Genomic DNA, 115343 nt, shown 5'->3' on the forward strand with positions numbered 1-115343 from the left:
AAAACTGCCGGTATACCTGTGGGTGAAGGTGCCAATTTCTTTATCCTCACAAATCAGCAAACAGAAAATACGTATGCCGAATTGCTGGATGTGCACCTTTTCAACAGTCCACGCATCCATGCCGAGGCCGAAATCGAAGAATTCCTGTCCTACCATGGGCTCGACCGAAATTCCATTGATGTACTCGTACTCGGGTATAATGCAGACCAACAACAGCAGTCCTTTATGGACGAATACGCGGTTCTATTTCCAAATACCCCACAGGCCTACTATCAACATCTTTCGGGCGCCTTTGATACCGCATCCGCTTACGGCCTGAAAGTGGCTTGTGAAGTGCTCCGGCAGCAGGAGCTTCCAAAGCAGCTTCAGTACAATCAGATTAAACCTATTCGCTTAAAACACATCTTACTTATTAGCCAATCCAGAGGTACGGATTACAGTTTCGTTTTATTGAGATCATGCTAAAACATCAAAATATCCGGATCGTGATGGCCTGCGCCCTCTTGGTAACAGGTTATTTAGGATTTGTAGGATCTGTATCGCTGCTTCTTCCACTGGCAATCGCCCTCGTGTGGTTAGGATTGACAGCTTGGGGAGCATTCGATATGCGGCTGGGATATTTTGGTAAAACATATTGGCGTGGCAACCGACAGGAACTGCAGCATATCGCATTAACATTTGACGATGGACCAACACCCTATACACACAAAGTGTTAGCCCTACTGAAAAAATACAACATGCAGGCAACCTTTTTCTGTATCGGCAAACAACTGGAGGAACATCCAGAAATCGCTGTTTCCATTTTCGAAAATGGTCATCAGATTGGCAACCATAGTTACAGCCACAGCAAGCAAATTGGCTTCTTTGGCCTTAAAAATATGTTGGAGGAGATAACACATACCGACCAAATAATCAAAAAGGTATGCAACACCACCACCTCTATATACAGACCGCCATTTGGCGTGACCAATCCGACTATAGCAAGAGCAACGAAGCAATTGGATAAGGAAGTCATCGGCTGGAGCATCAGGTCATTGGATACCGTTATCAAGGAGGAGTCTTCCATACTGAAACGCATTATTCCCCGATTGAAGCCGGGTGCCATCGTCCTGCTCCATGACACCTCAGAAAGCACCGCGAACCTGTTGGAACAGTTGTTGATTTATATGGAGCGTAAGAAGTTAAAATCGGTAACTGTCGATGAACTTTTAAAAAAATGAAGAAAATGAATATGGATAAGTTGAAAGGATTATTGGTTTTATGTGCTGTATTGTTGAGTACGGCTGTATTTTCTCAGACAAAAATGAGTGCTGCGGAGGCGAGTACCTTTAAAGCAAATGTGGATAAGCAAGCTCAAAAAATCACCAGCATCACGGCAGATTTTGAAGCCAGTAAATATGTTTCCGTGATCAAGAACCCATCCAAAAACTCGGGTATCTTTAAATTGAAGGGTAAGAAATTACTCTGGAAATACAATGCGCCCCAACAAAATGCCATGCTATTCGATCAGGATAAGTTGTACATGCGCGATGATAAAGGAAAGAAATCGACCATTGACTTAAATAAAAACAGAAGGTTTCGCCAATTGCAACATTTAATGACAGAAACCAATACAGGAAATGTATTGGATGAAAAGAATTTCTCCATTGCCTATCTAAAGCATACCAACGGTAAATCTGCCTTGCTAACACCGAAAAATAAGGACATGGCCCGTTTCATCAAGGAAGTAGTCCTGACCTTCCCAAACAATGAATACACGGTTTCCGAGATCAAGATCGTCGAAAAATCCAACGATTACACCGTCTTCAAATTGAAGAACAAGAAATTCAACACTTCGATTAGCGATAGTGAGTTTAAATTGTAATTTTGCATAAACCACCCTTATTAATCGTATATGCTGTTACCCGATTTCTATACCCTGCAACATCGTGAGGTCATTGCGAACCAGATCAATGCCCGTATTTTGCTGCATGCCGAGCATCCTATTTTCAAAGGGCATTTCCCGAACAATCCGGTGACCCCGGGCGTCTGTATGTTGCAGGTATTCAAGGAACTCGCAGAAGAGGTGGTCCAACGGCCATTGAAGATCCAATCGTGCAAGAATATCAAGTTTACTGCATTGATCAACCCATATGTCCATCCGGAGCTGGCGATTGAAATCACACTGACGCCTAATGGCGAAACATACAAGATATCGGGCTCAGCCTCCTTCGCCGACACGCAAGCATTGAAAATTCAGGCCCTTTTAACGGATTAGTATGACCCTTTCGAACACGGCCCATCGGATATGCGTCCTAATCCCGACCTACAACAACGCCAAAACTTTAAGGCGCGTTGTGGATGGGGTGTTGCAGTATATTTCCGACGTATATGTGATCAATGATGGCAGCACCGACGAAACGCGACACATACTATCCGAATATCCCAATGTTCATGTTCTCCATCAGGAACGCAACCAAGGAAAAGGGAAAGCCCTATTGCGTGGTTTTCAACAAGCCTTAGCCGATGGTTATGACTACGCCATTACCATAGATTCAGATGGGCAACATTATCCGGATGATATCCCTGTATTCTTGGCTGAATTAAAAGCACATGATGAGCCAGTCCTATTGATCGGGAATAGGGATATGGGGCAAGATGGCATCCCGAGAAAAAGCAGCTTCGGCAATCGGTTTTCAAATTTCTGGTTTTGGTTCGAGACCGGCATCAAATTGGACGATACCCAATCCGGATACCGTATGTACCCGCTGAAGCATTTGCCGAAACACCTATTTACCAATAAATTTGAGTTTGAGATCGAGATTATCGTTCGTACTGCGTGGAAAGGCGTATTGGTGAAGAATGTTCCGGTAAAGGTCCTTTACGACCCGCAGGAACGCGTTTCCCATTTTCGACCGTTTCGAGATTTCACCAGGATCAGTATACTGAATACCGTCCTGGTCATCATCACTCTACTGTACATCAAACCACGTAATTTCTTCCGAAAGCTAAAAAAAAAAAGCTTCAAGCAATTCCTGAAAGAAGATATTCTACAAACGCAGGATAGCCCTGAGGTAAAGGCACTTTCCCTTGCAATGGGTATCTTCATTGGCATAATTCCCGCTTGGGGGTTCCAGACTTTCCTCTGCCTCAGCATTGCCGTTGCCCTACGGTGGAATAAGGCACTTGCCTTTCTGGGTTCCAATATCAGCATCCCACCCATGATCCCCGTGATCGTCTTTCTTGCCCTGCAGATCGGTGGCTTTATCCTACCGACCGATAAACCGATGACTTTCGATTTTGATAAAGTGGATATCGAAATGATTAAAATTCATCTGTATCAATATGTGGTTGGCAGTTTTCTTTTAGCTATTTTTACTGCGGTTTTAGTCGGATTACTGTTTTATGTCATCCTGAAATACTATGCTCGGAAATCCATAAAGAATGTCCAATAGTTTTTATTACATCTTCAAAAGTATTCAGAAATATCCCAAGTGGGCATTGCTGTTGGCCGTTCTATTTTTGGTGGGCAGCGTATTCCTCATCAAGGATATTCGGTTCAATGAAGATATCAATAAGGTAATTCCCTCCGAACAAAGTACGGCCTCGGCAAGCGACATTGCCCAGCACATGTCCTTTACCGATAAGGTTGCCGTCATCTTTACCAAGAAAGATTCAGGCTCCACGGAAGACCTCAGCAATGCTGCACAAGCCTTTATCGATACCCTGGAAAACTTTCAGCCCTATTACCACACCATCCAGGGCACATTGGATGAGGAACTTTTCGACAGATCCTTTCAGTTCGTCTATAGTCACTTACCGATCTACCTTGATGAACAGGATTACCAAATTATTGAACAAAAACTTGACAAAGACTCCATAAAACATCAAATATCAGCAAACTATAATACCTTGATGAGTGGATCAGGATCCTTTTTAAAGGACATGATTATTCAGGATCCATTGCAAATTTCCTTTCTGGCTCTACGCAAACTGCAACAGTTTCAGGGGGGATCGGACTATGTTTTTTCGGATGGGTTTCTGTACGCAAAGGACGGTAATCGGTTATTCCTCTTTATCAACCCAAAATACGGAGGCGCTGAAACCAAACATAACGAAGATTTTGTGGATCATCTCCGCAACATCCAAGCACAGCTGAACAGCGATTATCCGACCGTAGAAACAAGCTATTTCGGTTCTGCCTTTATTGCCGTGGCCAACGCCAAACAGATCAAGAGGGACATCCTGACCACGGTGGCTATCTCGGTCACCCTGTTGATGGTGATGCTGATCTTTTATTACAGAAATTGGTTGGTACCCATCATTGTCATGATCCCATCCGTATTTGGCGGATTATTCGGGATCCTATGCCTGTATTTCATCAAATCGGAAATATCTGCAATATCGCTATCCATTTCGGCGATCCTGATCGGGATTACCATCGACTATGCGCTTCATTTCCTGACCCATTCCAAAGGCAGCCGAGACCAGAAACAGCTGTTCAGGGATGTTTCAAAACCATTGCTGATGAGCAGTACCACCACTGCTGTTGCCTTCCTCTGCTTGTTGTTTGTGCGGTCTGAAGCATTGGTCGACCTGGGAATATTCGCCAGCATAGCGGTTGTCGCCACAGCCATCTTTACACTGATCATTCTTCCACACGTGTATGCAGGGAAACCCGTGCAACATGTGCATACCATTGATAAAATCGCTTCCTATCCCTTTGAAAAGAATAAATTCTTGATCGGCACATCGCTATTGCTAATTGTCATCAGCCTATTCACCTATCATCGGGTAACGTTTGATGGCGACTTATCCAAAATCAATTATATCCCCAAGGATCAACAAGAAGGAGAACGTATCCTTAGCCAAGGGAACGAAGTTTTGAAAACCCTGTTTATCGTCAGCTATGGAGCCGATGAAAAAGAGGTGCTGGAGAAAAATGCTTTAGCGGCAAAAATTCTCGATACAGCCCAGCAGGTCATTAATTACCAATCCTTTAGTACCCTTGTGCCAAGTCAGGCGCAGCAACAGCAGGCCATAGCGCGATGGAATACCTTTTGGACAGCACAGCGCAAGGCCTTCGCCATCAAAGAGGTCGAGCAGGCAAGTCTTGCTGCCGGATTTGTAGAAAATACGCATCAGGCGTTCTATGAGGCACTCAACCGCTCATACACAGCCATCAACTTGGACTCTTTAAAGGCATTCGACGAACAGTTCTTTCGAGAATTTGTCCATGGAAAGCCTCAGCAGCTTATTATTTCCAATACGGTAACGGTGCGGCCGGCTGATCGTGACGCCTTTGTGCATAACTTTAACCAATCTGTGGGCAAAGAACCACTTATGCTGATCGACAGGCAGGCGTTGAACGAACAATACCTCGGCTTCCTGATCAAGGATTTCAATGACTTGGTCAGCTATTCCTTTCTGGCGGTCCTGATCATCCTTTTTATATTCTATAAAAGGATCGAATTGGTAATCGTAGCAGCAATCCCTATTGCGCTGACCGGTTTCATCACCGCTGGCCTTATGGGGCTCTTACAAGTTCCTTTCAATATATTCAGTACCATTGTATGCACCTTGATCTTCGGGCATGGCATTGACTTTACCATCTTTATGACCTCTGCACTGCAGAAACAATATACCGATGGGAAAGATGAAATGCCGATCTATAGGACTTCCATTATCCTAGCCGTATTGACGACCATCCTGGCCATAGGCGCCCTAATCTTTGCCCAACATCCCGCATTAAAGTCCATTTCTTCCATAGCACTCATCGGTGTCAGCGTGGCCGTTTTGGTTACATTTGTACTTTACCCCATATTATTTAAGTTTTTATTTTTCAACCGGGTAAAGAAAGGATTATCACCGATTAACTTGGGACTACTTCTACAAGGGTTGTACCTATTCGGGTATTTCGCTTTGGCCAGCATCGTTGTCTCCTTTCTCATACGAACACTATGCTATCTGCTACCTATTTCCCGCACAAAAAAAGAACTTTTATTCTCCAAATGGATGTCCTGGTACATGACTTCGGTTTTGTTTATCAAGGCAGGTATGAGTATAAAGATATTCGGAAAGGAGAAACTGAAATCCCAGCCGCAACACATCCTAATCGCGAACCATACTTCGTTCCTAGACACGTTGAGCATGGCTATGTTGCACGAGCGGATTATTTACATGGTAAACGATTGGGTATTTAAATCACCCGTTTTTGGCCGAGCGGTTCGCTTTTTGGGCTTTCTACCGACTTCGGCAGGCCTGGATGCGCAACTGGACAAACTCAAGGCCCGCATCGGCAAACTATTCTCGATTGTGGTCTTTCCTGAGGGTACGCGTTCCAAAACAGCGGAAATCCACCGTTTCCACAAGGGTGCATTTTACCTATCGGAAGAATTGGATCTATCCATCACACCGGTGTACCTCCATGGAAATGCCGAGAGCTTGCCAAAGGGAGATTTTATCATCTATGATGGGCTGAGCGAAATCCATGTTGGCGACCCCATCTTACCTTCCGATCCGCGATTCGGAATAGGATATGCACAGCGGACAAAAAGCATCAGCAAACATTTTAAAGAAACATTCAAGCAAATTCGCCTGGAAAGAGAAGGTCAGGATTACTTCCGCAAAAAACTCAAACTGAACTACCTGTACAAAGAAAATAACTTGGCAAAGAAAGTTATGGCAGATTTCTCTCTTCATAAATCGCATTACCATCGCCTTTTTTTGGACATCGAGGAAGATGCCAAGATTGCACACATAACTGGGGATTACGGGCAGGTAGACTTTCTGATGGTGCACCAGTTTGCCAGCAGAAAGATCACCACCTATAATCCGAAAGACGACCATAGGGCTATCTGTAGGGCCAGTTTCATCCTTCAAAAGTTCAACATCCGCTATGTGGACCACCTTGCGGAATTGTGGAATGGACAGGATACCTTGGTCCTTTCCCATCTTGAAAATTTGACGCTGGCCATCCCTGCACATATCCAAAAAATTATCTGCCTATGCAGCAATTTGCCGAAGGAATTCGTAGATTTCAAGATCAGTTTTCAAAGCGATAATTACACGATTTACGAAAGGAATGAAGGAAACTAGGTGTTTTGATGTGGTTGTTATGGGATCCGGCCTGGGTGGATTGGTGACTGGTTTGCTGTTGGCAAAAGCTGGGAAAAAGGTCTGTATCCTGGAAAAAAACAACCAATACGGTGGCAACCTGCAGACCTTCGTTCGCGATCGGGAAATCTTTGACTCCGGTGTCCATTATATCGGCTCGCTGGGCAAAGATGAGAACCTGGGAAAATATTGGCAGCACTTGGGCGTTTTGGATTCCATCCATTTCCAACGGATGGATATGGACCATTTCGACATTATCCGGTTTCAGGACGATCCCGTTGCCTATCCCCATGCGCAGGGAACGGCAAACTTTATCCAGCAATTATCCGCGATATTCCCCAACGATCGGGCAGCACTCGAACAATACATCGCTGAGATCGCCTATTACTGCGAACAGTTTCCATTGTATCAGCTCAAAGCTGAAGTTGGCTACAACGCCGAAATCATGGAAAGGAGCAGCTGGGACGTGATTTCATCCCTAACGGCCAATAAAAAATTACAGGCGGTCCTTTTGGGAAACGGTTTTCTATACGGCCTGCATCGGGATGCACCATTTTACATGCATGCCCTGATCATCAATTCCTATATGCAGAGTGCCTGGCGCTGCACAAAAGGAGGCAGCCAGATCACCAAAGCATTTACACGTCAATTACGGCAGCATGGCGCAAAACTGTACAGCCATCAACACGTCACGCAACTGAACTTTGATGGCAATCGCATTGCGAGTTGTGAAACCGCAACGCACCGCTATGAAGCCGATCAGTTCATATCAAATTTAAGCCTCTCAGCGCTCTTCAAGCTGTTCAATGAGGAACAAAGCAACAAACCTTACGTTAAGCGCGTACAGGGCTTAAAAGAAGGGCCATCGGTCTTTTCGACGCATCTTGTCCTGAATCCGAATGCCATCCCCTACTTTAACCATAATATCTATCATTTCGAATCGGAGGAAGATGTCTTTTCGTATGCTGGTAATTGGACGGGATTCAGACCAAAATCCCTCCTTATCACCTGCAACCCTTCCGAAGACAAACAGTCCTACACCACGAATATTTCCATGTTGACCTATATGGATCCAGAACAGGTAGCCCAATGGAAGGACACCTTCAACACGGTGAATCATCCGGGGAACCGTGATGAGCACTATCAGCAGTTCAAGGAGCACATCGCACATGAAATGATAAGCATCGCAGCAACCTATTTACCTAACTTAAAAAATCACATAAAATCTATACACACCTCATCACCTTTATCTTATCGTGATTATATTGGCAATAAAGATGGTTCTATGTATGGGATTGAAAAGCTGGCATCCAACCCGATGGCCAGCATGATATCGCCCAAAACGAAGGTTCAGAATCTGGTCCTGACCGGCCAAGACATTCGCTTGCATGGATTATTGGGTGTCACGATTACAGGTTTCCTAGCGGCTGCTGAAGCGCTCCAGGACCCTCAATTTCTAACGAACGTATTCAAGGAGATGAACGATGATTAGGTGCCTGCTGTTTATATGTATGGCTGTCCTCTTGTCTTCTTGTGGCAGCATTCGCCATATCGACAGGGAGGAAAAGAATTTCCAGAGCACCTTCGATAGTACGGCGGTAGACCTCCTTTCAACGGATCAGTTAAGCCGCTCCCCCCACGGGAATTGGCAGCTTCGTCTGAGCGGTCAAGATTTTGCATTGGGCTATAAGCGGGGAAAGCTCTATGGACCACTACAACAGTATCAGGAGGCTGCATTCTTCCATAAGGTCGATGCCATGGTTCCCAACCCGCGAAAACAGCGATTCCTGATTAAGTTCCTCAAATGGTATCACCGCACCATGCTAAAGGATATCCCGCTGGCCTATCGTCAGGAAATTTACGGACTTTCGCGAAGTGCCAGCGACCAATACGATTTCCTGGGCACCAAATACGAACGCAGCCTCCTTTTGCATGGAGCACACGATATCGGCCACGCCATGCAGGACCTGATGTTGGTGGGCTGTTCATCCGTGGCGCTGTGGAATGAAAACAGTGCCGATGGAAAGCTCCTGATCGGTCGTAATTTTGATTTCTATGTCAGTGAGGAGTTCGCAAAGCATAAAATCGTCGAATTCATCGATCCTCAGGATGGGTACAAGTATGCTGCAGTCTCCTGGCCGGGTATGATCGGTGTCGTGTCGGGCATGAATGAAAAAGGTTTGACCATCACCTTGAATGCAGGCAAATCCTCCATTCCCCTGCAGGGTAAAACACCGATATCCATCGTCGCTCGCGACATTCTCCAGCATGCCAGAAACATCGAAGAGGCTGTGGCACGTGCGCAGAAATTCCAGGTTTTTATCTCGGAATCACTACTGATCGGGTCTGCCGAGGACAACAGCGCCGTCAATATAGAGATCAGTCCCAAGAAATTTGACGTGTTTGAAGTGGAAAATGGCAAACTACTTTGTACCAATCACTTTCAATCCGACACCTATAGTAAAGATAAAAGAAACGAAAAGCAGATAGCCACTTCCCACAGCCAGTACCGCTTGGAAAAACTGCGGGAATCATTCCATGGACAAAGGCAATTCAGCCCGACCCAGGTAGCCCAAGTGCTGCGGGATGTTAATGGCTTGGATGATACCGATATAGGCCTGGGCAATGAGAAATCCTTGAACCAGCTATTGGCCCACCATGCAGTGATCTTCCAACCGCATGACCTGAAGATGTGGGTATCCAACAGTCCTTATCAACTGGGTGCTTTCGAAGCATACGATTTGCGGGAGATATTCCAGAACGGCAAGGAAGTAACGCCCGTACAGGGGTTGGAAATACCTGCAGATAGCCTGCTCTACGAACCTCGTTTCGCCGATTACCAGGCATACCGCAGTTACCTGCCGGTGATTCAACAAGCAACCGAGAAGAAAACTGAACTCCCCGACGAGCAACTCAAGGCGTTTGAGAAACGCAATCCCAATCTCTGGCTCAAAGCGAAGACCTTGGGAGATTACCATTATGCATTAGCGAATTACAAAAAGGCCGAATATTATTACGTAATTGCATTGGAAAAGGAAATCAGTGCAGAAAAGGCACGGGAACAGATCGAAAAGAAATTGCGAAAAACGAGGAAGAAATGATGACGGAACGACAAGAACAACCAACGGCTGAAGCTATAGCAAACCTGCAAAATGAATTGCTGAGAAAGCAACTCGAATACCTGAAGAGGCATTCCGCTTTTTACCAGGCGAAATTCGCAAGGGAACAGGTTTCGTTCGATAATATTCAGACGGTGGCCGACCTATCGAAGATTTCCGTCACAACCAAAACTGACCTGCAGCAGCATAACCAAGATTTTTACTGCGTACCCATGACGCAAATCCGCGATATTTCCACGACCTCAGGTACGCTGGGTACTCCGGTAACCTTTGGCTTAACGGATAAAGACCTGGACCGATTGGCGTACAATGAGATGCTGTCCTTTCAATGTGCCGGGATCAGGGAAGGCGATCTGATGCAGTTGATGACGACCATCGACAGACGGTTTATGGCCGGCATGGCGTATTTCCTGGGTTTACGGAAGTTGGGCGCAGGAGTCATTCGTGTAGGCGCGGGCGTACCACCCCTGCAATGGGATTCCATCTTGCAATATCGTCCGAAATACCTGATTGCCGTACCGTCCTTTATCCTGAAGATGATCGACTACGCTGAAGAAAATGGCATCGATTACCGCGCATCATCGATCAAAGGGGTCATCTGCATCGGTGAGGCCTTACGTACTGCCGACCTGCAACCTACCCTCTTGGCGCAGCGCATCCAGGAGAAATGGCCCATTGAGCTGTATTCCACCTATGCCTCCACCGAAATGAGCACGGCATTTACGGAATGCTCCGCATTTCAAGGTGGGCACCATCTCCCCGAATTGATTATCACCGAAATACTCGATGAACATGACCAACCCGTTGCCGATGGCGAATTGGGCGAACTTGTTATTACTACCCTCGGTGTCGAGGCTATGCCGCTATTGCGCTTCAAGACCGGCGATCTGGTCCGGAAGCATAGCCAACCCTGCTCCTGTGGGAGAAACACGTACCGCCTGGGGCCTGTCGAAGGTCGATTGGAGCACATGGTAAAATACAAGGGGACAACCCTCTACCCTCCGGCCATGCATGATGCAGTCGCTCATTTTAAGGAGATCAAGGCCTATGTAATCGAAATATCGTCCAATGAGATCGGTACGGACGAAATACTGATCCGTATTCACGCAACGGACCAATCGGAAGAGTTTATCGCTAAAATGAAGGATTATTTCCGCGCAAAGCTGCGGGTGACGCCGCATATCACCATTGAAAATGAGGGTGAACTGCAAAAGATCATCTTCAATCCGTTAAGCAGAAAACCCATCACCTTTATCGATAAACGAAGATCACCCTAAAAACCAGCAGGTTATTTCAACCGGCGGAACACACGTGTACACTGCTCAATGCAATTTGGGTAGCTGATGTGCAGGGTGTTGTCATCCGACAGATTTAAGTTCGACGATCCAACCACACTTTGTGGAGATCGTTTATCCGTAGCGCAATCCTTAAATACCACTTCCGTATTCCCTTTTCCCAATTCCCATTTCTGGTCCGGATTGTACGAATAGGTCCCCGTACAGGTGAAATCCGATGCCTCCACCCGCAAATCGTCATGGAAGGTGACGATATAATTTTCCTTTTGCACATCAACGTTATGAGTGGTCGCACCATCGCTCACGCGTGTCTCAACCAGTTTCCATCGACCCACTATCCCAGCATCTGTCGGGGTGGTAGCGAAATCATCATCTTTGCTGCAGGCACATGTCACCAGCAACAATAGCAATCCTAAAACAACATTTTTCATCATCTCTTGAAGGTTTTTAATTATGATACACTAAATTTTAATGCTAATTAGTTTTGCAGCAGGATAATTTCCCATAATTAGGTACGTGTAAACTTACGAAAATATTCGAATTTCCATCCTTTTACATTTTATCTACAAGCGATATTACTGGTCGATAAATCATAAATTATTCTGTTAATTAGCTCCTAATTCGCATCAGCACGGCAAGACCATGAAAAAGCAGCTTTTAAAGAAAATTCAGGATCAAAAGGAAACCATAAAAAAAATCAATCTTCGGGAACAATGGCTGGAAGAAGTACCGGATATGCTAAAGTCCTGCCACCAGGTCGAGGAAATTGATTTGACCGGTAACTACTTATTCGAATTACCCGATTGGCTCTTTGAATTTCCGAAACTGAAGGCGCTGCATCTTGCGCTGAATGACATGGAATCTATTCCCAGAGCATTGGCCAAGGCCCAGCATCTCGAAAAACTTTCCATCGATGCCCCGATTGAAAGGCCAATCCCGGATGTCGTGGCTTCCCTCACGAATTTACGGAAATTGGATATCGTTGATAAAATCCATGGTTTCCCCGCAGGCTTCTTTGACCTCCCGTACTTGGAAGAATTGAATCTCCATTCTCCTGCGATCAGCAGCCTCCCGGAGGACCTCTCCAGGCTACCAAGCCTAAGGTCTTTTTCCCTTTCCCAAATCGCATCCGTTTACGACCTGGACGAGGACAAAAAGGCGGTTCCATTGGATGCAGAACAGTTGGTTGCCGTTCTTTCCAAATGCAGCAACCTAAGGAAATTGGATCTTTCCGGTTCTGGTATGCACATCATCCCCAAGAATATCAACAAACTTCAGCAACTCACCGCGCTGCACCTCAACACAAACGGGATCAGCATCCTACCGGAAGCGCTTTTTGAATTAACAGGATTGGAAACCTTGGACCTGGGCACCAACAGCATCGGCCATCTTCCCAAAGAAATAAAATTCCTGACCAATCTTAGAAATTTACTCCTGAATTCCAACCATACCCCACCTATCGTCCTAACAAACCTATTCAACAGCATCCAAGACCTACCGCATCTCCAAAAACTGGCACTGTGGAGCTGTCAAACAAAAATGGAAATCCCGGAAACGTTATCCGAATGGACATCTCTACGGGAATTGGATCTGGATAACAACAAGATCAAGACCTTGCCAAAATCCATCAAGGAGATGACCTGGCTCAAGAAACTCAGGATATCGACCAACCCCATTTCCAAAAAAGAAATGGAAGATATTGTGGAAGCCCTTAAGAACACACAAGTTACTGCATTTTAAGGATAGATTTACCTAGATATCTGCTCCGCTTACCTTGGCATCACAAACGCACCGATAAGGGCGGCTGGATGCAATCCCCTATCGTTGAGCAGTTTTCCACGATTTCCTTTTTGGTCATAATAGAACACGGTCATCGCGACAAAAACAGCCTCGACCTGTTCGTTGAGGATATCGTGTGAAAAAACACGTTGCTTGAACAAATTATCCGCTTCCTGAAGCAGGTCGACTTCCAGGATATGTGTGCCCAAAGTCTCATAATCCTTGAAATTCGAATGAAAAGCTTTGATGTCAATCTGGATTTCGAGCCAAAAACAGTTCTTGGGTATATGCAGGTGTTTGCTCCCATCGAATTCGGGCATTCTGACCCGCAATTTCCGAAAGCGACTGAGTTCAACCATCGGTTCCAGGAAAACATAGTCGTGGTGATGGCAATACCCATTGAATTGGAATCCTTGCAGGCGACCCACGCTGGCTAGGTAATGGTTATCTTGTTGCCGCGGGGAGATCGGGTTGCAGCGCATGCAGTTTATCACCTGTTTGGTGAGCCGACTGTGCAGCAGATCATCGTGCCACCCCCGATGCACATCAAAGAAAGCGTTCCTTAGGGCTTTAGCTACGCTACTGGCATACCCAAAATCCTTGGAAACCCGCTTCATTTCCGTTGTTGGCCGCACCTTCCGAAAGGGCTTGGTCTGGACCACCTGCAGACCTCCAACATTCCGCTTGACCAGGTTCCCGACCTGACCAGACATCAAATTATTTTTCTCAATTGCCATACTTCAAATTACCGAGTAAAAACACTGAAAAACAACAATTTATGAATTTTTAGTAAAATCGAAATTTGTTGACGAACAACAAATACTTTTCGTAAAAAGGTTACGAATTATATGTAATAGATCATTAACAAAATACCGTTAAAACCATAAAAAGAATTCCCGTTTAGCGGCAATTTTCTGCCAAGCTTGCCCCTACCTTGCCTGACATGCGTCCGAGGTGAGACCGTGGTGAGACCGTGGTGAGAGCGTGTCCTTGACACGTCTCCACCTCGGATGAAGTTCGGCCGCAATACGCATGCACCTCGGACAAGGTCCGTTGATGGACAACCAAAAACCAAATTCCAAGGGGCTATTATTCCAAGAAATTGACAGTAATTTTTTATATTACCCTTTGCTAACAAAACCTTATGAAAAATATACTCTTCCTAATCATGCTCTGTCTTGTTCAAGTTGCCCAGGCGCAGCAGTCACCGCAATTGGAGTATATCAAAATCTGGAATTTCCTAAAGTATTACCATCCCGATCTGGCATCCAGTAAAGTCGATGCCGACAGCCTCTTCCTCGCGCATATCGAATCGCCGGATTTAGCTATCAACAGCACTGTTGCTGTACTTACGGCGGAGCTGAAGACGGTTCCAGGAACAAATCCGCAGGCAACTGATAAGCAAGAAGTACTGACAAAGAACCAGAACTTCGATTGGTACCTTCATCATCCTGCCCTATTAAAGAAATACAAACAGAAACTGTCCAGTATCTACCGAAATCGACACCGGGATACTGCTCATTTCTATGTGCCCAGCCTATCCTATACGCAGGATATACCCAATGAACGGAACTACAAAATCAAGAAAGATGAAAATCCGCCTTTGGGCTTACGATTACTGACCCTGGCAAAGATTAAGGGGGCCATAGATTACCTGTACCCACATAAATACCTGATGGCGGTCGATGCGGAGGCTCAATTTGATCAGCTGGTTCACGCTGCCATGGCCTGCACGAACCGCCTGGAGTTTGACCGCATATTGGCAAAGGCGGTTAGCAGCATGGAAGACAGCCACGCCTTCCGCTTTCAGGAGCAACTTAGCTCCCGAAGGGATATTTTCAACAGTGGATATTATGCGCCATTCGGATTCCATGTTACGCCTGATGCCCTACTGATCACCGCTATCATCGATTCAGCGCGCTGTGCCGAGGCACAGATACGGGTTGGAGATCGTATCCAACAGATAAACGGAATGGCCATCAGTCAGGTGCTGAACGAAAAGAAATCCCTTTTATCCGTTTCCAATATCAATGGCCTGCACCATCATCTCGCCGACTATCAACAGAACCTGATCTGGCCGGACAGTAAACCCCAAAAACAATTGCATATCCAACAAGAAGGAACATCAGACCTGCGAATCGCTCATGTATCGTTTCTCAACCCACGGGACACACTAGAAGCAAAGAAAATCATTGCTTACATCCGCCAAACCAAACAGCAGGGGCAGCCCGCCTCGATTTTCAACGATCGCTATGCCTATTTCAAGATCGATGAAACCTTCACGATGATCGACGATGTGCAGGATGATCTGGTTGACAAACACATGCAGGCGATTCTCGATACTGCGGCAAAAAAAGAGGCAATCATTTTTGATATGCGCGGATATCCCGACTGGGGCGGTTTTGTATACCACTACATCTATGGCTTTTTCGGGCCGCGAAAAAACTATTTTGCCCGGTACTACCAGCAGAACCTGGCGAATATCGGCACCTTCCACTATCAGGATGCAGCAGAAAGCTATTTCCCTGCCCTAACGGAAAAACAATCAAAGCATTATCCGGGCAAGGTTTTTATCCTCGTGAATGCAGAAACCCTGAGCGCAAGCGAATGGAACACCATGAATCTGCAGCACATCTTCCCCCAAGCGGTGACCGTCGGCGAACAGACCGCTGGAGCTGACGGTGATATCAAAAAGCTGATGCTCCCCTTGGGCTACAGCTTGGTATTTACCGGGAATGCCGTTTACTACCCTAACGGCCAACAGACGCAAAAAACAGGGATCCGGATAGACCGTCATGTGCAACGTTCTGACAGGGATATCATCCAAGGTCGAGATGTCGCGCTCGAAATTGTTACACAGGAACTTATGCGCTAAGCATTTTCTATACTAAGCACACAGACCATTTCACCCGTCTTATCGAAACAAATTGACAACAAATCTATTTTTTACAAAATATTATTTTGTTTATATAATTTTAACCCAAAGCTAATTCCAAATATTCGGTAAAAATTACTATTTTTGCGGCGTTAAAAATTATTCAATTATATACACATTGCGAACGCCCTTATTCTCGAATATCGCGTCATTTTTAAGGACTGAATCCAGTCTGGATGCCCTACGAAATATTCTCTGCATATTAATCCCCAGTTTATTGCTATTTATCTATTGGGATGGGCACATCGCGATTGCCTTTGCCGTGGGTACCCTCCTGGCGGCCCTGACTGATCTTCCAGGCAACAAATCGGATAAGTGGACAACAGCGAAATTCTGCATCCCGATATTCCTGATCACCGCATTCAGCATCTCACAGGCACTGCATCACCAGTCCTGGACCATCATCCTTTTATTGGGGATCTATGGCTTCGCCTATACCATTATTGCCCTTTTGGGATTCCGTATCAATGTGGTCGGTAACCTAGGGCTGATCGTGGCCAGTTTCACCATTGGCCTTCGCCCTGAAGAACCGGTACTCTTCAGCCTTTCGCTGACCGCAGGTGCTGTATTTTTCTTTACCGTCTGCATGCTGCAGGCCTACCTGCAACCCCACCGCTCCCTGCATTACGCCGTTGAAGGTGGCATCAGCAACATGGCGAAATTGATTCGCCTAAAGATCAAATGCTATGACGAACGCGTCCCGCTGAATAAGACCTATAAAGAGTTGAGTGCCCTGCATATCCGGGTCAGCGACCAGTTGGAAGCGATACGTTCCATCCTCCTTCGTGACGATAGCCTACAGACCGGAAAGGACAACAACAGTGAAATCTGGTTGGCCCGATTGTACAAATTGGTCGACCTATACGAATTGCTGATGGCTGTCGATAACGATTACGAAAATATTCAGAAAACCCTATCCGGAGGCAATACCCTAGCACTCATCCGGAAGTCCCTCGCGATCCTATCTTCGGAAACGGCAAGACTGACGCACACCAACCGCGGAAAAACCTTCCGCAGCAGAAAAAAGGACGAACTGGACCGCTTATTCTATCAATTGGATTTTGAAAAGAACCAAGCCACCGGCGAAAAGGGAAAATTGATCGACTCCATCCTCTTGCAATTGCGACAGGTGGCTGACATTCTGCAGAATATCAATACCGAACAGATCATTGCCGACCACACCTGGGTCGAGAGCAAGAATTATATCGATTTTGTTGCCCCACAGAGTAATTTCAGGACTATACTGAACAATCTGAACTTTAAGTCGCCCGTATTTTCCTATGCCGTGCGGATGGCTGTCCTCTTGATGGCCGGTGGCCTGATCGGCTACTTACTTCCGGAATTTCGCTATGCTTCCTGGATTCTACTGACGATTATCTTAGTGGCCCGACCTAGCTTTACCACGACACAGAAACGCAACTACCAGCGGATTATCGGTTCGCTAGCGGGAATCGCGATCAGCCTGATGTTCCTGATCTGGGTCGAGAACACGTACCTGTTGATGGCCATTGCGGCATTCTGTCTCTATCTTTTCCTGCTGTTCAACAAACCGAATTACCTCGTATGCTGTATCTTCATCACGATCACGATCCTCTTGGGACAAAAGTTGCATGAAGGTGAGCTCCATGATATATTGGGCAGTCGTTTTGCTTTCACGCTGTTGGGGTCAATCTTTGCCGTATTGGGCTGCTTGGCCATCCCGATCAACCATTACCGATCGGTGGAACAGAATACCAGATCTCTCCTGCAACATTTCCGGAATTACCTGAACAAGATCCAGGAAAGTTTCGAACCGCAGCAATTGAGCCACTACGACCTAAGGTTATTGCGCAAGTTTACCCAAGCTTCACTGGCGCAGTCTTATGATTCCCTTGAACAGTTTGCGAAAGACCCAATCAGGGGCCGATTCCACAAGGCGGACATCCGTCATTTCCAGACCCTCGCCTACCGTATAAACGCCCTTTTGGTCGGACTATCCATTCAGATTACACGCCTCGGATTGCAACAAACGCAGGAGGAATTGATCGAACGGATAGCATATGTGCAGTCCCTGATGGATGAGGCGGATCAACTGGCGGGCATCTTCACCAAGGACCGACGCGATAGCAAACCAGAAAAGATCCAACTGCAGGCAAGTAAATAAGGTTCCGCAGCAAAACTTTTCAACAGCAAATCCGAATTTCGAAGAAAATGCGGATATTGGTTGAAAGAAGCATACTATGGAAAACAATCAACTGATCTCCAAGGAGCTGAACGACTCCTTCGACCAGACCATCGCCCTTATACAAGACCTTTCGGATATTCAGGTAAACCGCAAGCCGGACGAGCACAGCTGGAGCATTGGCCAGGTTGTGGAACATATCCTGATCTCCAGCACGGGAATTCCAGACCGCAGTACAGAACCTACCGACCGCGCATTCGATGAACTCGTACCGGCCATAAACGGCATATTTCTCGATTTCAGCACGAAGTTCGATGCAGATCCTGCCCTTCAGCCAAGAAAAGACGCCTATATTGCCGAGGACCTCATCCAACAACTCAAGGACCGAAAAACAAAGCTGATCCTGAAAATTAAGGACAAGAACCTTCGTTTGCTCTGCAAGGATTCTGAATTTCCTCAATTGGGCTATCTGACAGGATTTGAATGGCTGACCGTCATCAGCTCGCACACCAAACGCCATAATAGCCAGATTGAAAGGACCAAGGCGCTTTTGGAAGAAATTGGACAGCAATAAATGTCCCGGCAGAGCCTATCGGACCTGGGCATACAAATGAATTCCCTTTACAGGGACACATGCAATCAACCTATACACCTACACCATGGAAATTATTAAAGCAGACATCACGGACATCGTTCGGCTTGAGCCAATATTCAATATTGTACAGAGCATTTTACGGTCAAAAGGTCGATAAAGATGCGGCAATTGGATTTTTGGAACAGCGAATCGCAAAAAATGAGTCCGTTATCCTATATGCCCAGCAAGATGCAGAGATCGTCGGGTTTACCCAGGTATTCAGCACATTTTCCTCGGCATCCCTCACCAAAGTATGTATATTGAACGATCTGTTTGTTCTGGAATCGGCTCGCAACAGAGGAATTGCCACGTTGCTGATTGAAGAAGTTTTGGCGTTGGGAAAAGCAGAAGGCTGCTCCCGTGTTTCCCTGAGTACCGCGCAGGATAATCCAGCACAGAAATTGTACGAGCAATTGGGTTTCCGCGAGAGCGCATTCAAGTTCTACAATTTTGCACTTTAATAACGAGCACAACACTTTGTTTAAACCGATCAGTTCATCTTTTAATTTCGACAATGTACACCCCTAAAATCAACAGACTAACCGACATGGGCGAGATAATCGCATTTATCGACCGGTTCAGTTTCGGAATCCTGCTAAGTAAGGATAATGGTCGGATTATAGGTACCCATATTCCTATTATATCCAACAAGGAGCCCAATAACCTGAAACTATATGCCCACATTGCCCTTGCAAATGAACAATGGAGGGAGATCGAGGGTCAAGAAGTGCTGATCATTTTCACAGAGCCTCATGGCTACATTTCCACCAAAAACTACAACAAGGCAGAAACTGTCCCTACGTGGAACTATATGGCGGTCCATATATACGGTAACGTGCATATCCTGCATGAAAAGGAAAGCATATTGGAGGTAATGGAGCGTACGGTGATTAAATATGAGCATGATTACCTGGAAAAATGGAACAAACTATCAAATGACTTTAAAAATAGAATGCTTAAAGGCATTGTTACTTTCCGTGTGGATATTACGGATATAGAAGGAAAGGCAAAACTGAGTCAGAATAAAACAGAAGAAGAAAAGGAAAATATAATATCAAGTCTAAAGGGTAGCGGTATATCTACTGATAGTTTGTTAGCGGAATACATGGAGCATTTCAATACAACTGGAGACGATTTGAAGTAAATAACGACCAGCAATCTCATCTACCCAAAAGAAAGGCAGGAGACAATTTAATTCCTAGGCACGGGGAATACCTTAGTTTTTCCTAAGTTTTATTTCTGTCATTACTATGGCTACGACCAAGCCCAATAGATTTATGCCAGCAAACAACATCTCAAGATTTAACCAACCCTTATAATTGGCAAGCAAGGCCAGGAAGAACGAGGGAACTGAAAAACACAGCCAGATCTTGGCCGAATAGCTGTTCGCCAGTTTCCAATTTGCCTCCGATTTTTTAGAAGCAATCGTTCGATAACCATATAAATCGTTGATTTTCTTTGGTGGGAAGAAGTAAAACAGCAGACTTACAGCGAACAGTATAGAAATTCCGAGCAGCATAGGTGTTACGTTGAGACGTTATCCTTCTCAATATACCGATCACCAAAGAGCTTGTTGGGTTTGAGCAGGACAACATCGGATTTAAAATCCAGAAATGTATTGAATCTTTTCAGCACTTCATTTCCAAGAATATGGATATTCATTCCCTTTAACGGCTTTCTGGCAGTGATCTGCTGAACGGGAACATCAGGCAGTACGTAATCACCAATTTTAAGCCCGTCAAGATTCGACGTGATTACGGGAATATCCTCGCCCATTCCGTTTTTCATGATTACCTTTTTGATAACCTCCATATCTGCGGCCGGAAAATTAGCTTCTTTCATGAGGTCAACATCCACCATGGCAGTTCGTTGATAACCCGTATCGAACAGAAACGGACCCTTATGATCAATTCCAGACTGCATAAGGCTGCTACTTACAGAAAAACAATTCGCAAAATAATCGATTTGCAACCTGGTGAACGTACTGTCATTTGCTATATCTGCTGGCATTTCTGAATGGACAACGAGAATACCTTTGTCATAATTGAGTTCAACAACATGATCTTTGAATAAATCCCAACCAAATCGTCCATCCGTTCCATGTCCTGAAAGTTCCGTATCATAGACCGGAGCAGTATAGGTACGATTACCGATCTTCAGTTCATAAGGAACCTGATACAATTCCACCTTGGATGACAGTTTAGCCTGCAATACCGAATTTTTCAGGGTGATGTCCGAACTGCCCGAATCAAAATTCAGTGTTAAGGTGTCCATTTTATTAAATAGCGCCTTGACATAGATGGTATTCTGTTCATTGATACCCAATTGGACGGTATCGCTGCGTGAAACTTGCGCGTAACTGCTATATACGAATACCTGAACCAACAGCAAAAGGAGCGTATTTTTCATAATTATTAGTTATAGTTGAATTGAAATTCGTTAAATAGCCACATCCCAAAAGAAGTGCTCTTTCCTATAAAAATAAGAATATAAATTTAATGTAGAAATAGGGTAAATAAGCCTTAGGGATTAAGACCAACAAAGCTATTTAGGAACATTAACAGATCCTTGTCAGCTACCTGAATAATCATTTACCTGAATTCGTAAAATGTAAGAAAGCTCAAACATAGTGCACATTTGAGCTTTCAATTTACATCTAACCAACTTTTTAAAGAAATTTGTAGGTTATTCCCGCATTCAAAACAGAAACACCGTATCCCAACTCCGCAAAGGCTCCAAAGTTCTGGGTGAAGAACCACCGTCCACCTAAGAATCCGGTTACCCCCAGGCCACTAGCGTAATTATTCACAAAGGAATTATCCTGATTATCTGAGGAATATTTCACGAAGTTGTATCCGAGCATAGCACCTGCATAGGCATTTAGGCGGGGGATCTTAAATCCATTGAAATGGTAAGCTCCGCGCGCTCCAACTGTTGTATAATTCCATTTGGCCGTATAACCTAAGTCAGTATACTTGTATCCTGTATTTCCGACATACCCGCCCAAGCTGATTACGCCTGGGCCACCGACATCCCACATGCCATAATCTACTGCGAGCGAAATAGCAGGACGAGCATTTCCGAGACCGCCTAAAGCAGTACCTAGCCCTACCCCAAGATTTGCTGTGCTTGACCCTACTTGAAACTGCTGTGAATAAGTCAATAGACCTGTACATATTGCAAAAAATATTAAAATTGCCTTTTTCATAATTTAAATTTTAGTTTTATGATTACGTTCCTTCGAAAACCTATCTAACCGAGTATGCTACAGGTTTCGATAATTTATGTCCTTAATTTGCTGCGTATAAAATATTGGGACCTTTCTGCCAACTTGGGCTTCCGCCATAGGCATTCCTAAATCCTGTCCAATCTCCTTTGGTCGGGACCGTAATGTTCTCATCCGCATTGGTATCTCCCCCCTGCTTATCATCTTTGTAAGAGGTAAGCACCGCTGTAGGATTAAGAATGATATTCTGAGGTGCGTTTCGATGAAGTCCAGCACTTGAACTCATGAACTTTACGGTTACATTTGGACCAATATTGATGGTCGATGCATTGGCAACTTGAAAATACTGATTGACCACATAGGGTACCTCCTTAATATTCCATGCAACAGATTTATCCCTAACCGTTCCGTATAAATAAATTCCGTTATGCTTGTTTTTCTCGCTGGGTTTCTCCGGATTATGAAACACATTACTTGGATCCAAAGTGTAAAATGCATTGAAATAGATGGGTTTGCCATTATCATATAGGGCATTGTTCGTAAACTTGCTTACTTTGTCATCCACCATTGCTGAACTTCCATAAAATGCCTGCGAATCAGAGCGAGGGCCATCCATGGTATGTGCAATTCTGCAATGATCAAAGGTAAAGGAGGCTGATTGTGACCAAGCAATGTCTACGGCCCGGTTTGTTCCTCCACTGGATTGGCCTGCATAGAATATGTCAACATATTTAAAGACCGATCCTACGGTTCCACTAAGATTTATAGAAACCCAATCACCCTTTTCGGGCTTTGTAGCCAGTAGATCGCCATTGGTATCTCCGCAATAACGGTCATCAGCCAAAGAGGTAAAGATTATCCGTTTTTCCGAAGTACCTTCCGCCAAAATTTTACCGTCTTCATAAATGCCAATCCGTGCATTTTTAACCTTGACGATTACTCCAGGCTTGATCGTCAGTACCGACTCTATCCTTAAATCCGACCCCTCGATTACATACACAAACCCGGGTTCCCAAACAGTGGGCTTATCGATCTTTCCTGACACTTTTATCATCTCGCAAGTGGGCACTGGAGGGATGGGCTCTGCCGTATCTTCTTTCGAACAACTTATAATTGCGGATACTGTAAATAACATGAACAGCATCACGCTGCTGGTTTTTAAAAATTTTGTTTTCATTACTATAATTTTTATTGTTTATAATTTTCAATTAACCTCGGTTCACCAGTAGGCTGAAGCGATGAAACAAAGTTATTGGCAGAAACAGCGTCTTTATACCCCCCAAAGGGGGAAAAGAACAATACAGGGACATCAATAAAAAGACCCTCCATTTTTTGGAAGGTCTGAATTAGTGCCTGCTGGTAATTTTCTGAAAATGGTCCATTTCCATGACAACTTACAACAGGACTTTAAATATCTACGTTTTCTTGAATCAAAAACTTAACTGATTGTTCCTCAGCAATTAGTTGCCCCAAACGTCTAATCTTTTGGCTATATTTGGATTAACCAAAAGTACATTGCCCAAATTATTCCGTATACCCCCAAAAGGGGGTTTTAATCAAGAAGACTCCCCCCTAACTTTGGTGAAATCATTTATGAGTAAAACCCACTAATCAAATAATAACATGGAACGTTTTATCATTAGAGGTATACCACAGCTTATGCTATTTTTCTTCATTGTTATAACCATAGTGAAACCGCTGCATTTAATGGGACAATCATCCGTGGTTGATTCCTTAGTTACGGCATTAGAGAAGCAGCCCCTTGCGATAGATAAAAAGTTGGAGATTTATGATGCGCTTGTCTACAGTTTATGGGAAGAAGATGCTGAGAAAGGAATTGATTTTGGCAAAAAAGGAATTGCTCTTGCTAAGAAGCACCAGAATAATAAATGGTTATCTATTCTTTACAGTCATACAGCCATGTCCTTCTTCTATTTGGCTCAGTATGATTCTGCGCATTTCTACCAAGACCTTGCATTTGAGCCTGCCTCTACCTTATCCAGTTTTAAAGAATTGGCAAGTGCCCATATGAACAAGGGGTCCATTTTCAAAATGGAAGATAACCATCCGGAAGCGATAAAGGAATATCTTAAATCGCTGCACCTCTTCGAGAAAGAAGGAAATGATCAAGGAAGGGGCATGGCCCTGGGAAATATCGCCCATGTATACCTTCAACTCCGAAATTTCAAACAAGCAGAAAAGTACTTAAAAGAATCAGAAGCCTTGGCGATTAAACTGAATAACAAAGAAGGTATTGGGTCGGTTGCCATTGCCTTAACAAACATTTACCAGGAAACTGATATGCCAAAAGCCATTGAATATGCTACGCGCGCCGTAGAGATATTTCATCAATTAGGGAATAAATACAGTGAAGCGGTCGCACTATCAGTTTTGGGTAGATGCTATCAGGAGACCGGAAATTACCAAAAGGCAGCGGTCTATACAGAAAGAGGTCTTGCCTTGGCTAAAGAAGTAGGCTACTCAAATTTATTGGCTCAGTTGTATGTCAATCTTTCAAATGTGCGGTATTACCAAGGGAATTACCGGGAGAGTGAGCAGCTGGCAATTGAGGCCAGGAACTTAGATTCTGCAAATATGGAAATCAAGCATAATGTCCTGCTGAATCACATCCGAAATAACATGTACCTCGGCAATTTAAAAACGGCGGAGGATTATATGGAAACCTATACCGCATCCATACAGCAATTTGCCACAGAAGAATATCAAGAATCCATCTCAGATTTAGAGGTCAAATATGAAACAGAAAAAAAACAATTACAGATAGCAGCTTTGGAGAAACAACGTTACTTATACATTTGGCTTGGCACCGCTATCGGTGGAGCGTTACTGATTGCGTTGGCTTTCGCCTTTGCAAGGTATCGCCTAGCAGTAAACAGGCGGAAATTGGCAGAACAGGAAAGCCGTCGCTTAGAGCAGGAAAAACAGTTGGTAGCAGTCCAAGCAACGCTGGATGGCGAAGCAGCAGAAAGGACTCGGCTCGCAAAAGATCTCCACGATGGCTTAGGAGGTATGTTGTCGGCCATAAAGCTAAACCTACCACAAGTACATGGAGATGCATTGCTAGAAGCTATGGATGTGACCCGTTTTCAGACCGCTTTAGGCATGTTGGACGACTCCATTCAGGAACTTCGCCGAGTAGCGCATCACATGATGCCGGAATCGTTACTTCGACATGGCTTAAAAGTTTCCCTTGCTGATTTCTGTGCGGCGATCCCAACGGCAAATTTCCATTATTTTGGAAATGAAGCTAGACTACCGAGCAAAATGGAAATCATGGTCTATCGGTGTATTCATGAGCTCGTAAACAATGCCCTGAAACATGCCAATGCAACACTTATCAATGTACAATTGGTCCAGGATTCAAATCGAATTTCCTTTACCGTTCAGGATAATGGAAGCGGCTTTGATCAAAAGACAGTGGCAGAAGGTATGGGTCTTCGGAACATCCGACAAAGAGTGGAAGCATTTCAAGGAGAAATGGATATTCTATCCTCTTCACAGGGAACAGAGATTCACGTGGATCTGGAAATGACAAAAAACAAGAATTATGATTAATGTTGCAATTGTTGATGACCATAAAATACTGATCGAGGGATTGCAGAGTCTCATCGATGGATCTGGAATAGCCAAGGTCTCCGGGGTAGCCTACAGCGCTTCCGACTGTAGAAATTCCATCCGCTTTTGGAATCCGGATGTATTGCTTCTAGATGTCGGACTACCGGATATAAATGGCGTGGATTTTTGTAAGGAATTAAAGGATAATGATCCGAACCTAAAAATCATGGCCTTGACCACCCACAATGAGTATAGCGTTGTGAGGCAAATGTTAGAACATGGCGCCTCCGGTTACCTCCTTAAGAATGCCATGTGCGAGGAAGTCCTCGAAGGTATAAAAGCTGTTGCTGCAGGAGAAACTTTTCTCTGTCATGAAGTTGATTTGCTGATGAAAAAACCGAAGGAATCTCAATTATGGCTTAGCCAACGGGAACGCGAGATGTTGAAATTGGTAGCAGAAGGATTGACAAATGGTGAAATCGCTGAACGTATTTTTCTTAGCCCCGAAACCATAAAGAGTTACCGAAAAAATCTACTCTTTAAATTAGACGCGAAAAATACCGCAGTATTGGTAAGAATAGCCATTGAGAAAAAATTGATTTAAGAAGAATGGTGGGGATAAATTTTAAAAGGAGTCTAACCCATTTTCGAATGTTTTAGACTCCTTTTTGATGGGTTTTATTAATAACCAGGATTTTGGTAGCCTTCGGGATTACTGATCGCATCTACTTGTCCTTGTGGTATTGGCCTTACCTGATGGGTTCCTTCAATAAAATACTGTCCCACATCTGGATTTTTCTCGGTCAAGTAGGCTTTTGTAAGCTTGCCGGTTCGTTTCAAGTCATACCAGCGCCCATATTCTCCACAAAGCTCTCTGGCTCGTTCATCCAATAGGAATTGTAGATCAATAGTTCCTGCCGTTATTAGGGACGCTTTTGCCCGTTGCCTAAGCACGTTGATATAATTTGCAGCTGCAGCATTAGCACCGCGCAGGTAAAATTCAGCTTCAGCGGCAATAAGGTAAACCTCCGCTAACCGCATGACACTCGCATTTGCATCACTGGTATAAGTATTTGAGCGCGGCATAACCAAATGTCCGGAATTGAATTTTGTTAGCGATGGATAAAAACTAATGAATGGGTTATCTACTAATCCTGGCTGTTGATTTGTGCGTGTATATTTCATCCTTACTTTCCTATCGGTCCCATACAGATCATTGTAATCTATCAATAGGTAAGGTAGGGCAAGTTTCTGGCTGATCGTGGTATATTCATCTTCTTCTGGGAGGACAAATTTTATAGCCAATGCACCATCTTCCAACTGTGTGCCTACGCCAATATTCGAACGACGATCATACTGTACAATGGCATCTTGACTCCAGCTATAATTGACATTCGCTGTCCAAGCCGTTTGAAAGGACATGGAATACCTTGGATCTAGGGTGCCATCAGCATTCCGAAAGACATCCAATAAATATTTTGAAGGCATGAAATTTCCAGTGGTCCATCTACCGATCTGCAGCTGGAAGCCTGCCGATTGAATTGCCCCGAAGGCTGTCGGCGTACAGTAGAAACGCTTAAAATCGTTGTTGTGGTCATACACATTGGTTGATCCGTAATTTTGAGAATAGGTTATCTGGAACAAGGATTCAAGATTATTCTTATTGTTGGCTGCATTAAAATTATCAGTGAAATCCGCAAACAGTCCTGTACCATATGTGCCTGGATTATCAATCAGTTTTTTGGCTGTGGCGAGAGCTTCCTCGAGGTATGCTGTAGATCCGTATCCTTTTGTTTGCAGTGCTGCCCGCGCGAGCAATCCCAATGCCGCCTTTTTTGTTGGTCGGCCAGGTTCTTTCGCAACAAGAGGAAGATTGTCTGCTGCAAAACGCAAATCAGGAAGGATGACTTGTTCATAAATTTCCAAGGGTTCCGTCCGTATGGATTCGGTTTCGGCATTCGTGGTTTCGGTTGTCGTTAATGGACAGGCGCCGAACTGTTCAACCAAATGAAAATAGTAGAGTGCCCTTAAAAAGTGAGCCTCAGATACTTTTTCACGTTTTTCCTGGTCATTGGCAAAATCTTGGACTTGATCTACCCGACCAATGACGAGATTACAATAATTAATGGCATCATATGATCCGTTCCAAAAGTCCTTTGCCATATCAATGGACATTGCTCCACCAGAAGCGTATTTCATATAATTCTGATTGTTGTTGGAGTTAAGATCTGCTGTCCAGATATCCGTCCCTCCTTCTGTAACCAACAATAGATTCCGACCATAAAAATAGCGGGAAAGATCAAAGTAGCAGCTATTGATCAGTTTATCAAAACCTGTTTTGGATTCTGCAACCTTATCCACCGTCACACCGGAAGGGTTAAATTCTTCCAGAGAACAAGAGCTGATCATTAATCCGGCACTGATTAAATATGGGAATATAGATTTCTTTTTCATGTCAATTTCTTTAATAATTCATTAGATAAGCACCACAACTTTTAAAATATCACACTCAAGCCCAAAACAAATTGCTTGGTCAATGGGAAATTATCGGAACCATTCGATTCTGGATCTTGATATTTCAAGAGGTCGCTTTTTGTGAAGATGAAGGGATTGTTAGCTGTGGCATAAACACGAAGTTTTTGCATGCTCCAACGTTGCGTCAATGCTGCAGGCAAACTATACCCCAAGGTCATGTTCCGAATCTTAAAATAAGAGCCATCCACATATTTCAACGCATCAAAACCGATGTACCCACTTGTACTGGAATGCAGGCCCGGCCTTGGCAGGTAGCCTCCCGGGTTTTCAGGTGTCCAATAATCGATATCATCACGGCTATTCCCTTCGCTCGTCGTCGGATTATAACGGGTAATCAGATTGCTGGAAATCATCTGTCCCCACCTTGCTGTCACAAACACATTCAGATCAAAGTTTCTGTATTGGAAAGTATTCTGCAATCCTGCGGTCCATTTCGGAACACCCGACCCTAGGATAACCTTATCATGAATCCCATAAGCATGCTTACCTTCTTCATTGAAAACGCCGTTATTGGCCAGCTTGATATCACCTGGCAGGGAATTGAATTTGGCCGCCTCCTCAGCTTCATTTTCCTGCCAAATACCAAGATACCTGTAGTCATAGAACGTTTTTATTGGATGTCCCAGAAATAAATTACTGGAAATTAAATCCTTATTCCCCGGCAGGGATACAATCCTTTCCTTATTTGCGGAAAAGGTGAGGGTTGTTTGCCACATGAAATTCTCCTTGGAAATATTATTGGATGTGAGCAATATTTCCAGTCCTCTGTTATTCGTTTCTCCGACGTTTTGCCACATTTTAAAAGGCGCTCCCCAAGAGCCGCCGAGTGAAGCTGGCATATCCCGCAAATAAAGCAGGTCCTTGGTATCAGCATTATACCAATCTAGGGTAAGATTCAATCTTCCTGCCCAGAGCTCTGCATCCATTCCGACATTCGTCGTATATGATTTTTCCCATCCCAAAGCTGTATTTGCCAATTGTGAGTTCAAGATGAAAGCTGCACCGGGATTATCGCCAAAACCCACTGGCTTTGGTGCATTAAAGCCGCCAGCTTGCGTGCCATACGCTCCGATCCCTCCCGAATTTCCGGTGATTCCGTATCCTAGGCGAAACTTGAGGCTGGAAATAGTTGGCAAAATGGCTTGAAAAAAAGGTTCATCACTGATTCGCCAAGCAAATGCCCCTGCAGGAAATACATCCCACTGATTGCCAATGGATAATCGAGATACACCGTCCCACCTGCTCGACACCGAAAAAAGATATCTGCTCTTAAAATTATAATTTACCCGACCAACATAGGACATCGATTGACTACCTGTATAAGAAGATCGTATGACCGAAGTCGTTGCAGCACTCAGATTATGGAAAGAATACGTATCCAGATCAAACCCTGAACCTCCTGCATAGGCTTGCTCTGCTTGATTTTTCGCCCACGATGTGACCCCCGTCAATGAAAATTCATGATCCTCACCAAGTTGGAAGTCATAGTTGACGATATTTTCCCAGCGATAATCATAATTTCTATCGTTGATAATTACAGCAACGGGAATTTTAAAACCAGCCTCTGGATTGGCAATGGATTGTCGACCAAAATATTTTCCATTTCGGCCAGATCCCAAAACTGTCCCGAATACGGATCTAAATCTTAACCCTTTGATTGGCGTAAATTCCAGAAACCCATTTCCTGCAAAATAGGTATGCAACGTATTGTTTTCATATTGGTTAGGTATCTGATCAGACAACGGGTTGGTGACACCGTCGACAGCAATATGCTGAATATTGCCTTCTGCATCATACGCGTCCCCTAGCGGAAGGAACGTGAGGCTATTTCCAAAGATATTCTGTCCTGCCTGATCACCATCCGAATAGGTCAACTGCAAATTCGTGCCGATTTTGAACAATTCAGATAGTTTATGATCAATATTGGCCCGAACTGCATATTTTTTAAAGCGATCATTTTTGATCATACCACGCTCATCATTGTAGTTAAGAGAAAGGTACGCATTGGTTTTCTCGGTCCCACCATTAATGGATAAGCTGTAATTCTGCTGAATGCCATCATCAAGGACCAAATCCATCCAGTCCACCCATTTACCCTGTTCGTAAGCTTCCAAATGAGCTGGATTCTTAAAGATATTATTCATGAATTCAGGATAGTTCCCATGTTCGCCACGATAAGCTTCACGTTTTAATTTGATATAATCATCCCCTACCAGCCCATGTGGAAACTTAGGGAACCCATTATACCCGAAATAGGAATCAAATGCAACCGTCGTTCGGCCAGCTTTACCCTGCTTGGTGGTGATGATTACTACTCCATTGGAACCTGCCGATCCATAAATCGCGGTGGAGGAAGCATCCTTTAGAACATCGATGGATTCTATATCACTTGGGTTCAATCGGGAAAAATCACCTGGGATACCATCGATAATATAGAGAGGATTATTATCGCCGTATATCGACCGACTTCCCCGCAACGTTACATTTACATTGGACCCTGCACGTCCAGAAGACTTCATAATGTCCATACCTGACACTTTTCCTTGCAGGGCATCCATTACATTTGCAGTTGGCGTCCGCATGATCTCCTCCGGTTTAACACTGGCTACGGCGCCCGTGAGGTCTCTTTTCTTCACGGTGCCATATCCTACTACAACGACCTCATCCAATAGGTTTTCCTCTTCCAGCTTGATCTCAATATATTCCTGATTTGAAACCGGCACCTCTACAGTCTTAAAACCTACGAAACTTACCAAAATAGCAGTCGACCCCGAAGGTAGGTCCAGTAAGAAAGTACCATCGGCATTTGTCTGCGTGGTGAGGTTTGGACTGCCCTTCAAGCGAATGGTGGCTCCCTCTACGGGGGTGCCAGAAGGATCTAAAATCAAACCTTTAATCGGTACATTAGGGTGGTTGTGCATCTCACGAACCGTAATCGCATGGAATAACGACTCCCCCAAAGTTGGTGTTGTGGCTAGAAGGGCCAAAATAAGAGAAAGGTTTCCTTTATTGACGGTTGACCTCCATAACTTTGAATAGCTCATAATTTATTGTGGTTACTAGTTAATAATCTATTTTAATCCCACACCCGAATAAAAAGAGATAGATCACCATCTCATGGTAGCATGCAAAAACTTTATTGCACCTAAATAAATGATGCAACAGGTATTGGATATTCGATAAGAAATATTAAATCTTCGGGTTTAACTTGGTATTTTTCACAAACGGAACATCTCAAAGTAAGCTAATCAGCACAACGTTTTATAGTTGATCATTATCAATTATCTCCAATATATTATCATGATTTGGATGGAAAAATTTAATTATCAAACAATAGAACAATCGGATACAAACATCTAAAACACAGAGAGGTATTCAAATAAAAACCACTATTTAACCCTATGTTCTTACATCAAAAAATTTTGATAAAAAAGGTTAAAAAATGGTTCCAATTCGATTTAGCTGGAGTTGTTCAGAATTACTTAAGGATAATCACAAGAAAGACCCCATAAGCCAGTTTTATTAGAGAATACCTTGTGCTAATCAAACATATGCGAAATGCAGCGATTGCAAATGAATTGAATTTTACAGGCGAGAGCCATCTGAACAAATTATTCAAGAATAAGCACGGTCTAACGGCGAAACTATACAAGACCCTGCACTTTGGGAAATAAAAAATGCCTTTAGCGGAACTAAAGGCATTTTGATTAATCGAAATCAAAAAAATCGGATAGGAATGATTTCTTTTTCTTTGGGTACCGTTGGTTTCCACCGCGGTAGGAATCATGATGTCCACGGTCATCGTAGCGATCACGATCATCATATCGGTCTCGATCATCGTAGTGATCTTGTTTATGGCCATAATTCGGTTGGCCATACCCCCTTCTATCCTGCTGGGGCTGCTGAGGTTCAGGTTGTGCTGAACTTGTTGCCTGCCCACCTTGGGAGGAAGCGTATGCCAACAATTTATCCAATTCTCCCTTATCCAACCATACCCCACGGCAAGCTGGGCAATAATCTATTTCTACATGATGTCGCTCGGCCATCAACAAAGTCTCATTACAATTCGGACATTTCATAGGTATCTGCTATTTTGATAAGGTTTTAATTTAGCTAAAATTATACAAAACGCAAGATTAAGATGGCGGAATTTGACAAATTTTAACAATTTACAAGCATTTCGCCACATTCTCGTCCAACAAAAACGACACATGCCACCATCTTTCCGGTGGTGGCATGTATTTGCTGTTTTTGACTATTTTTTTATCGGCGGGCGCACGTTCCCACGGTCACCGTAATTGGTGTCATCGCCACCATCAGTTGGTGTTGAAGGATCCGTTGATTGTACGGTTACCACATCTGCGTCTGCAGGCATTGTCGGATTAGGCTGTCCTAATAATAGGGATAAGAAAACATACCACATAATTCAAAAAATTTTAAGGTTAAAAAATCTCCAGGCCCACGCATAGCGCATGCGGGGTTGCTGTACTGTTTTTCAGAAGGCCTTCTGAATTCTTTGGGAAGTGGAAGCTTCCTTTATGCTGCGCGAAAAACCACTTCCCAATGTATTTTTCGCGCCGCATAAAGGCGGCTTTAATGAGATCGTTTTTGTATCTTTCCTAGAAAGAACTAATCAATTTATTTGCTGATCTCGAGAACAAATGTATAGGCTTTAAACCCCAATCAATCAAGGAATTCCAGTAATTCCGATAATTCCGGCACAATTCCGGAAATATCGGATTGGGGGGTTGAAATTCTATAAAAATGCAGCTGTGGGGGATAAATTTCCTTTATGGTTTCCCGTAAATCCCGAGATGGCAGACTTGTAATTTTGTGAGGATGTCGCAGTTTGAAAACTTTAAAAAAGATATACTTCTTTTCTATGAGGAAGAGTTGGCCAAAGGTACCTTGCCCGAGCCTTTGATGATGCCAACACCGGCAGGTTTGCGGGACTATGCTTTGGCATTATCCGCATCGGAGATGACGCCTGATGACCATCGGGTTTTTAAAACTTTTTTCGATCTGGAAAAAAAATACGATTCCCTCTCTGAGGCTATCGATAGAAGTGACCGGGATCGACTAATACCCGTCCAGCGATTTCTGATGAGAACAACTATCAGTCCTCGTGAGGGTGTGGTCAAATTAGCCGCAATATTAGTGGACTATCCCAATCGCCCGTTTAGAATTGATGCCGAAGCTCGAAAAATTACATCGCCTACAGAACCGCACGCAGAACCTATCGTGGGTGAACCATCCGTTGGCATTCCCAAGAATAAAAAAATCTACCTGTTGATCTTTGCGGGTGCTGTCGTGGTGCTGGGTATTGCTTTGGCTTTAAATCTTGCCAATCCACCAAAGAGCTGCATGGTTTGGGCTGGAGAGCGGTATGAAAAAGTTGATTGCACCGTCAAGTTGGCGTCGGGAAATCCAATCATTCCCTTGAATGAGGATAAATTGGCACATTTTCAAAAGATCATGCGCACTGACACCCTAACGCGTTGGAGTGCCGGAAAAATCTGGTATGCACAGATCAACAGAAAGGTGGAATTCTATACGGAAGCAGGCACGCATCCCGTCAAGACAGATCGGGGACTCCGATTGGCTACGGAATATATGATTCATAAGTATGCCGGTAGGAACAGCACCAAACCGAACAAAGGAGAATAAACTTATTTTTTAGACTTGAATTCATAGGTATATTGATCGAATTTCAAGATGACTTCCTGAAATTTGGCATTGGTGACCTGTAACCAATGTGCACAGGTCCTAACCGCAAATATGGGGGTTACTTTTTTGAAATCACGCAAGTTGTTCATCTTGTTATTGATATAAATGATGCGATCCCATTGCGCTTCCAACTCTTCCGGGGTGTAAAAAGTGCGTTTGGATTCATGGTAAATCCAACAGCCATTCACCCGCGCATCTTTGATCAATGCAAGGACCTCGCTGGGAATTTCCTTCTTCTTTGTTAACCATGCCGGAGTTGCCATGGCTTAAAATTACTAATATTTTTAGTAATAAAACATATCATAAACTATAACCTGCCCAAAGATTGGATAAGCGATTTATTTTGAGCAGGATAATTTTATTGAAGCTTACCAGTCTAATTGACCGTTAATCCTTTAAATGAGAAAACTTCAAAAGAATTTACAAAACCTATTCCAACCTTAAATTTTAGTAACGCTAATTTTTCAGGCTTCTGGGCCATTTGAAAAGGCATGACAAAGGCATAGTCCATATCTATTTCTGGATCAGGAACTACGAATGAATTATTTCCGTTGGTTACCATCTCCGCATTGACCTTTAAGCCTTCGGGAGTTAAAAGATGTTCTTCAAAAAACGATAGACGATCATCCTTATCTGCTGTCGGTAACTTCTTAACCAATCCCTTAACGGTTAACATCCGGCCAGTCTCATCATACTTCACCTCGGTAATTCGCACTTCGTATTTCGTTTTTCTCTGTACGGGTTCTGATTGCTTTAAATTTAGCGTCGCTTCATAATAAGGAATCTTATCCTGCAAAGTAACCACCTGCTGACTTAACGTAGTGACCTGAGCCGATAAATCAGTTACTTGCTTTTTCAGGGTCCTTAATTCATCTTGGCTTTGCGCAAGCAAGGCTATTGGAGAAAGGAGCAATACGCTTAAGATTGATTTAAATTTCATAGTATCTAGGGTTAATATTTGCTAATTTATTAAACTAAAGTAGAATAACAAGCAGTAATACGTTAAGAAATCATTAAAAATCAATTTATTAGTGTGCAGCTCCGTAGCCACCCTTTTCGTTCAAGGCGAACATTTTATCGATCATGAACCAAAGAATATCCTTATCTGAGCCAAACCGCTTTAAAAGTCTGTACCAAGTTACCTGTGAAAACTGAATTTCATTGCGATCACTATCTTTATAACTCCATTTTCCGAAAATATCCTTTCCCAATGTCGCCGAAAAATCATTCTCTTGATATTCCAGCTCTCCACGGAAATTCCGTTTGATAGCAGTTTTGAACTCCCCATCCGATTCCTCAAAATATTCACCATGAATATCCTTGCCCTTCTTGGCTTGGTATCCCCTATTATCCCGAATGGACTCCTCACCGAAAATATCGATGCTGTACCGTATTTGATAATCACGTTCACGCCGACTCTTCCGGATCAATTCCTTCATAAATTTTCGTTTCCCCTCCAAACCTGAACCTATTTCGGAGAAGTGTTTATTCAGGTACTTTTGTTCATAGGTATAGGCATTTCCTTTGGAGTCTGTAAATATCAGATCTCCGAAAACATTCTGTTTCAAATTTGCTGTATAGGTCCCATCCCTATACTCCAGGTCTTTCATAAACGTCTGGGTAAATGTCCCTCGTTGTGCATAGCTGCTCTGTAGAAAACACCAAAGAAATAATAGGGTCAATAATCGCTTCATAAAAATTACATTTTCAATTTATGATACTAAAATAACCAAATGGATTAATCGAAAAGAAAAATATTACAATCGAAGAAACACAAATACTAAAAAAAAATTAACACGCTCAAGTTTAATAAAAACCGCCAAATCTCCCTTTAATCGTATATTTTTTCGACTAAAACAAACACAATCACGTACAGATTAACAATTATTTAATTATAATTATATATCATTACTCAGTTATTATAAATACATTTACATAACAAACCATTTGTATTAATTATTAACCCACACGCTATGCATAACCTAGATGCTCATCTATTCAGCATATCTAAGCGCATTGACCATGGTGAGTTGGATATTTCCGATATCGGTGCTTTCCTTCCCGCTGGCCTCATGTTGCATGAGCTGATTGACAACGTCCTTTTTGGCGTAACTTACATGAATGAATGGGGATGCAACACCCTGGGTACTACACCGGAGGAATTGAACATGCTTGGCGAACATTATTACGACAAGTATTTCGTTAAGGCAGAGATGCTTGCTGCAAAGATGGCGGTTACCAATCATATTTTACTTGGTGATCCCGACCATTCGTATAATTATTTCCAGCGCGTTAAATTTCATGGACATTCGGAATATACCTGGTGTTATACCAGCTGCAAATTCTTCAGGGACGAAAACGGACATGTGAACTCCAATAAGATCTTGATTATGGCCACTCCGATTTCTGGAGTGGACAACATGGTATCCCGCGTGATCAGAACTTTGGAGCAGGAGCAATATATCCTGGAAAACTACAAGAGATTCGCCATGTTGACGAAACGGGAAAAGGAAATCATCAAATTATTGGTGAACGGCCAATCCTCCAATTGCATCGCCGAACAACTCTTTATTTCCTTCCATACCGTGACGACCCATCGAAAGAATATCTGTGCGAAATTAGAGGTGAAATCCTTTGCGGAACTCCTCAAGTTTGCCCTTAATTTCGACCTCACATAAAACAAAAGAGATACCCTTGCGGGTATCTCTCCTAGTATAGTTGGCTAATATCAATTTGGTATTACTTAATGATACAAATGTAATTACATCTATTTTCTCAACCTTACGGGTTCCCGTAAAAGGCTTAATTTTTATTTACAGCAATGATTCCATTGGCTCCAAATGCTAGAATAATCCCTTATCCTTGCAATAGACGACCAGTTGCTCGTTATTGGTAAAGCCAAAGACTTCCTTCATCAGGTTCAGTCTTTTCTCGATGCTGCTTAATCCCGAAGGCTTGATGTTCTTGGCCACCAATATTTCCGGAATATTCTTCTGCTTTATTCCCTGGGATAGCGACTGCAGGATCTGAATATCCAGTGCAGAAAATTCGTGGGTATTCTTTGATCGCAGGGATTGCCTGATATCCGGAGACTGGTAGATTTTATTTTGTGATACGGACTCTAAGGCTTCCCTAAGGTGCTGTCCATCATTGCGTGCTTTCCGCACATAGCCATCGATCTGCAGGTTTCGAAAGAGTCCGTCGATCAAGCTGATCCGATCTATGGAGGAGAAAACGATGACTTTGATATCCGGTTGCAGTTCCTTTACCAATCGGACCAAATCCTTACCTCCGGAAATTTTCTGCGACACCTCATCTTCTTCGAATACCAAATCAGTGATCAGCAAATCGTAAGGTGCCCCATCGGCAAGACCTTTTTTGATCCGTGCAAGTGCGTCATCGCAGTAATAAACATAATGCGATTCTGAAACGCCCAACTCCTTGATCGTTTTCTGAACCGACAGATTCGCTACTTCATGATCTTCAGCAATAAGTACTTTTTTAAACATATAATATCCTATTTTGCCCGTGGTAGGTTGATGTCTATTTTCAACCCTCCTGCTGGCATGGAATCAAAGTTAATGGTCCCATGCAAACTTTTTATACGGTTTCCCGTACTTTGCAGACCATTACCAAATTTCTGATCGGATGGCATGCCGACTCCATTGTCCTGATAGACAATGCGTATACCACGTTCTGCAGGTTCAAAACGTAGCACCACGTCCGCAGCCTGGCTGTGTTTATCCATGTTCACCATCAGCTCCTGCAGAATAGCCAGTACCTGCTCCTTCCCTTCTTTTCCCAGGTTGCTCCATAGTTCCCGATCATTGCCGACGATCATGATGTGGCGATCTTCATGGTCAAAGGATTGCAGCAGTGCTGAAACTTCCTGGCTAAAGCCCATTTCTTCCAACATTTCATCCTCCACTTCATAGGAAATATCACGCGATTTGTCGTAAAGCACCTCCAATCTATCCAGGATCTGCTCCTGATCAATGCGATCCCTGTTTTCAATCTCCGCCATGACGCGATAGATGCCATTGGCTACGACATCATGTACTTTCCGGGAGGTTTTCAACTTGCTTTCCTGGATGGCATTCACCTTCTCCATTTCCAATCGTAACTCCCGACGGCGATACCAGTTCCTTGCATAGAGTCCGATCATTACCGCCAAGACCAACAGGGCAAGTATCACCACAACCAACAGGTTCAATCGGTAATTTTTGCGGGCATTTTCACTCTGCAGCTGGAGGTTCTCCGCCTTATTCTTTTCGACTTCATACCGTATCAGCGCGAATTGATTGCTCGCCATAGTCCGGACGCTATCCAAACTGTCTCTCAAGGTATTATAGCGAACAAATAGTGGCCCAAGATCCTGACCACCATTTAACCCTAGCAATTGATTGAGGCTGCGCACCTGTTCTTTCGGATTCTTATTCTGCTGGGCAATCTGATAATGCAGGCTGCCATAATATTTAGCCGAATCCAGATCGCCCATACGCGTATAATATTTTGAAAGCGTCGCATAGGAAGAATTCAAGCCTATGGCATCCTGCTTCGACCTTCGAATTTCCATCGCTTTCCGATAGTCTGTAATGGGATCATACGTGCTGTCCAAACGTGCTTTCGCCCGTGCATAGTTATTCAGAGTTCGGGCATACTCCTTGGGATTATCGACCATTTTCGGCAATATATCCGAAAACATGGCTAAGGCCTCCTCATACTGTCCGTTGGCTTGAAAACTCAGGGCTAAATTGTTATTATAAACCCGTAGATTATTCTCATCCTGGGTATAGGCAATGGCCTTCTTATAATAGGCTATAGCCTTATCCGAATCGCTCATATCATCCGAGACATTTCCCAGAAGGTTATAGATCGTCCCTGCCGTGGCATGTTCACTTTCTTCAACTTCACCAAGAAAGGATAGCGCTTGGGTTGCTGTTTCTGAAGCTCCGAAAATATCGGATTGCTCGTACTGTGTAATGGCCATGTTGATTAGACAATTCACGACACCGGACGTATCCTGTCGCTCCAGATACCACAACCGGGCTTGATCAAAGGCCATAAAAGAGCTGTCCATCTCATTTTTGTTCAAAAAAGAGATGGCTTTAATTTCATAAGGATTTTCGATCGGCGGGTCCTTCTCCGCAGTTGATTGCTGCTTGCAGCCCGTAAGAAACAGTAATACTGCAAAAATTAATAATGGTTTCAAAAAAGTTAGAGTTATGGGTTAAAATTAAATAATAACACCGCCCAATCCAAATTATGATGAAGGAAAGAGCACGAGTAAAATTTCAATCTTCTGAAACAAAGTGATAGTAAATTATTTAATATTAAATAAGTTTTTCTTTAAAAAATAGAAAATTTTACTTATATTTAGTATTATTATTAACTTAAATAATTATTAATGGGATGGTTAGATAATTTTTTGAACAAACCACTATTTAAAAAAACCAGACCAGACTTTCCACCCGCTGCATGGAAAGAACCAAAATCGGAGCTAGAGCTATTGGAGCGGCACATCGGGTTATCCTTTGAAAAGCAAATTGATTTTGGCGATTACATAGGGCAGTGTGGTTGGGATATCGATCTGGAAGCCGGTACGATAGCCTTCGGAGACAGGCTTCTGGCAAACATCCAGGTTATAGGACGATTTGCGTATTTTAACAATTCATGGCTTTGGGCATGGGCGGCAGAGCAGGTGATTATCCCGCAACCACTATTGGTGGATGCGTTGGCCATACGTTCATTTGGCGAACAGCATGAAATCCGTAGATTTCAACAGTCTACCTATCCTGTTCAAATCGATGAATTGCACAATTTTGGGATGATTGCGGTCGGTATGTTTGGGGCAGACGCTTATTTTATGGGTGATTATGGGCAAGGTGTGGGCCTGTTTACGGTCAAGAACGAAGCGCTCAGGAATCACAGGAAAGATTCCACAGATCGCATCTTCACAACATTTCCGCAGATCGCCGCAAATTTCAATGTCGATCATCGACAGGCATTGAGGTGTTATCTGATGGATAAAGGGTATATCCTGGATGAACAAAAGACCAAGGTTATCGGTAGCAAAGGCAAAGAGAAATGTCTTGCCACCTTCGATAAACATGGTCGATTGTTAACGCTGAAGAGCTAGGCTGACTTGCCAACGTTTAGTGATTGCGGATTTCTTTGATCAATTCGGACTTCGTCATCTTGTGACGCCCTTTGATACCGATTTCCTTGGCTTCACTGAGCAGGTCATCCTTGCTGCGTTCATCTAGCTTGTTGGATCTGTGATCGACAGTACCTGCCGCTTGTGCATTGGCAATGCGTGCGGCTTTTTCCTTGCTTTCACCCTTATCCCGTAAGGCTTCATACGTATCGGGTTTCTTGATCTGTGGTGTTTTTGTTCTTGGCATGATCGTTTAGTGTTGGTTCATACTAATTAAAGAACACCACAGCTTTCAATTCGTTGGTTAAAATATCGATTAGGTCGCACCCTCTTTTTGATCTTCTTTTTTGGAGAACACGGTGGTCCCAATACTGGCCAGCACGACGCAGGCAACGGAAGCCCATTGGGTCCATGTCAGGTATTCCTTTAGGAATAGCAATCCAGAGAGTGCGCCGAATGCGGGCTGTAAACTTGTCAATATACTGAAAGTTTTGGCCGGCAAATGCTTGAGTGCCACCATATCCAGGGAAAAGGGCAATGCAGAAGAAAGTATGGCCACCAATAGCCCCATTCCGAACAGCGAAGGGGTAACGTCGAATAGCGCACCATCCCAGATGGCAAAGGGCAGAATAGCGATCGTGGCAATGATCATACCTACGGATACCGCATGTCGGCCCTCCATCACCTTGGATACCCGACTGCCCATGACGATATACACCGCCCAGAACGTACCCGCCAAAAAGGCCAGAAACAATCCAAGCGGATCCAAACTCCCACTCTGCCATGGCACAATCAGCAGAATACCCAAACAGGCCAACAATGCCCAGACCACATCCAATAATTTTCGTGAAAGCGCGAAAGCAAGGAACAAGGGACCGATAAACTCAATCGTTACGCCCAATCCAAGGGGGATACGCTGAATGGCCATGTAGAAGATCAAGTTCATCGCTGCAATACCAAGACCATAGGCGCCACAATAAAACCATTGTTGCCGGTTCAATCCACGAAGGTTGGGACGATTGATGAAGTACAACAGGATTGCTGAAAGCCCGATCCGAAGTGCACTGGTCGCAATGGGACCGATTGCTGGAAACAGCTGTTTGGCAATCGATGCCCCACCCTGCACACAGACCATGGAAAGAATGGCTGCCGTAACAGCGATTTTGGTATAGTTTTTCATAAAAATTAGCAGCAACATCCGACTTCCGAAGGAGCAGACTAAAATACATTTTTAAAAGGATATCCGCACGGTACTTTTGCGTTATCGGTAAAATTCTTTCAGATATGCCTTGAACGAATCTATACTTTCTACATGATTACCTGGCCTGACCACGATTAACGTTTTTCCACTATCAACTTATTGTTAATTTATGTTACAAAAACATGCATCATGGAAAAGTTTATTTAAATTAGATTCAATTGTAAGCCACTATAAATTCTGTAAGCATGTCTTCAGTTAAGATGAATTCCAGCAATCGGGTGAATAAGAAAATATTGATGGTTATGGCCCTCATGGTAGCTTCAAACGTTGAAGCCCAAGTGTACACCGGTCGGATTACTTCAGCCGACAGTAGCCTCTACCTGCGGGATATAAAGATTACCAATCTCCACACGAACTCGTCAAGCTCCTCCCAATTCGACGGCACTTTTTCCATCGCGGCAAAGCCAACAGACAGTATCGCTTTCCAGCATCCCCATTGGAAGGAGCGAAAGATTGTCGCCGGAGCAATGCCTTCGCTGATTCTGTTATATAAGAAGGACTTGGTCTTGGAAGAAATTGTTATTGTCGGAAACACCAAAGCAGCCAAGATCCAAAGCTTGGAAAAGCTCAAGAAAGATCGGGCAGTTCGGGATGGAATCTACTTCGATGGCAAGCCTCCCCTCTATCTTCTCAATCCATTTGGCGGACCTTACGTCACATTTTTCTATGAGCTGTTCAGCAAGGCTGGCATAAACGCTCGGCGCACCAACAAGTTCATCCAACAGGAACTTGAGAACATAGAGGTCGATCAAATCTTTAACAAGAACAGTATCCAAGGCATCATCGATCTTGATGACGAAGAATTGGAAAATTTCATCGTACGCTATCGACCCTCACTTTCCGAGACCAAAAACTGGAATACGTATGACCTCCATGTTTATGTAAAGAATAGCTACGCTGATTTCATCAAGAATCCTGTGCTGACCAAACTTCCGACCGATAGCCTGACCATCGTGACGGGACCAAAGCCATAAGCGGCAGCAGATAGCCCCAGATAAGCGGTAGTTATGCGGCTATGCTTAGAGTTTCAAGCGGACTGGACGCATAACGTTAAAGGGTTTCCACGTGTAGGCTTCGGCTTCCTGATCGATAAATCCAATCCCCGGCCACGGCAAATGGCAGCCCATGATGGCTTGTCGGTCTGTCGCACGCTTCCTTAATATTTCTTGTCGTGATTCCACCGCCGCATCAAAGTCACTATCCCACGCCGTGCCCCATGCAGGTTGTGAAATCAGCACCGGACTATGGAATAGATCCGTAGTAAAATGCAAGGTGCGACCTGCTGACCCAATGGTAAATACCGTATGCCCTCCGGTATGGCCAGCGGCCAGTTCAGGCACTATATTCTTAAATAGGGGCTCCCCATAGGAAATGCGCTGCAAACGATCCTCGATCTTTCCAAGCACGGCCCGTGCGAAATCAATATTCTCCTTGCCCACCTTATCACCTTTGGAATTGGAAAAATCTGGCTTATCATCGAACCAAAAATCAAACTCCCGTGCTGCAATATGATACGTGGCATTCGGAAAATTGGGCAATCCCTGCGCATTCAATACCCCTCCAATATGATCGATATGTGCATGCGAAATAATGATGTCCGTCACGTCCGAAGCCGCAATCCCAATACCTGCCAAATTTCCCAATAATTTGCCGGCAGTTTCGCCAAAGTAATGACCAGCACCGGTATCAAATAGGATGACTCGGTTATCGATCTCCAACAATAGGACATTGATGGGACCTTCCATATTTTGTTCGTTAAAATGGTACTTACGCATCTCTTCCGACAATAATTTAGGGGCAATTCCCGGGGCAAGGATGGGCTGCAACCCTTCTGCAGCAAAGTATCCATCAGTCAGGATATACCCTTTAACTTTTCCGATTTGAATCGGAAGTGACGGGAATCCGTTAACCACTTCCTGCCCCTTTGCGGAAGCAACCTGACTTAAACCGTGTAGGCCAATGCCCATGATACCCAACGCTTTTAATACCGTTCTTCTGTTCATGTTTTTATTTCAAAGCTAGGCACCAATAGTCCTTTTGTCAAGTATGTACTTTTTTGTACCTTAGGGACGAAAAAGTATGCATTACTGATTTTCAACACCTTACAAATAAATAAAAATGGAAGAAAAGGCAATTTGTGCAGTGGACTTCGCCTTTCGACGGATTGGCGGTAAGTACAAGGGTCGTATTTTATGGTATCTCCACGAACGGGAAACGCTCCGGTATGGTGAGCTGAATAAAACCATCAAGGATATCACCACCAAAATGTTGACCCAGACCTTACGCGAACTGGAAGCCGATCAATTGATTGTCCGAAAGGTCCATCAGGTCGTTCCACCAAAAGTTGAGTATTCCTTGAGCGAAACGGGCAAGGAACTGATCCCCTTTATTACATACCTCAATGCTTGGGGTACCAAACAGATGCAGAAAGAAAATATAGCAGAAATAGGCTGTTAGGGGTTTAAAGCCGGATATGCAACCCTTTCCCTGATACCAGGAATTGTTTCATTTCTTAAAATTATTTCTTTTGCTGGTTTGTATTCCCTATCTTGCCGATACTTTAGGGGTGTCTGCACGAGGTAGCAGGCTGAGATTTTACCCTTACAACCTGATCTAGGTCATACTAGCGGAGGGAAAAGTAAAATGTCTTCATGGGTGCGTCCTGTACCACTGTAGTCATTCCTAAAGTTTTATTCATCAATGGATTTACAGGAATGCTACTAATCGTCAATCATCAATCAAAAATTTACAAGCCTGCTCCACAAAATCTGGAGGAGCTTCTTGCTATCGAATTAAAGCCGCATAGCAAAGGAATCGCTGTGGCCGTTAATGGCCAGGTTATCCAAAAGGCGAATTGGGCGAATTGCCCGTTACAGGAATCGGACTCAATACTAATCATTACCGCAACCCAAGGCGGATAAAAGCACAAAAGACATGAAAGATCAAGCCATTACTTCAGCAGGATTTCCCAACTCCCGGAAAATATACATTCCAGGTTCGCTTCACCCCATCCAGGTGGCCATGCGCGAAATTACCCTCAGCCCGACCAAACTCAGCAATGGGGAGCTGGAAGTGAATCCACCCATCAGCATTTACGATACCTCAGGTCCATACACCGACGAACAGGCATCGATCGATATTCGCAAAGGTTTGCCACGCATCCGTGAGCAGTGGATCATGGACCGCGGCGATGTGGATACGCTGGCACAGATTAGCTCGGTTTATGGGCAACAACGTTTGGCCGACAGCCGATTGGATGAACTACGCTTTGCCTACAACCATAAAGCGAAAAAAGCTAAGGAAGGCCAAAATGTAACGCAATTGCACTATGCGAAGCAAGGGATCATCACGGCAGAAATGGAATACATTGCCATCCGCGAGAATCAGCGGATCGAGCAATTGCAACAGGCAACGCCGGGAATGGCCCAACAGCATCCGGGCGAAAGCTTTGGCGCAAATACACCGAAAACACATATCACGCCGGAATTTGTCCGTCAGGAAATAGCGGCCGGTCGTGCCATCATTCCCAATAACATCAACCATCCCGAAAGTGAACCCATGATCATCGGGCGGAACTTTTTGGTGAAAATCAACGCCAATATCGGCAACAGCGCCGTAAGCTCCAGCATCGAAGAAGAGGTGGAGAAAGCTGTATGGGCCTGCCGATGGGGTGCTGATACGATTATGGACCTGTCCACCGGCAAGAACATCCACGAAACTCGCGAATGGATCATCCGCAATTCACCCGTACCCATAGGGACAGTACCTATCTATCAAGCATTGGAGAAAGTGAAAGGTGTGCCGGAGGATCTGACTTGGGAAATCTTCAAGGATACCCTGATTGAGCAGGCTGAGCAGGGTGTTTCCTATTTCACCATCCACGCCGGCGTCCTGTTGCGCTTTATCCATCTGACGGCAAAACGAGTGACGGGCATTGTATCTCGCGGCGGATCGATTATGGCCAAATGGTGTCTTTATCACCATAAGGAAAACTTTCTGTACACCCATTTCGAGGATATCTGCAAGATCATGAAGCAGTACGACGTAGCGTTTTCCTTGGGGGATGGGCTACGCCCGGGTTCGATTGCGGACGCCAATGATGCCGCCCAGTTTGCAGAATTGGAAACGCTGGGTGAACTGACCAAAATTGCCTGGAAGCACGATGTGCAGGTCATGATCGAAGGACCCGGACATGTGCCCATGCACATGATCAAGGAAAACATGGACAAACAACTGGCAGCCTGTGATGAGGCACCATTCTATACCTTGGGCCCATTGACCACCGATATCGCACCTGGATATGATCACATCACCTCCGCCATCGGTGCGGCCATGATCGGATGGTACGGTTGTGCGATGTTATGCTACGTGACACCAAAGGAACACCTGGGGCTACCCAACAAAAAAGACGTGAAAGATGGCGTCATCACCTATAAATTGGCTGCCCATGCCGCCGATCTGGCCAAGGGACATCCCGGTGCGCAGTACCGCGATAATGCCCTGAGCAAGGCGCGCTTCGAATTCCGCTGGGAAGATCAGTTCAACCTTTCCCTGGATCCCGACACGGCGCGAGAGTACCATGATGAAACCCTACCTGCCGACGCCGCAAAGGTTGCCCATTTCTGCTCCATGTGCGGACCGAAGTTCTGCTCCATGAAAATTACGCAGGAAATCCGGGAAGCCACCGAGGCTGGCATGCTGGAGAAATCCAAGGAATTTATTGAAAACGGAAAAGAGATTTACCTATGATCGTGAGCATCACCCTACCCCATCAGCAATTCAATGAAACACGCTGGGTGAACCTCCTTTTTGAGGAGGGCCTGCAGAAGTTACACATCCGAAAGCATGGCCAAACCGCCCGGTACCTGGAAACCTATATCCAGGAAATTGACAGCAACTTCCATTCCCGATTGGTGCTGCAATCCCATCAGGAATATGCCCAGGAATTTGGGCTCCAGCATATCCATTTGAATGAACAGGACCGCAAGGCCAATCGGCATGTCGAGTTTGACAGCTATGCGCTATCCACCTCGACCCATAGCTTCCAGGATTTCAACGACCTGACCCCCATTTGGAGCTATGCTTTTCTGAGCCCTTTCTACGCCAGCATCTCCAAACCCGGGTACGGCATTGATTCCACCCTGCTCCAGGAATTCCAGTTGCGGACCAATAACGCTGTACAGCTGATCGCACTTGGGGGCATGCATAAGGATAATATGGAAGAGGTCGTGAAAAATGGCGTCAATGGCGTTGCGCTCCTTGGGTCGCTCTGGAATGAGACGGATCCAGTGGGGTATTACCGCGAATGCGCTAAAAAATTGAAGGAATTACGAAATGAAAACAATCAGTAGAATACAGTATATATCGAGTGGCGAAACGTTCCATGAACAGCTGCAGCATATACAAATGGCTCTGGATCTAGGAATCGACTGGGTGCAGGTTCGTTGGAAAGGCGCTCCGGAGGAAGACCTGATGGCATTGGCCATAACCGCCAAGGAACGCTGCCAAGCCTATGGTGCAGCTTGCATCCTCAACGATCACCTGAAAGTAGCAAATGCTATCGGTGCCGACGGTTTACATCTAGGACTGCAGGACGCACCGATTTCAGCTGCCAAAGCCTTGTTGGACACTAAGATCATTGGCGGAACAGCGAATACCCTAACGGATGTACAGCAACGGATAGATGAAGGCGTCGATTACATCGGCCTGGGACCTTTCCGATTTACCACGTCGAAACAGCAGTTGAGCCCGATTCTGGGCATCAGCGGTTATATGCAGATTTTGGACCACCTCAATACCCATGCGACCCCCTGTCCGCCGATTATTGCGATCGGTGGCATCCAGACCCGGGACGTACCGGCACTGATCGAGATTGGCGTACATGGTATCGCGATCTCCGGTCTGCTGCAACAGCACCCAGAGGAAATATCCATTATAAAATCATATTATGAACACATTACTGAACATCAACAATAAAACCTTTCAATCGCGTTTATTTCTGGGCACCGGTAAATTTGGCAATCTGCCCTTGATGGCGGAGGCCATTACCGCATCGGGCACCGAATTGGTCACCACGGCGCTGAAACGCATTGATCCCAACAATACGGGGGACGAGTTACTGCAGCATCTACAGATTCCGGGCGTGCAGCTCTTGCCCAACACATCGGGTGCCCGAAATGCCAAGGAAGCTGTATTGGCAGCACTACTGGCGCAGGAAGCATTGGAAACGAATTTCGTCAAACTGGAGATCCATCCGGATCCGCGGTACCTGATGCCCGACCCCATCGAAACCCTGCGTGCCACCGAAGAGCTGGCAAAACTCGGCTTTGTGGTCATGCCCTATATCCATGCAGACCCCGTACTCTGCAAACGATTGGAGGATGCCGGGACTGCCGTCGTAATGCCGTTGGGTGCTCCCATAGGTAGCAACAAAGGTATCCGTACAATTGATTTCCTGGAAATGATCATCGAGCAAAGTCGGGTTCCGGTTGTTGTCGATGCGGGAATCGGCGCACCTTCCGATGCCGCGAAAGCTATGGAATTGGGTGCCGATGCTGTCCTCGTAAATACAGCAATCGCCACCGCGGAGCAACCCGTTCTGATGGCAGAAGCCTTCAAAATGGCCGTTATTGCAGGCCGCATGGCTTATGAATCAGGGCTTGCGGCCAAAACAAGTCAAGCTATTGCATCATCCCCTTTAACAAGCTTTCTAATCGAAAACGATGACTATTAACGAAATCCTGAACACCTATAGCTGGGAGCAGGTGCACAAGCTCGTGTACAACCGAACCGTTCACGATGTCGAACGCACGTTAGCCAAAACGAAGCTCGATACACTGGACTTTTTAACCCTGATTTCCCCTGTAGCCGCACCATTCTTGGAAGAAATGGCTCAACGCGCCAAGACTATTACCCAGCAGCGTTTTGGAAAGACCATTCAGCTGTATGCGCCGATGTATCTCAGCAATGAATGCCAGAATATCTGCACCTACTGCGGATTTTCCATGGACAACAAGATCAAAAGGAAGACGTTGAACGATAGCGAGATCATTATGGAAGCGCTAGCCCTCAAGGCTATGGGTATCAACCATGTACTTTTGGTATCGGGTGAAGCCAATAAGATTGTCGATATGCCCTATTTCCTACATGCCATAGCGCTCCTGAAACCCCACTTCGCCAATATATCCCTCGAAGTCCAACCCCTATCTCAGGAGGATTACAGGGAATTGCATCTTGCAGGGGTCCACACGGTTCTGGTTTATCAGGAAACCTACCATGAAGAAGTGTATAAAAAGTATCACCCGAAAGGGAAGAAATCCAACTTTGCCTTCCGTATCAATACACCCGACCGGATAGGCGCTGCAGGCATCCATAAAATAGGCCTCGGTGTATTGTTGGGTCTGGAGGATTGGCGAATCGATAGTTTTTTCAATGCCCTCCACCTGGACTATCTCCAACGAACCTATTGGCAGACCAAATACAGCGTTTCCTTTCCACGCCTTCGACCCGCAGAAGGAACCGTTGAGCCCAATTTCATAATGGAGGACAGCCACCTCTTGCAACTGATCTGCGCTTACCGGCTATGGAACCCCGATCTGGAGATTTCCATCTCCACCCGCGAGCGTGAACACTTCCGTAACCATATCATCCCATTGGGCGTCACGACCATGAGCGCCGCATCCAAGACCAATCCGGGAGGCTATGTCGTCGATCCGCAGTCGTTGGAGCAGTTCGAAATCGCGGATGAGCGAAGCATGGATGAGATCAGGGACTTGATCAGGAAACACGGTTATGACCCGGTGATGAAGGATTGGGACGTTTGTTATGCAGGAGGAGCAGATGCATAGGGATACTAAATTTTTGCGCTACAGCCGACAGATTTTCATGGAGGAAGTTTCCATATTAGGTCAAAAGAACATTGCTGCCGCAAAAATTTTGATCGTTGGTGCAGGCGGATTGGGATCACCCATTATTCAATATCTGGCTGCTGCAGGTGTCGGCACATTGGGTATCGTCGATTTTGACGATCTGGAGCTGCATAACCTGAACAGGCAAGTGATCCACTCGGAGCAAGGTATCGGAAAGAACAAAGCCAACAATGCTAAGGTTTTCGTCGAAAACCTAAATTCCTCAATCAAGGTCATTCCTTACACAGTGCGCCTGGATGCCGAAACCATTCCTGAAATTGCTGCAGGGTATGATCTGATCATCGACGGCTCCGATAATTTTGAAACCCGCTATTTGGTCAATGATTTTGCTGTGCAAGCAGGTATCCCATTGGTTTACGGCAGCATCTTCGCTTTTGAGGGCCAAGTGGCTGTATTCAATCTGAAAGGCAGCAAGCATTTACGGGATCTTTTTCCCGAGCCTCCCCATCCGGAGGATATCCAGACCTGCGATCAATATGGCGTATTGGGCCCCTTACCCGGTGTGGTCGGTAGCCTCATGGCGATGATGGCGCTGAAGATATGCATCGGTATGGAGGTAAAAATAAACCAATTGACCTTGATAAACTTGCAGGACTGGACTTTTACGACCGTAGGCTATTAGTTTCCTTAACAATCGCTTGCCCCCCGAGCGAAGGCATTCGCCGTAGATTAGGAATTCCGTATATTTGTAATCTACTAGTTGAAAAATGAAGGAAGGAAAATCTGCAAGTCCGAAAACGAGAAAGGTTACTTCCGGTCCCCTTCGCGAAAAGGAACGTACCATGAACCGCATCGTAAATGCGGTGGGGAAAGTCCTGAAGAAAAAAGGATATCCGGGATTGACCATTGCCAATATTGCACTGGAGGCCAAGGTAGATAGAAAACTGATCTACACCTATTTTGGCAATCTGGATAACCTGGTGGACCTCTTCATCAGCAAAAGGGACTATTGGAAAACAAAAGCTAAAACTTCCATCGACAAACTCCTTGCCCAGGACCACATCTCACAAGAGGAAATGGAATCGCTCCTGATCGGCCAGTTCAACTCGGTCATGTCGGATGCTACCCTACAGCGCATTTTGCAATGGGAACTGTCCCAACATTCGGAATCGTTGCGGAGGTTGGCCGATGAACGCGAAGTTGTTGGCGAACAATTGATCCAGAAGCTCGAGAAGAACATCACCAATAGTGACAGCGATATCCGCGCCTTATTGGCACTACAAACTGCTGGGCTTTATTACCTGGCGTTGCACGCCAATTCCAATGGCAGTACGTTCTGTGGTCTGGACCTGCATAAGGAGGAGGATCGGGAACGGATTTTCCAGGCACTGAAACGCCTATTGAAAGCAGAAATTGGATAAGGGGCATAAGATTGCCGAATTATCCCTTAATTATCCCGAAATTTTCCTTATTTTCAAGGATAATTATGCGCTTTGCGGCCAATTCCATACTGATGAACAGAAAAATCCCCATTGACAAAGATCTCTCCCTAAAGGCTGTCGTGGCAAGTGATGCCATCAAGATGTACAAGATTATTGATAGCCAAAGGAAGTATCTTGGCGAGTGGCTGCCATTTGTTCAATTCACCAATAAACTTGACGACAGCAAGGGTTTCATTGAAATCGCCATCAAGCACCGCGAAATGAAGCGCGATTATGTGTATAAGATCTGTTATAAGGACAAAATGATCGGTTTGATCGGTACAAAGGAAATTGACTACCTCAACCGAAATACCGAGATTGGCTATTGGCTATCCGAAGAGCACCAAGGAAAGGGATTTATGACAAAATCGGTCCATGCCCTAATCCAGGCATTATTTTCCGAAGTAAAATTGGAGCGTATCCAGATTTGCTGTGCTGTAGGCAATGAGAAGAGCATTGCCATCCCCAACCGGCTGGGCTTCAAACAGGAAGGTATCAAACGAAACGGCGAATGGGCCGGCAACCTGCAATTCAGGGACCTTATCGTCTTCAGCCTCTTGCGATCCGATCAACAGGGAACAACATAAAAAAGTGGAGCATGGCTCCACTTTTTTATGTTATATTTCTTTTATCGCTGCTGTTGTTTGGCTGCTTTCATGGGGTTACCTTCCGTCGATTGCCCTCGTGCTGCACGGCCATTGTTCTGAAAGATCTCAAATCGGGATGGCTGTGCTGACCGTGGCCAGGAGTTATTGCCCTCATCAATATCGGCAGTTTCCCGGAACGGATCCAACTGAATGGAGGCGACCTGCTTGGTCTTCGCGAAGACTTTGGTTACTTCATGCTCATCCATTCGCCAGATATAGGCCGGAATTCGATCGATTTCCGTGCTGCCATCCGTAAAGGTCCATTGAATAATCAATGGCATCACCAATCCGCCATTGTTCTTAAAATTCAGTTCATAGAAGGATGTTTTGCCATTAAAAATATCCTTTTCTTTTTCCGAAAGCCCATTATAGAATTGCTGGTAGCTTGCTTCATCGGCAGGCCGAACCGCAAAACGATCCCATTTATTGTAGAAATCCAGCAAGGAGGTATCTTTATCCACGAGGAAAGCCATATTCTCCTCCAGGTTTCGCTGACGCGTGATCGTGTTCAGGTCTTTATCAAAAGCGGCCTTGCGTTCAGCCTGCGTTTTCTTCGGGTCAGATCCACTCATGCGGTATTGCGTTACATGCTCCAGAGAGATTTCCACCGGGTCCGTTCCGAAGAACCAACCGCGCCAGAACCAATCCAGATCCACGGCCGAGGCATCCTCCATGGTTCGGAAGAAATCCGCAGGTGTCGGGTGCTTGAATTCCCATCGCCGTGCATATTCCTTGAATGCATAATCGAAGAGCTCCCTTCCCATTATGGTTTCCCGCAGGATATTCAATGCGGTGGCCGGTTTGGCGTATGCATTAGGTCCGAACTGCACGATATTCTCCGAGTTGGTCATGATCGGTTCCAGTTGATCTTTGGGCAATTGCATATAATCAACGATCCGGTGTGCTGGGCCTCTTCGCGAAGGGAAGTCCTTGTCCCATTCCTGTTCCGTCAGGAATTGCAGGAAGGTATTGAGTCCCTCATCCATCCACGTCCATTGCCGCTCATCGGAGTTCACGATCATTGGGAAGAAATTATGCCCTACTTCATGAATGATCACACCGATCATCCCATATTTCACAGCTTCCGAATAGGTTCCATCTTCATCTGCACGTCCGTAATTGAAACAGATCATCGGGTATTCCATGCCATTTGCGGCCTCCACGGAGATTGCCACTGGATAGGGATAGGGAATCGAGAACTTGGAATAGGTTTTCAACGTATGAGCGACCACCTTGGTGGAATATCGACGATAGAGCGGATAGGCTTCCGGACCGTAATAGGACATCGCCATGGGTTGATTCCCCTCGATGCCTTCATTGACCTTCATGGCATCCCAAACCAATCTGCGGGAGCTGACAAATGCAAAATCACGTACATTCTTGGCGCTATACACCCACGTTTTCTTGGCCGAAGACTTCTGCCCCATGGCCTTCTTGGCATCGTCCAAGGTCACGATTTCTATTGGTTCTTTAGCGGTTTGGGCCTGTTTCCATCGCGATAACTGCGTTGCATTCAGTACCTGCCCATAATTCTGGCATTCACCGGTCGCTCCGACAATGTGGTCGGCAGGGACCGTAATATTCACTTTATAATCGCCGAATACCAAAGCAAACTCTCCCCTTCCGGTGAACTGCTTATTCTGCCACCCCTGGAAATCGGAGTACACGGCCATACGCGGGAACCATTGGGTAATGGTGTAAAGATAATTATCATCCTTTGCAAAGTGCTCATAGCCACCACGGCCATTCTCCACCATGCGATCCGTTATCTTGTAATCCCAGTCAATCTTTAAAGTCATCTTTGCTCCCGGCTTCAACGAGACCGGTAGATCGATGCGCATCATCGTATAATTGATGGTATAATCCAATGCTTTCCCACTGCCATCAGTAACCTTATGGATATTGACGCCATAACCTTTCTTTTCCGGCACCATCGCTTTCAACTGTTCCAGGGACATCTTCTCGCGGAGCTTACTCTGGTCAAATTTCTTGCTTTCGGCATTGTCGGCATGCTCATTTTCATCCAGTTGCACCCAGAGGTACTGCAGTGGGTCCGGAGAATTGTTGGTATAGGTAATGGTTTCCGATCCCTTCAACACCTGGTTGACCTCATCGATTTCAACATCAATGACATAATCGGCCTTCTGTTGCCAATACATGGATCCAGGCGCGCCGGAGGCGGTACGGAAAATATTGGGATCCGAGAGCAAACTCCCCAGTTGTTCAAATTTATTACCGTGGTTGGAACCTGGATTGTTCTGCGCATGGGTAATGGCTACCGTTGCCATCAACAGGCCGGTACCAAAGGATTTGATCAGGTGACTATATTTTTTCATAAAGGTATACGTTCTAAAGCCATAATAAAGGAAATCCCAATCACAGCGGATGACAAAAAGAAGCTCCAATCCCGGTTGGAAACGGAGAATATTTTGAGCATCAGTTCGGAGAGCAGGATCAAGAAAAAGACAATGATGAGTTGGCCAAACTCCAGTCCGAGATTAAAGGAAAGTAAAGGTAAAACAATGGAGGCTTCCTGCCCCAAAAGCGATTGCAGGTAATTGGAGAAACCCAGTCCGTGGATCAGGCCGAAAAACAGGGTCATGCCATACAATACGGCTGCATTACGTTGCTTCCGCCGCTTGGGCAGGTTGTAAAGCGCCGTTGCCAGGATGGTCACCGGAATCAGGAACTCCACCCAGGACATATCCACACGGACAATCTGGAATGCTGCCAATGCCAAGGTGATGGAATGACCAACGGTAAACGCCGTTACCAGCCACAAAATCCGTTTCCAATCTTTTAAGGTATAACTACAGCATAAAACCAAAACAAATAAAATATGGTCATAGCCATTCAAATCTAGAATATGCTGCCACCCGAGCTGAAAGTAGATCGAAAAATCGCTCATCATTTAGGTTATGTAATAAACTCCTAACAAAATTAATATTATTTTAACATTGCGATGCGTTTTTGTAAAAATTAGATATTTTAGCACATAATTGTTGCAATATCCATCAGATGAACATCCGAAAAACTGCATTCTGTTTAACCGTTTTGGGACTCCTGCTCTCCATAGCCGCATGGGCACACCCCTTTTATGTGAGCATTACGTCCATTGATTATACCGTAGAAAAGAAACAGATCGAAGTTTCCTGCCGAATTTTTCAGGATGATCTGGAGAAGGCAATCAAAAATCAATTGAAGGTGGGTGTGGATGTCATCAAACCAAAAGATCGTGAAGCAACCAACCGAGCTATTGCTACCTACATTAAACAGAACTTCAGGATTACGGCCAACGGAAAGCCAAAGGACTTGACGTTTTTAGGATACGAGATCGACAATGATGTAGCATGGTGCTATTTCAAGGCGCCGCAGGAGGAAAACATCAAGGAATTGAAGGTTATCAACCAGTTGCTGTACCAGGATTTCAAAACGCAAGCGAACATTCTACACGTTACGGTGAACAAAAAACGAAAGAGCACCAAACTAGACAATCCGAAGCGATCAGCTGAATTTGTTTTCTAGCTCCTGCACTAAAAGATTTCCTTTGCCCAAAAAGCTCATAATAGCCTATACGGCCAACAAATGTCCTACTATTTACTGTTTTTTACCCTGAAAATGCTGGAGTGGTATTGGGAAGATTTTTCTTTTGTTTCGGGAAATGGAAATGCCCAGAAACACAAAATGCTTTTTTGTTAAAAAAGCACATCTAAATTTTACTTGATTTTTTTTGGAGTAGAAGGGTTAACTTTTCTTGTTAACGCTTCTATCTGTTTGTGTGGTTTGGTTTGGTCCTACAAATCCCCAATTGGTTACATAGTAAGAATATGGGTTTTGCATCAGTTTTACTTTTTTTGTTCTTTCTTTTTTAATCATTAAATACCTTTCTTTATTTGTTATGCGAGTAATATAACAAAAATTAAGCCAATTTCCAAATCTATCTGAGAATTAATGATTGCCGGCCCATGCAGCCATTGAAAAATCAAGATGAAGTCTATTATTTATGATTATCAATCGTTTAGGGCAATCAAAGCCAGGTAACCTATAGAATAAACGTTTATCTGCCAAATTGCTCAGTACCCACCAAAACGACATAACTCACTGCAATACAGTTACATAGTCCATAAACACAGTTCATTACACGCCAACATCGGGCTGGACCTTGTCTGACATGCGTCCGAGGTGAGAGCGTACTGAGAGCGTGGTGAGAGCGTGCCTATAGCACGTATCCACCACGGTTAAACCCCGCGCGCATTACGGTCGCATGTCGAACAAGGTCCAGTTAGGCCGGAAACGGGATAAGCAGGACTACTTGATTTTTCGTAATGGCAAATGGGAAGGAACAGCATGTACGAAATGCATAAGGTGAGAGCGTGTTAAACTTAAGAATTTGGCAAGAAATTAGGGATTTCCCTATATAACTGTCAGAACACAGCTATATGTGGGAATTGGGTTGTTCTTTGGAATAAATTTACAGAATTTCTTTGATTTACCCTCAGGGTAATCGGATTTTATGTAACTGCCTATCGAATCATCACAACCAACAATAACGCACAGCATGTGCCATAGGGACCATGGTATTAGCGTGGGTCTCATGAAAGCGATTGCATCCGCTTTAAATCATTACCCTTAATTTACGACATGGGCCATCCCCGCTGAATGCTTATGGATGAATTCTGACGGTGAACTCCGCAGGATATGCTTGAAAACCCTATTGAAATGCACAACCGTATTGAACCCACATTGATAAGCGACTTCGGAGATGTTTTCCGTCGATCGGTTGATGAGCAGCTGGCAAGCCTTTTCAATTCGGATTTCATTCAAAAAGGTCACATACGTTTTCATGGTGTGCTTCTTGAAATACTTACAGAATGCGGAAGGGGTCATGTGGATCAGCTTGGCGACTTCATCGATGGTGATTTCGCGGTTGTAGTTTTCCAGTGAATACCGCAGGACATCATTGATGCGCACACCGACCTTATCGTTGAAATTTGAACCTGGCAGCCCTGAATAGAGCGATATCATATCCTGCTCATGTGCCAATAGGAAATCGAAAATCTTTAATACCTGCATCAACTTGGCCATCCCCTCTTCCTTCATCAAGGAAGCGAAAATATGCTTGATCTTTCCGGCGTGCTGCTGGATGACCTTCTTACTGGAATTCATGGTGCTGAAGAAATCCTGCATGGGTTGAAGCTCCTGCAAATTGAAAAGCGGGGCCAGTTTATCGAATGCAACAAAGACATGCACCACGTGGACCTTATCCTCTGGATTACCCTCCTTGATGAACACATGCGGGTCATTCGCTTTCAGTATATAGATTTCATTTTCAAAGAAGGGCTGGATTAAGTTTCCGATCACCACGGAACCTCTCCCTTTCAAGATGTAGGATATCTGTATTTCCTTATGTCTATGGTAATGGCTATAGAATTCGTCACGTAGATCTTCCTGGATGTAAAACGAACCAGCACCGAATGCAGGCGCCGTAAATTCTATTGGATATCTAGCCTCTTTAGTCTTTAAAGCTTCCATATGTTCATAATTATCTTTCCCCTATTTGGAAAACGGTAAGAAAGGTCCTTTAATAATTGTGTTTAGTTGGATACAAAAATATGTTTTTTTTGATTCTATTTCACCATTTTAGACACATTAGTTTATTTATTGGTTTACTTAGGGTCCAATTTTTCGGAATTATCGACCCTCAATACATAAAAAGAGCCAATCCCAGGGGATTGGCTCGCTTACCGAATTAAAACAAATATTGTGGTTGTTATGCTTATTGATCATTGATCAGGGCCCGATCCAGGTGGACATAGCCCCCATCCACATGGATGAGTTGACCCGTGGTATGGCTGGATCGATCCGACAGCAGGAACACCGACATGTCGGCAATTTCCTCGACTGTGGTCATTCTGTTCTCCAGTGGAATCCGGCTGGTAATCTTGTCCAGTGTCTCTTCCGGATTTGGTAAGGTCTTGATCCATTTTTCGTACTGCGGGGTCATGCATTCCGCCACGATCACCGAATTCACACGGATGCCGTACGGTAAGAGCTCCACGGCCCATTCCCGCGTCAGGGCATTCCGACCGCCATTGGCAGCAGCATATCCCGACGTACCACCCTGCCCCGTTTCGGCAGTCTTGGAACTGATGTTCAAAATCGCACCTTTGTTCTTCTTCAACTCCGGCAGGCAATACTGTGCCATCAGGTAATAGTGAATCAGGGTGTTGTGCAAGGCTTCTACAAATCCTTCATAACTGCCATGCTCCAATCCGATCCCATCATTGAGACCCGCATTGTTGACCAACCCGTCAATACGGCCAAACTCTGCCAGCACCGCATCCACAGCCTTGCGGCATTCGTCGGGTTTGCTCAATTCCGCAGCCACGGAAAAAGCTTTTCCGCCCTTCTCCTCAATCTCCGCCTGCACACGGAGGTTATCCGCTTGTTTGCGGCCAATGATTACGGGAATGGCGTCTTCACGCGCAAGCGATTCCACGATCCCTTTCCCGATTCCCTTCGCTCCACCTGTAACCAGGATAATTTTATCTGTTAAGTTTAAGTTCATCTCTTTTATTTTAGCCCGTAGAATTTCACTGCATTATCTCCCCAGAACCCAGCGAGTTCCTCACTGGAGAAGTCGCGCAGGTGATGTTCGACGATGTTTAATGAATCGCTGTACTCGCCCGCCAAGAGGCATACCGGCCAATCGGAACCGAATACCAAGCGGCCCTTGCCGAAGCAGCCGAATACATGCTCGAGGTACTCGGTAAAGTGATCCAATTTCCAATGTTTCCAATCGGCTTCGGTGCCCAGTCCCGACACTTTGCAATGGACATTGGAAAAGGAAGCCAGTTTTTCTATAAAAGCCGCCCATGCAGAAAATTCCTGCGTCTTGATGGGCGGTTTGGCGATATGGTCCAGCATAAAGGCCTGTTGTGGATTTGCTGCGACACATTTCAGCGTACTTTCGTAATGCCACGGACGTATCAGCAAGTCATAGGTATAGCCATGTTCGGTCAGTGCCGCGATACCACGCAGGAACTCATCGCGGTGCAGGAAATCGGGATCTTCCTCACCCTCTACCACGTGCCGGTACCCTTTGATCAGGTCCTGGTCGGCAAATTGCGCCAACTGCTGCTCCACCTCCGGTGACCGGAGATCCACCCAACCGACGATTCCCTTGATGAGTTTATAGACCTGGGCAAGCTCCAAGAGGAAGCGATTTTCCTGCAGGGATTGACTTGCCTGAACGGCCACAACGCCATCAAATCCATTTTCCTTCAGGGTCATGGATATATCGTTCGGCAGGAAATTCCGTTGGATCCTTTCCATAGCTGCCGTTATCCAGGCATCCCGCTCCTGATCGAACAACCAAAAATGTTGATGTGCATCTATCCGCATAATCTTCTGTATTATTGTGGTTTATAGGCAACGACTTCCTGACGCTGTTCACCTAAATAATCCGCTCCCAGCTCGATGACGTCACCAGGCTTCAGGTAGATTGGCGGATTGAAGCCCAAGCCCACACCTGCCGGTGTACCGGTGGAGATCACATCCCCAGGTAATAGCGTCATAAATTGGGAAACATAGGAAACCACAAAAGGAATATTGAAAATCAGGTTGGACGTATTTCCATCCTGGTAGGTCTCTCCATTCACCTTGAGCCACAGGCGCACATTGTTGACATCCGGGATCTCATCCGCAGTCGCCATAAACGGACCCATTGGCGCAAATGTATCGCATCCTTTACCTTTATCCCATGTTCCACCCCGCTCAATCTGGAATTCACGCTCCGACACATCGTTGTGCAACACATAACCTGCTACATAATCCAGGGCATTTGCCTCGTCCACATAGCTGGCCTTCTTACCGATCACGATGCAGAATTCCACCTCCCAATCCGTCTTTACGGAATTCTTGGGAATCACCACGTTATCGTTTGGTCCTACCAAAGCTGTGGAAGCTTTCATAAAGATCACCGGTTCCACCGGGATTTGCGCCCCAGTCTCTGCGGCATGATCCTTATAGTTCAAACCGATACAGACAATCTTCGATGGTCGCGTAAATGGGGCGCCCAAACGTGTTCCCGCCGGAATCTCAATCAACTTCCCTTCGTTCGCTTTGACAAACTCCTCCAAGCGCGCCAAACCGCTCTCCGCAAAGAATTCCTCGTTATAGTCTCCACCAAAGGCAGAAACATCATAATTTTTTCCGTCCAACTGAACCCCGATCTTCTCTTTTCCAGGTTCTCCAAATCGTATTAGTTTCATAGTGTTTTAGTATTGAGATGTGAGATATGAGATGTGAGATAGAAAACGTGCTATTTGTGTTTCTGGCCACATTTATCAGCTACATCTTGTTTTAGTATTGAGATGTGAGATGTGAGATGTGAGATAGAAAACGTACTATGGGCATGAAAAGATTTTAGATTTGAAATGATATCTGATAGTAGAATTCTTTTTATCTAATATCCAATTTTATCTCGTTTCAATAACACCCTTCCTATCTCAAATCTCATATCTCATATCTCACATCTCCCAGTTAATTGTTCAATTTAATAAATCCTCCGTCTATAGGATAGTCATTTCCAGTGATAAACCCTGCGTCATCGGAACAAAGGAATAACGCCAGTTTGGCGATTTCCGCTGGTTGCGCCATACGTCCGATGGGTTGGGATTGGGATAGTTTTTCAAACATCTCCGTTTCCTTGCCGGGATAGTTCTTTGCGATAAAGCCATCCACAAACGGGGTATGCACGCGGGCCGGTGATATAGAATTACAACGGATATTATCCTGCATATAGTCTCTCGCCACGGATAAACTCATGGCAAAAATTGCGCCCTTGCTCATGGAATAGGCAAAACGATCGGTGATGCCTACCCACGCCGCTATGGAGGCCAAATTGAGGATTGCGCCGCCTCCATTTGCCTTCATCACCGGAATGACCGCAAATAAGGCGTTGTAAGCGCCTTTTACATTCACTTGGAATACCTTATCGAAATCCGCAGGAGAACAGTGCTCAACGTCTCCTACGTGCGCAATACCGGCATTGTTCACCAGTACATCGATCCTGCCAATGCTTGCCACTACGGCCAGCACCTCTTCTTGGTCGCTGACATTGCAGGTATGGACGCTGCATTTACCGCCAAGATCTTCGATCTCCTGCTGCACTTCTTCTGCACCTTGCGGGTTGAGATCCAAAATATGAACCCAGGCGCCTTCCTGTGCAAATAAAGTCGATATAGCTCTGCCGATTCCACTTCCACCTCCGGTTACTACGGCTACTTTACCTTCTAATTTTGACATATAATTTTAATTTTCAATTATTTAATACCATTACTTATAGTGAAACACCACGTCGCCAAGGAATAAAATCATCCTGCCCCAGTTTGACCGCCTTCGCTTGCACCTCGCCACTTGCCACAGCAATGACGTAATCCAAGATCCGATGTGCGGCTTCCTCGATCGTCTCTTCCCCATCGATGATGGTTCCGCAGTTGAGGTCAATGGCATCGTTCATCTTTTCAAAGACCTTCGTATTGGATGCCACCTTGATGACCGGGCTGATGGGGTTTCCGGTCGGCGTACCAAGCCCGGTGGTAAACAACACCACATTGGCGCCTGCCGCAACCTCAGCCGTCGTGCTTTCCACGTCATTTCCAGGTGTGCACAACAGGTTCAGCCCAGGACCATTGGCCAACTCAGGGTAATCGACCACCGCCGCCACTGGAGAGTTGCCGCCTTTTTTGGCTGCACCGGCCGATTTGATCGCATCGGTGATTAAGCCATCGCGAATGTTCCCTGGAGAGGGATTCATATAGAAGCCCGACCCATCGGCCTCCGCCTTTGCATTGTAGGTCCGCATCAAGTGGATAAATTTTTCTGCAGTAGGTTCGTCGATACAGCGATCGCTAAGCTCCTGTTCCACCCCGCACAGTTCCGGGAATTCCGCCAATATAACGGAACCGCCAAGGGTCACCATCATATCCGAGAGGTATCCCAAAGCCGGATTTGCGGAAATACCCGAGAATCCATCGGAACCACCGCACTCCAAGCCGATGCACAGCTTATCCAGCCCTGCCGGTTTCCGCTGCAGGGTATTGGCCTCCGCCAGACCGGCAAAGGTCGCCTTGATGGCTTTCTGCATCAACTCCTGCTCCGTCCCTTCAAACTGTTGCTCGAAAATATACAGGGGCTTATTGAAATGTGGATCGCGACGTTGGATTTCCGCACGGAGAATAGACGCCTGCGCATGCTGGCAGCCCAAGCTCAATACCGTCGCACCAGCAACGTTCGGATGTGTAATATACCCCGCCAATAGGCCACAAAGCGCATCGGAGTCCATCCGCGTGCCGCCACAGCCCATATCATGGTTCAGAAACTTCACGCCGTCCACCTGAGGGAACAGCCGGTTCGCTTTCGCATTCGCCACACTGGCACTCAAGTCAACCGCCAGCAGTTCTTCTGTGGATGCTCCAGCCTGGTAACGCGCGATAAGCTCATCCACCTCATTGGAATAATCCTTGGATTCCACCCGGTAACCGAGCTTTTCTTCCAGTGCGGACTTTAAGGTCAGGACATTGCGATTCTCACAGAAAACCAACGGGATGACCAACCAATAATTAGCTGTACCAACCGTACCGTTACTGCGATGAAATCCATTGAATGTCTTATCCTTAAAAGCGGAAATATCGGGCTGAACCCATTCCAATTTCCTATTTCCCAACTTAAAATCATCTGCAGCATGGCGCAGGTTGTCCACGTCCAATAGCTCTCCCTGTTCCAAATCGGCATTCACCTTCCCTACCAATACACCATACATGTATATCTCACTATCTTTTGGCATTGCCGTTATGGTAAACTTATGTTTTGCCGCAACCGCTCGCCTCAGGGGAAAGGTTGCCCCCTGAAAATTCACGACCTGTCCTTGCGGGAGATCCCGCAGGGCAACCAGGACATTGTCCTTTGGATGGATTTGTAGATAATCCAATCTTTCCTTTTCCATGTTCCCTATAATTCAAAAATCTTATCCATAAACACCCACTTTTCACCCGGTTTTGCTCCCGGGATGGCCTGCTGGAATTTCCACATCAATGCTTCCCACGCCTGCACATCCGCATTCGCGGCATCCATTTCCGCCTTCCGCTCGAAACTGAAAGAATCATCGACCTCCATGAGCATGAACAAGCGGTTGGCAAACCGAAAGATCTCCATGTGCACCACACCAGCGGCCGTTATGGAATTATGGATTGCCTGGGGAATTTCCCGATGATACTTCTCATATTCGGCAATGAGTCCGGCATCATCCACCAGATCCAGCGCCATCGCACATTTTCTATTTCCCATTTTTTATCTCATTTTATGCTACACTATTCATTTCCTTTAGTTTGGCCTTTTGCTGGAAAGCAAAGAGCGCAACCACTAGAAAGCACACTACTACGGCAAAATATCCATATTGCATGTGCCCCGTAAAATCGGATATATACCCAAATACGGGCGGTATGATAGCTCCGCCCACGATTGACATAATGATGAGGCTCGATGCCGATTTGGTATCCGCACCGATACCCTCCACCCCAATGGCAAAGATCGTCGGGAACATAATAGACATAAAGAACGCTACGGCCACCATGGCGTACAAGGTCGTTTTACCGGAACCAAATATGCACACAAAGGTCAATGCGGTTGCAATGAGCGCAAAGATGAACAGTAGCCTACTTGGTGCGATGGAGCGCATGAGGTAGGTACCGACAAAGCGGCCCAACATGAACAGCAAACCCGCAACCCCTGCATATACCTTCGCATCCTTGGCCTCAATTCCCGACACCTCGACGGCAAACACAATTAAAAAGCTCAGGATACAGACTTGCGCACCGACATAAAAGAACTGCGCAACAACCGCCCAAGCCACATTTTTATGACGGAAAGCCTTCAGAAACCCACCGCTCCCCTCTTCTTTATCTCTAAATTCAGGCAACTTGATAAAGAAAAACAGCAAGGCTACAGCCAAGATGATCAGCCCCAAAACTACATAGGGACCTTTGACCATGGCCGTTTCGGCCTGAATATAGGCCAACCGATCCGCATCGCTCAATGCAGCGACTTGCTCCGCGGTCAATGGTTCTTCGGAAAGGATTAAGGCACCACCAACAATGGGCGCCACAAATGCCGCCAATCCGTTAAAGGATTGCGCAAAGTTTAATCGCTGGGTGGCGGTATTGGGATCCCCAAGAACCGTCATATACGGGTTTGCGGCCGTTTCTAAAATGGTAATTCCGCACGCCACGATAAAGAGTGCCGACAGAAAGAAGGCATAGCTCATGGTATTTGCCGCCGGAACGAACAGAAAACACCCTACGGCAAAAAGTATCAAGCCGACCAGAATACCAACCTTATAGCCATATTTCTTCATAATAATCCCCGCAGGGATCCCCATGAACAGGTAGGCCACGAATACGGCAGAGTCTACCAACGAAGCCTGTAGATGTGTCAAACTGAACGCACTCCGTAAATGGGCGATCAAAATGGGATCGAGATTATGGATAAACCCCCAGAAGAAAAACAGAGAGGTTATCAGTATAATGGCGACAGTATTTCTGGTCTTTGTCATAAGGTGGAATATAATTGTACTCTAAATACGCTAATTTTTGCTGGATTGTAATGAACTATATTATCAACTTGATAAACTATTTTACCATAAATACCGAAGATAATCCAAAAATTATGAATAGATTAGTTATCCATGATTATAAAACAACTTGCCGTACCCAAATCGGGCGACCATAGTTTCCAGTTCCGTCAGGACCTGTACCCTCGCCACCAGTCCATCTGGCATTACCACGATGAGATTGAATTGATTCATGTCATTCGCGGTTCGGGGACAGTCTTTATCGGGGATCGCATCAAGGGATTCCAGGCAGGAAATACCGTAATGATCCCTTCCCATGTCCCGCACTATTGGCTTTTTGACGAAGATCTGCCGGGTGAGGAAGATCCCATCGACTGTATTGTCATCCACTTCCTGAAGGATTTCGGATCCAGCAACTTTCTGAAAGCACCCGAACTGAGCGGCGTCAGAACACTACTTGACCGCTCTACCCGCGGTATGTTCATTGAAGATGCTGAACGGCTAACTGAACGTTTTAAAGCCGTGCTATCAAACACTGGACTCGAAAAACTGTTTAGTCTATTCAGCCTGTTGCAGCGGCTTCCCGCGGAGGAACCGTCCTACTTGATCAGTGAAAACTATGCCATCCTGAACCAGTCGGACGATCAAGCACGCATGAATAATTTAATGAGCTATATACGCGAAAACTACAAGCATAAAATCAAACTGCTGGACTTGGCAAAGGTGGCGGATATGACAGAAAACTCATTCTGCCGATATTTCAAGCAGCGGACCGGCAAGACACCTGTACAATTTATCAACGAATTGCGCATCGCCCATGCTTGTTTCCAACTTCGAAATAAACCGATGCCCCTGAAAGAAATATGTTATGATTCCGGATTCAATAATTTCGTGAGTTTCCACAAGACCTTCAAGTCCATAACAGGAACCACACCTACCCAATTTAGGGAGTAATGGACGGATAAAGGGCGGTGGTGTCAACAAAACACTACCAATCCTTAATTTTCGTTCCTTAAAATCAACAGTAATTCTATTTTTGCAACAAATATTGATCGATGAATAAACTTTACAGATTTTTAAACCTTCACTTTGGTGAAGAAGCTAAGGACAAGGTCTTGGAAAATGTGACCGCGAGCATCTCCTTCCGGGGTGCCAACGTTTGGATTTTGGCCTGTGCCATTGCTGTCGCTTCCGTAGGTTTGAATGTGAATTCCACAGCCGTCATAATCGGTGCTATGTTAATATCGCCCTTGATGGGGCCGATCGTCGGTGCTGGTTTTGCGTTGGGTGTGTACGATTTCGACCTATTGAAAAAGTCGATTAAGAACCTGGCCATTGCAACGGTCGTGAGTTTATTTGTCTCTTTTCTCTATTTCCTACTGAGCCCATTTAAAGAGGCGCAATCGGAGTTATTGGCACGGACAGCACCCAATATCTACGATGTCCTGATCGCTTTCTTCGGTGGTCTTGCAGGGGTGATTGCATTAACCCGCGTGGAAAAGGGAAACCCCATCCCCGGTGTAGCGATCGCAACGGCCTTGATGCCTCCCCTATGTACTGCAGGATACGGCTTGGCAATCGGTAATTTCAGCTATTTTGGCGGTGCCCTATACCTCTACACCATCAACTGTTTCTTTATCTGTATCTCAACCTTTTTGATCGTTAAATTACTCAAATACCCAAAAGTGAAATTTGTGGACAAGGCAAGAGAGAAAAAAATCACCAGGACCATTACCACACTGATCTTGGTCATGTTGATCCCAAGCTTTTATCTGGCCTACCAGCTCTTGCAGGAAAAGAAATACTCCCAGAATGTAGACAACTTCATCCAGCAGGAATTTACGAACAAGGGATATACCCTGATCTACGAAAACACCCATTTCAATAGCCGTCCGAAAAAAATCGAGGTCGCTTTCTTGGACAAGAAGTTCAGTAACGCCGAAAAGGAAGATCTCAACCAGAAACTCGCTACTTACCAGATCGAAGGTACGGAATTGGTAATTCGCCAGGACAGTACGGATCTGAAGCGCGATATCCTTGCTGAAATCAGTAAGCAATCCAGGAATGTATCCGAATCCGATGTAACCATCCAGAACCTTCGCAAAGAGCTCGCAAGCTATACCTTCAGCGACCAGGAACTGATCAGTGAGATCAACATCCTATTCCCGGAATTGGCACCGTACAGCATCGGGAAGCAGCTGGTTGTGGTAAACCCGGACAGCAGCTTCCACCAGAACATCGTGACCTACACTTCTGGCGAAGCCATACCGGCAGCCGAATTGTCAAAACTCAAAACCTGGCTGGAAACCAAATTGAACAGCAAGAATGTCCGCATCATACGCGCACAATAAAATATAAAAGAAGAAGTCCCGAACGCAATGCATTCGGGACTTCTTTTTATAGCTGACCGAAGGTCAACATGTTTAATTATATTGTTTCTTTGAATTCAGGAAGAAGTAACCGATCACCCCTGCCAGTAATGAGGTAATCAGGATGGACAACTTGGCTTCCGATACGAAAAGTGGATCTTTGAAGGATAGGATCGCGATAAAGATGGACATGGTAAATCCGATACCCGCCAGGAGTCCAACGCCCAGGATATGGCGCCAGGTGCTACCTTCTGGCAAGGAACTCAACTTCAATTTCGTACAGATATACGATGTCAACAGAATACCGACTGGTTTTCCGATCAGCAGTCCCAAGGTAATCCCCAAGCCCAATGGTGCTGTCAATCCGGCAAGCATCTCATTTTCGAGCGTAATATTGGTATTGGCGAAAGCAAAAAGTGGGATAATGATAAAGTTAACCGGTTTTACCAAGGCATGCTCCAAGCGCTCCAAAGGAGATTCCACATCCGTATCATTCGTCGGAATGGTCATCGCAACCAATACCCCAGCGATGGTCGCATGGATACCAGAGTGATGGATAAAGTACCAGATAAATACACCAGGAATAAGGTACAAGTACGGATTGAGTACATTGAACCTATTCATGAGGATCAAGATCACCATACCACCTAAGGCATACAGGAGATAAGATACTTCAATCCCTGATGAATAGAAGAACGCAATAACCAGGATGGCAATTAAGTCATCGACAATGGCCAATGCGGCGAGGAAGATCTTCAAACTACTTGGCACCCTATTGCCCAACAGATTGATAACCGCCAGTGCAAAGGCAATATCGGTCGCCATTGGAATTCCCCAACCAGATGCGGTTTCCTGTCCCGCGTTCAGGGATAGGTAGACCAAGGCTGGCACTGCGGCGCCGCCAATGGCACACAGGATCGGTAAAGAAGCCTTTTTGGGTGAGGAAAGTTCACCCTCCACGATTTCACGCTTGATCTCCAGACCCACCAATAAAAAGAAGATGGCCATTAATCCATCGTTAATCCACAAGAGAATGGAGTAATTCAGGTGAATCGATTCCGATTCATACCCCCATCGGCTGTCCAGGAAGTTCTGCAAAGCCGGCGCTAAGGGCGTGTTTGCAATGATCATCGAAATAATAACGCAGATAAAAAGCAGAATACCACCTGCATTACTGGATTTAAAGAAATCTTTAAATACATTGAGGTTAATCAAATTAGCCATAAATACTTAAATAGATGTTTTTTTGTTCCAAATATCACCACTTGGAAGGTCTTTGTTTATATATACAGGATCAATGCCCTGCTTCAGTTGTGTGTTATAATCTTTAAATAGGCGCAATACCTTGTTATGCAACAAAATAATCGCGATTAGGTTTAGCCAAGCCATCATGCCCACGCCGATATCACCAAGGTCCCAAGCCATTTTTGCGGACGAAATACAACCCATATACACAGACCCCAATATCATCACCCGTAAGACCCAGATCAGCACTTTACGGTTCTTCTGTTTGGCGATAAAGCTCACATTGGTCTCCGCGATGTAATAATACGCCATGATGGTCGTGAAGGCAAAGAACATCAAGGCAATGGCAATAAATGCGGAACCAAAGCCCGGGAAGTGTTGCGAAACGGCATATTGGGTAAATTCCGGACCTGCCTCAACCTGCGGAAGATTTTCGACCAGAAATCCACCGGTGGGATTAGCCACATTATATTGCCCTGTAAACAAGATCATCAAGGCCGTTGCTGTACAGACAAACAAGGTATCCACATATACCGAGAAGCCCTGCACCAACCCCTGCTTGATGGGATGCGACACTTCCGCCGCTGCCGCGGCATGTGGAGCCGTACCCTGACCGGCCTCATTGCTGTAGATACCGCGCTTTACACCCCAAGAAATAGCCGCACCCACGATCCCACCGAAGGTGGCATCGATACTGAATGCAGATTGAAAGATCAATTTAAAAACTGCAGGAACCTGCTGAATATTCATCCCAATAATGATGATGGCCATCAAAATATAGATTCCCGCCATAAAGGGAACCACAAACTCCGCAACCTTACTGATCCGTTTTACCCCGCCAATAATGATAAAACCCAATAAAATGATCAAGGCTATGCCTACGGCAAAGGCTGGAATATCAAATGCGGATTTCATCGCGATGGCGATGCTATTGCTCTGTACATTCGGCAGCAGAAATCCGGTACTGATAATGGTAACGATGGCAAATGTCCAGGCAAAGACTTTCGATTTCAGGCCCTTAAGGATATAATACGCCGGACCACCCCGGTATTGACCATCTTTGACCTCTTTGTACAATTGTCCCAAGGTAGCCTCGATAATAGCTGAGGAACTTCCCAGGAACGCGATGATCCACATCCAGAAAACCGCTCCAGGACCACCCATACCGATGGCCGTAGCCACTCCGGCTATATTTCCTGTCCCTACCCGACCCGAAATCGCCAGGGAAAATGCCTGAAAAGAAGAAATCCCCTTTTCCGAACTGCCCCCCTTGAACAGCAAACGGATCATTTCCCGGAGGTACATGATCTGTGGAAATTTAAATCGAATCGAAAAATAAACGCCTGCCAATAAACACAGGTAAACTAAAGCATCGCTCCAGATAATACTATAAATTTTGTCTATGATTTCTTGCATGAATACCCTTTGAAATTGGCTTGAACCGCTAAAATAGAGAAATGATGTTTTGGTTCATTGAAAAATTGCATAGATTCTATCTATAAAAGCGACCGCTCATATAGAGAGCACTGAACTTGACGGCAGCTTTTGCGTTTAAGTTCCTTTAAAGTGGTTTTCCGGATTAGGTTAGGTAGAAGGAAGTAAACAACGAATATTATAGTGCCAATGACCGCTTTTAATGCATTTTGTTTTTAGCCTGCTTGATAGGCAGGAGTGAATGAGAAAACCGATTGTTCCAGGGCTTAAAAAAGCGAAAGCCATGATGTTTGCACATCATGGCTCTGTATGTTACCCCAATTTCGGATATCCCTATCCTCTACTGTTATAGTTTGGCGCTTCTTTGGTGATCTGGATGTTGTGCGGATGAGATTCGCGCAGACCAGCTCCCGTGATACGAACAAACTTAGCTTCTTGTAATTTTTCAATGGTTGCTGCTCCACAGTAACCCATGGATGCACGCAGACCGCCGATATATTGGTAAACGACCTCTGCCAATGTTCCTTTATAAGGCACACGCCCAACGATACCTTCAGGCACCAATTTCTTGATATCATCTTCTACATCTTGGAAATAACGATCCTTGGATCCTTTTTCCATCGCTTCCACGGAACCCATACCGCGGTAGGACTTGAATTTACGCCCTTCCAATAGAATGGTTTCGCCCGGTGCTTCTTCTACCCCAGCGAATAGGGAACCTGCCATAATGGTATTTGCACCTGCAGCAATCGCTTTTGCGATATCCCCAGTTTGCTTGATACCACCATCAGCGATCAATGGTACACCTGTTCCTTTTAAAGCCTTCGCCACCTCGTAAACAGCGTACAGCTGAGGAACACCCACACCGGCAATGATACGAGTCGTACAGATAGAACCCGGACCGATACCGACCTTAACGGCATCAGCACCTGCGTCAGCTAGCATTTTCGCTGCATCTCCAGTCGCAATGTTACCAACGATAACCTGCAGATCCGGATAAGCCGCTTTCACTTCTTTCAATTTATTGATAACCCCTAGGGAATGACCGTGTGCTGTATCGATAGTAATCACGTCAACACCGGCTTTTACCAATGCATCCACACGATCCAATGTATCGTGGGTCACTCCTACTGCTGCACCAACCAACAAACGTCCGTGTTCATCCTTTGCAGCATTTGGGTAATGTTTATATTTCTGAATGTCTTTAAAAGTAATCAACCCTTTCAAGATTCCGTTTGTATCCACAACCGGTAACTTTTCAATTTTATGGTTTTGTAGGATTTCCTCTGCTTTTATCAAATCTGTTCCTTCAGGTGCTACAACCAAGTTGGTCTTGGTCATCAGTTCACTGATCGGACGCGCCATATCCTTTTGGAAGCGCAAGTCGCGGTTTGTAACAATACCGACCAATTTATTCTCCAAGTTGATCACAGGGATACCACCGATCTTATGTTCCTTCATAATCTGGAATGCGTCTCCTACGGTCGCATTTTCCAATAAGGTTACCGGATCTTGGATCATCCCGCTTTCGGAACGCTTCACTTTGCGCACTTCAGCAGCCTGTTCCGCGATGGTCATATTCTTATGCAACATACCGATACCGCCCGCCTGTGCGATGGCAATCGCTAAATCAGCACCTGTAACCGTATCCATAGCGGCAGAAACCAACGGGATATTTAATTTGATTTTTTTGGTCAGATAGGTACTTGTATCTACGTCGCGAGGTAAGATTTCTGAATAAGCTGGGATTAATAATACATCGTCGTAGGTAAGACCTTCTTGTACGAATTTTTGTGGATCTAATTGCATAGCAAATATTAAATGGGGTTTCTATTTGCCAGGCAAATTTACAAAAAATTATAATAATATAAAACTACCGCAAACTAATTACACTAAATCGACAAACTAAATTTCCAGGTCACATTACCTGAAAACAGGTAATGACCAATTAAAGTTAAAAAACTGTTAAAATTTGGCAAGCTAATTGCTTAATGATGATAAATTAAAATTTAATTAACACAATATTTATGAAAAAGACATTACTATCATTAGCAGCTGCAGCAGCTTTAGTTTTTGGCTTCAACGAAGCTAAAGCTCAAACTCCTTATAAAACAGCTATCGGTCTTGCAATAGACTTAGGTGATGGCGCGACTTTGTTCGGCCCACAAATCAAGCATTCTTTCGGTGGTGCGAACGCTGGTCAAGCGCAAGTATTATTCGGAGATAACTTTACTGCAATCGGTGCAGACTATTCTTACAACCAACAGTTCGCTGGAACTAACGGTTTAGGATGGTACGTTGGTGTGGGTCCTCAAATCGGATTCGGTGGTGACCTAACTTGGTTCTCAATCCGTCCACAAGCAGGTTTGGAATACAAGATTCCTTCCGCTCCTATTGCTTTCCACTTCGACTGGAAACCAAACTGGAACCTTTCTCACGATACTGATTTCAACGCTGCTCGTTTCAGCTTAGGATTTAAATTCACTTTAAGATAGTGAATAACAAAAAAGCCTTTCTTGCAGAAAGGCTTTTTTGTTATAGTAGTGAGATGTGAGTATTGAGATATGAGACCTGCTGGAAAGTATTTAGTATTTAGTATTAAGTATTAAGATGTATGGTGAACAAAATACTAGGAATGCCTTTCTTGCAGAAAGGCTTTTTTGTTATAGTAGTGAGATATGAGAATTGAGATATGAGACCAGTTGGAAAGTATTTAGTAGTTAGTATTAAGTATTAAGATGTATGGTGAACAAAATACTAGGAATGCCTTTCTTGCAGAAAGGCTTTTTTGTTATAGTAGTGAGATATGAGAATTGAGATATGAGACCAGTTGGAAAGTAGTTAGTAGTTAGTATTAAGTATTAAGATGTATGGCTCATATAAAATTTAGCATAAAGCAATTGGACGTAAAGTGGATAAAATACGCGAAAAGCCTTTCTGGATGAAAGGCTTTTTTATTGTATATAATATGATGTGGGACTATAGGTCGATCTAAACCCAGGATTGACTGGGTTCTTTCTGAGGTTATCAAATAGGCTGTTCGTTCTTTGCTTTCTTCTTCATTATCCTGAGAAAGAAATAAAATAGAATGGTAGCTGCTATTGGGGTTACTATTAAGAACCAGAGGTTGAATGTATTAGTGAATAGAAAGTTGATAATACATAAAACGGCTAACACAATTAAAAAAAACACGACTAATTTCATGGCTAAATATTTAGTTTATAAAATGATTAATTCTCCTACTTCGTTGTTTTACTTTTTTGGTATTGGTAAGACAGATATTTGTCTTAGGGATGTACAACTATATTATGTGCTATTCATAAAAAGTTAATAAAATATTTATTTCATTAAAACCAAAGGTTTCAATGGGACTAAATCGGCTATTTTGTAATTTGTGATTAAATTTAATAAATATTAAATTAATTTTATGTGTATTTTATGTAAATTTTATAAGGACAATGTAGAACATTCGGCACCTATGCAGGTCAGAAAAAGGGACTGGAGTATTTGTGCGCTATCAATGAGCGGATTTATTGCGCGAAAAAGCGGCAGGATAGTGCCTGAAAATTAAGGGAATATTAAGAAACAACTTTTCCCGTATTATGTTTGATATACTATTTCCATTATGTATTTTTTTTATACCTTTGCGAATCTTGGTAAAATATTATTAAGCTTAAAAAAAAACATAAAAAACCATAATTTATTACGATTAGACAATGAGTAAAGGGCTGATTAAATTTTTGGTGATAGTGGTTTCCTTAGCGTGCCTCTACTCCTTATCATTCACTTTTGTAACACGTAAAGTTGAAAAAGACGCAGCGGAATACGCCAATGGCGACATGGCAAAGGAAAAAGCCTATTTGGATTCCATCGCGGGTGAGGAAGTGTACAACCTAGGTATCGCAAAATTCACCTATCGCGAAGCGAAAGCAAACGAACTTGCTCTTGGTTTGGACCTTAAGGGTGGTATGAACGTTACAATGGAAATTTCATTGAACGAATTGATCACCAACCTAGCGAACAAACCTAAGGATGCAAACTTCAACAAAGCATTAGAAACTGCAGTTGCAAAGAGCAAAACGACAAACACGTCATTGATTGACCTGTTTCTAAATGAGTATAAAGCTACTGGTGCTTCGGCTCCGATCGCTTCATTCTTCGCAACAAAGGACAATGCAAATGTAATCACTGGCGCCAGCTCAGAGAATGATGTCCGTACTTGGTTAAAAAGAGAAGCGGATAATGCCATCCAAAACTCCTACAAGGTATTGCGTACGCGTATCGACAAGTTCGGCGTAGCATCCCCTAACATCCAGATCCAACAAGGAACAAACCGTATCCTAATCGAGTTACCAGGTGTAAACGATGAAGAACGCGTTCGTAAGCTCCTTCAAGGTTCTGCAAAACTAGAATTCTACGAAACTTACAATAACGCACAGATTTTCTCCCTTCTAGAGAACATCAACACTACCCTTGCTACTACATTGAAGTCAAACAAAGCCGTTGCTAACGTGCCTAGTGATTCAACAACTGCAACGGTAGCTGCTGATACAACGAAGAAAGAAGAAAACCTATTGGCGAAATTAGGCGCGAACAAAGCAGGTTCTGATTCCGCAAAAACAACGGATTCAGCAGCGGCAAAAGTGGATCAAGCAGCATTGGCTAACAATCCATTATTCGCGGTATTGAGCCCATCGATCTATTCTGACCCGAACACCGGCCAACAGCAATTGATCCCAGGTGCAGTGGTAGGACATGCCAACCTAAAGGACACAGCGAAGATCAATGCGTATCTAGCTCGTCCGGAAATTAAATCCATCATCCCAGGAAACCTAAAACTCCTTTGGGCTGTAAAACCAGAAAACAACAATAAAGATTTTCTTTCCCTATACGCTATCAAAGCATCAGGTGCTGAAAACGGACCGGTAATGACAGGTGATGTGATCACTGACGCTACAGATGGTTTCGATCAGCAGAACACACCGATCGTATCCATGCAGATGAACGCCAGCGGCGCGCAACAATGGAGACGCATCACAGCACAAGCAGCGCAGAATAGAGATGCCATTGCGATCGTTTTGGATAACGTGGTATACTCTGCTCCAGGTGTGAACGAAGAAATCCCGAACGGAAACTCCCAGATCTCTGGTAACTTCACCATTGAAGACACCAAAGACTTAGCAAACGTATTGAAAGCAGGTCGCCTTCCAACAACGGCAAAAATCGTTGAAGAAGCAATCGTAGGTCCTTCATTGGGTCAGGTAGCGATTGATTCCGGTGTGAACTCTGCGATCATCGGTATTATCGTGGTTATGGCGTTCATGATCGCGTACTACAACCGTGCAGGTATTGCTGCGAACATCGCGGTAATCTTCAACGTATTCTTCTTGATGGGTGTTCTTGCATCCCTGAATGCGGTGCTTACCCTACCGGGTATTGCGGGTATTGTATTGACCATGGGCACTGCGGTGGATGCGAACGTACTGATCTACGAGCGTATGCGTGAAGAACAGGCCATGGGCAAATCCATCCGTCAGGTGGTTGCAGATGGTTACAAACATGCGATGCCATCTATCCTTGACTCCCAGATCACGACATTCTTGGTAGGTTTGATCCTATTCTTTACCGGAAGTGGTCCAATCCAAGGTTTCGCGACAACGTTGATGATCGGTATTATTACCTCATTGTTCACAGCGATCTTCATCACTCGTTTGATCTTCGAATACATGTTGGAGAAAGATATCAAGATTACGCTTTCCTTCCCTTGGTCTAACCACACGTTGAAGAATGCGAACTTCCAATTCATCAAAAAGAGAAAAGTAGCTTATATCGCTTCATTGATTGCTGTTGTTATTTCCATCGGCGCCATCTTAACCAAAGGTTTTTCTTACGGTGTAGATTTCCAAGGTGGTCGTACTTACACAGTACGTTTCGACAATGGTGTGAATGCGGAAGAAGTTCGTAATAACTTAGATAATATTTTCGGTACGACAACAGAGGTGAAAACCTTTGGTAATGAAAACCAATTGCGCGTTACGACATCCTACCAGATCGAAGAAACCAGCGATGCGGCAGATCAGGAAGTGCTATCAAAATTGAACGAAGGCCTATCAAAAGTACAGGGCAATAAATACGAGATCCTTTCGCAACAGAAAGTAGGACCTACCATCGCTAGCGATATCCGCGACAGAGCAATCTATGCGGCGATCCTATCGATTATCGTAATTGCAGCCTATATCTTGATCCGTTTCCACAAATGGCAATATTCCGCGGGTGCTGCGATTGCAACAATCCACGATGCGATTATCTTGATGGGACTATTCTCGATTTTGGATGGCATCGTTCCATTCTCCTTGGATATCGACCAGCATTTTGTGGCAGCGATCCTAACGGTATTGGGTTATTCGGTGAACGATACGGTGGTTGTATTCGACCGTCTTCGTGAATACTTGAAGAAACCGAATGCACACCAAGAGGAAATGGGTACTACCATCAATAAAGCGATCAACTCCACATTGAGCCGTACCGTGATTACATCTTTAACCGTAATCTTCGTGTTGGCTGTATTGTTCGTGTTCGGTGGTGAGGTTATCCGTGGGTTCTCCTTCGCTATCCTTGTAGGTATCGTTGTAGCAACTTACTCATCCATCTTCTTGGCAGCGCCAGCTATCTACGACCTATCAGGTGGTAAGCACTTAGCAGAAAGCGCAGAAGATAAAGCTAAAAAAGCGGCAAAAGTAGTTACTCCGTAATCGGAAAACTAATACTATACAAAAGGCTGTTCGTTCGAACAGCCTTTTTTTGTTTCCTTTATCATCCAGTATGTTTTTCCTATTCCGCATGATATTGTCAAAAATCTGTTTATTATCCTTTCTACTGAATCATACTCTATATTTTTTAGTAGTTTTGGCTATAAATCAACACGCATGAGAAATAAATTTCTAATAACCTCCCTTTGTTTATCCCTTGGCATTTTGGCTGTAGGGTGCAATAACGAGAACAAATCGACAAATACAACTACACAGGATGAGCATGCAGGACATGACCATGCCGGGCATGACCATAGTGCACATGAGCACACAACTGGACCTGTTCAGAACCCCGCTCCTGCTCCGAATGCCGCACCTATGCAGAAAGAACCGACCAAGAGTATTCCAGAGTTTACCTTCTACAAAGTGAAGTCGGGTATTTCGTATACAAAAGCAGATCTACCTGCCGGTAAGAACACGGTATTTGTCCTTTTCGATCCAGGATGTAACCATTGCCAGAACGAAACAAAAGCTTTAGCGCAGAACTACGATAAAATCAAGGATGTGAACATCCTATATGTATCCATGAATGACCCTGCCTTGATGTCCAGTTTCTTCAACACGTTCGGAAAGAATCTGGAAGGCAAGGAAAATGTGCAGATGCTGTGGGATAGAAACCAGGATTTCATCCAACGTTTCCACATCCCGAATATGTTCCCAGCGAACTATGTCTTTGGTCCGGATGGTGCCTTGAAATCGTACTGGGAAGGCGAAAAAGGAATTAATGAGGTTATTGCTGAATTTACGAAATAAATGAGAATTGCCATCAATGGGTTTGGTCGTATTGGCCGTCATACCCTTCGAAATCTGTTGAATAGAACGAATGAATCGTTGGAGGTTGTTGCGATCAATGATCTGGCCGATGCCCAGACCCTGGCGCACCTATTTAAGTATGATTCGGTACACGGACCTTTACATAGGCCCGTGGAGCACGATGCGAATCACCTGATCATTGATGGCAAATCCATCCTCATCCTCAACAAAAAGGATCCGGAGGAATTACCGTGGGACGAACTGGGTATCGACCTCGTGGTCGAATCCACCGGCTTTTTCGTGAAACATGACCTGGCAGCCAAGCACCTGAAAGCTGGTACCAAACAGGTCATCATCTCAGCCCCATCACCAGACAAGGAAGTTCCAACCGTGGTTCTCGGCATCAACGACCGGGACTTCGATTGGCAAACACCGATATTTTCCAATGCCTCCTGTACCACCAACAATGTGGCCCCACTGATCAAGATCTTGGATGAAAACTGGGGGATCGTCGATGGTTACATCACGACCGTCCACTCCATGACCGGCGACCAGAACCTACACGATGCACCACATCGCGACCTGAGACGCTCCAGAGCGGCCTCGGCCTCCATTATCCCGACCACAACAGGAGCGGCGAAAGCCATTACCAATGTGTTCAAACACCTGGAGGGAAAGTTGGGTGGCGCCGGAATCCGTGTACCGGTATTGAATGGATCCCTAACGGATTTCACCTGTAATCTTTCCAAGGAAACCACGGTGGAGGAAATCAACGCCAAATTCCGCGAAGCGGCATCCGGCGACTTGAAAGATGTCCTCTATTATACCGAAGACCCTATTGTTTCCGTCGATATCATCAACAATCCCTTCTCCTGCGTCTTTGATTCCCAATTGACCAGTATCGTGGGCGGGTTGGTGAAAGTCGTTGGCTGGTATGACAATGAATTCGGTTACTCCAACCGCTTGGTGGATATCCTAGAAAAACTGGCTTCGCGTCATGATTAGGTTCATTAAAACAGAGGAAACATTACCCTTACGCAGCGAGGTGCTGCAGCAGGGGAAAGCACCGGCCCTTTGCGAAAATCCGGAGGATAGCAAACCGGACAGCTTCCATTTGGGCTATTTTGACGAGACAGGAGCGCTCGTTTCCGTACTGACCATCCATCAGACCAATCATCCGAAATTACCGCATACAGGCTACCGATTGCGGGGAATGGCAACAGCACCAGACGCCCGAAACAAAGGTTTCGGCAAGGAACTGCTGCTCGCAGCCATCGAACATATCAAAACACAATTGCATGGGGATTACCTTTGGTGCATCGCCCGCGAGGTGGCCTATCCGTTCTACGACAAGCTGGGTTTCGAATCCATGTCTGATGAATTCACGTACAAAGACCCGGGCATGCACAAGGAGATGTACCTGCCATTTTATTAAATTCAGTCCTACTTTACAACTCCCCCCCTACGCCCAATCCGAACAGCGCAAAGTCGTATTTGATCGGATCCTGCGGATCGAATAACCTCAGGTTTTCGGTGAGCTCCAGTGCGGTCTTCCAATTCACTTTTTCGGATTGAATAAGGCCAAACTTTCTCGCCACCCTTTCCACGTGCACATCACACGGACAGATTAATTGACTGGGCTGAATGGTATGCCAAATACCGAAATCCACACCTTTCGTATCCTTCCGTACCATCCAGCGCAAGAACATATTCAAGCGTTTGCAGGTCGATTTCTGCAGGGGTGAACTCACGTGCTTTCGGGTTCTGTACGGGTAATCGGGTAAGGAAAAGAAATGGTCCTTAAAGCCATTCAACGCCTCCTCAATGGTAAAGGATTGCGGATTGGGCACCTGTAAAAAGGCTTGCTCTAGACTGTCATGTGCACGGTAATGGTACTGAAAGAAGGAAATGAAATAGAGCAGGTCTGTATCGTTGAATGTCCGGTGCTTAAACCCCAGTAAGCTTCTCAGATCTTCTTCTTGGTGATTTCGTATGAAATCATACGGAGCTCCGTCCATTCGGGCGATCAATTCATTGCACTTATTGATGATGGTCTTGCGCTGTCCCCAAGCCAGGATGCTGGCAATGAAACCCATGATCTCCACATCCTGTTTCTTGCTGAACTGGTGGGGTATGCTGATTGGGTCATGTGGGATGAAGTCCGGTCGGTTAAATTCCTCGACTTTCTTATCCAGGAAATCCTTAAGCGATAAATCCATAGGTGCTAAAATAAGAAAAGCAACCGAAGTTGCTTTTAAAGTTTTTATGCGTTGATCTCTTTCCAGATGAGGTCCTTGAGTCCTTGGATCCCTTTTCCCGTTACAGAAGAGATAAAAATATGCGGTATTCCTTTTGGCAGTTGCTGTTCCATTTCGCGTTCCAGTTCCTCATCCAGCATATCGGATTTGGAAACGGCCAGGATTTTGGGTTTATCCAGCAATTCCGGATTATAGGCTGTCAGTTCGTTCAATAGGATATCGTATTCCTCTTCGATGGTGCGATCCGTATCGGCAGGCACCAAGAACAGCAACACGGAGTTCCGTTCGATATGGCGCAGGAAGCGATGTCCCAGACCTTTTCCTTCCGACGCTCCTTCGATGATTCCAGGGATATCCGCCATGACGAATGATTTGTTGTCGCGATAGCTGACGATTCCCAGGTTCGGTACGAGGGTAGTAAATGGATAGTCAGCAATCTCAGGTTTTGCGGCTGATACAACGGATAGAAGTGTTGACTTTCCAGCATTCGGGAAGCCCACCAATCCAACATCGGCCAGAACCTTCAATTCCAGGATCACCCACTCCTCTTTTCCGGGCATACCGGGTTGTGCAAAGCGTGGCGTCTGCACCGTTGATGATTTGAAGTGCCAGTTTCCCAGACCGCCGCGACCTCCCGGGGTCAGGATCTTGGTTTCGCCATCCTCGGTGATTTCAAATAGGATTTCTCCGGTTTCAGCACTCCTAGCGACCGTTCCCAAGGGAACTTCCAAGATTTCATCAGTACCGTTGGCACCACTGCGCAGGGCACTCCCTCCCGGTCCTCCGGGTTCGGCGATGATGTGCTTGCGGAATTTCAGGTGCAATAAGGTCCAATGTTGATGTGATCCTTTCAGGATAATATGCCCACCACGGCCACCATCTCCACCATCCGGCCCACCTTTCGCCGTGAACTTATCCCTGTGCAGGTGTGCAGAACCTGCACCACCGTGCCCAGATCGGCAACATACCTTTACGTAATCAACAAAATTTGACCCCTGCGCCATAATTCCTCGTATCCTCTACTTTGAATAATTATCGATAACCTGTGAAAGATCGCCGAAGATTCCTTCGATCTCACCGATACCATTTACTTTACTTAATTTTCCCTGTGCTTCGTAATACGGCAGAACATGGATCGTCTTACCGAAATACTCCTCGATGCGTTTCTTCAACTTATCGGCAGCATCATCAGCACGTCCGGAAATTTCCTGACGCTTGGCGATACGCTGAGTCAATTCTTGTTCATCCACATCCAAGGCAATAACGCCGGTGATGGATTGGTTGTTATCTTCCAAGAATTTATCCAAGGCCTCTGCTTGCGCAACGGTACGTGGGAAACCATCAAAGATAAAACCTTTGGCATCCGGATTACTTTTAAGTTCTTCCTCCAACATCGCAATGGTAATGGAATCAGGAACAAGGTTTCCGTCAGCAATGATCTGTGAAACTTCCTGGCCCAGTGGCGTTTGGTTCTTGATATGTCCTCTGAACATATCACCCGTTGAAATATGGTGTAAACCGTATTTCTCAATTAATTTAGCCGATTGGGTTCCCTTACCTGCCCCTGGAGGTCCGAATAATACAAGGTTTAGCATAAGTGTCTGTGTTTATTTTAGATGTAAAAAAACAAAAGCCTAATCCGGATTGAATTAGGCTCTTTCTCTAAGTGCGCTCAAAGGGAGTCGAACCCCTAACCTTCTGATCCGTAGTCAGATGCTCTATCCAATTAAGCTATGAGCGCGGCAACCAATACTTCACGACAAATGCCCTGCCCGTTTTGGTGATGCAAATATAAGGAAATATTGGTCCAATCAAAATTTTTTTTTCAATTTCCAACGCACCTGCGACAGTTTCAGCGCGGGAAAAGCTGATAACCTATTAAGGACCATTTCGTACAGCAGCAGGGCGATCGATAAATTTATCTTATTCAGCAAACTGCAACATGCCAACTTTTCCTTTTAGGAAGCCAAGAGCAATTAGGAACCGGAAAATGTAAGGATTAAAAAAAAGAAAGTGCGCTCAAAGGGAGTCGAACCCCTAACCTTCTGATCCGTAGTCAGATGCTCTATCCAATTAAGCTATGAGCGCATTCTTTCAGGACTAATTGTCCTTTGAGGTGGGGCAAATATCGGTACTTTTTTATACTTTCCAAACGATTTTTCCGTTTTTTACTCATTTTAAAACTATATTTTGCATATCGTGTTGATATTTATATATTTAAAATTATGGCCGAACGTATAATTAAAAGCAATAAAATCAGAATTGGGGACATTTCCATCTCCTACTTCATCAAGAAAGCAACTGAAACGCCTGAAAAGACGATCATCTTCCTACATGGATTTCCATTCAACAAGAATATGTGGCGCGAGCAATTGGAGAGCCTGGAGGATAATATCACCGGAATTGCCATCGATATCCGTGGGCATGGCAACACGACCAAGGGACATGGCTACTTTTCGATCGATGTTTTTGCGAAAGACCTCGGGGTCTTTATCCGCAAACTGGAAATCGATAAGGCTGTTTTATGCGGCATCTCCATGGGCGGATACATCGCCCTGCGTGCCTATCAGCTGTTCCCGGAGAAGATTTCAGGATTGATATTATGTGACACCCATAGCAAAGCAGATGATGATGCTGGCAAACAAAAGCGTTTCGATGCCATCCAGGCGGTGCTTAACCACGGCAGAAGACCGTATGCCATCGGTTTTGTCAGCAATGTATTCGCCAAGAACAGTATCGAACGGAAACCAGAGGCTGTCGAGTTGATCAAGAGCAGTATCCGCCGGAACAGTATCGATTCGATATGCGCTACCCTGTTGGCCCTAGCCTCCAGGACAGATACCAGTTCGGTACTGAAGGACATCAAGGTGCCGACGCTGATTATCCGCGGTAAGGACGACAAAATAACACCGGAGGAGTTGATGCAGGAAATGGCGGATCAGATAAAAGGATCCACTTTCCATCAGATTGCCGACAGCGGACACCTGCCGAACATGGAACATCCTGAGGAGTTCAACCTGCACATGAATAAATTATTACAGGAAGTGAAGGCTAAATAGCGACCTTTTCCTTCCCTTTCTTCTTTAAAGCCTTTTTCTTGACGGAGCAATCCGGAACGACCTGATTTGTCAGCTCCATTCCCTTCTCGATCATGTAAGAGGCTTTATCATAATCCCACAGGCCCGCAATATTGTGCGGTACATTGATGACATAATCGGGCTTGTATAATTCAACGCTCAATTGGGTAAGCCTTCTCCGCATCAGGAAATAGGATTCCTGAAGCATGGAGAGCGCATTCAACCCCTTTCCCGGAACCACTGGCCCATAATCCTTGTCCGGCTTCCCGTCCAGATTGACCGCAACGATGATATTGCGACGCTTCCGGCGCACATAATTGATCGGCAGCGGATTCAAAACCCCGCCATCGACCAAATTCCAATCGTCACTCTCGATACTGGTAAATACTGCCGGGATAGCAATCGATGCGCGGATCGCTTTATAGACACTTCCCTTTTCAAAAACCATTTCCTTCTCGTTCAGCATATCGGTCGCAATTGCGCGAAATGGAAGACGCATATCCTCGATCGGTTTATCCGGGAAAATATCCTTTAAGGATTCGAAGACGCGCTGCCCTTTAAGCAAGCCAAACTTGAAATTGTTGAAATCCATCAGTTTGAAAACCTGCCGTCGGGTGAAACTGCGCATCCACTCCTCCAGATCATCCAGTTTCCCTTCAACATACGCCGCACCGATCAACGATCCTATGGAACAGCCGACTACTTCATCAATTTCATAACCCTTTTCCTCCAAACTGCGGATGACACCGATCTGAACCAAACCTCTGGCGCCCCCGCTCCCCAAAACCAAGGATACTTTACGCTTGCTTTTCAAAAAGTTCATGCCTAAAGTTAAGACTAATTTCCACATTCTTAATGTCATTTTGTTGTCTGTTTTATTTTCCGATTTGGAAGATATTATTATCGTTGTTACTTTTGCTAACACTGTTAACAAAACAACATGGGACTGACAGAAAGAAAGCAGAGACAACAGCAGGAATTGAAGGAACGCATCATCCAGAGTTCACGGGAAATCGTGGAAAATGAAGGATGGGCTGCGCTTTCCATTCGTAAGATTGCCGACGCCATCGAGTATTCTGTCCCGGTTATCTACAAGCATTTCGAAAACAAAGAAGCCATTGCTTCCTATTTCGTGATCGAGGGATTTGAGATTCTGGAAGCTAAAATCACGGCCGAGGTGAATCGGGAAGCCAATGCCGCTTCGCAGATCAAATCCATGGCAAAGGCCTATTGGTTTTTTGCTGTGGAAAATCCGAAGCACTATGAGATTATGTTCGGATTAGGCATCCCTTCCTGTGAAATGACGGTGGAATCCATGGAAATCAAGGCGGTTTCCGATAGCATGCTGGCCATCATTGACACCGCTATTGCCGAAAGTGGAAAAAAAGGAATCGATCGGTACCTTAAACTCCGGACCCTATGGTCCATTCTGCACGGGATTGTTGCACTGGAATTGCTGCAGGTAGAAAACAGACCCAATGTGTGCCCTTCCGAAGTTTTGAAGGACGCCATGGATGGCTATGTAAAATCAATTTTATTATAATACAAATACAACAACACATATCAGATGAACTTATTACAAGACTTACAATGGAGATACGCTACTAAAAAAATGACTGGCGCTCCTGTAGACCAAGAAAAAGTTGACTACATCACTGAGGCTGCGCGCTTAGCCCCTACCTCATCAGGTCTTCATCCATTCAAGATCATTGAAATCAGCAACCCAGATATTAAAAAGGAAATTCAACCGCTTGCCTATAACCAATCGCAAATTGTTGACGCATCACACCTTTTGATCTTTGCAGCATACGATGAATATACACAAGAACGTGTTGATTCCGTATTCCAACAACAAGCGGAAGAACGCAACTTGCCGCATGGTTTCGCAGATGACTATAAGAACAGTTTATTTGCTCGTTTTCAACAGCAGACCAAGGATCAACATTTTGAGCATGCTGCCCGCCAAGCCTATATTGGTTTTGGATTGGCCATTGCCGCAGCGGCAGAACAACGTATTGACGCGACCCCGATGGAAGGATTCGACAATGCTGCTCTTGACCAATACTTAGGATTGAACGAACTGGGTCTTCGCTCGGTAACCATCCTGGCACTGGGCCACAGAGACACGGAGAATGACTGGTTGGTGAACCTGAAAAAGGTGCGCATTGCCAAAGAAAACTTCATCATCAACAAATAGTTTTAGTTGAATTCCTATATAAACAAAGAGAGCCTTCCTTTCGGAAAAGCTCTCTTTTTTGTATTGTTTCACTGCTGTTCCTTAAGAAGTAACAGTGCGCTCGATCTTCACATCTTCTTTCGGCATGGCCGCCAAATAAATATTCGCTCCAGGAATGAGGAAATACCAACGGTTGATGCCGGCATCCTGCAACCTGCGAAAGCCAAGGGCTAACATCGGAAGGAAGGTAACCCCTACCAAAGCATATTTTAACCATTCTGGACCGATACGGTTACCAACAATGCTCAGTGCGAAGTAACCCAGCCACACGAACCCATAGAAGTACCAAAATTCGCGTAGTGATGACTTACCTGAAAACTTAAACATATTCCTGAATGGATCGATGATGTAGTTCATAATTTTAAAAAGCTTTAGCGGTTAATAATTTGTTGAATTAAAAATACAAAAAAATATCGTTTATTTAAACAACCTCTTCCAAATTATTTTATTTTGAGGCAAAATTAGTATTTTGAATTTCAATGCACATAAATACCATGACATCAAAAGAAAAAATGAAAGCCGGTGAGCCCTATATAGCCAGTGGCGACGAACTGTTCAAGGAAAGACAACATGCGAAGGTGGAACTCCAGAAATTCAATGGCATGGATCCCACCAAGATCAAGGCCAGGAACAAGATCTTAAAGCAGCTGCTCGGAAAAACAGGACAACGATTCTTTTTTGAACCGCCATTTCTTTGCGATTATGGCTACAACATTGAAGTTGGCGAGAATTTCTACGCGAATTACAACCTGACGATCCTGGACTGTGCCAAAGTCAGCATAGGTGATGATGTCATGATCGCTCCGAATGTTAGCCTATTCACGGCAGGGCATCCCGTGGATGCGGAACTGCGTGTTGCCGGTTGGGAATTTGCCCTTCCGATAACCATCGGGAATAGGGTTTGGATAGGTGGACAAACCGTCATCAACCCCGGTGTTACCATCGGCGACAATACGGTAATCGGTTCCGGTTCTGTGGTCACCAAGGACATCCCCTCGAATGTGGTCGCCGCAGGGAATCCTTGCCGCGTTATTCGGGAAATCGGAGAACAGGACAAGATCTATTATGCGAAAGGTCGGAAATTTGACCTGCATGAGGAAAAATCATAAAATAAAAATACCTGAGGTGGGGAACCCCAGGTATTTTACCAAACCAATTATTAACCTAAATTATGAAATTATGAATTTACTATCTTAAACGTTTACTAAAACGCTTTATTATATTCCATTCCGAATTTTTTCACCATGCATATCCGGTAAAACAGATACCACCCTTCGTTCAAAAAATCCACCACATCCCAGGCAATCAGGAAATCCACCACATAATTTCCTAAGACCACAAATCCACACACTGTTCCTTTCGAGAAATTTTCTCTAAAAAATTATATTCTATAATTAAAATTATTCAATAAAATGGAATAATATTTAATAATATATTAATATTAGACCGTTCGAATTTTTAAATCCTAAAATTACTTTTGCCTGCAGTTAATTTAAGATTTATGAAAAAGCGTACAGCGTACAAATTTTATTTGCTGTCTGTGCTGATGACCCTCACCTTCAGTTCTTGCGAAAAGGAAAAGGAAATAGCCATCGGTACCAGGCAGGAAAACCAAAGGCTCTATGATGTTCAATACGGCACAGGCCTACGGAGAGAGATGGATGTTTTCCTTCACGAGGACAGATCCAGCGACAAACCATTCATTATTTTCCTGCACGGCGGATCCTGGGAATACGGCAACAAGCTCCTTCTATCGGGGATGCAGGAAAATGTACTCAAAAAGGGGTACTCTTCAGCTTCCATCAATTATTCGTTCGTCAACCTGACAACGGATTACAAAAAACTAATGGATGATGTCCACGCCTCAATTAATCAGATCCAGAAAAACGCATCCAACTGGAACATTCGTCCGAACCAATACATCCTGGTCGGCCATAGTGCTGGCGCGCACCTTTCCCTCCTTTACGCCTACAACTACCAGCGAAAAGGTGAAGTGAAAGGCGTAGTTTCCCTAGCGGGTCCAACGGACTTTTCCGATGAAAAATTGGTATTGGAGATGGTCAAAAAGAACCATCCATTGATTAAGCAGATTGAATTGATGGCAGGCATCGGCATTAGCCGTCTTTTCCCACTGCCAGTTCCGGAGCAATTCATCAACGCAAGTCCATTGCACAACATCGAAAATCCGATTCCTACCCTCCTTATCCATGGTACTGAAGATAAAACAGTGGATATCTCACAGAGTGTAGCACTTTCCAAGGTGCTTACCGAGAAAAAAATAGCGAACGAATTCATCAAATTGGAATCCGCCAGCCATATGTTGGGTCTATTTGAGACCGAGGATAAATACAACCTTACAAACCTGTTAATCAATTGGGTAGAAAAAAACAATTAATCATGAGTGCACTAAAAACCAGTTTATTACTTTCCTTTTTCATTATCCTTTCTGGGATTTCCTATGCCCAGAGCATCAAATTATCCGGCAGGATTACCGATATCCAAGGCAATCCCCTTCCGGAGGCAAACGTAAAAATCAAACCGGCACAGGCGAAATCCGATGCCAATGGACAATATAGCCTTGCTGTTCCCGCTATCGGGCAATATGAGGTGGAGGTTATCCTTATGGGTTTCGAAAAGATCAACCAATCCATCACGGTTCAAGGTGATAACCAGGCCCTTGATTTCAAATTGTTACCTGCGGATTATCAGATCCAAGAGGTGATGATCAGTACGCAGAAAAGGGTGCAGAACAAGATCGATGTGCCGATCACGATCGATGTACTTGGTGGCCAAAAGCTGAACAAGTTAAATCTCCAGGAGCTGAACGAATTGTCAGCTTTCACACCAGGTGTCCAATTGGAAATCCAGAGCGCTAACAATCCGGCATTCGCTATCCGTGGTATCACTTCGGACAACTTGGATCCTCGCTCCCAACCACGCGTTTCCCTATCGATGGATGCCGTTTCCATTTCCCGTCCATCGCTCGCCGTTGCGGAGCTGTACGACATGGAGCGTGTTGAGATTGCCAAAGGTCCACAGGGGACATTATTGGGTCGCTCCGCGCAGATCGGCGCCATCAACCTGATCCGCAAAAAACCAGTGAAGGATCAATTGGTAGATTTTAAAGCACAGTACGGTAACTACAACAAACGCCTTATCAATGGTATGTACAACTACGGTTCTGAAACATCAGCTTTTGCGAACCGTTTTGCATTCGCTTACAATGCACAAGATGGCTTTGTCAAGAACCTTTCCGGCGGAAGATTAAATGGCAAGAACACGCTTGCATTCCGTAACTCCAGTCGTTTTTTCCTGAAGAATGACGGGACAATGGACTTGGTACTGAGCTACCAGCGCGACGATGCACCAGGGACCTCTTTCAAGAGCGGTGTATGGAGACCGAAGAATGGTGACCTGAAGCCATCCACCTTTGCCGACCTAGACAGAGGCAAGGATTTGGGAATCGAACGGGATGTGTACAGTGCGACTTTCCTTCAGGATCACAAACTCTCCGACACTTGGACGTTATCTACGGTAACGGGCTTTAACCGCTACTTCGCTCGCGAAAACTTTGACGCAGACGGAACAGCAGCGCCAGTTTTAAATCCTACGGATCGCTCATACGGCAATCAGTTCTCGCAAGAATTGCGCTTGAACTATGATAAAGGTTCGAAATTCAATGGATTTGTCGGCCTAAATTATTTCTTCGAGAACTCCAAAGAGCATGTAAACCTAAGGGTCAATGAACAATATCTGTTCCCGGCTTTTGTTTCAGGTCAGATCAGTGACCAAATTATTCAACAGTTACCCAGTGTGTTGAAAATGATTCCTGCCGCTGAAAAATTGAACATCGCTCAATATGGCGGATTGATCAATCCAGCGGTGAACAGATTGTTCCCGTCACAGTCCCCATTATTGCTCAACGGTGTTCCACAACCGACGACTACGCTCCCAAATCTATACAAGATTTTTGCGCAGGAGTTGAGTTCATTCAACATTATGCCTTTTATTCCAGAGCAATATCGCGGCATAGCAAACTGGATGATTCCAAACGGTTTAATCAGTCCAGAGGTATTGGAAGGCTTAGTGGGTACGTATGCGCCGGAACAAGCAGAGTTGCTCAACAGCATCTCCTCAGCGCCATTGAACCCAAACCACAATGAATCGTACAGCATGATCGGAAAGACCCATTCCTTTGATATCTTCATGGATGGAACCTATTCCCTGACCGAGAAATTAAAACTTACTGCCGGTATCCGCGGTACCTACGAGCGTATCACGGGTGCTTACCAATCGCAGGAAACGACAGACCCAAGCATCATCGCGCAGTTCAGGAACAAGAACAACAACTTGCTTTCGCCCGTTGCCAATGAATGGATTACCGAGTTCAAGGACTATGTCTCCTATGTTGGCCGTTTGGCGATGAACTATAAGTTCCACCCTTCCCACAACGTCTATGCTACGGTTTCGAAAGGCCGTAGACCTCCGGTATTGTATGTATGGCCAGGTGCTAGCAAAAACCTGAAACCTGAAATCGTATGGAACTATGAATTGGGCGTTAAAGGGGTGCACAACAATATCCTTTCGTACTCCCTAGCCGGATATTACTACGATTGGTCCAGCTTCCAGACCACCCGTTTGGTCCCTGTTGATGGGGTAATCGGTTTGCAGCAGGTTGCTGAAGATGCCGGAAAGGCGAGATCTTTTGGTGTGGAATCAAGCGTGGAATACCAGATTATGAAGTTCATGAACATCTACGGAAATTACGCTTTTGTGGACGCGAAATTCAATGACAAGGATTCCGATGGAAATACGCAATTGTATTCCGGAAACACCTTCAGAATGACGCCAAAGCACAGCTTTACCGTTGGAATGGACATCACACAGATGATCGACGAGAAAAAACAGATCTACTTCAGACCGAATTACAGCTATAAATCAAAAGTCTATTTTGAGGATGACAACCGCGAATACCTCTCCCAAAAAGGGTACGCCATCATGAATGCAACAGTAGGTATTAAATTTTTCAGTACGGCTAAGAGAACCATGGATATCTCCCTATTCGGAAAGAATATCTTGGATCAGAAATTCATCATGGACGCTGGAAACTCAGGTGATAATATCGGTTTGCCAACCTTCGTGGCAGGCGCGAGAGGAACCTACGGTGTATCACTTGGTGTAAGTCTATAATCATGAAGCGTATATTTTATTTTTTATTGATCACCCTGGCCTTCATCGGCATTCCGTTAATTGTCTTCTACCTTTGGGCAAGTTCCGGAACATCGGAGGAAAGTGCTATTAGCGGGATAAAACAGCTTCCGAACACGGCACAACGCACCGAATTCCCTGGGGACTCCACGGTCAGCATCATGACCTATAATATCGGTTACCTGAGCGGCATGACGAACAACCTTTCCGTTAAGGCCAACAAGGAGTTCCATGACGCCAATATGGCCGTCATGAAAGATTATCTAAAGGGAAACCAGCCGGACATCATTGCATTCCAGGAGATCGACTACGGGTCGAAGCGCAGCTTTGAAACCGACCAGGAGCAGGAAATCGCACAGGGCATTTACCCGTTTGCCGCAAGAGCGGTGAACTGGAACAAAAATTACCTTCCCTTTCCGCACTGGCCAATTTCGGTGCATTTCCGAAAGGTCATCTCCGGACAATCGGTCATTTCCAAGTTCCCGATTACAGAGCAACAAATCGATACGCTATCCCGCGTGCAGGACGAACCCTTCTATTACAGGGATTTCTACCTGAACCGTTTGGCACAGATCTGTACCCTAAAGGTAGGGAACCAGCAGATCATGGTCATCAATGTTCACCTAGAAGCTTTTGATCGCGATACCCGTCAGATTCACTCGGAAAGAGTCTTGAAATTATTTCAGGATTATAGCCAGAAATTCCCAACCATCATTGTGGGGGATTTCAACAGCGACCCGAATGAGGACGAATCAACGATTAGGTCTTTCTTTGATCAGGGTATTGCATCGGCAGCAGTACAGGGAGATATAAATCTCTTTACCTACCCTGCCGACAAACCCGATGTTCGGATAGACTATATTTTTTACAGTCCGCATTTCGAACTGTTGGAAAGTAAAGTTGTAAAAGAAGTGGGTGATATCTCAGATCATTTGCCCGTATATGCGAAGCTGAAACTAAAGCCTTTTTAAACAACAATTTCATATGATCTCTAGGGGGCCGTCAGCATGACGGCCCCCTTTATTTGTAACTGATTTTTATGAAGACAAATTAGGCAATTAGGGTACCTTGTCTGAGGTGCTTCCGAGGTGAGAGCGTGGTCAGAGCGTGGTGAGAGCGTGTCTATGGATGGGCTCCACCACGCTCTCACCTCGAACGGAATACGCTAGGACCTCAGACAAGGTCCCTCCATGCCCTATGGCAAATAGCCGCAGATTTTAATAAAGTTCACCTAGAACTGCATAGGATCAATAAATTACGAATATGGAAATGTGAGAGCGTGGGGTAGGAATCAAAATTTTAATAATGACAAATTAAAATTGCGGATTCGAAGGCAAAACCAGCGGATTGTTTTTGAATTTTAAAAAAAGAAAATTGATTTGAATTTTGAGGGCAATCGAGGTGTTATTTGATTGTAATATAGGTAATTAAAATGGTGTGTAAAAATTTATCGAGATTTTTCTTACTGTTAAAAACAACTAGTTTATGCTATCGGAAGCAGTGATGATATCCTTTTCAACTATTCATTTGCTATTGTGCCTGCCCACGTCCGAAACACATTTTCAAATAGCCCAAAAACAAAAATACCCGGAGCGGAGAACTCCAGGTATTTTACCAAACCAATTATTAACCTAAATATTTTCTATTTATCTAGATACCCTATAAACGAGAATATTTTAGGAATATTACACTGATTTAATAATTTTTTTAAATTAAATTAGCAAAAACAGCTAACTTAATTGATTTTCAGCAATTTATAAATTAAAAAAATATTAACTTCCTGAAATTACGTCAACAACTTTATCCGATATTTTGGTAATATCCGATTTTAAGCCGACCATAATGCTGAGGACATGTACGGGCATATCCTGCATCTTGCGGAAGTTCCGGAGGTAACCAACCTCCATCCCTAGGAAGAAACCTTTGAATTTATAATCCGATCCGATTCCGACCTTAACACCGGGAGAGATGGAATATTTATAATCCAATTCGACAATCTTTTCGTTGGCCATATCCTGTGCCCGGGGTTCGACATTTAAGATTCCTGCCGGACCGAAATACGCATAGGAGTTTAACCGTTGCATCTGTCTGCGCATACCGCCTGCCAAACTCAAGGCATACATGGTTGCGCGCGCATTTTTCAACACGCGATTATATTGGCTATCCTCAAACTGTTGGTCGTAACCGAAGCTCATGGTGTACAGCGTAGGCTGCAGATAATACTTTGGATTCTTCAAGGAAATATCCAATCCCAAACTACCCGTGAATAGTTTTGGAGACAGCACCTTGTTTGTTTTCCCCAATGGGAACGAAAGTCCTGTTCCACCAAAATAGTAGACCTTTTTATAGTGTATTGTATCCGCACCCGTTTGGGCAGATGAGGTAGAAATAACGATAAAAAATAAAGATAAAAGTACTATGTTTTTCATGGGCACCGCGTGTATTATTGTTTAACAATAATAACCATTAAAATGTTTCCGAATTAGCTAAATACTATGGATTATAAAAAATTTTTCGCCTGTGGCCCATGATTGAAAAGAAGATCCACAGCACTTAGGTTTGACCGAAAGCCATTGTTTTCTTCGAAAAGTTGGTAATAGGGTTTCGCAGGGTTCTGCAGAGGGTTCGATTTCGGACGGAACACATTGCGGTAATCCATCTCCCCTTCCGCATATTGATAGCTATCCGTAAACGAGATATCGCGTTTCAATTTCAACATCTTCAGCATCATTTCCAGCTGTTGCACATTGAAGTCCAACAGGAATTCGAATTTCTTCTCGAAGAATGGCGCGAAATCATCTTCATAATATTCAAAATAGGGCGAACTGCGGTAAGCAGTCTGCAAGCTCAACCAGTGCAGGCGCTGCCAAGGGTGATCGTAATTGATGCGGATATCCTTCATCGGCACGTGCATGCGCTTGCCGTGAACCGTCGGTACGATCAGGTCAAGTGTGCCATTGGCCGTAGCGATCTTTGCGCGGGTACGGAAAGTTTGTTTCGGAAAATTCTCAAACTGCTCGATCAATATCGGTTCCTCATGATTCTTAATCACATGGAAGTAACTGATATTGGGCAAAAATAACGCTGGTAATAGGATTCCTTTGGACATAAACAATTATTCACTTCAATTTCTCCGCAAAAATAACTTTATTTGGGGATATTTATAATCTATCGGCAGGAGCATGAAGGAAAAATTGGTTTATGGGCTATTGTATCTGATCTCACTATTGCCGTTCTGGTGCCTATACCTGCTCTCCGACTTCCTATTTTTCCTGATCTATTACGTCATCGGCTACCGAAAAAAGGTCGTTTTCGACAACCTTCGGAAATCTTTTCCTGAGAAATCCGAAGCAGAAATCAAGGATATTGCCTACAAATTCTACCGATACTTTCCGGATCTATTGGTGGAATCGGTAAAAATGGCCAGTATTTCGAAAGATGAAGTGATCAAGCGCATTGAATTGATCAATCCGGAGGAGGTCTATCAGTATACGGAACAGGGAAAGGGCGTTATCGGCGTGACCTCGCATTATGGCAATTGGGAATTGGGCATCCATCGGATTTCCATTATGATGGACGTTCCGGAGCTCATCATCTACAAACCCCTGAATAATAAAATCTTCAACGAAGTGCACAATACCATCAGGACGCGCTTTGGGGCGACGATGGTTCCCATGAAGCAGATCCTCCGGCATATTATAAAATTGAAAAATGAGCCGCATATTAGTATGTTTGTAGCGGATCAGACACCGACCTACCAAGATTCGGATTATTTCATGGAATTCTTGAACCAGGAGGCCTTGGTTTATACAGGTACGGAGCGGATTGCTCGCCTGACCAAGTTTCCGGTGGTGTTTTGTGAAATACGGAGAAAAAAGAAAAGGGGCTACTATTCCTGCAGGTTTACGACCTTGGTGGAAAACCCCGATGATTTTCCAGAACATGAGATCACGCATATCCACAACCGTTTTACGGAGCAGGTCATCCGCGAGGAGCCGCAATATTGGCTGTGGTCGCATCGACGCTGGAAACGAAAAAGAAGAAATTAAATGAGTGCATTACCTAAAGTTGCGGTCGTTATCCTGAACTGGAACGGAAAGTATTTCCTGGAGAAATTCCTGCCTTCAGTGTTTAACAGCACCTACCCGAATATAGAATTTATTATTGGAGACAATGGCTCCACGGATGACTCCGTGCAATACGTAACGGATAATTTCCCGATGTTCAAGATCTTGCGGAATACGGAGAACCTCGGTTTTGCCGGTGGCTACAATGAAATCCTGAAACGCGTGGATGCCGATTATTATATCCTGCTGAATTCGGATGTTGAAGTATCCGAAGGATGGATCGAGCCTGTTATTGCGCAAATGGAAAAGGACCCGCTATTGGTGGCCTGCCAACCGAAAATCCAGGCTTTCCACACCAAAGGTGAGTTTGAGCATGCCGGTGCGGCTGGAGGTTTCATCGACTACTATGGTTTCCCTTTCTGCAGGGGCCGGATATTGGACAAGCTCGAGAAAGACAATGGACAATATAATGATGCCATCGAGGTGTTCTGGGCAACCGGGGCTGCACTCTTCATCAAAGCTTCTGCATGGAACGAAGCGGAAGGTTTCGATGCCGATTTCTTTGCTCATTTTGAGGAAATCGACCTTTGTTGGCGACTCAAGAAAATGGGTTACAAGGTAGGTTATTGCCCCAATTCCTTGGTATATCATGTCGGTGGTGGCACCCTAAAAACCAGCAATCCCCACAAGACGTATTTGAATTTCCGGAATAACCTGGTGATGATGCAGAAGAACCTGCCCGTAGGATTGGGAATATGGAAAATCTTCCTCCGCTTGTGGTGGGATCTTTTCGCGCTGATCAAGTTTATGGTCGATGGTAAATTTGCGGATGCGTGGGCAGTCAGCCGAGGACATCAATATTTCTTCATGAATTTTTTCAAAAACGCAAGAAAAAGAAAATCCTATTCCGCCGTTGAAAACAAAAAGGGAAATTATAAGAAATCTATTATCTGGGATTATTACATGAATAAAATCCATAAATTCTCACAACTTAAAGACAAAAATTTCCATTCGTAAGACCCCTACTGAAGAAAGTTCCACAGGGCCAAATTTTATTGTTCTGCAAGACTTTGCGTTTTGCCTAAATAGTTGTTATAAATTACTCTAGGCATATAATATTTCGTATTTTCGTGGTCTATGTCAATAGCTATTCAAACGAAAATAGACGAATTAACAAAAGAGCTGAATACATACAACTACCAGTATTATGTTTTGGCTCAACCCGCTATATCCGATTACGATTTTGACCAAAAACTAAAGGAACTGGAAGCCTTGGAGGCGCAGTATCCTGAGTACCGCGACCCGAACTCCCCTACCCTGAAAGTTGGTGGTGACATTACCCAGAAATTCAACACCGTCCGCCATAAATGGCCGATGATGTCCTTGGGCAACACCTACAACGAACAGGAGCTAAAGGATTTTGACAATCGGGTCCGCAAGGTCATTGGTGATGACGTGCAATACGTGGCGGAGCTCAAGTTTGATGGGCTATCGATATCCATTACCTATGAGAATGGGAAGTTGGTTCGTGCGGTTACCCGTGGTGATGGCACGCAGGGCGATGAGGTCACGAATAATGTGAAGACCATCCGTAGCATTCCGCATCAATTGCGCAAGGGCTCCTTTCCGGATGTTTTTGAAATCCGTGGGGAGATCTTTATGCATAAATCCGCATTCTTACGCTTAAACAAAGAGCGTGAGGACAATGGCGACCAAACGTATGCAAACCCACGGAACTTTGCTTCCGGCACGATTAAGTTGCAGGATTCCTCGGAGGTTGCCAAGCGTCCATTGGATTGCTTCCTCTATTTTCTGTATTGCGAAAATCGTAATAAGCTATTCGAGAACCATTGGCATAGTATCGAAGAGGTGAAGTCATGGGGCTTCCCTGTTTGTGAACATACCAAGCTCTGCAACAACATTGACGAGGTGTTGGCTTTCATCCATTATTGGGATGATGCCCGCCACCAGTTGAGCTATGAGATCGATGGAATCGTGATAAAAGTAAATGATTATGGACAGCAGGAAGAACTTGGCTTTACGGCAAAGTCTCCACGCTGGGCCATTTCCTATAAATTCAAGGCAGAACGGGTCGAGACCATCCTGAAGAGCATTTCCTACCAGGTCGGTCGGACCGGAGCAGTAACTCCTGTTGCGAATCTGCAGCCTGTCCTATTGGCGGGCACCACGGTAAAGCGTGCGTCACTGCACAATGCCAATGAGATTGCTCGGTTGGATCTCCATGAAGGCGATACGGTTTATGTAGAAAAGGGAGGAGAGATCATCCCGAAGATCATTGCTGCCAATGTGGAAAAGCGTCCTGCCGGTGCAACGGCAATTGTCTATCCGACCCATTGTCCGGAATGTGGCACTGCACTGGTTCGCGAAGAAGGGGAAGCGGTACACTACTGTCCAAACCAAGATGGATGCAGGCCACAGATCGTGGGCAAACTGCAGCATTTCATTGGTCGTAAGATGATGGATGTACAGGGACTCGGTGATGAAACCATTGTGACTTTTTTCAAAATGGGGTTGATCAGTAAGATTTCCGACCTCTATACGTTAAAGGATCGGGAAGCTGAATTGGTTGGCATCGAGCGTTTTGGACAGAAGTCCATCGACAATATGTTAGCGGGGATTGAGCAGTCCAAGCAGAAGCCATTTGAGAAAGTGCTTTTTGCATTGGGCATTCGCCACATCGGGGAAACCGTTGCCAGAAAACTGGCGCAGCATTTCAAGAACCTGGAGGCCCTGAAGGCCGCCAGTCTGGAAGAAATCCTTTCCGTACCGGATGTCGGCTTCCGGATCGCAGAGAGCATCCACGATTACCTGAACGATGCGGAGCATTGGGAAGAATTGATGAAGCTGAAAGCGATGGGTCTTCAATTTGCAATTGAAGAAAAAGAAGTGGTATTGGCTGGCGACAGCCTATCGGGCAAGACTTTCCTTATTTCGGGCGTATTTGCGGAATATTCACGGGAGGAATTGACGGCATTGATCGAATCGCATGGCGGCCGGATGCTGAGCGGAATCTCCGCAAAGTTGAACTTCCTGGTTGCAGGTGATAAGATGGGTCCGTCAAAATTGGCGAAGGCGGAGAAGCTACAGGTTCCGATTATTTCGGAGAGCGAGCTCCTGTCCATGATAAACAAATAAAGAACACACGTAATTAAAACAGAATATAATGAACGAGCTTCAAGGTGCTGGCGTTGCTTTGGTAACTCCATTCAATGCAGATGGCACAGTAGATTATGACACATTGGGAAGATTAATTGATTACCAAATTGAAGGTGGCATGGATTACCTGGTTTCCTTGGGAACAACGGGTGAGACCGCTACCCTATCGGCTGCTGAGCGAAAGCAGGTTTGGGCATTTACTTCGAAGCATGTCAATAAGCGTGTACCTTTGGTTGCAGGAATCGGTGGCAACCATACCCAGGAGATCGTGGAGCAGATCAAGGCATTTGATGTCTTGGATTATGTGGCTATCCTGAGTGTATCCCCTTATTACAACAAGCCTACACAGGAAGGTATCTACCAACATTACAAGGCCATTGCGGAAGCCTCCAAGCTACCTATCATCCTGTACAATGTACCAGGCCGTACAGGCAGCAATATTTTGCCGGCTACGACGATCCGCTTGGCGAAGGATTTTAAAAACATCGTAGCAACGAAAGAAGCATCGGGAAGCTTTGCTCAATTCAGCGAGATTTTACGGGACAAGCCTGAGGACTTCCTGTTGATTTCCGGAGATGACCCGATTACCCTACCGATGATGGCCATGGGTGCCGCTGGAATTATCTCTGTCGTGGCAAATGCCTATCCGAATAAGGTTTCCGCATTGTCGCACCTGTGCCAGGAAGGAAATTTTACCGAAGCACGATCCATCCATCTGGAGCTGCTCAAGGCTATTGACCTTTGCTTTATCGAAGGAAACCCTGCCGGTGTCAAGTATATCATGAAGCAGAAAGGATTGGGTGAAGACCATCTTCGCTTACCATTGGTTCCAGTCGGAAAAGCTACGCAGGATGCCATCAATGCCGAAATTCAGCTACTAGGCTAAAAATATCACAGGTTGACCTAACTAAGGGTCAACCTTTTTTTATAATTTTAGGTATTCTTTTTGCAGATAACACATAAATGAAATTATAAAAATGGAAAAATCTAACCAACCGCAGCAACCGAATAAATTCGCCTCAGGTGCGAAGAAGTTTTTTGGATGGTTCTTACTTGTGCTATTCTTGATCCTTGCAGGTGCATTCTACTGGAAATATTATTTTGTTTTCGGTGACGGCGTCAAGTCTGGCGTTTTGAATTACAGCGTAAAAAAGGGGAAACTCTTCAAAACCTACGAAGGTAAGCTAATCCAGGAAGGTATCCGTTCGCAAGCTGCCGGCGGTGGCATTTCCAACAACGAGTTTGAATTCTCCATTGAAAACGACTCCATCTACCAAATTTTGTCCTTAAATAGCGGAAAGGTATTTGATCTGCACTATAAAGAATACAATGGTGTGTTGCCGTGGCGTGGAAATACCCGATATGTGGTCGATCAGATCATTCAGATGCGGGATTCGAAAAACTCCTCATTCTAAAAATAATAATTTACATAACTAGCGCTTCAATGCCTTGTTTCTGAGCTGGAAATGGACATTGAAGCGCTTTTCTTTTGAAAAAAATTGCAAAATTAAATTTGGTATCCTATATTTGCGGGGTACTTCAATAGTAGTACATCTAATCAAACCCTTCCAAAAGAATGGTCTTGATTTATAAAGAAGTGGCGAGAGACTGGCTCAATGACCCACTGGCAACCTTCAATAGGATTGAAAAGGTGCCAAATCCTGTCCGAGGCAATAAGGCTTAGGAGCATATAAATGAAAATAGACTATGATTTCAAAATTGACTACTCTAGAATTTTCGTATACCGTTGGAAAACCGACGGGGACACCCTCTTTTCATACGGCTTGTTGTGGCGGTATGGCGCGAATGCGCTAGTCGTCGAGTAGGCTATGGTATGCAATGTGCATATCTTACACTGCTTTTTCCATGACGACCACCATCCCACAATACCGTTCATCCATCAATTTTTTAACAAGACTAATAATAGCATAACATGGCAGATAATAAAAACCTAAAATTCGAAACTTTACAAGTGCACGCAGGCCAGGAAGTTGATCCAACTACCGGTTCACGCGCATTGCCAATATACCAGACATCATCTTACGTTTTCGAGAATGCGGAACACGGCGCAAACCTGTTTGCACTGAAGCAATTCGGAAATATCTATACCCGGATCATGAATCCCACGACAGACGTTTTTGAGAAACGCATTGCTGCCCTTGAAGGTGGTGTTGCTGCTGTCGCAGTCGCTTCCGGTCAGGCTGCACAATTCATTGCCTTGACCAACATTTTGGAGGCGGGTGACAACTTCGTTTCCGGAGCCAATCTGTACGGTGGTACCTACAATCAATTCAAGGTATCCTTTAAGCGCCTTGGCATTGAAGCGCGATTTGCAGAAGATACGGATGCGGATAAGATCGAAGCGTTGATCGATGACAAGACCAAAGCAATCTATGTAGAAACGATCGGTAATCCGAGCTACAACATTCCAGATTTTGACCGGATTGCTTCCGTTGCAAAGAAACATGACCTGCCTTTGATCGTCGACAATACCTTCGGCGCGGGCGGTTACCTCTTCAAACCATTGGAGCATGGAGCCAATGTTGTCGTGGAGTCGGCAACGAAATGGATCGGTGGTCATGGTACCAGCATCGGTGGTGTGATCATCGACGGTGGAAACTACAACTGGGGCAACGGTAAATTCAAACAGTTCTCAGAACCTTCCGAAGGGTACCATGGCTTGGTATTCTCGGATGTATTCGGCGAGAATGGTCCTTTCGGCAATATCCAATTCGCTATCCGTGCGCGGGTTGAAGGGCTTCGCGATTTTGGCCCTGCCCTATCGCCTTTTAACTCCTTCCTGTTGGTTCAGGGATTGGAAACCCTTTCCCTTCGTGTTCAGCGCCATGTCGACAACACGCTGGAGATTGCCCAATGGTTGGAAGCACATCCACAAGTGGAACAAGTGAGCTATCCTGGATTGAAAAGCCACCCATACCATCAGAATGCACAGAAATACCTGAAGAATGGTTACGGCGCAGTGCTTTCCTTCACCGTGAAAGGCGGTGTTGAAAAAGCCAATGAGTTTATCGATTCCTTGGAATTGATTTCCCATTTGGCGAATGTCGGAGATGCCAAATCCTTGATAATCCACCCTGCAGCTACCACGCACCAGCAATTGAGTGCCGAAGATCAGCGTAAAGCAGGCGTTGCGCCAGGACAGTTGCGCCTATCCGTAGGTATTGAACATATAGACGATATCAAAGCCGATTTGACACAGGCTTTTGAAAAGATAAAATAGGTTTTGCCCTTATAATTTTTGGAGGAAGATAGAAGAATGAGTGCAAAAACTTTTGAATATGCCGGTGAATTCACCCTGGAAAATGGCAAGACGCTGCCCCAGCTGCAGATTGCCTACCACTCCTATGGTGAAATGAACGCCGATAAATCCAATGTGATATGGGTCTGCCACGCATTGACAGCCAATTCGGATGTCTTCGATTGGTGGCCGGGACTTTTTGGTGAGGGTGAACTCTTCAACGATAAGGACTATTTTATAGTCTGCGCCAATGTCCTGGGTTCCCATTACGGAACAACCAATCCATTGTCGGTCAATCCGGAGACGAACACCCCTTATTATTTGGACTTTCCGGCCTTTACCATCCGCGATATTGTTGCGGCACACCAGCTATTGGCAGATCATTTGGGCGTAACTTCCATCAACACGCTAATTGGAGGTTCCCTTGGGGGCCAGCAATCCTTGGAATGGGCAGCCGCCAACACGATAAAAATCCATAATCTAATTGCTATCGGCACGAATGCTTTCTTTTCGCCATGGGGGATTGCATTCAACGAAAGCCAACGGTTAGCTATTGCAGCTGATGCCTCCTTTCAGGAGAAAAGAGCTGACGGGGGGCAAAATGGATTGAAAGCGGCCCGCAGTATGGCCTTGCTTTCCTACCGGACGTACAATGCCTACGGGACGACGCAGGTAGAATCGGATCCGGAGAAAACGGATGCTTACAAGGCATCCTCCTACCAGTCCTATCAAGGGGATAAACTGGTGAAGCGTTTCAATGCGTTCAGCTATTGGTACTTGACCAAAGCGATGGATAGCCATCACCTGGGCCGCGGGAGAGGCCAGGTGGAGCAGGTACTTGCAAACATCAAGGGGATTAACACCTTGGTGGTCGGCATCCCTTCGGATGTACTGTTCCCGCCGCAGGAACAGGAATTCATCGCACAGCATATTCCAAATGCGGAATACTACGAACTCCACTCTTTCTTTGGACATGATGGCTTCCTGATCGAAACGAAGACATTGACCGGCGTGATCGGGGACTTCCTGGAAAGACATAACACAAGCACAGAAAATCAATTAAATTTAATAAAGCAATAATGAGTAAGAAACTTACCATCGGGATGTTTGGATTTGGTGTGGTGGGACAAGGTTTATACGATATCATAAAAACAAAGAACCTCAACCTGGAAATAAAGAAATTTGTCATTAAGAATGCCGACAAGAAAAGGACACTCCCTGCAGAGCTGTTCACCACGGATCCCAACGCGATTCTGGACGATCCAGAAATCAATACCGTTGTGGAACTTATTGACGATGCCGAAGCGGCATTTGAGATCACTAAGCGAGCACTGACTTCCGGCAAGAATGTGGTTTCCGCGAACAAGAAAATGATTGCGACGCACCTGGAGGAGCTCATCAACATCCAGAACCAACACGGTACATCCCTATTGTACGAAGGTGCGGTATGCGGCAGTATTCCGATCATCCGTAACCTGGAGGAATACTACGATAACGAACTCCTGCATTCGGTAAGCGGCATTTTCAACGGTTCTTCCAACTATATCCTTTCCAAGATCTTCAACGAGAACCAGAACTATGATGTCGCATTGAAGAAAGCTCAGGATCTAGGTTTTGCCGAAACTGATCCAACGTTGGACGTGGGTGGATTCGATCCGAAATTCAAACTGGCCATCGTAGCTTCCCATGCTTATGGCATTTATATCAACCCAGATGAGATATTGAACCTCGGTATCGACAAATTGGGCAATGCGGATATCCGTTATGCGCGCGAGAAGAACTTTAAGATCAAATTGATCCCTTTGGCGAAGGAAATCGAGAACCACCGCGTGGTACTATATGTCCTTCCTAAATTTATCGGCAAGGATCACATCTTGGCGAATGTTGAAAATGAGTACAATGGTGTATTGGTAAAAGCGGCCTTTGCGGATGAGCAATTCTTCCTGGGCAAGGGTGCCGGCGGCCATCCAACCGGATCTGCTGTACTTTCCGATATCACGGCCCTTCGCTACGATTATAAATACGAATATAAGAAGCACCTGGAAAGCCAGCAGGTGACCTATTCAACAGATTACACCTTTAAGGTGTATTTCAGATATGAAGATGAAGACGTATTGGAAAACATCCAATTCAGCAGCATCTCGGAACGCTTCTACAGTGATGACCACAAATATGTGATCGGTACGATCAATCTTCAGGAAATCATTGACAAGCGTGATCTTATCCATCAGGACGGAAACTTCCTGGCGGAAATCTTGTAATTCCATTTTAAATTATATTCTCAACACCCCTGCAGGTTGCAAAATAAGAGAAGCTATCACCAGTAGCTATATCTTATCACCAACTTGATCAGGGGTGTTTATTTTTTTCAGACTAGAACAATCTCATACTTTTTTCTTCAAACGCGCTATTTTGATCACAGCAATGTAAAGAACCTATTACAAATCGGTAATGCGTATAAAATTGGTTTATTTATTGTTAAAAAGTTTGTATAAAACAAATATTAGGGTTATATTCCTAGTATCGAATTTTAATAAACTTAAAAATCAAATTTGTTATGAGAAAGTGGAATGTGTTAGTATTACTAAATGCAGTATCTTTCGGTTTGTTCGCTGAGGACGCAACCGCAGCTAACACGAATGAGGGGTCTGCATTGCCGTATTTAATCATTGGTTTTGTAATTTTATCTGTAGCGGCATTTATGCTGTACAGTAGACAGAAAAGAAAGTTTAACGATTAAACACAAGTATACAAAAAGAAAGGCCTGATAAAATCAGGCCTTTCTTTTTGCTATTAATCTCTCTTCAGACCGAACTTCTCGATCTTACTGTATAAGTGACTTCGTTGGATATCCAAGTCATCAGCTGTTTTGGATACATTCCAATTGTTCTTCTCCAACTTATATTTGATGAACTCACATTCGGAGTAATCTTTAAAATCTTGGAACGAGGTAAATTGCTCCATATCAAATCCAGGCTCTGTACTTCCGGTAAGTGATGTTGCCGTAGCAGGACCTCCCGGATTGGCAAAGGTCAACACATCATCTTCCGTGATCTTTTTATCACAAAGGATGATCAAACGCTCGATCATGTTGCGCAGTTCACGGATATTACCCGTCCATGGCAGATGTTGCAAAGCCTTCATCGCATCGGGTGTAAAAGCTTTTACAGGGATACTGTATTCCGCGCAGATTTCTTCACAGAACGCATTGGCCAACGTAGGAATATCATCCTTACGCTCAGCTAAGGAAGGCACATGGATAAGGATTACGCTAAGGCGGTGGTACAAGTCCATACGGAAGTTACCATCCTCAATCTCTTTCAATAGATCTTTGTTCGTTGCCGCAATCACGCGCACATTGACATCGATTTCCTTCTCTCCCCCAACGCGGGTAATTTTGTTTTCCTGCAACGCACGCAACACCTTTGCTTGGGCGGAAAGGCTCATATCACCGATCTCATCCAAGAATAGCGTACCGTTATTGGCTTGCTCAAATTTACCGATCCGTTGTTTCACAGCGGATGTAAAAGATCCTTTTTCATGGCCGAACAATTCCGATTCGATCAATTCCGAAGGAATAGCCGCACAGTTTACTTCCACTAAGGTGGATCCTGATCTGCTTGATTTCTCATGCAACCAACGTGCTACAAGTTCCTTACCTGCACCGTTTGCTCCGGTAATCAGCACACGTGCTTCGGTAGGTGCGACTTTATCGATGGTATCCTTGATCAAGGAGATTCCTGATGAATCACCCAAGATTTCCTTTGTTTTGGAAATCCGGCGTTTCAGCACCTTGGTTTCCTTAACTAAGGATCCTTTTTCCAGGGCATTGCGCACGGTGATAAGGAGTCGGTTCAGATCCAGGGGTTTCTCCAAAAAGTCGAATGCACCTTTACGGGCTGCTTCAACGGCCGTCTCAATGGTTCCGTGTCCGGAGATCATGATAAATGGAATATCCGTAAACTCCTTCGCGGCAGTCAGGACCTCCATACCGTCCATCTTGTTCATTTTGATATCGCAAAGGACAAGATCGATCTTTTCTTTCTGTAATATTTTTAACCCATCTTCTCCGTTATCGACGTCTAATACTTTATAATCTTCATATTCTAAAATATCGCGTAACGAACTACGGATGGGGCGTTCATCATCAATTATTAATACTGTTGTCATATATAAACCAATGTTTTATAGGCTTTAGCTAATGTTGTCATTTATTTTTAAAAAAGCAAACCTTATAAGCCGGGTTCTGTATCCCGAAGGACTTCTATCATTTATCTAGGTTTGCACTTGCGCACAAACTCCATCAACCTACCCATTGCAATTGCCCGAAGGCAGAAAACGAGCAGCTTTCTGATCTTGCAACCTATTTGGTCTTTCAACATACGAGGTTTACCGAAATACATGTCACCATGCAAGCCCGTGAGCTCTTACCTCACGTTTTCACCCTTACCCCGAAAGGCGGTATATTCTCTGTGGCACTTGCTGTCTGCACCGGAATGGTGCAGCCTTCCCGTTAGGAAGCGTATCGCTCTGTGTTGCCCGGACTTTCCTCTTCATTCCATAAAGAATGCAGCGATAGAACAGGTTTGCTTCTTAAAAACACAAAATTACAAAATTTTAACAGCAATGCAATCAACGTTCCAACAACAAAACAGCAAGCAGCAAAATTTACACAGCAATTAAAATTTATTTTTAATTAATGTAGCAATAATGAAATACATTTCGTTATGATTTAAAATTAAAACACATAAAAGTATTATTAACACTAAAAATTACAATTATTAAGTCAAAATGAAAACAAAAACATTACTACGCACATGTATAGCGACTATCGCTATTGGATCTGTTCTATTTGCATCATCTTGTAAAAAGCCCAATGATGGACCCAAACCAACTCCAAAAAAACCAAAAGTGGTTGAAATCGCTTACAAAGTGAGTTCCGACACGAAAGATTTGAAGTTAACCTCATTGATTGTTGCCAATACAAAAGGTAAGGATTCTGTCCTTAATAACCCGAAGTTGCCACTAGAAGCAAAAATGAAGGCTGTGCAACCTAAAAAAGGGGCTGAATTTTATGTAAAACTAAAAGCTGACAAGCCAGCGAAATTAAACTTTGAACTGATGATCGACGGAAAATCTGTAAACAAGCAGACATTGGAGATCAAGGATGCAGCGAAGGATGAGATCAAGTACAACCATAAATTAGCAAAATAATCTGAAGAGATTAGTTTTTCGTTCTTACCCAATGTTGAAACCAAAGCCATGTCGTATTGACATGGCTTTTTTTGATTTAGAAAACTATTTATTTATTAAAAATAAATTAAATAATCAAAATAGACAATTCACATGTAGCAAAGCGGCAATATGTTTCGTTAAACCACAAACACCAGTCGATACAATATAATTTATTAAATAATTAAAACTAAAATTTAAACGAAATGAAAACTTTACTAAAATCAATTATTGGCTTAGCAGCTTTAGCACCAGTTCTTTTATTTTCATCATGCGGCGATGACAACGGAGGGACGAAACCTGTCAAACCTAAAGCCATCAACATTACTTACAAAATCTCAACGGAAATTAAGGATGCCAAATTAGAATCGGTTATCGTTTCTGGCGCAAATGGCCGTGACTCCTCAATCTCTAAAGACCTTAAATTACCTGCCGAAATTAAAGTCCGTCGTGCCACTCCACCGAAGAATACCGAAGTGACATTGAAAGCAAAATTGGATAAGCCAGGAAAAGTAAATCTTGAGATTCTTGTAGACAATAAGAGTGTTAAGAAGGAAAGCCCAACAACCAAAGATGCTAAGGACTTAGCAACCATAGTCTATAAATTCTAAGGTATTAAGAATTCTCCTTGCTTTTACATATAATTTAGGTCGTTATCATTCCGATAGCGACCTTTTTTAAATATCCTGTGCAATAGCATAGCCTGCAGCCCATGCCCATTGGAAATTATAGCCTCCCAACCAGCCAGTAATATCCACTGCTTCGCCACCAAAATAAAGGCCAGGGACTTTTTTCGCCGCCAACGTCTTAGTAAGCAATTCTGTAGTTGATACTCCACCACGCATTACTTCCGCCTTGTCATATCCTTTATCACCTGCTGGCTTAACCTGGAATTTATGGATGCGTTCGATTATTAATTTCGCATCTGCTTTACTGAGTGAGGCAATTTTGGTCTGCAATGGAAGAAATGCGCCCAACGCGTCCACCATCTTCTTGGTGAAAAAATCATTGAGCAGTTGAGATACCAACCGCTTGCCCCCGAATTCGCGCTCCTGTTTGATCAGTTCTTCCAATCTGAACTTCGGCAAGAGATCAATGGTAAAGGATTGGCCGGGCTTCCAATAGGAAGAAATCTGTAAAATCGCCGGCCCACTCAGGCCCCAGTGGGTGAAAAGAATGTTCTCCTCGAAAGATATCTGCTCATTATATACCCTTGAATATACGCTGTTACCCGCTAGGGAAGCATACCAGTCGGCATCCTTACCCGTAATGGTCAGAGGCACGAGTGCGGGTGCCGTATCGACAACCTGAAGTCCAAATTTCCGAGCCATCCGAAGAGCAAAATCTGAGGCGCCTAATTTGGCTACCGGAAGACCTCCCGTCGCCAGAACCACTTTCGGACTGCTGATCTTTCCATTCTTTCCCGATTTGGTGAAACTTATGACAAAACCTCCCCCATCTTCTTCCACATTGGTAACTTCCGTATCCAGCCAGATATCCTGCCCTGTTTCATACATTAACTTGGTAAAGACAGCAACGATATCCTTTGCTTTATTGGTCGTTGGGAACAACTGTCCCAAAGTTTTTTCCTGCCCTTTTATGGAACCGAAGTTCTCAAAGAATTGCACCGTATCGTCTACGGTCCACTGAGAAAAAACGGCATTGAGGAATTTCGGGTTTTCGGAAACGAAATTATCTACAGTTGTATAAAGATTCGTGTAGTTACAGCGTCCACCTCCCGAGATCAGAATTTTGGCACCGGGTTTATCGTTGCGTTCGATTAGGAGTGTCTTTTTGCCCAGCAGGCCCGCCTGTACGGCGCACATTAGACCGCAGGCACCTCCCCCAATTATGATTGCATCGTATGCCATCTTTAAGAAATAAGTTCTCCCTTCAGGGATATCGCGCGTTGTTCTTTCCAGGACTGCTCAGCGAGCTCCAAAATACGGATGACATCGCGTGCCTGCTCAGGTTTGACAAACACCTCTGCCTCCCCTTTCAATGCGGCGGCAATATTCTTATAGAAATCCTGCCCTGACCCCACTTCACTAGGGATGCGCTCTTCCACGTCCACTCCATTTTCCAGAATGGCGAGGGTACCAGCATATTCAGGCAGTTCCTTTCCCCATTCGGCAACTTGCCCGGGAGCAGTACCTTCGCGCAACAAGGCTTCTTGAGGATCGACGCCCCATTTCACAAAGCATCCATTCGTACCATATACGGCATACCGAGCGGTTGCTAATTTTGCGAGCATCTGTCCCTTCAAAGAAACCTTTACGCCGGGATAGGACAGTATAAATTCAAAATTATCAATGGCTTTTGCGCCATCTCGTTCCACACGTAGGTCAGCATATACAGCATCAGGTTTACCGAAGATCTGTAGTGCTTGGTCGATGAGGTGCGCACCGAGGTCGTAATGGATCCCCGATCCAGGCAGGTTCTCTTCCCGCCATGCACCTTCGCGCAAGAAATTGCGGAATCGATCATAACGTCCTTCAAAATTAACGACTCGACCCAAGCGGCCGGATTCAATAACTTTTTTCACGGTCTTGAAATCCGAATGGAATCTGGCATTGTGGTGGACCGACAACAGGAGCCCTTTCTCTTTTGCCAGCGCAATAAGCTCATCAGCTTCATGGCTGTAATTGGTAAACGGTTTTTCCACCACGACATGCTTGCCCGCTTCCAAAGCGGTCTTAGCCAAGCTGAAATGCACATCATTGGAAGTAGCGACCACCACGAGATCCACTTCAGGATCATGGATGATATCATCGGCTGTCTGTACGCCCAGTGCCTCCGGATAACGCGCTGCCAGCATCTGTTGCTGCTCAGGCTTACGTGCGGAGACTTTATACAAGATAAAATCGGGATTCTCATGGATGAAAGGCGCATGGAATACATGGCCCCCAATGGAAAATCCGATCAAACCAACTTTAAATTTCTTCATGTTTACATTCTTTCTGGAACGTCAATACCCAGCAGGTTCATGCTTTTCGCAATAACTTTAGCCGCTGCGGCCGACAGATCCAAACGGAAAGCTTTCACACCCTCATCTTCAGCTTTCAAGATGCTTTCCTCATGGTAAAATTTGTTATAGAGTTTGGCAAGCTCATAAGCATAGTTCGCCAACTGGGCCGGACTGAACTCGCGCGCTGCCACCTCGATCACAGCCGGGAAATTACCCAACGCTTGGATGAGGTCGCGCTCATACACCGAAAGGCTTGCCGGTTGTACGGCCTGTATGCTGCTGTAGTCCGCTTTGCGAAGAACCGATTTGATCCGCGCATGTGTATATTGCACAAAAGGTCCTGTATGTCCTTGAAAGTCTACCGATTCGTTCGGATCGAACAACAACCTTTTTTTAGGGTCGACCTTCAATAGGAAGTATTTCAGTGCGCCCATACCAATCGTTTGGTAGAGCACTTGTTTATCCTCTTCCGCGAAATCAGCAGTTTTCCCAAGCTCCTCGGTTCGCTCTTTGGCGGTTTCCACCATCTCGGCCATCAGGTCATCCGCATCTACGACGGTACCTTCCCTGGATTTCATTTTTCCGGAAGGAAGGTCAACCATTCCATAGGAAAGGTGATAAAGTCCATCCGCCCACGATTTACCCAACTTCTTCAAGATGGCAAAAAGAACCTTAAAGTGATAATCCTGCTCATTACCGACCACATAGATGGATTCATCCATTTGGAATTCATCGTATTTCAATTGGGCGGTACCAAGATCCTGCGTGATATACACCGAAGTACCATCACCGCGCAGGACAAGTTTCTCGTCAAGACCTTCATCGGTCAGGTCGATCCAAACGGAATTATCCTCTTTTTTGAAGAAAACCCCTTTTTCAAGACCTTCCTGTATAATATCCTTACCCAACAGGTAAGTTTCAGATTCATAATAGAATTTATCGAAATCAACACCCAATTGCTTGTATGTTTTTTCGAAACCGGCATAAACCCAGCCGTTCATGGTTTTCCACAGGTCGATCACTGCTTCGTCGCCAGCTTCCCATTGTTGCAGCATGGTCTGCGCTTCTTTGATTAATGGCGCATTCTTTTTGGCTTCCTCTTCAGTCTGCCCTTCCTGCTTCAAAGCATCAATCTCTTTTTTATACTCCTTATCGAATACCACATAGTATTTACCCACCAAGTGATCGCCTTTCAACCCGGAGGATGCTGGGGTTTCTCCATTGCCATACTTCTGCCAAGCCAACATGGACTTACAGATATGGATACCGCGGTCGTTCACCAAGTTGGCTTTGATAACGTCATAGCCGTATGCTTTTAAGATTTCGGCAACGGAATAGCCCAACAGGTTGTTACGAATGTGACCAAGGTGCAAAGGTTTATTGGTATTGGGTGATGAATATTCCACCATCAACTTTTTACCGTTCTTTTCATAGACACCAAATTGCTCGTTGACAATGGTTTCATTCAATAGGGAAATCCAGTAGCTATCAGAGAGGCTCAAATTCAGGAATCCTTTGATGACATTGAACGCCGCAATGTCAGCGATTTGCTCCTGCAGGTAGGTACCGATCTCATTTCCTGTGACTTCAGGTGATTTCTTGGAGAAACGTGTCACCGGGAATACAACGATGGTGATCTGACCTTCAAATTCTTTTCTTGTCTCTTGGAAGGAAATTTGGGATGCGGGGATTTCCGAACCGTATAAAACGTGAACTGCTTCAACAGTCTTCTCAATAAGTAGCTCTTGGATTGATTTTGCCATGTAAATATTTCGTAATATTCTTAACTTTCTGATAATGAATTCAAAAAATAACGCTCAGATTATTCAGGTATTCATCACGAAAGCATATCTTTGCCAAAAATACTAAAAAATGCAGAGCTATCAGGAATTTCTTGACTTAAGTGTTGGTTTTCCGCAGGACGGATTCGATATCATCGATGACGAACTGTACTTCCACGATTTGAATTTGATGGAAATGATAGAAACGTACGGTACTCCCCTACGTTTTACATATCTCCCAATAATCAGTAAAAAGATCCAACAGGCAAAGATCCTGTTTCAAACGGCCATGTTGAAATACAACTACCGCGGAACTTACAAATACTGTTATTGTACCAAATCCTCACATTTCAAGCACATTGTGGAAGAGGCCTTGAAGAACGATATACACTTGGAAACTTCTTCCGCATTCGACATGCCAATGATCGATGCTTTGGAAAGACAGGGTAAGGTTACAAAAGACATTACAGTGATCTGTAATGGTTTTAAGACCTACCAATATAAACAGTATATCGTGGACATGCTGCATGATGGATTCCATAACATTATCCCGGTATTGGATAACAAGGAGGAGTTCAACATGTATGATGATGAGGTTGAGCTTAACGAGCCTTGCAACTTGGGTATCCGTATCGCTGCGGAGGAGCAGCCCGATTCACAGTTCTATACTTCCCGTCTGGGTATCCGTATGGAGGATGTGATCGACTTTTACAATTCCAAGATTGTTGACAATCCGCATTTTAAAGTGAAACTTCTGCATTTCTTCATCAATTCGGGTATTTCCGATACCCCGTATTACTGGAATGAGCTGGAGAAATACGTAACGCTTTATTGTAAATTCAAGAAGATAAACCCGGATCTGGATACATTGGATATTGGTGGCGGTATGCCATTCAAGGATTCCTTAGTTCATGATTTCGATTATGAATACATGGTCAATGAAATCGTTAACCGTATCAAGCAAATCTGTGCGCACCATGAAGTTGTAGAACCGGATATCATTACGGAATTCGGGAAATATACCGTAGCTGAGGCTTCCGGTATCCTTTACAAAGTTTTGGGCAGAAAGCAACAGAACGACCGTGAGAAATGGTTGATGTTGGATGGTTCCTTCATCACAAACCTACCGGACGTGTGGGCATTGAACCAGAAGTATATCCTGTTGCCGATCAACAATTGGGATTCCGAATATGAACGCGTGAACTTGGGCGGTATCACCTGTGACGGTCAGGATTATTACAACCAAGAGGCACACATGAACTCCGTGTTCATGCCAAAAACGCGCAAGGTGCAATATCTTGGGTTCTTCCATACCGGTGCTTATCAGGAAGTATTGAGCGGTTACGGCGGTATTCACCACTGTTTATTGCCATCTCCGAAGCATGTATTGGTTCGAAGGAACAGGGATGAAACCTTCAACTATGAGGTATTTGGAGAAGAACAGAACTCCAAACAGGTCATGAAACTACTAGGATATCAATCCTAAACATATAAAAAGGGTTATCACAGCTTGATAACCCTTTTCTTTTTCCCTGCCCTAGTGCAGCGTATATGCGAACGATTCGAATCAAGCAATTCCCAATCCCAATCGATTAATATGTGCTCTTATTTCTCCAGGCAGCATCATAAAGATATCTCTTTTAACTTCTACTGTAACAGGTCCAAAGCGGTGCTCCTTCTGAATAGAAAATACGGATTCGAAACCGCCACCTAACCACTTACCTTCATTAACTAAAAAATCTTTGAATAGGGTATTCATTTTTAAAATACAACCTACCTTTTCATTGGATTGAGCAAGATCTAACACTTCCATAATTATAATACGTTATTTAACCTGCAAAAATAAAAGAATGATATTATTTTAAAATTAATTTTAAAAATTAACGGTATATTAATATTTATCTAAAAGATATATTTTGTACCAAAAATTGAATAAATACTATTCATATGAGTCTATGTTGAAAGAAGGACTAATAATAATTTCTTAATATTGCATCATTAAGACCTTCTTTATAACTTCAATTTCGAGGTCTACTCGATCTGTAATATTCCCTAACTGATACACATGTTCAAAACCTCCTCTCAGAACCTATAAAAAGGAATTTACAACTCACTAAATAGTGACAATTAGATTACAGACAAACACCTATCTTAGCCCTCCACTAACATGAAAAAATTTTTTAAAATCACGATGACCATATTACTGGCACTTATTGTCCTTGCTGCCATTGCGGCCTTTCTCCTGATCCGTTCGGAACAAATGGGGGCCCTTGCGAGCGGGGAACGCTTAAAACGGATGGAAGCTGAATCGACCTACAAGGAAGGTGCATTTCAGAACCTGGAAATTACGCCTGCCATCAAGGAGGGTGTGAGTCAAGTGAAAGTATTCAGCCAATTCTTTTTTGGCAAGGATAAGCGCAATGTTCCTTCAAAACCCCTACCGGTACAGGTCACCGACCTAAAGCGCATTCCCTTATCGGAGAATGTGATGGTTTGGTTTGGCCACTCCTCCTATTATCTGCAGCTGGATGGCAAACGGATATTGGTAGATCCGGTTTTCAGTGGCAATGCATCACCGATCCCCCGCAGCGTACGGGCATTCCCTATGCAACATGTCTACACCGCAGCAGATATGCCAGAAATTGATATATTGGTCATTACCCATGACCATTGGGACCACCTGGATTATCCAACCTTCAAAAAACTGAAGGATCAAGTGAAGCAAGTGATTACGGGGGAAGGCGTAGGTGCCCACCTGGAGCGCTGGGGTTACCCTTCGGAAAAAATCCACGAGTTATACTGGGGTCAACAGAAAAAACTGGACAGCCTGACCTTTACCTCGGCGCCGGCGAGACACTTTTCAGGAAGGTGGCTGAAGCGAAATACGAGTCTGTGGTCATCTTTTGTCCTTCAGGGCGATTCATTGAAGCTTTACCTGGGTGGTGACTCGGGTTATGGCAGTCATTTCAAGAAAATTGGCGCCGAATATGGCCCATTTGATTTGGCGATCCTAGAGAACGGACAATACAACGAAAACTGGCAATACATCCACATGATGCCTGAGGAGGCTGTGTTGGTGGGACAGGAAATTGGCGCCAAAGCCATCCTGCCCGTGCACAACTCCAAGTTCCCATTGGCCAACCATGCATGGGATGAGCCCATGATCAGGATTACAAAAGAAGCAAAAGCCAAGGGATTACCAATCCATACCCCTGAGATGGGACAATTGTTTTATCTGGATAAACCAAATGAAACAAAGGAATGGTGGCTAAATATAGATTAACATATTGGGGATAGATTGGTTTACGATTTATCCCCTTTCCATAACTCGCGATCGCCGATCACAAAGCTATGCTTTCCTTTCTCGGCAATCTTGGAGATTGTCTCCAGATAATGCATAAAACGCATATTCTCATCATCCTTCATCATCTCAGCCGCATTCTTCAGCGCTCTGGCTGTAGCAACGACCGTTCGAGCATTCTCCAAGTCAGTTTTGGACCTGATCTTACTTTCCAACTGCTTGGCAAAAAGGTCTTGGATATTCTTGGGAAACGTCAGATCCCGTAGGGTTACATCCAACAGCTCCAAACCGAGATCGGCAGCAACAGCATCCATCCGATCGGTCCTCAGTGTGGTCAATGAACTGCGCTGTTCGTTGAGCTCCTCACTCTGCAATCCGGAAAGGATATTCCTAATCTCGATCTGAATGAGAGCCTGCAATTTCTGTTCGGCTTCATAGATCATATTATAGCCATTCCGATCGAAGTTCACCTTTTCCATAAAGAGTTTGGGATCTGCAATGCGGTAGAAAACAAAATAGGAAAACCGAAAGGCAATATTGTCCTTAGAGAGAACCTCTTGATTGGTTACCAAAAGCATCTTTGACACCTGGGGCAGCATCACTGTAAGGTAGCTCTCCGAATTGGGAAGACGATGCTTACCCGGCCCCAGCACTTCCTGGAACTGACTATCTTTAAACACAACTCCTGCTGTATTTGGAGGGACGACAATATCTTTACTGAATAAACCCATAAAATCCTTTTTTTAAAAGATGAAGGACGTATCCTGGAAAGGGAATACACCTTAAGCCGATGGCGGTATCCGGCATATTGCAAACTTTCGTCAGACTGAACCGAGGTCCTGTCCTTCACCTTTTGTTTTACATCTGTAAGAGAAACCTTAATTCTCAAGTTGGAAGGCCAGCTCCGCAATACGCTACTTGCCCAAGACCTTCCCAAAAATTCAGTAGCTGGCGGTTATATCTTATTGCTTCTTCAGGATCATCCCGTGATCGAAACGAAGCGTGCTCTTATCCTTGAATACCATCAGCGAATCCTGCTCTTCCACATCACCGAATCCTTCCACCAGACCTTCCGGCACGATGCCGAAAACGATCTCCCGAACGGAATTCATGCCCTCCGAGGTAAAGTGGTATTCCCCTACCACCAATGAATCCTGAACCACCCCGCGGAATTCACCGTTATTGCGATCCTTTTCGTCAAAACTATAGCTCAATTCGCCGATCAATGAATCCTGCTGATTTCTCAAGTCCATCAGTATGGTATCTTTTCCCTGCGCAAAACTATACTTCCCAGCAAGTTCGGCTGCTGTCCATGCCTTCTTTTCCTTGTCTCCACCTGCAGCTTGGCCATCCCCGGCATTATTCCCACAGGAAATCATTCCTGCCAAAATAAAAGGAACGGCAAATACTGGAATTAGTTTTTTTCTCATCTCGAATTCTCTTTAGCTATATAACGTTAAATTTCTACGTAATGTTACCGTAAAAACTTTAGAATATATAGCGAAACCACAATTGTACCAAATTTATTATCCTAACTTTACTCTCCTATGAATATGCTATTAAAATCATTTGATACCACACACGATACTTCTCCGTTCGCCAAGATCAAGAACGAAGATTATATTCCTGCTTTTGATGCTGCCATTGCGGATACCAAAAAGGAAATAGATGCCATTTGTGAAAACCCTGATCCGGCGACTTTCGAGAACAGCATTGAAGCCCTTTCTTTTTCGGGCATGCATCTGGACAGAATCTCCAATATCTTTTTCAACCTGCATTCCGCGGAGACGAACGACGAACTGGAGAAAATAGCACAAGAGGTGGCCCCAAAACTGGCCGACCTCAGCAGTGACATCACACTCAATGAAAAGTTGTTCGAGCGCATCAAGGCGGTTTACGACAGGAAAGCGGAACTTGGACTGACACAGGAGCAGGATACCCTATTGACAAAATATTACCTGGACTTTGTCCGCAATGGCGCATTGTTGCCATTGGACAAAAAAGAGGAACTGCGGAAAATCGATCAGGAATTATCGGTCCTG

104 protein-coding genes, 2 tRNA genes, 1 other RNA gene and 2 riboswitches (2 of these 109 only partly in view) are annotated in these 115343 nt (G+C 44.7%); of the genes, 59 read left to right on the forward strand and 48 right to left on the reverse strand.

Annotated elements, in window-relative coordinates; translation table 11 throughout:
* The 9 genes in view from G6N79_RS15125 to flxY are tightly spaced (at most 30 nt apart) and all read left to right on the forward strand, a layout consistent with a single transcriptional unit that may run on beyond the window.
* On the forward strand, positions 1-465 hold the 3' end of the coding sequence (locus G6N79_RS15125) for a beta-ketoacyl synthase chain length factor (RefSeq protein WP_103906040.1). 585 nt of this gene lie to the left of the window's left edge; the window shows 465 of its 1050 coding nt (coding positions 586-1050); the start codon falls outside the window, past its left edge; its stop codon occupies positions 463-465.
* A complete protein-coding gene (locus G6N79_RS15130) occupies positions 459-1220 on the forward strand; it encodes a polysaccharide deacetylase family protein (protein WP_103906041.1) in 762 nt (253 codons plus the stop codon). Before G6N79_RS15125 ends, G6N79_RS15130 begins: the two co-directional genes overlap by 7 nt.
* On the forward strand, positions 1217-1864 hold the full coding sequence (lolA2, locus tag G6N79_RS15135) for a flexirubin biosynthesis/transport protein LolA2 (RefSeq protein WP_103906042.1): 648 nt from the start codon (positions 1217-1219) through the stop codon (positions 1862-1864). Before G6N79_RS15130 ends, lolA2 begins: the two co-directional genes overlap by 4 nt.
* Positions 1865-1894: 30 nt before the next feature.
* Complete coding sequence (locus G6N79_RS15140; RefSeq protein ID WP_103906043.1) at positions 1895-2257, forward strand: ApeI family dehydratase; 363 nt, start codon at positions 1895-1897, stop codon at positions 2255-2257.
* A 1-nt stretch (position 2258) separates the two neighbouring features.
* The gene (locus tag G6N79_RS15145; RefSeq protein WP_103906044.1) at positions 2259-3434 is read left to right on the forward strand and encodes a DUF2062 domain-containing protein; all 1176 of its coding nucleotides are present in this window, start codon (positions 2259-2261) and stop codon (positions 3432-3434) included.
* On the forward strand, positions 3424-7077 hold the full coding sequence (locus G6N79_RS15150) for a 1-acyl-sn-glycerol-3-phosphate acyltransferase (protein ID WP_103906045.1): 3654 nt from the start codon (positions 3424-3426) through the stop codon (positions 7075-7077). The genes G6N79_RS15145 and G6N79_RS15150 overlap by 11 nt, the downstream gene beginning before the upstream one ends.
* Positions 7064-8587 carry a phytoene desaturase family protein gene (locus tag G6N79_RS15155; RefSeq protein WP_103906046.1) on the forward strand — a complete coding sequence of 508 codons (1524 nt, stop codon included), beginning with the start codon at positions 7064-7066 and terminating at the stop codon, positions 8585-8587. Before G6N79_RS15150 ends, G6N79_RS15155 begins: the two co-directional genes overlap by 14 nt.
* Before the next feature lie 19 nt (positions 8588-8606).
* A complete protein-coding gene (locus G6N79_RS15160; protein ID WP_160003700.1) occupies positions 8607-10196 on the forward strand; it encodes a C45 family autoproteolytic acyltransferase/hydrolase in 1590 nt (529 codons plus the stop codon).
* A complete protein-coding gene (gene flxY / locus G6N79_RS15165; RefSeq protein ID WP_234993184.1) occupies positions 10193-11491 on the forward strand; it encodes a flexirubin biosynthesis putative acyl-CoA ligase FlxY in 1299 nt (432 codons plus the stop codon). The genes G6N79_RS15160 and flxY overlap by 4 nt, the downstream gene beginning before the upstream one ends.
* Before the next feature lie 11 nt (positions 11492-11502).
* Here the strand turns inward: flxY and G6N79_RS15170 are convergent, their stop codons facing one another.
* On the reverse strand, positions 11503-11943 hold the full coding sequence (locus G6N79_RS15170) for a hypothetical protein (protein ID WP_103906048.1): 441 nt from the start codon (positions 11941-11943) through the stop codon (positions 11503-11505).
* A 208-nt stretch (positions 11944-12151) separates the two neighbouring features.
* On the opposite strand from G6N79_RS15170, the gene G6N79_RS15175 reads away from it, so the two are divergent.
* Positions 12152-13249 carry a leucine-rich repeat domain-containing protein gene (locus tag G6N79_RS15175; RefSeq protein ID WP_103906049.1) on the forward strand — a complete coding sequence of 366 codons (1098 nt, stop codon included), beginning with the start codon at positions 12152-12154 and terminating at the stop codon, positions 13247-13249.
* Positions 13250-13278: 29 nt separating this feature from the next.
* Here the strand turns inward: G6N79_RS15175 and G6N79_RS15180 are convergent, their stop codons facing one another.
* Positions 13279-14025 carry a hypothetical protein gene (locus G6N79_RS15180; protein ID WP_103906050.1) on the reverse strand — a complete coding sequence of 249 codons (747 nt, stop codon included), beginning with the start codon at positions 14023-14025 and terminating at the stop codon, positions 13279-13281.
* 407 nt (positions 14026-14432) lie between these two features.
* Between G6N79_RS15180 and G6N79_RS15185 the strand changes: the two genes are divergently transcribed.
* The 5 genes from G6N79_RS15185 (at position 14433) to G6N79_RS15205 (ending at position 20162) form a co-directional block, all read left to right on the forward strand.
* Positions 14433-16163, forward strand: a complete 1731-nt coding sequence (locus G6N79_RS15185; protein WP_103906051.1) for a S41 family peptidase — start codon at positions 14433-14435, stop codon at positions 16161-16163.
* 277 nt (positions 16164-16440) lie between these two features.
* A complete protein-coding gene (locus tag G6N79_RS15190; protein WP_146060608.1) occupies positions 16441-18366 on the forward strand; it encodes an FUSC family protein in 1926 nt (641 codons plus the stop codon).
* A 76-nt stretch (positions 18367-18442) separates the two neighbouring features.
* Positions 18443-18958, forward strand: coding sequence for a DinB family protein (locus tag G6N79_RS15195; protein WP_103906053.1), 516 nt, complete (start codon positions 18443-18445; stop codon positions 18956-18958).
* A gap of 59 nt (positions 18959-19017) precedes the next feature.
* The gene (locus G6N79_RS15200) at positions 19018-19479 is read left to right on the forward strand and encodes a GNAT family N-acetyltransferase (protein ID WP_103906054.1); all 462 of its coding nucleotides are present in this window, start codon (positions 19018-19020) and stop codon (positions 19477-19479) included.
* A gap of 53 nt (positions 19480-19532) precedes the next feature.
* Positions 19533-20162, forward strand: a complete 630-nt coding sequence (locus G6N79_RS15205) for an FMN-binding negative transcriptional regulator (RefSeq protein ID WP_103906055.1) — start codon at positions 19533-19535, stop codon at positions 20160-20162.
* A 72-nt stretch (positions 20163-20234) separates the two neighbouring features.
* On the opposite strand, the gene G6N79_RS15210 is transcribed toward G6N79_RS15205, so the two are convergent.
* From G6N79_RS15210 to G6N79_RS15225, 4 genes are all read right to left on the reverse strand, one after another.
* Complete coding sequence (locus G6N79_RS15210) at positions 20235-20537, reverse strand: SdpI family protein (RefSeq protein ID WP_103906056.1); 303 nt, start codon at positions 20535-20537, stop codon at positions 20235-20237.
* A gap of 5 nt (positions 20538-20542) precedes the next feature.
* Positions 20543-21427: a retroviral-like aspartic protease family protein gene (locus tag G6N79_RS15215; protein WP_234993185.1), complete on the reverse strand. Its 885-nt coding sequence runs from the start codon at positions 21425-21427 to the stop codon at positions 20543-20545.
* Between the two features lie 259 nt (positions 21428-21686).
* Entirely contained in the window at positions 21687-22226 is a 540-nt protein-coding gene (locus G6N79_RS15220) for a hypothetical protein (RefSeq protein ID WP_146060609.1), read from the reverse strand.
* 82 nt (positions 22227-22308) lie between these two features.
* Positions 22309-23421, reverse strand: a complete 1113-nt coding sequence (locus G6N79_RS15225) for a hypothetical protein (RefSeq protein ID WP_103906059.1) — start codon at positions 23419-23421, stop codon at positions 22309-22311.
* A gap of 530 nt (positions 23422-23951) precedes the next feature.
* Between G6N79_RS15225 and G6N79_RS15230 the strand changes: the two genes are divergently transcribed.
* Positions 23952-25820 (forward strand): tetratricopeptide repeat-containing sensor histidine kinase, encoded by a 1869-nt coding sequence (locus G6N79_RS15230; protein ID WP_160003704.1) that lies wholly within the window; start codon positions 23952-23954, stop codon positions 25818-25820.
* A complete protein-coding gene (locus tag G6N79_RS15235) occupies positions 25813-26424 on the forward strand; it encodes a response regulator (RefSeq protein ID WP_103906061.1) in 612 nt (203 codons plus the stop codon). The genes G6N79_RS15230 and G6N79_RS15235 overlap by 8 nt, the downstream gene beginning before the upstream one ends.
* A gap of 77 nt (positions 26425-26501) precedes the next feature.
* Here the strand turns inward: G6N79_RS15235 and G6N79_RS15240 are convergent, their stop codons facing one another.
* The 4 genes from G6N79_RS15240 to G6N79_RS15255 all read right to left on the reverse strand — a co-directional run bounded on the left by G6N79_RS15240 (position 26502) and on the right by G6N79_RS15255 (position 32778).
* Positions 26502-28274, reverse strand: a complete 1773-nt coding sequence (locus G6N79_RS15240) for a RagB/SusD family nutrient uptake outer membrane protein (RefSeq protein WP_103906062.1) — start codon at positions 28272-28274, stop codon at positions 26502-26504.
* A 41-nt stretch (positions 28275-28315) separates the two neighbouring features.
* The gene (locus G6N79_RS15245; protein WP_103906063.1) at positions 28316-31399 is read right to left on the reverse strand and encodes a SusC/RagA family TonB-linked outer membrane protein; all 3084 of its coding nucleotides are present in this window, start codon (positions 31397-31399) and stop codon (positions 28316-28318) included.
* 663 nt (positions 31400-32062) lie between these two features.
* Positions 32063-32434: a TFIIB-type zinc ribbon-containing protein gene (locus tag G6N79_RS15250; RefSeq protein WP_103906064.1), complete on the reverse strand. Its 372-nt coding sequence runs from the start codon at positions 32432-32434 to the stop codon at positions 32063-32065.
* 176 nt (positions 32435-32610) lie between these two features.
* Positions 32611-32778, reverse strand: a complete 168-nt coding sequence (locus G6N79_RS15255) for a hypothetical protein (RefSeq protein ID WP_160003706.1) — start codon at positions 32776-32778, stop codon at positions 32611-32613.
* Positions 32779-33194: 416 nt separating this feature from the next.
* On the opposite strand from G6N79_RS15255, the gene G6N79_RS15260 reads away from it, so the two are divergent.
* Entirely contained in the window at positions 33195-34022 is an 828-nt protein-coding gene (locus G6N79_RS15260) for a hypothetical protein (protein ID WP_103906065.1), read from the forward strand.
* A 2-nt stretch (positions 34023-34024) separates the two neighbouring features.
* Here G6N79_RS15260 and G6N79_RS15265 read toward each other — a convergent pair whose 3' ends face one another.
* The 3 genes from G6N79_RS15265 to G6N79_RS15275 all read right to left on the reverse strand — a co-directional run bounded on the left by G6N79_RS15265 (position 34025) and on the right by G6N79_RS15275 (position 35776).
* On the reverse strand, positions 34025-34345 hold the full coding sequence (locus G6N79_RS15265; protein ID WP_103906066.1) for a hypothetical protein: 321 nt from the start codon (positions 34343-34345) through the stop codon (positions 34025-34027).
* Between the two features lie 113 nt (positions 34346-34458).
* Positions 34459-35022, reverse strand: coding sequence for a hypothetical protein (locus G6N79_RS15270; protein ID WP_103906067.1), 564 nt, complete (start codon positions 35020-35022; stop codon positions 34459-34461).
* Positions 35023-35110: 88 nt separating this feature from the next.
* Complete coding sequence (locus tag G6N79_RS15275) at positions 35111-35776, reverse strand: hypothetical protein (protein ID WP_146060610.1); 666 nt, start codon at positions 35774-35776, stop codon at positions 35111-35113.
* Between the two features lie 279 nt (positions 35777-36055).
* On the opposite strand from G6N79_RS15275, the gene G6N79_RS15280 reads away from it, so the two are divergent.
* On the forward strand, positions 36056-36760 hold the full coding sequence (locus G6N79_RS15280) for a LuxR C-terminal-related transcriptional regulator (protein WP_200818777.1): 705 nt from the start codon (positions 36056-36058) through the stop codon (positions 36758-36760).
* A gap of 165 nt (positions 36761-36925) precedes the next feature.
* Here G6N79_RS15280 and G6N79_RS15285 read toward each other — a convergent pair whose 3' ends face one another.
* Together G6N79_RS15285 and G6N79_RS15290 are read right to left on the reverse strand one after the other, a co-directional pair.
* Complete coding sequence (locus G6N79_RS15285) at positions 36926-37591, reverse strand: response regulator (protein ID WP_103906069.1); 666 nt, start codon at positions 37589-37591, stop codon at positions 36926-36928.
* An 8-nt stretch (positions 37592-37599) separates the two neighbouring features.
* Entirely contained in the window at positions 37600-39294 is a 1695-nt protein-coding gene (locus tag G6N79_RS15290) for a tetratricopeptide repeat-containing sensor histidine kinase (RefSeq protein WP_103906070.1), read from the reverse strand.
* A 195-nt stretch (positions 39295-39489) separates the two neighbouring features.
* Between G6N79_RS15290 and G6N79_RS15295 the strand changes: the two genes are divergently transcribed.
* Entirely contained in the window at positions 39490-40221 is a 732-nt protein-coding gene (locus G6N79_RS15295) for a DUF6882 domain-containing protein (protein WP_103906071.1), read from the forward strand.
* A gap of 16 nt (positions 40222-40237) precedes the next feature.
* Here G6N79_RS15295 and G6N79_RS15300 read toward each other — a convergent pair whose 3' ends face one another.
* Both G6N79_RS15300 and G6N79_RS15305 read right to left on the reverse strand, forming a co-directional pair.
* Positions 40238-40486 (reverse strand): DUF7218 family protein, encoded by a 249-nt coding sequence (locus tag G6N79_RS15300; RefSeq protein WP_103906072.1) that lies wholly within the window; start codon positions 40484-40486, stop codon positions 40238-40240.
* A gap of 69 nt (positions 40487-40555) precedes the next feature.
* Positions 40556-41419: an EamA family transporter gene (locus G6N79_RS15305; protein ID WP_103906185.1), complete on the reverse strand. Its 864-nt coding sequence runs from the start codon at positions 41417-41419 to the stop codon at positions 40556-40558.
* A gap of 266 nt (positions 41420-41685) precedes the next feature.
* On the opposite strand from G6N79_RS15305, the gene G6N79_RS15310 reads away from it, so the two are divergent.
* On the forward strand, positions 41686-42474 hold the full coding sequence (locus G6N79_RS15310) for a hypothetical protein (protein ID WP_103906073.1): 789 nt from the start codon (positions 41686-41688) through the stop codon (positions 42472-42474).
* Between the two features lie 45 nt (positions 42475-42519).
* On the opposite strand, the gene G6N79_RS15315 is transcribed toward G6N79_RS15310, so the two are convergent.
* Positions 42520-43503: an MBL fold metallo-hydrolase gene (locus tag G6N79_RS15315; protein ID WP_103906074.1), complete on the reverse strand. Its 984-nt coding sequence runs from the start codon at positions 43501-43503 to the stop codon at positions 42520-42522.
* A 115-nt stretch (positions 43504-43618) separates the two neighbouring features.
* Between G6N79_RS15315 and G6N79_RS15320 the strand changes: the two genes are divergently transcribed.
* From G6N79_RS15320 to G6N79_RS15365, 10 genes are all read left to right on the forward strand, one after another.
* Positions 43619-43957, forward strand: coding sequence for a winged helix-turn-helix transcriptional regulator (locus tag G6N79_RS15320; RefSeq protein WP_103906075.1), 339 nt, complete (start codon positions 43619-43621; stop codon positions 43955-43957).
* A 95-nt stretch (positions 43958-44052) separates the two neighbouring features.
* Positions 44053-44152, forward strand: a riboswitch (TPP riboswitch).
* Positions 44153-44214: 62 nt separating this feature from the next.
* Entirely contained in the window at positions 44215-44421 is a 207-nt protein-coding gene (thiS, locus tag G6N79_RS17780; RefSeq protein WP_103906076.1) for a sulfur carrier protein ThiS, read from the forward strand.
* Between the two features lie 13 nt (positions 44422-44434).
* Entirely contained in the window at positions 44435-46249 is a 1815-nt protein-coding gene (gene thiC, locus G6N79_RS15330) for a phosphomethylpyrimidine synthase ThiC (RefSeq protein WP_103906077.1), read from the forward strand.
* Complete coding sequence (locus tag G6N79_RS15335) at positions 46246-46851, forward strand: thiamine phosphate synthase (protein WP_103906078.1); 606 nt, start codon at positions 46246-46248, stop codon at positions 46849-46851. The genes thiC and G6N79_RS15335 overlap by 4 nt, the downstream gene beginning before the upstream one ends.
* Positions 46835-47476 (forward strand): thiamine phosphate synthase, encoded by a 642-nt coding sequence (locus tag G6N79_RS15340; protein WP_103906079.1) that lies wholly within the window; start codon positions 46835-46837, stop codon positions 47474-47476. Before G6N79_RS15335 ends, G6N79_RS15340 begins: the two co-directional genes overlap by 17 nt.
* Positions 47448-48233: a thiazole synthase gene (locus G6N79_RS15345; protein WP_103906080.1), complete on the forward strand. Its 786-nt coding sequence runs from the start codon at positions 47448-47450 to the stop codon at positions 48231-48233. Before G6N79_RS15340 ends, G6N79_RS15345 begins: the two co-directional genes overlap by 29 nt.
* Positions 48223-49347 carry a 2-iminoacetate synthase ThiH gene (thiH, locus tag G6N79_RS15350; protein WP_103906081.1) on the forward strand — a complete coding sequence of 375 codons (1125 nt, stop codon included), beginning with the start codon at positions 48223-48225 and terminating at the stop codon, positions 49345-49347. The genes G6N79_RS15345 and thiH overlap by 11 nt, the downstream gene beginning before the upstream one ends.
* A gap of 13 nt (positions 49348-49360) precedes the next feature.
* Entirely contained in the window at positions 49361-50050 is a 690-nt protein-coding gene (locus G6N79_RS15355; protein WP_200818779.1) for a HesA/MoeB/ThiF family protein, read from the forward strand.
* A gap of 85 nt (positions 50051-50135) precedes the next feature.
* Positions 50136-50789 carry a TetR/AcrR family transcriptional regulator gene (locus tag G6N79_RS15360; RefSeq protein WP_103906083.1) on the forward strand — a complete coding sequence of 218 codons (654 nt, stop codon included), beginning with the start codon at positions 50136-50138 and terminating at the stop codon, positions 50787-50789.
* A 92-nt stretch (positions 50790-50881) separates the two neighbouring features.
* Complete coding sequence (locus G6N79_RS15365; RefSeq protein ID WP_160003708.1) at positions 50882-51436, forward strand: GNAT family N-acetyltransferase; 555 nt, start codon at positions 50882-50884, stop codon at positions 51434-51436.
* A 41-nt stretch (positions 51437-51477) separates the two neighbouring features.
* On the opposite strand, the gene G6N79_RS15370 is transcribed toward G6N79_RS15365, so the two are convergent.
* Positions 51478-53832 (reverse strand): M1 family metallopeptidase, encoded by a 2355-nt coding sequence (locus G6N79_RS15370; RefSeq protein WP_103906085.1) that lies wholly within the window; start codon positions 53830-53832, stop codon positions 51478-51480.
* Complete coding sequence (locus G6N79_RS15375; RefSeq protein ID WP_234993186.1) at positions 53829-54407, reverse strand: HupE/UreJ family protein; 579 nt, start codon at positions 54405-54407, stop codon at positions 53829-53831. The genes G6N79_RS15370 and G6N79_RS15375 overlap by 4 nt, the downstream gene beginning before the upstream one ends.
* 107 nt (positions 54408-54514) lie before the next feature.
* Between G6N79_RS15375 and G6N79_RS15380 the strand changes: the two genes are divergently transcribed.
* A complete protein-coding gene (locus G6N79_RS15380) occupies positions 54515-55021 on the forward strand; it encodes a DUF6702 family protein (RefSeq protein ID WP_103906086.1) in 507 nt (168 codons plus the stop codon).
* Positions 55022-56125: 1104 nt separating this feature from the next.
* On the opposite strand, the gene G6N79_RS15385 is transcribed toward G6N79_RS15380, so the two are convergent.
* From G6N79_RS15385 to fucP, 8 genes are all read right to left on the reverse strand, one after another.
* Complete coding sequence (locus G6N79_RS15385; RefSeq protein WP_103906087.1) at positions 56126-57028, reverse strand: AraC family transcriptional regulator; 903 nt, start codon at positions 57026-57028, stop codon at positions 56126-56128.
* A gap of 244 nt (positions 57029-57272) precedes the next feature.
* Positions 57273-58064 (reverse strand): L-fucose dehydrogenase, encoded by a 792-nt coding sequence (locus tag G6N79_RS15390; protein WP_103906088.1) that lies wholly within the window; start codon positions 58062-58064, stop codon positions 57273-57275.
* Positions 58065-58069: 5 nt separating this feature from the next.
* A complete protein-coding gene (locus G6N79_RS15395; RefSeq protein ID WP_103906089.1) occupies positions 58070-58900 on the reverse strand; it encodes an amidohydrolase family protein in 831 nt (276 codons plus the stop codon).
* A gap of 11 nt (positions 58901-58911) precedes the next feature.
* Complete coding sequence (locus G6N79_RS15400; RefSeq protein ID WP_103906090.1) at positions 58912-59769, reverse strand: fumarylacetoacetate hydrolase family protein; 858 nt, start codon at positions 59767-59769, stop codon at positions 58912-58914.
* 271 nt (positions 59770-60040) lie between these two features.
* Positions 60041-60805: an SDR family NAD(P)-dependent oxidoreductase gene (locus tag G6N79_RS15405; RefSeq protein ID WP_103906091.1), complete on the reverse strand. Its 765-nt coding sequence runs from the start codon at positions 60803-60805 to the stop codon at positions 60041-60043.
* 34 nt (positions 60806-60839) lie between these two features.
* A complete protein-coding gene (locus tag G6N79_RS15410; RefSeq protein ID WP_103906092.1) occupies positions 60840-62504 on the reverse strand; it encodes a UxaA family hydrolase in 1665 nt (554 codons plus the stop codon).
* A gap of 5 nt (positions 62505-62509) precedes the next feature.
* On the reverse strand, positions 62510-62845 hold the full coding sequence (locus tag G6N79_RS15415) for an L-rhamnose mutarotase (protein WP_103906093.1): 336 nt from the start codon (positions 62843-62845) through the stop codon (positions 62510-62512).
* A 13-nt stretch (positions 62846-62858) separates the two neighbouring features.
* Entirely contained in the window at positions 62859-64109 is a 1251-nt protein-coding gene (fucP, locus tag G6N79_RS15420; protein WP_103906094.1) for an L-fucose:H+ symporter permease, read from the reverse strand.
* A gap of 132 nt (positions 64110-64241) precedes the next feature.
* On the opposite strand from fucP, the gene G6N79_RS15425 reads away from it, so the two are divergent.
* Positions 64242-65081, forward strand: coding sequence for an AraC family transcriptional regulator (locus G6N79_RS15425; RefSeq protein WP_103906095.1), 840 nt, complete (start codon positions 64242-64244; stop codon positions 65079-65081).
* 101 nt (positions 65082-65182) lie between these two features.
* Positions 65183-66478, forward strand: coding sequence for a DUF389 domain-containing protein (locus tag G6N79_RS15430; RefSeq protein WP_103906096.1), 1296 nt, complete (start codon positions 65183-65185; stop codon positions 66476-66478).
* Positions 66479-66550: 72 nt separating this feature from the next.
* On the opposite strand, the gene nhaA is transcribed toward G6N79_RS15430, so the two are convergent.
* The 3 genes from nhaA to guaB form a co-directional block, all read right to left on the reverse strand.
* Complete coding sequence (gene nhaA / locus G6N79_RS15435) at positions 66551-67720, reverse strand: Na+/H+ antiporter NhaA (RefSeq protein ID WP_103906097.1); 1170 nt, start codon at positions 67718-67720, stop codon at positions 66551-66553.
* A gap of 6 nt (positions 67721-67726) precedes the next feature.
* On the reverse strand, positions 67727-69157 hold the full coding sequence (locus G6N79_RS15440; RefSeq protein WP_103906098.1) for an alanine/glycine:cation symporter family protein: 1431 nt from the start codon (positions 69155-69157) through the stop codon (positions 67727-67729).
* A 351-nt stretch (positions 69158-69508) separates the two neighbouring features.
* Positions 69509-70984, reverse strand: coding sequence for an IMP dehydrogenase (guaB, locus tag G6N79_RS15445; protein ID WP_103906099.1), 1476 nt, complete (start codon positions 70982-70984; stop codon positions 69509-69511).
* 218 nt (positions 70985-71202) lie between these two features.
* On the opposite strand from guaB, the gene G6N79_RS15450 reads away from it, so the two are divergent.
* The 5 genes from G6N79_RS15450 to G6N79_RS15470 all read left to right on the forward strand — a co-directional run bounded on the left by G6N79_RS15450 (position 71203) and on the right by G6N79_RS15470 (position 78172).
* The gene (locus G6N79_RS15450) at positions 71203-71670 is read left to right on the forward strand and encodes a hypothetical protein (protein WP_103906100.1); all 468 of its coding nucleotides are present in this window, start codon (positions 71203-71205) and stop codon (positions 71668-71670) included.
* 1221 nt (positions 71671-72891) lie between these two features.
* Entirely contained in the window at positions 72892-75927 is a 3036-nt protein-coding gene (gene secDF, locus G6N79_RS15455; RefSeq protein WP_103906102.1) for a protein translocase subunit SecDF, read from the forward strand.
* A 174-nt stretch (positions 75928-76101) separates the two neighbouring features.
* Entirely contained in the window at positions 76102-76737 is a 636-nt protein-coding gene (locus G6N79_RS15460; RefSeq protein WP_103906103.1) for a peroxiredoxin family protein, read from the forward strand.
* Positions 76738-77742, forward strand: a complete 1005-nt coding sequence (gene gap, locus G6N79_RS15465) for a type I glyceraldehyde-3-phosphate dehydrogenase (RefSeq protein WP_103906104.1) — start codon at positions 76738-76740, stop codon at positions 77740-77742.
* The gene (locus G6N79_RS15470; protein WP_103906105.1) at positions 77735-78172 is read left to right on the forward strand and encodes a GNAT family N-acetyltransferase; all 438 of its coding nucleotides are present in this window, start codon (positions 77735-77737) and stop codon (positions 78170-78172) included. The genes gap and G6N79_RS15470 overlap by 8 nt, the downstream gene beginning before the upstream one ends.
* A 13-nt stretch (positions 78173-78185) precedes the next feature.
* Here G6N79_RS15470 and G6N79_RS15475 read toward each other — a convergent pair whose 3' ends face one another.
* The 5 genes from G6N79_RS15475 to G6N79_RS15495 all read right to left on the reverse strand — a co-directional run bounded on the left by G6N79_RS15475 (position 78186) and on the right by G6N79_RS15495 (position 81083).
* Positions 78186-78956, reverse strand: a complete 771-nt coding sequence (locus G6N79_RS15475) for a TIGR02757 family protein (RefSeq protein WP_103906106.1) — start codon at positions 78954-78956, stop codon at positions 78186-78188.
* A 44-nt stretch (positions 78957-79000) separates the two neighbouring features.
* Complete coding sequence (gene obgE / locus G6N79_RS15480; RefSeq protein WP_103906107.1) at positions 79001-79999, reverse strand: GTPase ObgE; 999 nt, start codon at positions 79997-79999, stop codon at positions 79001-79003.
* A gap of 15 nt (positions 80000-80014) precedes the next feature.
* Positions 80015-80590 (reverse strand): adenylate kinase, encoded by a 576-nt coding sequence (locus G6N79_RS15485; RefSeq protein WP_103906108.1) that lies wholly within the window; start codon positions 80588-80590, stop codon positions 80015-80017.
* 72 nt (positions 80591-80662) lie between these two features.
* Positions 80663-80736 (reverse strand) — tRNA-Arg (locus G6N79_RS15490).
* 273 nt (positions 80737-81009) lie between these two features.
* Positions 81010-81083: transfer RNA gene (locus G6N79_RS15495), tRNA-Arg, on the reverse strand.
* Positions 81084-81220: 137 nt separating this feature from the next.
* Between G6N79_RS15495 and G6N79_RS15500 the strand changes: the two genes are divergently transcribed.
* On the forward strand, positions 81221-82054 hold the full coding sequence (locus tag G6N79_RS15500; protein ID WP_103906109.1) for an alpha/beta fold hydrolase: 834 nt from the start codon (positions 81221-81223) through the stop codon (positions 82052-82054).
* Here G6N79_RS15500 and G6N79_RS15505 read toward each other — a convergent pair.
* Positions 82047-82895 carry a patatin-like phospholipase family protein gene (locus G6N79_RS15505; RefSeq protein WP_160003710.1) on the reverse strand — a complete coding sequence of 283 codons (849 nt, stop codon included), beginning with the start codon at positions 82893-82895 and terminating at the stop codon, positions 82047-82049. The two genes, G6N79_RS15500 and G6N79_RS15505, sit on opposite strands and share 8 nt — an antisense overlap.
* Before the next feature lie 117 nt (positions 82896-83012).
* On the opposite strand from G6N79_RS15505, the gene G6N79_RS15510 reads away from it, so the two are divergent.
* Both G6N79_RS15510 and G6N79_RS15515 read left to right on the forward strand, forming a co-directional pair.
* Positions 83013-83615 (forward strand): TetR/AcrR family transcriptional regulator, encoded by a 603-nt coding sequence (locus G6N79_RS15510; protein WP_103906111.1) that lies wholly within the window; start codon positions 83013-83015, stop codon positions 83613-83615.
* 24 nt (positions 83616-83639) lie between these two features.
* Positions 83640-84269: a nitroreductase family protein gene (locus tag G6N79_RS15515; protein ID WP_103906112.1), complete on the forward strand. Its 630-nt coding sequence runs from the start codon at positions 83640-83642 to the stop codon at positions 84267-84269.
* A gap of 81 nt (positions 84270-84350) precedes the next feature.
* Here G6N79_RS15515 and G6N79_RS15520 read toward each other — a convergent pair whose 3' ends face one another.
* Positions 84351-84665, reverse strand: a complete 315-nt coding sequence (locus tag G6N79_RS15520) for a DUF805 domain-containing protein (RefSeq protein WP_103906113.1) — start codon at positions 84663-84665, stop codon at positions 84351-84353.
* Positions 84666-84802: 137 nt separating this feature from the next.
* Between G6N79_RS15520 and G6N79_RS15525 the strand changes: the two genes are divergently transcribed.
* The 4 genes from G6N79_RS15525 (at position 84803) to G6N79_RS15540 (ending at position 90487) form a co-directional block, all read left to right on the forward strand.
* A complete protein-coding gene (locus G6N79_RS15525) occupies positions 84803-85417 on the forward strand; it encodes a sugar O-acetyltransferase (protein ID WP_103906114.1) in 615 nt (204 codons plus the stop codon).
* Between the two features lie 392 nt (positions 85418-85809).
* Positions 85810-86703, forward strand: coding sequence for an alpha/beta hydrolase (locus tag G6N79_RS15530; RefSeq protein ID WP_103906115.1), 894 nt, complete (start codon positions 85810-85812; stop codon positions 86701-86703).
* Between the two features lie 2 nt (positions 86704-86705).
* Entirely contained in the window at positions 86706-89498 is a 2793-nt protein-coding gene (locus tag G6N79_RS15535) for a TonB-dependent receptor (RefSeq protein WP_103906116.1), read from the forward strand.
* Positions 89499-89500: 2 nt separating this feature from the next.
* Positions 89501-90487, forward strand: a complete 987-nt coding sequence (locus G6N79_RS15540; RefSeq protein WP_103906117.1) for an endonuclease/exonuclease/phosphatase family protein — start codon at positions 89501-89503, stop codon at positions 90485-90487.
* A gap of 801 nt (positions 90488-91288) precedes the next feature.
* Here the strand turns inward: G6N79_RS15540 and G6N79_RS15545 are convergent.
* Both G6N79_RS15545 and G6N79_RS15550 read right to left on the reverse strand, forming a co-directional pair.
* On the reverse strand, positions 91289-91945 hold the full coding sequence (locus G6N79_RS15545; RefSeq protein WP_103906118.1) for a hypothetical protein: 657 nt from the start codon (positions 91943-91945) through the stop codon (positions 91289-91291).
* 71 nt (positions 91946-92016) lie between these two features.
* Entirely contained in the window at positions 92017-92625 is a 609-nt protein-coding gene (locus G6N79_RS15550) for a WbqC family protein (protein ID WP_103906119.1), read from the reverse strand.
* A 73-nt stretch (positions 92626-92698) separates the two neighbouring features.
* Here G6N79_RS15550 and G6N79_RS15555 point away from each other — a divergent pair, with 73 nt between their 5' ends.
* The 8 genes from G6N79_RS15555 to G6N79_RS15590 all read left to right on the forward strand — a co-directional run bounded on the left by G6N79_RS15555 (position 92699) and on the right by G6N79_RS15590 (position 102280).
* Positions 92699-93565 carry a lysophospholipid acyltransferase family protein gene (locus tag G6N79_RS15555; RefSeq protein ID WP_103906120.1) on the forward strand — a complete coding sequence of 289 codons (867 nt, stop codon included), beginning with the start codon at positions 92699-92701 and terminating at the stop codon, positions 93563-93565.
* The gene (locus G6N79_RS15560; RefSeq protein ID WP_103906121.1) at positions 93566-94600 is read left to right on the forward strand and encodes a glycosyltransferase family 2 protein; all 1035 of its coding nucleotides are present in this window, start codon (positions 93566-93568) and stop codon (positions 94598-94600) included. It begins immediately after the preceding gene.
* Positions 94601-94720: 120 nt separating this feature from the next.
* Positions 94721-96739, forward strand: a complete 2019-nt coding sequence (gene ligA / locus G6N79_RS15565) for an NAD-dependent DNA ligase LigA (protein ID WP_103906122.1) — start codon at positions 94721-94723, stop codon at positions 96737-96739.
* Between the two features lie 28 nt (positions 96740-96767).
* Complete coding sequence (dapA, locus tag G6N79_RS15570) at positions 96768-97646, forward strand: 4-hydroxy-tetrahydrodipicolinate synthase (RefSeq protein WP_103906123.1); 879 nt, start codon at positions 96768-96770, stop codon at positions 97644-97646.
* Between the two features lie 91 nt (positions 97647-97737).
* The gene (locus G6N79_RS15575; RefSeq protein WP_103906124.1) at positions 97738-98175 is read left to right on the forward strand and encodes a hypothetical protein; all 438 of its coding nucleotides are present in this window, start codon (positions 97738-97740) and stop codon (positions 98173-98175) included.
* Positions 98176-98344: 169 nt separating this feature from the next.
* A riboswitch (SAM riboswitch) is annotated at positions 98345-98457 on the forward strand.
* A 236-nt stretch (positions 98458-98693) separates the two neighbouring features.
* On the forward strand, positions 98694-100001 hold the full coding sequence (locus G6N79_RS15580; RefSeq protein ID WP_103906125.1) for an O-acetylhomoserine aminocarboxypropyltransferase/cysteine synthase family protein: 1308 nt from the start codon (positions 98694-98696) through the stop codon (positions 99999-100001).
* 36 nt (positions 100002-100037) lie between these two features.
* On the forward strand, positions 100038-101099 hold the full coding sequence (locus G6N79_RS15585; RefSeq protein WP_103906126.1) for a homoserine O-acetyltransferase family protein: 1062 nt from the start codon (positions 100038-100040) through the stop codon (positions 101097-101099).
* Positions 101099-102280, forward strand: coding sequence for a homoserine dehydrogenase (locus tag G6N79_RS15590; protein WP_103906127.1), 1182 nt, complete (start codon positions 101099-101101; stop codon positions 102278-102280). Before G6N79_RS15585 ends, G6N79_RS15590 begins: the two co-directional genes overlap by 1 nt.
* Positions 102281-102812: 532 nt before the next feature.
* On the opposite strand, the gene G6N79_RS15595 is transcribed toward G6N79_RS15590, so the two are convergent.
* Together G6N79_RS15595 and rnpB are read right to left on the reverse strand one after the other, a co-directional pair.
* Positions 102813-104189, reverse strand: a complete 1377-nt coding sequence (locus G6N79_RS15595; protein WP_103906129.1) for a sigma-54-dependent transcriptional regulator — start codon at positions 104187-104189, stop codon at positions 102813-102815.
* A gap of 49 nt (positions 104190-104238) precedes the next feature.
* Positions 104239-104611, reverse strand: an RNA gene (rnpB, locus tag G6N79_RS15600) — RNase P RNA component class A.
* Positions 104612-104810: 199 nt separating this feature from the next.
* Between rnpB and G6N79_RS15605 the strand changes: the two genes are divergently transcribed.
* Both G6N79_RS15605 and G6N79_RS15610 read left to right on the forward strand, forming a co-directional pair.
* Positions 104811-105233: a hypothetical protein gene (locus G6N79_RS15605; RefSeq protein ID WP_103906130.1), complete on the forward strand. Its 423-nt coding sequence runs from the start codon at positions 104811-104813 to the stop codon at positions 105231-105233.
* A 224-nt stretch (positions 105234-105457) separates the two neighbouring features.
* The gene (locus G6N79_RS15610; protein ID WP_103906131.1) at positions 105458-105862 is read left to right on the forward strand and encodes a hypothetical protein; all 405 of its coding nucleotides are present in this window, start codon (positions 105458-105460) and stop codon (positions 105860-105862) included.
* Positions 105863-105928: 66 nt separating this feature from the next.
* Here the strand turns inward: G6N79_RS15610 and G6N79_RS15615 are convergent, their stop codons facing one another.
* The 3 genes from G6N79_RS15615 to argS are packed head-to-tail and all read right to left on the reverse strand — an operon-like array spanning position 105929 to position 109982.
* Positions 105929-107122 (reverse strand): BaiN/RdsA family NAD(P)/FAD-dependent oxidoreductase, encoded by a 1194-nt coding sequence (locus tag G6N79_RS15615; RefSeq protein ID WP_103906132.1) that lies wholly within the window; start codon positions 107120-107122, stop codon positions 105929-105931.
* Positions 107123-107124: 2 nt separating this feature from the next.
* Positions 107125-108198: a Gfo/Idh/MocA family oxidoreductase gene (locus G6N79_RS15620; RefSeq protein ID WP_103906133.1), complete on the reverse strand. Its 1074-nt coding sequence runs from the start codon at positions 108196-108198 to the stop codon at positions 107125-107127.
* A 2-nt stretch (positions 108199-108200) separates the two neighbouring features.
* The gene (gene argS, locus G6N79_RS15625) at positions 108201-109982 is read right to left on the reverse strand and encodes an arginine--tRNA ligase (RefSeq protein WP_103906134.1); all 1782 of its coding nucleotides are present in this window, start codon (positions 109980-109982) and stop codon (positions 108201-108203) included.
* 109 nt (positions 109983-110091) lie between these two features.
* On the opposite strand from argS, the gene G6N79_RS15630 reads away from it, so the two are divergent.
* Positions 110092-111486, forward strand: a complete 1395-nt coding sequence (locus G6N79_RS15630; RefSeq protein WP_103906135.1) for an arginine decarboxylase — start codon at positions 110092-110094, stop codon at positions 111484-111486.
* Between the two features lie 81 nt (positions 111487-111567).
* Here G6N79_RS15630 and G6N79_RS15635 read toward each other — a convergent pair whose 3' ends face one another.
* A complete protein-coding gene (locus tag G6N79_RS15635; RefSeq protein ID WP_103906136.1) occupies positions 111568-111813 on the reverse strand; it encodes a hypothetical protein in 246 nt (81 codons plus the stop codon).
* A gap of 354 nt (positions 111814-112167) precedes the next feature.
* On the opposite strand from G6N79_RS15635, the gene G6N79_RS15640 reads away from it, so the two are divergent.
* Positions 112168-113283 carry an MBL fold metallo-hydrolase gene (locus tag G6N79_RS15640; RefSeq protein ID WP_241241721.1) on the forward strand — a complete coding sequence of 372 codons (1116 nt, stop codon included), beginning with the start codon at positions 112168-112170 and terminating at the stop codon, positions 113281-113283.
* Positions 113284-113303: 20 nt separating this feature from the next.
* Here G6N79_RS15640 and G6N79_RS15645 read toward each other — a convergent pair whose 3' ends face one another.
* Both G6N79_RS15645 and G6N79_RS15650 read right to left on the reverse strand, forming a co-directional pair.
* A complete protein-coding gene (locus G6N79_RS15645; RefSeq protein WP_103906137.1) occupies positions 113304-114032 on the reverse strand; it encodes a slipin family protein in 729 nt (242 codons plus the stop codon).
* 231 nt (positions 114033-114263) lie between these two features.
* Positions 114264-114731, reverse strand: a complete 468-nt coding sequence (locus tag G6N79_RS15650) for a hypothetical protein (RefSeq protein ID WP_103906138.1) — start codon at positions 114729-114731, stop codon at positions 114264-114266.
* Between the two features lie 117 nt (positions 114732-114848).
* Between G6N79_RS15650 and G6N79_RS15655 the strand changes: the two genes are divergently transcribed.
* On the forward strand, positions 114849-115343 hold the 5' portion of the coding sequence (locus tag G6N79_RS15655) for a M3 family metallopeptidase (RefSeq protein ID WP_103906139.1). 1536 nt of this gene lie beyond the right edge of the window; the window shows 495 of its 2031 coding nt (coding positions 1-495); it begins with the start codon at positions 114849-114851; its stop codon lies off the right edge, out of view.

Source organism: Sphingobacterium lactis (genome assembly GCF_011046555.1).
Taxonomy (GTDB): Bacteria; Bacteroidota; Bacteroidia; order Sphingobacteriales; family Sphingobacteriaceae; genus Sphingobacterium; species Sphingobacterium lactis.

Coding starts and splice junctions, on each gene's coding strand:
- G6N79_RS15535 (WP_103906116.1), top strand. CDS start 86,706: ATGAGTGCACTAAAAACCAGTTTATTACTTTCCTTTTTCATTATCCTT.
- G6N79_RS15540 (WP_103906117.1), top strand. CDS start 89,501: ATGAAGCGTATATTTTATTTTTTATTGATCACCCTGGCCTTCATCGGC.
- G6N79_RS15575 (WP_103906124.1), top strand. CDS start 97,738: ATGGAAAAATCTAACCAACCGCAGCAACCGAATAAATTCGCCTCAGGT.
- G6N79_RS15475 (WP_103906106.1), bottom strand. CDS start 78,956: ATGGATTTATCGCTTAAGGATTTCCTGGATAAGAAAGTCGAGGAATTT.
- G6N79_RS15280 (WP_200818777.1), top strand. CDS start 36,056: ATGCATAACCTAGATGCTCATCTATTCAGCATATCTAAGCGCATTGAC.
- G6N79_RS15550 (WP_103906119.1), bottom strand. CDS start 92,625: ATGTCCAAAGGAATCCTATTACCAGCGTTATTTTTGCCCAATATCAGT.
- G6N79_RS15235 (WP_103906061.1), top strand. CDS start 25,813: ATGATTAATGTTGCAATTGTTGATGACCATAAAATACTGATCGAGGGA.
- nhaA (WP_103906097.1), bottom strand. CDS start 67,720: ATGGCTAATTTGATTAACCTCAATGTATTTAAAGATTTCTTTAAATCC.
- G6N79_RS15285 (WP_103906069.1), bottom strand. CDS start 37,591: ATGTTTAAAAAAGTACTTATTGCTGAAGATCATGAAGTAGCGAATCTG.
- G6N79_RS15520 (WP_103906113.1), bottom strand. CDS start 84,665: ATGAACTACATCATCGATCCATTCAGGAATATGTTTAAGTTTTCAGGT.
- G6N79_RS15650 (WP_103906138.1), bottom strand. CDS start 114,731: ATGAGAAAAAAACTAATTCCAGTATTTGCCGTTCCTTTTATTTTGGCA.
- G6N79_RS15340 (WP_103906079.1), top strand. CDS start 46,835: ATGAAAACAATCAGTAGAATACAGTATATATCGAGTGGCGAAACGTTC.
- flxY (WP_234993184.1), top strand. CDS start 10,193: ATGATGACGGAACGACAAGAACAACCAACGGCTGAAGCTATAGCAAAC.
- G6N79_RS15505 (WP_160003710.1), bottom strand. CDS start 82,895: ATGAACTTTTTGAAAAGCAAGCGTAAAGTATCCTTGGTTTTGGGGAGC.
- G6N79_RS15215 (WP_234993185.1), bottom strand. CDS start 21,427: ATGAAAAATACGCTCCTTTTGCTGTTGGTTCAGGTATTCGTATATAGC.
- G6N79_RS15430 (WP_103906096.1), top strand. CDS start 65,183: ATGAATAAACTTTACAGATTTTTAAACCTTCACTTTGGTGAAGAAGCT.
- G6N79_RS15240 (WP_103906062.1), bottom strand. CDS start 28,274: ATGAAAAAGAAATCTATATTCCCATATTTAATCAGTGCCGGATTAATG.
- ligA (WP_103906122.1), top strand. CDS start 94,721: ATGTCAATAGCTATTCAAACGAAAATAGACGAATTAACAAAAGAGCTG.
- G6N79_RS15390 (WP_103906088.1), bottom strand. CDS start 58,064: ATGAACTTAAACTTAACAGATAAAATTATCCTGGTTACAGGTGGAGCG.
- secDF (WP_103906102.1), top strand. CDS start 72,892: ATGAGTAAAGGGCTGATTAAATTTTTGGTGATAGTGGTTTCCTTAGCG.
- argS (WP_103906134.1), bottom strand. CDS start 109,982: ATGGCAAAATCAATCCAAGAGCTACTTATTGAGAAGACTGTTGAAGCA.
- G6N79_RS15275 (WP_146060610.1), bottom strand. CDS start 35,776: ATGAAGCGATTATTGACCCTATTATTTCTTTGGTGTTTTCTACAGAGC.
- G6N79_RS15450 (WP_103906100.1), top strand. CDS start 71,203: ATGAAAAAGACATTACTATCATTAGCAGCTGCAGCAGCTTTAGTTTTT.
- guaB (WP_103906099.1), bottom strand. CDS start 70,984: ATGCAATTAGATCCACAAAAATTCGTACAAGAAGGTCTTACCTACGAC.
- G6N79_RS15270 (WP_103906067.1), bottom strand. CDS start 35,022: ATGAAATTTAAATCAATCTTAAGCGTATTGCTCCTTTCTCCAATAGCC.
- G6N79_RS15170 (WP_103906048.1), bottom strand. CDS start 11,943: ATGATGAAAAATGTTGTTTTAGGATTGCTATTGTTGCTGGTGACATGT.
- G6N79_RS15460 (WP_103906103.1), top strand. CDS start 76,102: ATGAGAAATAAATTTCTAATAACCTCCCTTTGTTTATCCCTTGGCATT.
- G6N79_RS15150 (WP_103906045.1), top strand. CDS start 3,424: ATGTCCAATAGTTTTTATTACATCTTCAAAAGTATTCAGAAATATCCC.
- G6N79_RS15400 (WP_103906090.1), bottom strand. CDS start 59,769: ATGAAACTAATACGATTTGGAGAACCTGGAAAAGAGAAGATCGGGGTT.
- G6N79_RS15620 (WP_103906133.1), bottom strand. CDS start 108,198: ATGAAGAAATTTAAAGTTGGTTTGATCGGATTTTCCATTGGGGGCCAT.
- thiC (WP_103906077.1), top strand. CDS start 44,435: ATGAAAGATCAAGCCATTACTTCAGCAGGATTTCCCAACTCCCGGAAA.
- G6N79_RS15635 (WP_103906136.1), bottom strand. CDS start 111,813: ATGGAAGTGTTAGATCTTGCTCAATCCAATGAAAAGGTAGGTTGTATT.
- G6N79_RS15470 (WP_103906105.1), top strand. CDS start 77,735: ATGATTAGGTTCATTAAAACAGAGGAAACATTACCCTTACGCAGCGAG.
- G6N79_RS15300 (WP_103906072.1), bottom strand. CDS start 40,486: ATGCCAAGAACAAAAACACCACAGATCAAGAAACCCGATACGTATGAA.
- thiS (WP_103906076.1), top strand. CDS start 44,215: ATGCTACTAATCGTCAATCATCAATCAAAAATTTACAAGCCTGCTCCA.
- G6N79_RS15160 (WP_160003700.1), top strand. CDS start 8,607: ATGGCTGTCCTCTTGTCTTCTTGTGGCAGCATTCGCCATATCGACAGG.
- G6N79_RS15320 (WP_103906075.1), top strand. CDS start 43,619: ATGGAAGAAAAGGCAATTTGTGCAGTGGACTTCGCCTTTCGACGGATT.
- G6N79_RS15415 (WP_103906093.1), bottom strand. CDS start 62,845: ATGGGAAATAGAAAATGTGCGATGGCGCTGGATCTGGTGGATGATGCC.
- G6N79_RS15555 (WP_103906120.1), top strand. CDS start 92,699: ATGAAGGAAAAATTGGTTTATGGGCTATTGTATCTGATCTCACTATTG.
- G6N79_RS15130 (WP_103906041.1), top strand. CDS start 459: ATGCTAAAACATCAAAATATCCGGATCGTGATGGCCTGCGCCCTCTTG.
- G6N79_RS15615 (WP_103906132.1), bottom strand. CDS start 107,122: ATGGCATACGATGCAATCATAATTGGGGGAGGTGCCTGCGGTCTAATG.
- G6N79_RS15365 (WP_160003708.1), top strand. CDS start 50,882: ATGAACAGAAAAATCCCCATTGACAAAGATCTCTCCCTAAAGGCTGTC.
- G6N79_RS15380 (WP_103906086.1), top strand. CDS start 54,515: ATGAACATCCGAAAAACTGCATTCTGTTTAACCGTTTTGGGACTCCTG.
- G6N79_RS15605 (WP_103906130.1), top strand. CDS start 104,811: ATGAAAACAAAAACATTACTACGCACATGTATAGCGACTATCGCTATT.
- obgE (WP_103906107.1), bottom strand. CDS start 79,999: ATGGCGCAGGGGTCAAATTTTGTTGATTACGTAAAGGTATGTTGCCGA.
- G6N79_RS15175 (WP_103906049.1), top strand. CDS start 12,152: ATGAAAAAGCAGCTTTTAAAGAAAATTCAGGATCAAAAGGAAACCATA.
- G6N79_RS15220 (WP_146060609.1), bottom strand. CDS start 22,226: ATGAAAAAGGCAATTTTAATATTTTTTGCAATATGTACAGGTCTATTG.
- G6N79_RS15560 (WP_103906121.1), top strand. CDS start 93,566: ATGAGTGCATTACCTAAAGTTGCGGTCGTTATCCTGAACTGGAACGGA.
- G6N79_RS15225 (WP_103906059.1), bottom strand. CDS start 23,421: ATGAAAACAAAATTTTTAAAAACCAGCAGCGTGATGCTGTTCATGTTA.
- G6N79_RS15590 (WP_103906127.1), top strand. CDS start 101,099: ATGAGTAAGAAACTTACCATCGGGATGTTTGGATTTGGTGTGGTGGGA.
- dapA (WP_103906123.1), top strand. CDS start 96,768: ATGAACGAGCTTCAAGGTGCTGGCGTTGCTTTGGTAACTCCATTCAAT.
- G6N79_RS15145 (WP_103906044.1), top strand. CDS start 2,259: ATGACCCTTTCGAACACGGCCCATCGGATATGCGTCCTAATCCCGACC.
- G6N79_RS15385 (WP_103906087.1), bottom strand. CDS start 57,028: ATGGAAGCTTTAAAGACTAAAGAGGCTAGATATCCAATAGAATTTACG.
- G6N79_RS15510 (WP_103906111.1), top strand. CDS start 83,013: ATGGGACTGACAGAAAGAAAGCAGAGACAACAGCAGGAATTGAAGGAA.
- fucP (WP_103906094.1), bottom strand. CDS start 64,109: ATGACAAAGACCAGAAATACTGTCGCCATTATACTGATAACCTCTCTG.
- G6N79_RS15370 (WP_103906085.1), bottom strand. CDS start 53,832: ATGAAAAAATATAGTCACCTGATCAAATCCTTTGGTACCGGCCTGTTG.
- G6N79_RS15595 (WP_103906129.1), bottom strand. CDS start 104,189: ATGACAACAGTATTAATAATTGATGATGAACGCCCCATCCGTAGTTCG.
- G6N79_RS15185 (WP_103906051.1), top strand. CDS start 14,433: ATGAAAAATATACTCTTCCTAATCATGCTCTGTCTTGTTCAAGTTGCC.
- G6N79_RS15140 (WP_103906043.1), top strand. CDS start 1,895: ATGCTGTTACCCGATTTCTATACCCTGCAACATCGTGAGGTCATTGCG.
- G6N79_RS15545 (WP_103906118.1), bottom strand. CDS start 91,945: ATGAAAAACATAGTACTTTTATCTTTATTTTTTATCGTTATTTCTACC.
- G6N79_RS15255 (WP_160003706.1), bottom strand. CDS start 32,778: ATGTGGTATGTTTTCTTATCCCTATTATTAGGACAGCCTAATCCGACA.
- G6N79_RS15265 (WP_103906066.1), bottom strand. CDS start 34,345: ATGGCAACTCCGGCATGGTTAACAAAGAAGAAGGAAATTCCCAGCGAG.
- G6N79_RS15180 (WP_103906050.1), bottom strand. CDS start 14,025: ATGGCAATTGAGAAAAATAATTTGATGTCTGGTCAGGTCGGGAACCTG.
- G6N79_RS15610 (WP_103906131.1), top strand. CDS start 105,458: ATGAAAACTTTACTAAAATCAATTATTGGCTTAGCAGCTTTAGCACCA.
- G6N79_RS15580 (WP_103906125.1), top strand. CDS start 98,694: ATGGCAGATAATAAAAACCTAAAATTCGAAACTTTACAAGTGCACGCA.
- G6N79_RS15230 (WP_160003704.1), top strand. CDS start 23,952: ATGGGACAATCATCCGTGGTTGATTCCTTAGTTACGGCATTAGAGAAG.
- lolA2 (WP_103906042.1), top strand. CDS start 1,217: ATGAAGAAAATGAATATGGATAAGTTGAAAGGATTATTGGTTTTATGT.
- G6N79_RS15395 (WP_103906089.1), bottom strand. CDS start 58,900: ATGCGGATAGATGCACATCAACATTTTTGGTTGTTCGATCAGGAGCGG.
- G6N79_RS15260 (WP_103906065.1), top strand. CDS start 33,195: ATGTCGCAGTTTGAAAACTTTAAAAAAGATATACTTCTTTTCTATGAG.
- G6N79_RS15200 (WP_103906054.1), top strand. CDS start 19,018: ATGCAATCAACCTATACACCTACACCATGGAAATTATTAAAGCAGACA.
- G6N79_RS15645 (WP_103906137.1), bottom strand. CDS start 114,032: ATGGGTTTATTCAGTAAAGATATTGTCGTCCCTCCAAATACAGCAGGA.
- G6N79_RS15310 (WP_103906073.1), top strand. CDS start 41,686: ATGTCTTCAGTTAAGATGAATTCCAGCAATCGGGTGAATAAGAAAATA.
- G6N79_RS15500 (WP_103906109.1), top strand. CDS start 81,221: ATGGCCGAACGTATAATTAAAAGCAATAAAATCAGAATTGGGGACATT.
- G6N79_RS15640 (WP_241241721.1), top strand. CDS start 112,168: ATGAAAAAATTTTTTAAAATCACGATGACCATATTACTGGCACTTATT.
- G6N79_RS15250 (WP_103906064.1), bottom strand. CDS start 32,434: ATGAAATGTCCGAATTGTAATGAGACTTTGTTGATGGCCGAGCGACAT.
- G6N79_RS15315 (WP_103906074.1), bottom strand. CDS start 43,503: ATGAACAGAAGAACGGTATTAAAAGCGTTGGGTATCATGGGCATTGGC.
- G6N79_RS15585 (WP_103906126.1), top strand. CDS start 100,038: ATGAGTGCAAAAACTTTTGAATATGCCGGTGAATTCACCCTGGAAAAT.
- G6N79_RS15425 (WP_103906095.1), top strand. CDS start 64,242: ATGATTATAAAACAACTTGCCGTACCCAAATCGGGCGACCATAGTTTC.
- G6N79_RS15205 (WP_103906055.1), top strand. CDS start 19,533: ATGTACACCCCTAAAATCAACAGACTAACCGACATGGGCGAGATAATC.
- G6N79_RS15530 (WP_103906115.1), top strand. CDS start 85,810: ATGAAAAAGCGTACAGCGTACAAATTTTATTTGCTGTCTGTGCTGATG.
- G6N79_RS15295 (WP_103906071.1), top strand. CDS start 39,490: ATGGGATGGTTAGATAATTTTTTGAACAAACCACTATTTAAAAAAACC.
- gap (WP_103906104.1), top strand. CDS start 76,738: ATGAGAATTGCCATCAATGGGTTTGGTCGTATTGGCCGTCATACCCTT.
- G6N79_RS15155 (WP_103906046.1), top strand. CDS start 7,064: ATGAAGGAAACTAGGTGTTTTGATGTGGTTGTTATGGGATCCGGCCTG.
- G6N79_RS15440 (WP_103906098.1), bottom strand. CDS start 69,157: ATGCAAGAAATCATAGACAAAATTTATAGTATTATCTGGAGCGATGCT.
- G6N79_RS15195 (WP_103906053.1), top strand. CDS start 18,443: ATGGAAAACAATCAACTGATCTCCAAGGAGCTGAACGACTCCTTCGAC.
- G6N79_RS15345 (WP_103906080.1), top strand. CDS start 47,448: ATGAACACATTACTGAACATCAACAATAAAACCTTTCAATCGCGTTTA.
- G6N79_RS15245 (WP_103906063.1), bottom strand. CDS start 31,399: ATGAGCTATTCAAAGTTATGGAGGTCAACCGTCAATAAAGGAAACCTT.
- G6N79_RS15335 (WP_103906078.1), top strand. CDS start 46,246: ATGATCGTGAGCATCACCCTACCCCATCAGCAATTCAATGAAACACGC.
- G6N79_RS15375 (WP_234993186.1), bottom strand. CDS start 54,407: ATGATGAGCGATTTTTCGATCTACTTTCAGCTCGGGTGGCAGCATATT.
- G6N79_RS15485 (WP_103906108.1), bottom strand. CDS start 80,590: ATGCTAAACCTTGTATTATTCGGACCTCCAGGGGCAGGTAAGGGAACC.
- G6N79_RS15630 (WP_103906135.1), top strand. CDS start 110,092: ATGCAGAGCTATCAGGAATTTCTTGACTTAAGTGTTGGTTTTCCGCAG.
- G6N79_RS15360 (WP_103906083.1), top strand. CDS start 50,136: ATGAAGGAAGGAAAATCTGCAAGTCCGAAAACGAGAAAGGTTACTTCC.
- G6N79_RS15525 (WP_103906114.1), top strand. CDS start 84,803: ATGACATCAAAAGAAAAAATGAAAGCCGGTGAGCCCTATATAGCCAGT.
- G6N79_RS15515 (WP_103906112.1), top strand. CDS start 83,640: ATGAACTTATTACAAGACTTACAATGGAGATACGCTACTAAAAAAATG.
- G6N79_RS15410 (WP_103906092.1), bottom strand. CDS start 62,504: ATGGAAAAGGAAAGATTGGATTATCTACAAATCCATCCAAAGGACAAT.
- thiH (WP_103906081.1), top strand. CDS start 48,223: ATGACTATTAACGAAATCCTGAACACCTATAGCTGGGAGCAGGTGCAC.
- G6N79_RS15210 (WP_103906056.1), bottom strand. CDS start 20,537: ATGCTGCTCGGAATTTCTATACTGTTCGCTGTAAGTCTGCTGTTTTAC.
- G6N79_RS15305 (WP_103906185.1), bottom strand. CDS start 41,419: ATGAAAAACTATACCAAAATCGCTGTTACGGCAGCCATTCTTTCCATG.
- G6N79_RS15405 (WP_103906091.1), bottom strand. CDS start 60,805: ATGTCAAAATTAGAAGGTAAAGTAGCCGTAGTAACCGGAGGTGGAAGT.